106 protein-coding genes and 1 riboswitch (1 of these 107 only partly in view) are annotated in these 113,613 nt (G+C 63.6%); of the genes, 40 read left to right on the top strand and 66 right to left on the bottom strand.

The window, feature by feature from the left end:
• The 7 genes from trpA to hisI form a co-directional block, all read right to left on the bottom strand.
• Positions 1-700: the 5' portion of a tryptophan synthase subunit alpha gene (gene trpA / locus ACX80T_RS09895; protein WP_019482412.1), read on the bottom strand. 101 nt of this gene lie to the left of the window's left edge; the window shows 700 of its 801 coding nt (coding positions 1-700); its start codon is at positions 698-700; the stop codon falls past the left edge of the window.
• A complete protein-coding gene (gene trpB, locus ACX80T_RS09890) occupies positions 697-2,031 on the bottom strand; it encodes a tryptophan synthase subunit beta (RefSeq protein ID WP_019482413.1) in 1,335 nt (444 codons plus the stop codon). The genes trpA and trpB overlap by 4 nt, the downstream gene beginning before the upstream one ends.
• A gap of 43 nt (positions 2,032-2,074) precedes the next feature.
• Positions 2,075-2,899 (bottom strand): indole-3-glycerol phosphate synthase TrpC, encoded by an 825-nt coding sequence (gene trpC / locus ACX80T_RS09885; protein WP_024475697.1) that lies wholly within the window; start codon positions 2,897-2,899, stop codon positions 2,075-2,077.
• The gene (locus tag ACX80T_RS09880) at positions 2,900-3,148 is read right to left on the bottom strand and encodes an HGxxPAAW family protein (protein ID WP_443110854.1); all 249 of its coding nucleotides are present in this window, start codon (positions 3,146-3,148) and stop codon (positions 2,900-2,902) included.
• 159 nt (positions 3,149-3,307) lie between these two features.
• Positions 3,308-3,955 (bottom strand): Trp biosynthesis-associated membrane protein, encoded by a 648-nt coding sequence (locus tag ACX80T_RS09875; protein WP_116778081.1) that lies wholly within the window; start codon positions 3,953-3,955, stop codon positions 3,308-3,310.
• Positions 3,952-5,523, bottom strand: a complete 1,572-nt coding sequence (locus ACX80T_RS09870; protein ID WP_024475696.1) for an anthranilate synthase component I — start codon at positions 5,521-5,523, stop codon at positions 3,952-3,954. The genes ACX80T_RS09875 and ACX80T_RS09870 overlap by 4 nt, the downstream gene beginning before the upstream one ends.
• Positions 5,524-5,539: 16 nt before the next feature.
• Positions 5,540-5,971 (bottom strand): phosphoribosyl-AMP cyclohydrolase, encoded by a 432-nt coding sequence (gene hisI, locus ACX80T_RS09865; RefSeq protein ID WP_459304280.1) that lies wholly within the window; start codon positions 5,969-5,971, stop codon positions 5,540-5,542.
• A 120-nt stretch (positions 5,972-6,091) separates the two neighbouring features.
• Here hisI and ACX80T_RS09860 point away from each other — a divergent pair, with 120 nt between their 5' ends.
• Entirely contained in the window at positions 6,092-6,739 is a 648-nt protein-coding gene (locus ACX80T_RS09860; protein ID WP_116778142.1) for a TIGR03085 family metal-binding protein, read from the top strand.
• 26 nt (positions 6,740-6,765) lie between these two features.
• Here the strand turns inward: ACX80T_RS09860 and hisF are convergent, their stop codons facing one another.
• The 10 genes from hisF to aspS all read right to left on the bottom strand — a co-directional run bounded on the left by hisF (position 6,766) and on the right by aspS (position 15,282).
• A complete protein-coding gene (gene hisF, locus ACX80T_RS09855) occupies positions 6,766-7,536 on the bottom strand; it encodes an imidazole glycerol phosphate synthase subunit HisF (protein WP_019482419.1) in 771 nt (256 codons plus the stop codon).
• Positions 7,537-7,546: 10 nt separating this feature from the next.
• The gene (hisG, locus tag ACX80T_RS09850) at positions 7,547-8,389 is read right to left on the bottom strand and encodes an ATP phosphoribosyltransferase (protein ID WP_019482420.1); all 843 of its coding nucleotides are present in this window, start codon (positions 8,387-8,389) and stop codon (positions 7,547-7,549) included.
• 81 nt (positions 8,390-8,470) lie between these two features.
• Positions 8,471-8,734, bottom strand: coding sequence for a phosphoribosyl-ATP diphosphatase (locus ACX80T_RS09845; RefSeq protein ID WP_019482421.1), 264 nt, complete (start codon positions 8,732-8,734; stop codon positions 8,471-8,473).
• 63 nt (positions 8,735-8,797) lie between these two features.
• Positions 8,798-9,277 carry a 6,7-dimethyl-8-ribityllumazine synthase gene (gene ribH / locus ACX80T_RS09840; RefSeq protein ID WP_019482422.1) on the bottom strand — a complete coding sequence of 160 codons (480 nt, stop codon included), beginning with the start codon at positions 9,275-9,277 and terminating at the stop codon, positions 8,798-8,800.
• A 61-nt stretch (positions 9,278-9,338) separates the two neighbouring features.
• Positions 9,339-9,995: a GTP cyclohydrolase II gene (locus ACX80T_RS09835; protein WP_116778084.1), complete on the bottom strand. Its 657-nt coding sequence runs from the start codon at positions 9,993-9,995 to the stop codon at positions 9,339-9,341.
• Positions 9,992-10,660 carry a 3,4-dihydroxy-2-butanone-4-phosphate synthase gene (ribB, locus tag ACX80T_RS09830; RefSeq protein WP_116778085.1) on the bottom strand — a complete coding sequence of 223 codons (669 nt, stop codon included), beginning with the start codon at positions 10,658-10,660 and terminating at the stop codon, positions 9,992-9,994. Before ribB ends, ACX80T_RS09835 begins: the two co-directional genes overlap by 4 nt.
• Complete coding sequence (locus ACX80T_RS09825) at positions 10,657-11,367, bottom strand: riboflavin synthase (protein WP_019482425.1); 711 nt, start codon at positions 11,365-11,367, stop codon at positions 10,657-10,659. The genes ribB and ACX80T_RS09825 overlap by 4 nt, the downstream gene beginning before the upstream one ends.
• Positions 11,352-12,464, bottom strand: a complete 1,113-nt coding sequence (ribD, locus tag ACX80T_RS09820) for a bifunctional diaminohydroxyphosphoribosylaminopyrimidine deaminase/5-amino-6-(5-phosphoribosylamino)uracil reductase RibD (protein ID WP_116778086.1) — start codon at positions 12,462-12,464, stop codon at positions 11,352-11,354. The genes ACX80T_RS09825 and ribD overlap by 16 nt, the downstream gene beginning before the upstream one ends.
• Positions 12,465-12,469: 5 nt before the next feature.
• A complete protein-coding gene (gene pnuC / locus ACX80T_RS09815) occupies positions 12,470-13,153 on the bottom strand; it encodes a nicotinamide riboside transporter PnuC (RefSeq protein ID WP_024475689.1) in 684 nt (227 codons plus the stop codon).
• Between the two features lie 102 nt (positions 13,154-13,255).
• A riboswitch (FMN riboswitch) is annotated at positions 13,256-13,401 on the bottom strand.
• Positions 13,402-13,515: 114 nt separating this feature from the next.
• Positions 13,516-15,282, bottom strand: a complete 1,767-nt coding sequence (gene aspS / locus ACX80T_RS09810) for an aspartate--tRNA ligase (protein WP_116778087.1) — start codon at positions 15,280-15,282, stop codon at positions 13,516-13,518.
• A gap of 116 nt (positions 15,283-15,398) precedes the next feature.
• Here aspS and ACX80T_RS09805 point away from each other — a divergent pair, with 116 nt between their 5' ends.
• Positions 15,399-16,664 carry an APC family permease gene (locus tag ACX80T_RS09805; protein ID WP_459304279.1) on the top strand — a complete coding sequence of 422 codons (1,266 nt, stop codon included), beginning with the start codon at positions 15,399-15,401 and terminating at the stop codon, positions 16,662-16,664.
• A 21-nt stretch (positions 16,665-16,685) separates the two neighbouring features.
• On the opposite strand, the gene hisS is transcribed toward ACX80T_RS09805, so the two are convergent.
• The gene (gene hisS / locus ACX80T_RS09800; protein WP_116778088.1) at positions 16,686-18,041 is read right to left on the bottom strand and encodes a histidine--tRNA ligase; all 1,356 of its coding nucleotides are present in this window, start codon (positions 18,039-18,041) and stop codon (positions 16,686-16,688) included.
• Between the two features lie 321 nt (positions 18,042-18,362).
• On the opposite strand from hisS, the gene ACX80T_RS09795 reads away from it, so the two are divergent.
• The gene (locus ACX80T_RS09795; RefSeq protein ID WP_116778089.1) at positions 18,363-19,952 is read left to right on the top strand and encodes a DUF349 domain-containing protein; all 1,590 of its coding nucleotides are present in this window, start codon (positions 18,363-18,365) and stop codon (positions 19,950-19,952) included.
• Between the two features lie 125 nt (positions 19,953-20,077).
• On the top strand, positions 20,078-20,701 hold the full coding sequence (locus ACX80T_RS09790) for a hypothetical protein (RefSeq protein ID WP_459304276.1): 624 nt from the start codon (positions 20,078-20,080) through the stop codon (positions 20,699-20,701).
• A 35-nt stretch (positions 20,702-20,736) separates the two neighbouring features.
• Here the strand turns inward: ACX80T_RS09790 and ACX80T_RS09785 are convergent, their stop codons facing one another.
• From ACX80T_RS09785 to pdxT, 9 genes are all read right to left on the bottom strand, one after another.
• Positions 20,737-23,082, bottom strand: a complete 2,346-nt coding sequence (locus tag ACX80T_RS09785) for a RelA/SpoT family protein (RefSeq protein WP_083850867.1) — start codon at positions 23,080-23,082, stop codon at positions 20,737-20,739.
• Between the two features lie 314 nt (positions 23,083-23,396).
• Positions 23,397-24,407: a protein translocase subunit SecF gene (gene secF, locus ACX80T_RS09780; protein WP_019482434.1), complete on the bottom strand. Its 1,011-nt coding sequence runs from the start codon at positions 24,405-24,407 to the stop codon at positions 23,397-23,399.
• On the bottom strand, positions 24,408-26,144 hold the full coding sequence (gene secD / locus ACX80T_RS09775; RefSeq protein WP_019482435.1) for a protein translocase subunit SecD: 1,737 nt from the start codon (positions 26,142-26,144) through the stop codon (positions 24,408-24,410).
• Between the two features lie 89 nt (positions 26,145-26,233).
• On the bottom strand, positions 26,234-26,770 hold the full coding sequence (locus tag ACX80T_RS09770) for a preprotein translocase subunit YajC (protein WP_459304275.1): 537 nt from the start codon (positions 26,768-26,770) through the stop codon (positions 26,234-26,236).
• Positions 26,771-26,873: 103 nt separating this feature from the next.
• A complete protein-coding gene (ruvB, locus tag ACX80T_RS09765; protein ID WP_019482437.1) occupies positions 26,874-28,013 on the bottom strand; it encodes a Holliday junction branch migration DNA helicase RuvB in 1,140 nt (379 codons plus the stop codon).
• Entirely contained in the window at positions 28,013-28,639 is a 627-nt protein-coding gene (ruvA, locus tag ACX80T_RS09760) for a Holliday junction branch migration protein RuvA (RefSeq protein WP_019482438.1), read from the bottom strand. The genes ruvB and ruvA overlap by 1 nt, the downstream gene beginning before the upstream one ends.
• An 88-nt stretch (positions 28,640-28,727) precedes the next feature.
• The gene (ruvC, locus tag ACX80T_RS09755; RefSeq protein ID WP_019482439.1) at positions 28,728-29,300 is read right to left on the bottom strand and encodes a crossover junction endodeoxyribonuclease RuvC; all 573 of its coding nucleotides are present in this window, start codon (positions 29,298-29,300) and stop codon (positions 28,728-28,730) included.
• A gap of 49 nt (positions 29,301-29,349) precedes the next feature.
• Entirely contained in the window at positions 29,350-30,108 is a 759-nt protein-coding gene (locus ACX80T_RS09750; protein WP_019482440.1) for a YebC/PmpR family DNA-binding transcriptional regulator, read from the bottom strand.
• Positions 30,092-30,808: a pyridoxal 5'-phosphate synthase glutaminase subunit PdxT gene (gene pdxT / locus ACX80T_RS09745; RefSeq protein WP_459304274.1), complete on the bottom strand. Its 717-nt coding sequence runs from the start codon at positions 30,806-30,808 to the stop codon at positions 30,092-30,094. Before pdxT ends, ACX80T_RS09750 begins: the two co-directional genes overlap by 17 nt.
• A 69-nt stretch (positions 30,809-30,877) precedes the next feature.
• Here pdxT and ACX80T_RS09740 point away from each other — a divergent pair, with 69 nt between their 5' ends.
• Both ACX80T_RS09740 and ACX80T_RS09735 read left to right on the top strand, forming a co-directional pair.
• Positions 30,878-32,149, top strand: a complete 1,272-nt coding sequence (locus tag ACX80T_RS09740) for a Mur ligase family protein (RefSeq protein ID WP_116778093.1) — start codon at positions 30,878-30,880, stop codon at positions 32,147-32,149.
• On the top strand, positions 32,149-32,871 hold the full coding sequence (locus tag ACX80T_RS09735) for a type 1 glutamine amidotransferase (protein ID WP_019482443.1): 723 nt from the start codon (positions 32,149-32,151) through the stop codon (positions 32,869-32,871). Before ACX80T_RS09740 ends, ACX80T_RS09735 begins: the two co-directional genes overlap by 1 nt.
• A 15-nt stretch (positions 32,872-32,886) precedes the next feature.
• Here the strand turns inward: ACX80T_RS09735 and ACX80T_RS09730 are convergent, their stop codons facing one another.
• On the bottom strand, positions 32,887-34,170 hold the full coding sequence (locus tag ACX80T_RS09730) for a CapA family protein (protein ID WP_019482444.1): 1,284 nt from the start codon (positions 34,168-34,170) through the stop codon (positions 32,887-32,889).
• Between the two features lie 127 nt (positions 34,171-34,297).
• On the opposite strand from ACX80T_RS09730, the gene ACX80T_RS09725 reads away from it, so the two are divergent.
• Together ACX80T_RS09725 and ACX80T_RS09720 are read left to right on the top strand one after the other, a co-directional pair.
• On the top strand, positions 34,298-36,307 hold the full coding sequence (locus ACX80T_RS09725) for a M3 family metallopeptidase (protein ID WP_019482445.1): 2,010 nt from the start codon (positions 34,298-34,300) through the stop codon (positions 36,305-36,307).
• A gap of 6 nt (positions 36,308-36,313) precedes the next feature.
• The gene (locus ACX80T_RS09720; RefSeq protein WP_459304272.1) at positions 36,314-37,024 is read left to right on the top strand and encodes a GNAT family N-acetyltransferase; all 711 of its coding nucleotides are present in this window, start codon (positions 36,314-36,316) and stop codon (positions 37,022-37,024) included.
• A gap of 64 nt (positions 37,025-37,088) precedes the next feature.
• On the opposite strand, the gene pdxS is transcribed toward ACX80T_RS09720, so the two are convergent.
• The 4 genes from pdxS to thrS all read right to left on the bottom strand — a co-directional run bounded on the left by pdxS (position 37,089) and on the right by thrS (position 41,325).
• Entirely contained in the window at positions 37,089-38,003 is a 915-nt protein-coding gene (pdxS, locus tag ACX80T_RS09715; RefSeq protein ID WP_024477477.1) for a pyridoxal 5'-phosphate synthase lyase subunit PdxS, read from the bottom strand.
• A gap of 67 nt (positions 38,004-38,070) precedes the next feature.
• A complete protein-coding gene (pgsA, locus tag ACX80T_RS09710; RefSeq protein WP_026041024.1) occupies positions 38,071-38,691 on the bottom strand; it encodes a phosphatidylinositol phosphate synthase in 621 nt (206 codons plus the stop codon).
• Entirely contained in the window at positions 38,681-39,304 is a 624-nt protein-coding gene (locus ACX80T_RS09705) for an HIT family protein (RefSeq protein ID WP_019482449.1), read from the bottom strand. The genes pgsA and ACX80T_RS09705 overlap by 11 nt, the downstream gene beginning before the upstream one ends.
• A 5-nt stretch (positions 39,305-39,309) precedes the next feature.
• Entirely contained in the window at positions 39,310-41,325 is a 2,016-nt protein-coding gene (gene thrS, locus ACX80T_RS09700) for a threonine--tRNA ligase (RefSeq protein WP_019482450.1), read from the bottom strand.
• A 127-nt stretch (positions 41,326-41,452) separates the two neighbouring features.
• Here thrS and ACX80T_RS09695 point away from each other — a divergent pair, with 127 nt between their 5' ends.
• Together ACX80T_RS09695 and ACX80T_RS09690 are read left to right on the top strand one after the other, a co-directional pair.
• The gene (locus ACX80T_RS09695; protein ID WP_019482451.1) at positions 41,453-41,890 is read left to right on the top strand and encodes a VOC family protein; all 438 of its coding nucleotides are present in this window, start codon (positions 41,453-41,455) and stop codon (positions 41,888-41,890) included.
• Positions 41,891-42,048: 158 nt separating this feature from the next.
• On the top strand, positions 42,049-42,306 hold the full coding sequence (locus ACX80T_RS09690; protein WP_026041025.1) for a mycoredoxin: 258 nt from the start codon (positions 42,049-42,051) through the stop codon (positions 42,304-42,306).
• A gap of 53 nt (positions 42,307-42,359) precedes the next feature.
• Here ACX80T_RS09690 and ACX80T_RS09685 read toward each other — a convergent pair whose 3' ends face one another.
• Together ACX80T_RS09685 and ACX80T_RS09680 are read right to left on the bottom strand one after the other, a co-directional pair.
• Positions 42,360-44,027: an HNH endonuclease gene (locus ACX80T_RS09685; RefSeq protein ID WP_459304271.1), complete on the bottom strand. Its 1,668-nt coding sequence runs from the start codon at positions 44,025-44,027 to the stop codon at positions 42,360-42,362.
• Positions 44,028-44,126: 99 nt separating this feature from the next.
• Positions 44,127-44,384 (bottom strand): hypothetical protein, encoded by a 258-nt coding sequence (locus ACX80T_RS09680; protein ID WP_156809011.1) that lies wholly within the window; start codon positions 44,382-44,384, stop codon positions 44,127-44,129.
• 151 nt (positions 44,385-44,535) lie between these two features.
• Between ACX80T_RS09680 and ACX80T_RS09675 the strand changes: the two genes are divergently transcribed.
• Both ACX80T_RS09675 and ACX80T_RS09670 read left to right on the top strand, forming a co-directional pair.
• Positions 44,536-45,621 carry an S-(hydroxymethyl)mycothiol dehydrogenase gene (locus ACX80T_RS09675; RefSeq protein ID WP_019482454.1) on the top strand — a complete coding sequence of 362 codons (1,086 nt, stop codon included), beginning with the start codon at positions 44,536-44,538 and terminating at the stop codon, positions 45,619-45,621.
• Positions 45,621-46,250 carry an MBL fold metallo-hydrolase gene (locus tag ACX80T_RS09670; protein WP_019482455.1) on the top strand — a complete coding sequence of 210 codons (630 nt, stop codon included), beginning with the start codon at positions 45,621-45,623 and terminating at the stop codon, positions 46,248-46,250. Before ACX80T_RS09675 ends, ACX80T_RS09670 begins: the two co-directional genes overlap by 1 nt.
• A gap of 142 nt (positions 46,251-46,392) precedes the next feature.
• On the opposite strand, the gene ACX80T_RS09665 is transcribed toward ACX80T_RS09670, so the two are convergent.
• Positions 46,393-47,157: a lipoate--protein ligase family protein gene (locus tag ACX80T_RS09665; protein ID WP_019482456.1), complete on the bottom strand. Its 765-nt coding sequence runs from the start codon at positions 47,155-47,157 to the stop codon at positions 46,393-46,395.
• Here ACX80T_RS09665 and ACX80T_RS09660 point away from each other — a divergent pair.
• The 3 genes from ACX80T_RS09660 to ACX80T_RS09650 all read left to right on the top strand — a co-directional run bounded on the left by ACX80T_RS09660 (position 47,156) and on the right by ACX80T_RS09650 (position 52,834).
• Positions 47,156-47,539, top strand: coding sequence for a DUF2177 family protein (locus ACX80T_RS09660; protein WP_019482457.1), 384 nt, complete (start codon positions 47,156-47,158; stop codon positions 47,537-47,539). The two genes, ACX80T_RS09665 and ACX80T_RS09660, sit on opposite strands and share 2 nt — an antisense overlap.
• A gap of 67 nt (positions 47,540-47,606) precedes the next feature.
• Entirely contained in the window at positions 47,607-51,482 is a 3,876-nt protein-coding gene (locus tag ACX80T_RS09655) for a Pls/PosA family non-ribosomal peptide synthetase (protein WP_459304270.1), read from the top strand.
• Complete coding sequence (locus ACX80T_RS09650) at positions 51,479-52,834, top strand: M1 family metallopeptidase (RefSeq protein ID WP_459304269.1); 1,356 nt, start codon at positions 51,479-51,481, stop codon at positions 52,832-52,834. Before ACX80T_RS09655 ends, ACX80T_RS09650 begins: the two co-directional genes overlap by 4 nt.
• 21 nt (positions 52,835-52,855) lie before the next feature.
• On the opposite strand, the gene ACX80T_RS09645 is transcribed toward ACX80T_RS09650, so the two are convergent.
• From ACX80T_RS09645 to ACX80T_RS09630, 4 genes are all read right to left on the bottom strand, one after another.
• Positions 52,856-53,140, bottom strand: a complete 285-nt coding sequence (locus ACX80T_RS09645; protein WP_459304268.1) for a DUF427 domain-containing protein — start codon at positions 53,138-53,140, stop codon at positions 52,856-52,858.
• A 99-nt stretch (positions 53,141-53,239) separates the two neighbouring features.
• Entirely contained in the window at positions 53,240-54,271 is a 1,032-nt protein-coding gene (locus tag ACX80T_RS09640) for an aldo/keto reductase (RefSeq protein ID WP_459304267.1), read from the bottom strand.
• A 74-nt stretch (positions 54,272-54,345) separates the two neighbouring features.
• Complete coding sequence (locus tag ACX80T_RS09635) at positions 54,346-55,122, bottom strand: thioesterase family protein (protein ID WP_024477465.1); 777 nt, start codon at positions 55,120-55,122, stop codon at positions 54,346-54,348.
• A 101-nt stretch (positions 55,123-55,223) separates the two neighbouring features.
• A complete protein-coding gene (locus ACX80T_RS09630) occupies positions 55,224-55,862 on the bottom strand; it encodes a DNA alkylation repair protein (protein WP_024477464.1) in 639 nt (212 codons plus the stop codon).
• Between the two features lie 245 nt (positions 55,863-56,107).
• Here ACX80T_RS09630 and ACX80T_RS09625 point away from each other — a divergent pair, with 245 nt between their 5' ends.
• Together ACX80T_RS09625 and ACX80T_RS09620 are read left to right on the top strand one after the other, a co-directional pair.
• The gene (locus tag ACX80T_RS09625) at positions 56,108-57,535 is read left to right on the top strand and encodes a hemolysin family protein (RefSeq protein WP_019482463.1); all 1,428 of its coding nucleotides are present in this window, start codon (positions 56,108-56,110) and stop codon (positions 57,533-57,535) included.
• Positions 57,532-58,542, top strand: a complete 1,011-nt coding sequence (locus ACX80T_RS09620) for a CNNM domain-containing protein (RefSeq protein WP_019482464.1) — start codon at positions 57,532-57,534, stop codon at positions 58,540-58,542. Before ACX80T_RS09625 ends, ACX80T_RS09620 begins: the two co-directional genes overlap by 4 nt.
• Before the next feature lie 28 nt (positions 58,543-58,570).
• On the opposite strand, the gene ACX80T_RS09615 is transcribed toward ACX80T_RS09620, so the two are convergent.
• The 6 genes from ACX80T_RS09615 to ACX80T_RS09590 form a co-directional block, all read right to left on the bottom strand.
• Positions 58,571-59,416, bottom strand: a complete 846-nt coding sequence (locus tag ACX80T_RS09615; RefSeq protein ID WP_459304266.1) for a GAF domain-containing protein — start codon at positions 59,414-59,416, stop codon at positions 58,571-58,573.
• Positions 59,413-60,048 (bottom strand): ECF RNA polymerase sigma factor SigK, encoded by a 636-nt coding sequence (gene sigK, locus ACX80T_RS09610; protein WP_019482466.1) that lies wholly within the window; start codon positions 60,046-60,048, stop codon positions 59,413-59,415. The genes ACX80T_RS09615 and sigK overlap by 4 nt, the downstream gene beginning before the upstream one ends.
• A gap of 147 nt (positions 60,049-60,195) precedes the next feature.
• Entirely contained in the window at positions 60,196-60,453 is a 258-nt protein-coding gene (locus ACX80T_RS09605; RefSeq protein ID WP_019482467.1) for a metal-sensitive transcriptional regulator, read from the bottom strand.
• 86 nt (positions 60,454-60,539) lie between these two features.
• Entirely contained in the window at positions 60,540-62,066 is a 1,527-nt protein-coding gene (locus ACX80T_RS09600; protein ID WP_019482468.1) for a carboxyl transferase domain-containing protein, read from the bottom strand.
• 1 nt (position 62,067) lies between these two features.
• Positions 62,068-63,282 carry a CaiB/BaiF CoA transferase family protein gene (locus ACX80T_RS09595; RefSeq protein ID WP_019482469.1) on the bottom strand — a complete coding sequence of 405 codons (1,215 nt, stop codon included), beginning with the start codon at positions 63,280-63,282 and terminating at the stop codon, positions 62,068-62,070.
• A 48-nt stretch (positions 63,283-63,330) separates the two neighbouring features.
• Complete coding sequence (locus ACX80T_RS09590; RefSeq protein WP_019482470.1) at positions 63,331-64,707, bottom strand: SLC13 family permease; 1,377 nt, start codon at positions 64,705-64,707, stop codon at positions 63,331-63,333.
• Positions 64,708-64,854: 147 nt separating this feature from the next.
• On the opposite strand from ACX80T_RS09590, the gene ACX80T_RS09585 reads away from it, so the two are divergent.
• The 3 genes from ACX80T_RS09585 (at position 64,855) to ACX80T_RS09575 (ending at position 67,077) form a co-directional block, all read left to right on the top strand.
• Positions 64,855-65,556 carry a FadR/GntR family transcriptional regulator gene (locus tag ACX80T_RS09585; RefSeq protein WP_019482471.1) on the top strand — a complete coding sequence of 234 codons (702 nt, stop codon included), beginning with the start codon at positions 64,855-64,857 and terminating at the stop codon, positions 65,554-65,556.
• Between the two features lie 108 nt (positions 65,557-65,664).
• Complete coding sequence (locus ACX80T_RS09580) at positions 65,665-66,528, top strand: universal stress protein (protein ID WP_019482472.1); 864 nt, start codon at positions 65,665-65,667, stop codon at positions 66,526-66,528.
• An 81-nt stretch (positions 66,529-66,609) separates the two neighbouring features.
• The gene (locus tag ACX80T_RS09575) at positions 66,610-67,077 is read left to right on the top strand and encodes a pyridoxamine 5'-phosphate oxidase family protein (RefSeq protein WP_019482473.1); all 468 of its coding nucleotides are present in this window, start codon (positions 66,610-66,612) and stop codon (positions 67,075-67,077) included.
• Between the two features lie 42 nt (positions 67,078-67,119).
• Here the strand turns inward: ACX80T_RS09575 and ppsA are convergent, their stop codons facing one another.
• Positions 67,120-69,561: a phosphoenolpyruvate synthase gene (ppsA, locus tag ACX80T_RS09570; protein ID WP_116778107.1), complete on the bottom strand. Its 2,442-nt coding sequence runs from the start codon at positions 69,559-69,561 to the stop codon at positions 67,120-67,122.
• Between the two features lie 119 nt (positions 69,562-69,680).
• Here ppsA and ACX80T_RS09565 point away from each other — a divergent pair, with 119 nt between their 5' ends.
• The 4 genes from ACX80T_RS09565 to ACX80T_RS09550 all read left to right on the top strand — a co-directional run bounded on the left by ACX80T_RS09565 (position 69,681) and on the right by ACX80T_RS09550 (position 73,588).
• Positions 69,681-70,151: a GyrI-like domain-containing protein gene (locus tag ACX80T_RS09565; RefSeq protein ID WP_026041028.1), complete on the top strand. Its 471-nt coding sequence runs from the start codon at positions 69,681-69,683 to the stop codon at positions 70,149-70,151.
• Positions 70,152-70,288: 137 nt separating this feature from the next.
• Positions 70,289-71,251 carry an ABC transporter ATP-binding protein gene (locus ACX80T_RS09560; RefSeq protein ID WP_019482475.1) on the top strand — a complete coding sequence of 321 codons (963 nt, stop codon included), beginning with the start codon at positions 70,289-70,291 and terminating at the stop codon, positions 71,249-71,251.
• 1 nt (position 71,252) lies between these two features.
• Entirely contained in the window at positions 71,253-72,425 is a 1,173-nt protein-coding gene (locus ACX80T_RS09555) for an ABC transporter permease (protein WP_459304265.1), read from the top strand.
• Positions 72,422-73,588, top strand: a complete 1,167-nt coding sequence (locus tag ACX80T_RS09550; protein WP_024477453.1) for an ABC transporter permease — start codon at positions 72,422-72,424, stop codon at positions 73,586-73,588. The genes ACX80T_RS09555 and ACX80T_RS09550 overlap by 4 nt, the downstream gene beginning before the upstream one ends.
• Here the strand turns inward: ACX80T_RS09550 and ACX80T_RS09545 are convergent.
• The gene (locus ACX80T_RS09545) at positions 73,585-73,938 is read right to left on the bottom strand and encodes a hypothetical protein (protein WP_019482478.1); all 354 of its coding nucleotides are present in this window, start codon (positions 73,936-73,938) and stop codon (positions 73,585-73,587) included. The genes ACX80T_RS09550 and ACX80T_RS09545 overlap by 4 nt on opposite strands.
• Before the next feature lie 101 nt (positions 73,939-74,039).
• Here ACX80T_RS09545 and ACX80T_RS09540 point away from each other — a divergent pair, with 101 nt between their 5' ends.
• Positions 74,040-74,393 carry a hypothetical protein gene (locus tag ACX80T_RS09540; RefSeq protein WP_024477452.1) on the top strand — a complete coding sequence of 118 codons (354 nt, stop codon included), beginning with the start codon at positions 74,040-74,042 and terminating at the stop codon, positions 74,391-74,393.
• Here ACX80T_RS09540 and ACX80T_RS09535 read toward each other — a convergent pair.
• Positions 74,390-75,334, bottom strand: coding sequence for a 1-phosphofructokinase family hexose kinase (locus ACX80T_RS09535; protein WP_272942570.1), 945 nt, complete (start codon positions 75,332-75,334; stop codon positions 74,390-74,392). The genes ACX80T_RS09540 and ACX80T_RS09535 overlap by 4 nt on opposite strands.
• 248 nt (positions 75,335-75,582) lie before the next feature.
• Here ACX80T_RS09535 and ACX80T_RS09530 point away from each other — a divergent pair, with 248 nt between their 5' ends.
• The 4 genes from ACX80T_RS09530 (at position 75,583) to ACX80T_RS09515 (ending at position 79,971) form a co-directional block, all read left to right on the top strand.
• Positions 75,583-77,016, top strand: coding sequence for an HNH endonuclease (locus ACX80T_RS09530; RefSeq protein ID WP_019482481.1), 1,434 nt, complete (start codon positions 75,583-75,585; stop codon positions 77,014-77,016).
• 76 nt (positions 77,017-77,092) lie between these two features.
• Entirely contained in the window at positions 77,093-77,773 is a 681-nt protein-coding gene (locus tag ACX80T_RS09525) for a DNA alkylation repair protein (RefSeq protein ID WP_019482482.1), read from the top strand.
• A 297-nt stretch (positions 77,774-78,070) separates the two neighbouring features.
• Positions 78,071-78,577, top strand: a complete 507-nt coding sequence (locus ACX80T_RS09520; RefSeq protein WP_019482483.1) for a flavodoxin family protein — start codon at positions 78,071-78,073, stop codon at positions 78,575-78,577.
• Positions 78,578-78,726: 149 nt separating this feature from the next.
• The gene (locus ACX80T_RS09515) at positions 78,727-79,971 is read left to right on the top strand and encodes a glycosyltransferase (protein WP_019482484.1); all 1,245 of its coding nucleotides are present in this window, start codon (positions 78,727-78,729) and stop codon (positions 79,969-79,971) included.
• Positions 79,972-80,220: 249 nt separating this feature from the next.
• Here the strand turns inward: ACX80T_RS09515 and ACX80T_RS09510 are convergent, their stop codons facing one another.
• A complete protein-coding gene (locus ACX80T_RS09510; RefSeq protein ID WP_019482485.1) occupies positions 80,221-80,940 on the bottom strand; it encodes a TetR/AcrR family transcriptional regulator C-terminal domain-containing protein in 720 nt (239 codons plus the stop codon).
• A gap of 85 nt (positions 80,941-81,025) precedes the next feature.
• Here ACX80T_RS09510 and ACX80T_RS09505 point away from each other — a divergent pair, with 85 nt between their 5' ends.
• Together ACX80T_RS09505 and ACX80T_RS09500 are read left to right on the top strand one after the other, a co-directional pair.
• Positions 81,026-81,727, top strand: coding sequence for a DUF4386 domain-containing protein (locus ACX80T_RS09505; RefSeq protein WP_019482486.1), 702 nt, complete (start codon positions 81,026-81,028; stop codon positions 81,725-81,727).
• A gap of 90 nt (positions 81,728-81,817) precedes the next feature.
• The gene (locus ACX80T_RS09500; protein ID WP_019482487.1) at positions 81,818-82,804 is read left to right on the top strand and encodes an NAD(P)-dependent alcohol dehydrogenase; all 987 of its coding nucleotides are present in this window, start codon (positions 81,818-81,820) and stop codon (positions 82,802-82,804) included.
• A 237-nt stretch (positions 82,805-83,041) separates the two neighbouring features.
• Here ACX80T_RS09500 and nrdF read toward each other — a convergent pair whose 3' ends face one another.
• The 8 genes from nrdF to ACX80T_RS09460 form a co-directional block, all read right to left on the bottom strand.
• Positions 83,042-84,016, bottom strand: a complete 975-nt coding sequence (nrdF, locus tag ACX80T_RS09495; RefSeq protein ID WP_019482488.1) for a class 1b ribonucleoside-diphosphate reductase subunit beta — start codon at positions 84,014-84,016, stop codon at positions 83,042-83,044.
• 90 nt (positions 84,017-84,106) lie between these two features.
• Positions 84,107-86,206, bottom strand: a complete 2,100-nt coding sequence (gene nrdE, locus ACX80T_RS09490; protein ID WP_026041030.1) for a class 1b ribonucleoside-diphosphate reductase subunit alpha — start codon at positions 86,204-86,206, stop codon at positions 84,107-84,109.
• 68 nt (positions 86,207-86,274) lie between these two features.
• The gene (nrdI, locus tag ACX80T_RS09485; protein WP_026041031.1) at positions 86,275-86,733 is read right to left on the bottom strand and encodes a class Ib ribonucleoside-diphosphate reductase assembly flavoprotein NrdI; all 459 of its coding nucleotides are present in this window, start codon (positions 86,731-86,733) and stop codon (positions 86,275-86,277) included.
• A gap of 82 nt (positions 86,734-86,815) precedes the next feature.
• A complete protein-coding gene (gene nrdH, locus ACX80T_RS09480) occupies positions 86,816-87,070 on the bottom strand; it encodes a glutaredoxin-like protein NrdH (protein ID WP_019482491.1) in 255 nt (84 codons plus the stop codon).
• A gap of 498 nt (positions 87,071-87,568) precedes the next feature.
• Positions 87,569-88,843: an SAM-dependent methyltransferase gene (locus ACX80T_RS09475; RefSeq protein WP_243400500.1), complete on the bottom strand. Its 1,275-nt coding sequence runs from the start codon at positions 88,841-88,843 to the stop codon at positions 87,569-87,571.
• 17 nt (positions 88,844-88,860) lie between these two features.
• Entirely contained in the window at positions 88,861-90,138 is a 1,278-nt protein-coding gene (locus ACX80T_RS09470) for an SAM-dependent methyltransferase (protein WP_116778111.1), read from the bottom strand.
• Complete coding sequence (locus tag ACX80T_RS09465) at positions 90,135-90,860, bottom strand: DUF1365 domain-containing protein (RefSeq protein ID WP_116778112.1); 726 nt, start codon at positions 90,858-90,860, stop codon at positions 90,135-90,137. Before ACX80T_RS09465 ends, ACX80T_RS09470 begins: the two co-directional genes overlap by 4 nt.
• Entirely contained in the window at positions 90,857-92,266 is a 1,410-nt protein-coding gene (locus tag ACX80T_RS09460; RefSeq protein ID WP_207771304.1) for an NAD(P)/FAD-dependent oxidoreductase, read from the bottom strand. The genes ACX80T_RS09465 and ACX80T_RS09460 overlap by 4 nt, the downstream gene beginning before the upstream one ends.
• 198 nt (positions 92,267-92,464) lie before the next feature.
• Here ACX80T_RS09460 and ACX80T_RS09455 point away from each other — a divergent pair, with 198 nt between their 5' ends.
• Complete coding sequence (locus tag ACX80T_RS09455) at positions 92,465-93,388, top strand: LysR family transcriptional regulator (protein WP_024477419.1); 924 nt, start codon at positions 92,465-92,467, stop codon at positions 93,386-93,388.
• On the opposite strand, the gene metE is transcribed toward ACX80T_RS09455, so the two are convergent.
• Together metE and ACX80T_RS09445 are read right to left on the bottom strand one after the other, a co-directional pair.
• Positions 93,385-95,700, bottom strand: coding sequence for a 5-methyltetrahydropteroyltriglutamate--homocysteine S-methyltransferase (gene metE / locus ACX80T_RS09450; RefSeq protein ID WP_024477420.1), 2,316 nt, complete (start codon positions 95,698-95,700; stop codon positions 93,385-93,387). The genes ACX80T_RS09455 and metE overlap by 4 nt on opposite strands.
• Before the next feature lie 28 nt (positions 95,701-95,728).
• Entirely contained in the window at positions 95,729-96,646 is a 918-nt protein-coding gene (locus ACX80T_RS09445; protein WP_116778113.1) for a methylenetetrahydrofolate reductase, read from the bottom strand.
• Positions 96,647-96,935: 289 nt separating this feature from the next.
• Between ACX80T_RS09445 and ACX80T_RS09440 the strand changes: the two genes are divergently transcribed.
• Entirely contained in the window at positions 96,936-98,054 is a 1,119-nt protein-coding gene (locus tag ACX80T_RS09440; protein ID WP_084442932.1) for an FUSC family protein, read from the top strand.
• Here the strand turns inward: ACX80T_RS09440 and ACX80T_RS09435 are convergent.
• Entirely contained in the window at positions 98,020-99,126 is a 1,107-nt protein-coding gene (locus tag ACX80T_RS09435) for an App1 family protein (RefSeq protein WP_024477422.1), read from the bottom strand. The two genes, ACX80T_RS09440 and ACX80T_RS09435, sit on opposite strands and share 35 nt — an antisense overlap.
• A 52-nt stretch (positions 99,127-99,178) precedes the next feature.
• On the opposite strand from ACX80T_RS09435, the gene ACX80T_RS09430 reads away from it, so the two are divergent.
• Positions 99,179-99,916 (top strand): M50 family metallopeptidase, encoded by a 738-nt coding sequence (locus ACX80T_RS09430; RefSeq protein WP_024477423.1) that lies wholly within the window; start codon positions 99,179-99,181, stop codon positions 99,914-99,916.
• A 326-nt stretch (positions 99,917-100,242) separates the two neighbouring features.
• Positions 100,243-101,601, top strand: coding sequence for a diguanylate cyclase domain-containing protein (locus ACX80T_RS09425; protein ID WP_459304264.1), 1,359 nt, complete (start codon positions 100,243-100,245; stop codon positions 101,599-101,601).
• Here the strand turns inward: ACX80T_RS09425 and ACX80T_RS09420 are convergent.
• A complete protein-coding gene (locus ACX80T_RS09420; protein WP_019482502.1) occupies positions 101,594-103,204 on the bottom strand; it encodes a cellulase family glycosylhydrolase in 1,611 nt (536 codons plus the stop codon). The genes ACX80T_RS09425 and ACX80T_RS09420 overlap by 8 nt on opposite strands.
• A 160-nt stretch (positions 103,205-103,364) precedes the next feature.
• On the opposite strand from ACX80T_RS09420, the gene ACX80T_RS09415 reads away from it, so the two are divergent.
• Entirely contained in the window at positions 103,365-103,640 is a 276-nt protein-coding gene (locus ACX80T_RS09415) for a hypothetical protein (RefSeq protein WP_019482503.1), read from the top strand.
• Between the two features lie 9 nt (positions 103,641-103,649).
• Here the strand turns inward: ACX80T_RS09415 and ACX80T_RS09410 are convergent, their stop codons facing one another.
• Complete coding sequence (locus ACX80T_RS09410) at positions 103,650-104,666, bottom strand: NAD(P)-dependent alcohol dehydrogenase (RefSeq protein ID WP_237715258.1); 1,017 nt, start codon at positions 104,664-104,666, stop codon at positions 103,650-103,652.
• A gap of 150 nt (positions 104,667-104,816) precedes the next feature.
• On the opposite strand from ACX80T_RS09410, the gene ACX80T_RS09405 reads away from it, so the two are divergent.
• The 3 genes from ACX80T_RS09405 to ACX80T_RS09395 all read left to right on the top strand — a co-directional run bounded on the left by ACX80T_RS09405 (position 104,817) and on the right by ACX80T_RS09395 (position 107,089).
• Positions 104,817-105,743 (top strand): 5'-3' exonuclease, encoded by a 927-nt coding sequence (locus ACX80T_RS09405; protein WP_024477426.1) that lies wholly within the window; start codon positions 104,817-104,819, stop codon positions 105,741-105,743.
• A 117-nt stretch (positions 105,744-105,860) separates the two neighbouring features.
• On the top strand, positions 105,861-106,220 hold the full coding sequence (locus tag ACX80T_RS09400; RefSeq protein ID WP_019482507.1) for a VOC family protein: 360 nt from the start codon (positions 105,861-105,863) through the stop codon (positions 106,218-106,220).
• Between the two features lie 203 nt (positions 106,221-106,423).
• Positions 106,424-107,089 carry a hypothetical protein gene (locus ACX80T_RS09395; RefSeq protein ID WP_024477427.1) on the top strand — a complete coding sequence of 222 codons (666 nt, stop codon included), beginning with the start codon at positions 106,424-106,426 and terminating at the stop codon, positions 107,087-107,089.
• Positions 107,090-107,128: 39 nt separating this feature from the next.
• On the opposite strand, the gene ACX80T_RS09390 is transcribed toward ACX80T_RS09395, so the two are convergent.
• From ACX80T_RS09390 to ACX80T_RS09375, 4 genes are all read right to left on the bottom strand, one after another.
• On the bottom strand, positions 107,129-108,382 hold the full coding sequence (locus ACX80T_RS09390) for an ABC transporter permease (protein ID WP_019482508.1): 1,254 nt from the start codon (positions 108,380-108,382) through the stop codon (positions 107,129-107,131).
• Complete coding sequence (locus ACX80T_RS09385) at positions 108,379-109,260, bottom strand: ABC transporter ATP-binding protein (protein ID WP_019482509.1); 882 nt, start codon at positions 109,258-109,260, stop codon at positions 108,379-108,381. The genes ACX80T_RS09390 and ACX80T_RS09385 overlap by 4 nt, the downstream gene beginning before the upstream one ends.
• 81 nt (positions 109,261-109,341) lie before the next feature.
• The gene (locus tag ACX80T_RS09380; protein ID WP_019482510.1) at positions 109,342-110,031 is read right to left on the bottom strand and encodes a response regulator transcription factor; all 690 of its coding nucleotides are present in this window, start codon (positions 110,029-110,031) and stop codon (positions 109,342-109,344) included.
• Positions 110,032-110,047: 16 nt separating this feature from the next.
• Entirely contained in the window at positions 110,048-111,394 is a 1,347-nt protein-coding gene (locus ACX80T_RS09375) for a sensor histidine kinase (protein WP_019482511.1), read from the bottom strand.
• A gap of 289 nt (positions 111,395-111,683) precedes the next feature.
• On the opposite strand from ACX80T_RS09375, the gene ACX80T_RS09370 reads away from it, so the two are divergent.
• A partial coding sequence (locus ACX80T_RS09370) for a S8 family peptidase (protein WP_459304263.1) occupies positions 111,684-113,613 on the top strand: 1,930 nt, incomplete at its 3' end.

Below are 113,613 nucleotides of genomic sequence, written 5' to 3'. Positions count from 1 at the left end.
CCCCGTCCGCATAGGCGGCGATTTCCTTGACCTGTGCGGCCGTTGATACTCCCAGGCCCACGCAGGCGCGTTCGGCACCCGCGCCGTGGGCGGCGTCGACGACGGCGCGCGCCGCCGAGCTGACTGCGGTCCGTGCGCCGGTGATGCCCATGATCGACACGGCGTAGACGAACCCGCGGCTCGCCTTGACCGTGCGCTCCATGCGTTCGGGACTGGTTGAGGGTGCCACGAGGAAGATCCGGTCCAGGCCGAACTCGTCGGAGGCTGCAATCCACGCTCCGGCCTCATCAGGGATGAGGTCGGGGGTGATCAGTCCCGCCCCACCGGCTTCGTGCAGGCGCCGGGCAAATTCGCGGACACCCAGCTGCATCACTGGGTTCCAGTAGGTCATGACCAGCACGGCCGCGTCAGTCTGGGAGGTGATGCCCTCGACAATGTCGAAGATCCGCTCGACGGTGAACCCGTTCTTGAGGGCCTGCACTGTCGCGTCCTGGATGACCTGGCCGTCCATGACGGGGTCGGAGTAGGGGATGCCGATCTCGATCAGGTCCACGCCGTTGTTGGCCATTGCCAGCGCCGCATCAATGGTGGTCTGGACGTCGGGGAAGCCCGCAGGCAGGTAGCCGATCAGGGCCGCGCGTCCGGCGTCGCGTGCCCGGTCGATCGCTGCGGCGGCTTTGCTCGTGGTCTGGGTGGTCACAACTGTTCTCCGTCTTTCCCGATTTCGGCTTCGGCGCTGTCATCTGGTAGCAGGTCGAAGTATTCGGCAGCGGTAGCCACGTCCTTGTCACCCCGGCCTGAAAGGTTGATCAGCACAATCTTCTCGGACGGATCCCCGCCCTCCGCGGCAAGCCGCTGGCCCACCTTGATGGCACCCGCCAGAGCGTGGGCCGTCTCGATGGCTGGGATGATTCCTTCGCTGCGGCACAGCACGCGGAAAGCGTCCATGGCCTCGGCGTCGGTGATCGGTTCGTAGCTGACCCGGCCAATGTCGGCGAGGTACGCGTGCTCGGGGCCCACCCCAGGGTAATCGAGTCCGGCTGAGATGGAGTGGGACTCGATGGTCTGGCCGTCGTCGTCCTGCATCAGGTAGGAGCGGGCGCCGTGCAGCACTCCCGGGCGTCCGAGGGTGATGGTCGCGGCGTGCCGGCCGGTTTCGACGCCCTCACCGCCGGCCTCGAAGCCGTACAGGGCCACCCCTGGGTCGTCCAGGAACCCGTGGAACATGCCGATGGCGTTGGACCCGCCCCCGATGCAGGCGCAGACGGCGTCGGGCAGCTTGCCGGTTTCCGCCAGCATCTGCTCTCGGGCTTCTTCACCGATGACTTCGTGGAAGAACCTCACCATTGATGGGAACGGGTGCGCTCCGGCAGCGGTGCCGAGGAGGTAATGGGTGGTGTCGACGTTGGCCACCCAGTCGCGCAACGCCTCGTTAATAGCGTCCTTGAGCGTCTGGGACCCGCTGGTCACAGGGATCACCGTGGCGCCAAGCAGCTCCATCCGGGCAACGTTCAGCGCCTGACGGCGGCAGTCTTCGGCACCCATGTAGACGACGCACTCGAGACCCATCAAAGCCGCCGCGGTGGCGCTGGCCACGCCGTGCTGACCGGCACCTGTTTCGGCGATGACCCGGGTTTTACCCATCCGCTTGGCGAGGAGAGCCTGACCCAGCACGTTGTTGATCTTGTGGGATCCGGTGTGGTTGAGGTCTTCACGCTTGAGGAAGATCCGGACTCCCCCGGCATACTCGGCGAAGCGCTTGGCCTCGGTGAGCAGCGACGGCCGGCCGGCATAGGTGCGATTCAGTTCGGCCACCTGGGCGGTGAACTCGGGATCGGCCTTCGCCTTGTCAAAGGTGTCGGTCAGCTCATCCAGGGCAGCGATCAGGGACTCGGGCATCCATCGGCCGCCGTACTCACCGAAGTACGGTCCTGGGGCGTGGCGGAGGCTTGCCGTCGGATCGAGGAACGCGTCGGCGGTATCGGTGGTGACCCCGGTGGATGCGTTGGCTGCCTGTGGCGAATCGGTCATGAGCTTGCCTGTCCTGTTGTGGTGGTGTGCTGCGTACCGGTGGTTAGGCGGTCGGCTGGTCCTGGTCGGCCAGTCGGGCGCTGCGGCCGGCGTCGAGGAACGCGGCGATGGTGTCTTCGGGGTTGTCGTGGCGAACCAGCGCCTCGCCAACCAAGATGGCGTCTGCCCCATCCGAGGCGAACCGGTCGACGTCGGCCACGTCCCGCACGCCAGACTCGGCGACGATCAGTGTGCCCGCCGGGATTCCTCCGGCCAGTGGCCCGAAGACTGACCGGTCAATGTCAAGCGTCTTGAGGTTGCGCACGTTGATCCCGATGATCTTGGCCCCCACCGCAACGGCCCGTTCAACCTCGACGTCCGTATGGGTTTCGACCAGCGCGTTCATCCCCAGCTCGTGGGTGAGCGCGAGGAAGCGTGCAAGTTCCTCGTCAGTGAGGGCCGCGACGATCAGCAGGATCAGGTCGGCTCCGTGGGCACGAGCCTCCCAGATTTGGTACTCGTCAACGGTGAAGTCCTTGCGCAACAGGGGGAGGTCGACGGCGGCGCGCACCGAGTCGAGATCCGCGAGGGACCCCCCAAAACGGCGTTGTTCGGTGAGGACGCTGACGACGGCGGCCCCGCCGGTTTCGTAGCGGACCGCCAGTCCTGCCGGGTCCGCAATGTCCGCCAGCGCACCCTTCGAGGGGCTGCGCCGTTTCACCTCCGCGATCAGGGTGATCCCCGAGCCGTCACCGCTCAGGGCCGCGTAGGCGTCCCGGGGTGCCGGGGCGGCCGCGGCGTCGTCGCGCAGGTGCTCTAGCGGACGCGCCGCAACCCGCGGCGCGAGGTCCTCACGGACGCCCGCAATGATGTCGTCGAGAACGCTCACCTAGTCGTCTTTGCCCTTCAGCTTCGAACCGCCGACGCCGTAGCCTGCACGCTTCATGACGAAACCGGCAGCGAGACCGATCACCATGACTGCAATGCCAATCCAAAACAGGACCGTGCCGGCGTCGAAGTTTCCTTCAGTGCTGGCGAAAACATAGGCGAACGACGAGACGGCGGCGCCTGCCAACATGATCAGGACGCAGGTCCATGCGGCGGGGCTATTGCCATGCCCGATGGTCTCGTCATGCATCGAGGCGTGGCTCTGCTTGGAGTTCTCCGGGTGCTCTGTCGAAGCGGTCCGGGTGGATGCGTTAGCTGTGGCGTCTTTGGCCATGGTGACTCTCCTTGAAACTGGTCTACTGTCCATTCTGCCATTAGTTCAGGGCGACCGCGGTCTGCCCTCACCCGTTTAGCTGGTGGGATCTTTTCCCTTGGTCAGCTGGTCCCAGCTGTCGATCTCGTCCGAGTGGGCGGTCGTCTTCCGGGCTGGCGAATCAGCGTCGGCTACTTTCTCGTACCGCATGGAGCGGTTCCAGCTGCGGCCGGCGAGGAGCATCCAGACGGCGGCGCCGATCAGGCCCAGCCCGGCGAATGCCGCCAACCACGGGAAAAGGGTCAGCACGAGTCCGGCGTCGCTGTCGGTGCTGACGCCGATTGCTTCCCCAATGGCGGGGGCCGCCGCACCGGTGGGATCCGCCACCACGAGCAGGCTGTTCCAGACAATGCCGACACCGGCGATAAACAGGATCGCCACCACCAGAATCCGGGCGACGCGGCCGGCGATGGAAACGGCCAGCGCTGCGGCCAGGGCGACAAGCGCGAATGCGGTGACTGCGGTGGCCGCGTCGCTGCCGGGGATCTGCAGGTCAGGGGTCTGGACGGCGTCCTGCGGCAGGATCACCGTCAGCCAGGTCTGGGTGGTGCTGGCGAAGGCGATAAGCGAAAAGAGCACCGTGGCAAGAATTACGGTGCCCTTGCGCTGCCAGCCCCGCGGGGCTGCCGGCGTGCTGCCATGGTTCGGGCCGGTGGTGTGGGGTGTTCCTGAACTGGTGCTCATGCGGGGGGCACCTCCTGAAGGTCAGTTGCGGAGACAGTCCTGAGGCTTGAGGCGATCAGGGCGGCCCGCAGCGGGGCTGCCGCCTTGTTGACCGTCTCCTGCGCCTCGTCCTCGAGAACCGAGTCGGCAACGATTCCGCCGCCGGCTTGCACATAGGCGCGGCCCTCACGGAGCAGTGCGGACCGGATGGCGATCGCCAGGTCCATGTCGCCAGCGAAGTCGAGGTAGCCCACCACCCCTCCGTAGATGCCCCGGCGGTGGGGCTCAACCTCGTCGATCAGACGCAGCGCCCGGGGTTTGGGCGCACCCGAGAGCGTTCCGGCGGGGAAGGTGGCGGCGAGGACGTCGTAGGCGGTTTTGCTGGGTGCCAGTGATCCGACGACGGTCGACACCAGGTGCATGATGTGACTGAACCGTTCCACCTCCATGAACTGGGTGACGTCCACTGACCCGGGGACACAGACCTTGGAGATGTCGTTGCGTGCCAAGTCCACCAGCATCAGGTGTTCGGCGCGTTCCTTTTCGTCCGCCAAGAGTTCATCGGCCAGGGCGCGGTCCTCCTCGAGGGTCTGGCCGCGCGGACGGGATCCCGCGATGGGGTGGGTGATGACATCGTTGCCGGTGACTGTGACCAGTGCCTCCGGGGAGGATCCGACAATCGAGTATTCCCTGCCATCGGCGTCAGCCAGGCTGAACAGATACATGTAGGGGCTGGGATTGGTGTTGCGCAGCACCCGGTAGACATCGAGGGGTGATGCCTGGCAGTCAAGTTCGAAGCGGCGTGAAATGACCACCTGGAAGACGTCGCCGTCGACAATGGCCCGCTTGCCCCGCTCGATTGCGGCGAGATACTTGGGCTTGTCCCATCGCTCGTCGACCCGGGACAACAGCTCGGCGGTGTCCACCGACCCGTCCTGCAATACCGAAACCGGCTGTTCGGCAGCTTCACCCAGCTTGGTGAGCATTGCACGGATCCGCCGGACGGCGTCGTGCCATGCCTCGTCCACCCGGTCGCTGGTTCCGTCGAAGTTGATTGCATTGGCTACCAGGGTGAGGGCGCCCTCCGAGTTGTCGTGCACCGCCATGTCGGTCACCAGGCACATGGCTAGCTCGGGGAGGAAAAGGTCGTCCTCGGGAGGGCTGGTCAGCCGCTCCCAGTGCCGGACCGATTCCCAGCCGATAAACCCCACCAGCCCCGAGGTGAACGGCGGCAGGTTGTCGAACCGCCGGGTACGCAATGCCTCGATGGTCTGGCGGAGGGCTTCAACCGGGCTACCTGAGGTGGGAACACCCGCGGGCGGCTCCCCCAGCCAGTGTGCCTCCCCGTCAAGACTGGTCAGCGTCGCCCGGGAGTGGGCGCCGATGAAGGAGTACCTCGACCACACGCCCCCAACAGCTGCCGATTCCATCAGGAACGTCCCGGGCTCGCCGTTGGCAAGCTTGCGGTAGATGGCAATCGGGGTGTGGGCGTCCGCCAGCACCTTCAGATGCACGGGTACTACCCGACGCTCTTTGGCGAGCTCGCGGAACTCGGCAAGGCTGGGGCTGATGACTCCAAGTTCCTGCATGAATGTGTGTGCTCTTTCAGCTGGCGGTGGGAAAGTTTTGGGGGGAACTGCCCGAGCCGACGACGACGTCGAGGTCCCGGCCATCGAAACAGGTCCGGGTGCCGGTGTGGCAGGCGGCGCCGACCTGGTCGACCCTGATGAGGAGGGCGTCGCCGTCGCAGTCTATGGCCGCGGACTGGACCCACTGGATGTGCCCGGAGGTGTCGCCCTTGCGCCAGTAGGTGTTGCGGGACCGGGAAAAGAAGGTGACCCGCCCCGTGGTGAGGGTGCGATGGACCGCTTCGTTGTCCATCCAGCCGAGCATCAGCACTTCGCCCGAATCATACTGTTGGATCACTGCGGCGACCAGCCCGGCGGGGTCGCGCTTGAGGGCCGCGGCGATCCCCGGATCGAGGGTCTTCCCCTTGGAAGAATCAGGCGTTGGCGTGGTGTTGGTGTGTGTTGGCATCGTCGTCAATTCTATCGCGCCGGTTGGCGGCCAGGAGACGGTGGCTGGATGCCCATTGGAACGTCTAATCCGGCGGTGCTTCGTGCCAAAAAGCAGCGGATCGTGCTAGTTTCAGCAGTGATGCAATATGTAGAACCTTCCCGCGAAGTTTTGGCCGAAACGCTTCTCGCAGCAGGGCCCCATTCGCCCACGTTGTGTGCTGGCTGGCAGACCAAAGAGTTGGCAGCCCACTTATATCTGCGGGAACACCGACCTGCTGTCGGCCTTGCCATGGTCATCAAGCCCCTGGCCGCCGTATCCGAGAAATCAGTGCGAAAGATGTCCGCCAAAGCCGAGTCGGCTGCCGGGTATCAGAAGCTGGTCGCGGATTTCCGTGCCGGGCACCCTTTTTACTCGCCCATGAAGCGCTCAAAGTCGCTTGATGCCAGCGCCAACCTGATCGAATACTTTGTGCATACCGAGGATGTCCGCCGCGCGCGGAGCCGGTGGGCGCCCCGTGCCCTCGATGAGGATTACTCAGACGCCCTCTGGGACGAACTCATCAAACGTGCTGCCATCCTGTACCGGGGCGTGGATCTGGGTATCGTGCTGGTTCGGTCCGATGGTTTACGCCATGTGGCCAAGCGCGCACCGGTATCGGTCGCCATCAAGGGCGATCCCGGGGAGCTGCTCATGCACGCCCATGGTCGCACCCGCCACGCCCTCGTGACGTTCGAGGGACAGCCCGACGCCGTCGCGCTGCTCGATAGCGCCGAAGTAGGGCTCTGAACCCTCCCTCTGGCGAAACCCTCCCTCTAGCGGACCGGGAAGCCCGCGTCGCTGATGGCTTTCTTCACCTGGGCAATGGCGTCCAGGGGCCCGAAGTGGAACACCGACGCCGCGAGCACCGCATCGGCCCCGGCCTGCACTGCTGGCGGGAAGTGCTCAGGCAAGCCGGCCCCACCGGAGGCGATCAGCGGAACCTTGACGGCGGCACGCACCGCGCGGATCATCTCCAGGTCGAACCCGGCTTTGGTGCCGTCGGCGTCGATCGAGTTGAGCAGAATCTCGCCCACCCCACGGTCGGCTGCTTCCCTGGCCCACTGCACGGCGTCGATCCCGGTGCCCTGACGGCCCCCATGCGTGGTCACTTCGAAGCCCGACGGCGTCCCGCCACCAGGCACGCGCCGCGCGTCGAGCGAGAGCACCAGAACCTGCGACCCGAAGTGGCTGGAGATTTCGTCGATAACGTCCGGCCGGCTGACAGCTGCCGTGTTGATCGATGCCTTGTCGGCCCCGAACCGCAGCAGCTTGTCGACGTCCGCAATCCCGCGGACTCCCCCGCCGACTGTCAGCGGGATGAAGACTTCCTCCGCGGTGCGGGCGACGACGTCGAACGTGGTGTCCCGGTTGCCCGAGGACGCGGTAACGTCCAGGAAGGTCAGTTCGTCGGCGCCGGCGCGGTCGTACCGGTGAGCGAGCTCCACCGGGTCACCGGCGTCACGCAGATCGGCGAAGTTGATGCCCTTGACAACGCGACCGGCGTCGACGTCGAGGCACGGAATGACGCGAATGGCTACACCCATGGCTGCCTCCCTAGACCCTGCAGGCGTGGATGGTGCTAACGAGGATGGCGCGGGCGCCGAGCTCGTACAGCTCGTCCATGATGCGGTTGGTCTGGTTGCGCAGCACCATTGACCGGACGGCTACCCAGTCCGAGTCGCGAAGCGGCGACACGGTCGGCGACTCAAGGCCGGGTGTGAGGGCTGCCGCTGCGTCGACCAGGTCCTTGCGGATGTCGTAATCCATCAGCACGTACTGCCGTGCCACCAGGACACCCTGCAGCCGCCGGATCAGCACGTCCAGCCCAGCCGGGGTGTCCCCGCTGCGCCCAATCAGTACGGCTTCGCTACGCAGGATCGGGTCGCCGAAGATTTCCATCCCAGCGGCCTTGAGCGTGTTGCCGGTTTCGACGACGTCGGCGATGGCGTCGGCGACACCGAGGCGCACCGAGGATTCGACGGCGCCGTCGAGCCGTACCACCGTGGCGTTGACGCCATGGTCGGCGAGATAACGGCGCAGCAGTCCGTCATAGCTGGTGGCGAGCCGCTTGCCGTCGAGCTGCCCGACGTCGGTGAAGTCGCCCACCGGGCCGGCGAACCGGAAGGTCGAGGCACCGAAGCCGAGCGTCAGACGCTCTTCGGCGTCGACGTCGGCATCAAGGAACAGATCGCGGCCGGTGATCCCGACGTCGAGCGTCCCGGAACCCACGTAAACCGCGATGTCGCGGGGACGGAGGAAGAAAAATTCGACGCCGTTGTCCGGGTCTTCAAGGACCAGTTCACGGGTGTCGCGGCGCTGGCGGTAACCAGCCTCCGCGAGCATGGCGGAAGCGGATTCGGACAGGGCGCCCTTGTTGGGGACTGCTACACGAAGCATAGGGGTTCTTTCGCTGAAGTTTTCGAGGAGGTTCTGCTGGTTACTCACAGCTGGGCACTCACAGCTGTGGTGGGACGGTGGCTATAGATGCTTGTACACGTCGTCCAGGGTCAGACCCTTGGCGATCATCAGGACCTGTAGGTGGTAGAGCAGCTGGGAGATTTCCTCGGCGGCTGCCTCATCCGACTCGTATTCGGCGGCCATCCACACCTCGGCGGCTTCCTCAACCACCTTCTTGCCGATGCCATGAACACCGGAATCGAGTTCGGCGATGGTGCGCGACCCGTCCGGACGTGCTACGGCCTTGGCGCTAAGTTCAGCAAAGAGTGTTTCGAAGCTTTTCACAACGCCAACGTTACTGGGTTGGCGGCGTTGAGCCTCATTCGGCAAGGTCCGTGTGACAAAGCTCTACCCCTGCCAGGGATCGAGCACTGCTGCGGTGGTCAGCGCGGCAGCGACCGATTCGTAGCCCTTGTCCTCGCTGGACCCGGGCAGCCCCGCCCGGTCCAGCCCCTGCTCCTCGGTGTCGCAGGTCAGGACGCCGAACCCAACGGGCTTTCCGGTCCGGACGCTGACATCGGTGAGACCTGAGGTGGCGGCCTGGCAGACATAGTCGAAGTGCGGGGTGCCGCCGCGGATGACGACGCCCAGCGCCACCACCGCGTCAAAGTGCGGTGCCAACCGGGCGGCGGCAACGGGCAACTCGAAGCTGCCCGGGACGCGGACCACGGTGGGCTGGATTCCGGCATCCGTGGCGGCCCGGAGCGCGCCGGCAAGCAATCCGTCCATAATCTCCGTGTGCCAGCTGGCGGCGACGACGACGAGGCGAAGCTGCCCCTGTCCGGACAGGTGGCTGAGGTCGATGGTTGGTGCGCCGTGGCCGCTCATGAGGGTCTCTTTTCGGTGGGTTGAGGCTGGTGGGGCTGGTGGGTCTGGTGATCGGGGTCGGTCAGCTCTGCTGGATCCCGTGGTCTTCCAGCAGGGTCAGCTGGTGGTTCAGCCGGTCCCGTTTGGTCTGCAGGTACCGCTGGTTCTCGGCGCGCGCGGGCACCTCCGAGGGAACCATCGCGGTGACGTCGATGCCGTGCAGGACGAGTTTGTCCCGCTTTTCGGGGTTGTTGCTGAGCAGCCGGATGGAGCGCAGACCAAGCTGGCCCAGGATTGCCGCGGCGGCCTGGTAGTCCCGCGAGTCGACCGGCAGCCCGAGCTGTTCGTTGGCTTCGACAGTGTCCGCCCCGGTGTCCTGCAGGGCGTAGGCGCGCATTTTGTTGGCCAGGCCAATTCCCCTGCCCTCCTGGCCGCGCAGATACAGCACCGTGCCGCCCTGCTCGGCGATCAGTTGGAGGGCCTGCTCAAGCTGTTCGCCGCAATCGCAGCGATACGAGGAGAAGACGTCCCCGGTCAGGCACTCCGAGTGCATCCGCACCAGGGGTGCCTCCCCTTCGGGGGCGGAGTCGCTGCTTGCCCCGGGTGGGTTGGCCCCGGCGGAGGACAGGCTCAGGTGTTCAACCCCGGTCACCCCGTCGGTCCAGGCCTGGGTGGTGAACTGACCGAAGGCCGTGGGAAGGGCAACCTCCGGCCCGCCGGTGACGCTGGTGGTGTTCATCGGAGGCCCTTCTCGTCTCTGGTGGGGTCACTGAGGTGGTTCAGCAGGTCTTTGATGGAGATCAGGGGCACACCGTGGCTGTCGGCGAAGTCCCTGAGGGCGGGTAGCCGCATCATGTGACCCTCGTCGTGGACCACCTCAGCGATGACCGCCGCGGGTTCCAGGCCGGCGAGGGCGCACAACTCCAGCCCCGCCTCGGTGTGGCCTGGACGTTCACCGACGCCGCCCGGGGCACCGCGCAACGGGAACATGTGGCCGGGCCGGGTGAGGTCGGCCGCCGTCGTCGTCGGATCGGCGAGGAGGCGTGCGGTGACCGCCCGGTCGGCGGCGCTGATCCCGGTGGAAATGCCCACCGCCGCGTCACAGGACACGGTGTAGGCGGTGCCCTTGGCGTCCTCGTTGACGGCTGTCATGGGCGGCAGCAGCAGCCGGTCCGCGGCGGCGCCGGAAATCGGAACGCACAGCACGCCCGAGGTGTACCTGACGGTCCAGCCCACCAGCGCGGGGGTGGCGAACTGGGCGGCGAAGATGATGTCGCCTTCGTTTTCGCGCCGCTCATCGTCGACGACGACGACGGCCCGACCGGCTGCCATCGCCGCCACCGCCGCTGGTACCGAGTCCAGGCGGACGGCTTGGCCCTGGAGCGCCGTGTGGTGGGCGATCATGGCTGCGGCCCCGCGACCGCCGGAGGGACCGACGGTTTCAGAATTGCCGGTTTCTGGATCGGGATGGTCTGGGTGTTCGGCGTCTGCCAGGCGGGCACCATGAAGCTCATGAGCCGCTCAGCGTATTTGGCCATCACATCCATTTCCAGGTTCACTGAATCCCCGACCTGTTTCAGTCCCAGACTGGTTTCCTGCAGGGTGGTGGGAATCAGCCCGACCTCAAACCAGGGGTCGGGAGCGGACACGGCGGACACGGCGCTGACCGTAAGTGAGACGCCGTCGACGGTGATAGACCCCTTTTCGGCCGCGTAGCGGGCCAGTCGGGTTGGTAGCCCGAAGCGCAGACGGTGCCAGGCGCCCTGGTTTTCTCGCTCAAGCAGGGTACCGATCCCATCGACGTGGCCCTGCACCACATGGCCATCCAGCCTCCCACTCGCGGGGACGCAACGCTCAAGGTTCACGGTGCTGCCGGCGGCCAGCGACCCGGTGGTGGTTCGCAGCAGGGTCTCCCCCATCACATCGACGGCGATCCGGCCGCCCTCAACACTGGTTGCGGTCAGGCAAACCCCGTTGACGGCGATTGAACCGCCCAGGCCCAGGTCCTCGCCGGTGGTTGGCGCGTCGAAGACCAGGATGGCGCTGGTCTGGTCCGCCGAGACGTCAAGTGAGACAACGCTGCCCTTTTCGGCGACTATTCCTGTGAACATGTACTGGGTCCTTTGCTGCTGGTCTGATGAGAAGCTGCTGGGTCGGCGGGTGCCGGGCTGAGGTGGAAGCGGACGTCGTTTCCGCACTGGGTGATCGCCGCGCCCCCATGCGGGTCGAGCATCCAGCTGCTGGCGTCCCCCAGTGAAGAGATCCCCAGGGCCTGGACCGCTGGCGTGCCGGCACCCAGGAACATCGGCGCCTGGTAGACGATGAGTTCATCGACCAGGCCAGCGGTCAGAAACGCGGTGGCTATGGTGGGTCCGCCCTCGATCATCAGGTGGCCAACGCCGTCGTCGTACAGCTGACGCGCTGCCTCCCCCGGGTCGCGGGTGGTGAGGTGGACGAAGCGCCCCCTGCGGATTGCCGCACCCGCAGGGATGGGGCGACGTCCCATGGCGACCCGGAGGGGCTGCCTTTCCGCGTCGGTCCCGTCGGGGTTGCGGGCAGAGAGTCGAGGATTGTCGGCCAGTACGGTACCAGTGCCCACCAGGACCGCATCGGCGCGCTGCCTGATGGAGTGGCCGTCGCTGCGGGACTCGGTGCCGGTGATCCACTGGCTGGTGCCGTCTACCGCGGCAACCTTACCGTCGAGGGTCTGGGCGATTTTGAGGGTGATGAAGGGGCGGCGGGAGCTGGTGGCTTCCCGCCACCGGTGGTTCAGCTGGTGCGACTCATCGGCCAGCAACCCGCCAACCGCCTCGACGCCGTGGGCGGTGAGCCAGCCAGCGCCACCAGCGGCAGGGCCGTGGACGTCGTCGGCGGCGTAGACCACGCGGGTGATCCCTGCCGTCGCGATGGCTTCGGTGCAGGGGCCCGTACGTCCGGCATGGTTGCAGGGTTCAAGGGTGCAGATCAGCGTGCACCCGGTCAGGTCCGCCCGCTGCGTCAGGGCGTTGGTGAGGGCATCGACTTCGGCGTGCGGAGTGCCCGCCCCCCGGTGGTAGCCGGAGCCGATCACCGTGCCGCGCTCGTCGAGTACCACTGCTCCCACCAGTGGGTTGGCGCCACGCACACCGCACCCGGCCAGTCCGATGGCGGATCGCATCGCGTCGCATTCAGCGGCGGAGAAGACAGGGGTCAGGGAGGTCGTGTCCACGGCGTTTACCGGACCGTCGGATCGGGGAGCAGGACATCGATGCGGGGCTTGCTGCGCTCACGGGCGCGCATCCAGACGAAGAACCCGATCAGGGTGAACACCCCATAGAACAGGTACATGAAGGCTGACGCGTAGTAGCCGGCGCTGAAGAGCAGTGGCACCCCGACGACGTCGACCGCCACCCAGATGAGCCAGAACTCGACCCAGCCCTTGGCCATGCCGACGGTTGCCAGCAGCGAGCCGACAAACGTCCAGGCGTCCGCCCACACAGGTTCGTAGGAGCCGAGCATCCGGAAGAGGGGTGTCAGCGCTACCGTGCCGACGATCATGGCGACCACCAGGCCGATCCGCGCGCGGCGGGGCGCCCAGCGTGGAGTGACGGCGTGGCCGTCGGCCTGGCTGCTGGCACTCCACTGGCGCCAGCCGTAGACGGCGACGGCGATGAACATGATCTGGCGGCCAGCCTGGCCGAGGAGGTTGGCGGCGTCGGCTCCGCCGAAAAAGGAACCTAGGAAGACGGTAAGGAGCAGGACGTTGCCGATGATACCGACGGGCCAGGCCCAGAGTTTCCGGCGCATCCCGCCGAGCGCGCTGAGGAGCCCGAAGACGTTGCCGATCACCTCGCGGAGCAGCAGCGAGCTTCCGGCGACGGGGATCTGAGCGTCGAACAGCCACCTCAGAAAATCCATGTCGACCCCTTGTCTCGAGCGGTGCGCTCCGGGGTAACGACAGGAACGGCCGGTGCTGTCGGCGGCGCACGAAGGCACCACCAAACCAGCACAGCCAAAGCTGTACGCGCTTCTCCCATCCAGACTTTAACTGTCGGTACCGGAATTTCACCAGTTCAACCGGCCACGCCAGCGCGGTAGCACTGGCAGCGGACGGGTCGCGGACTATCACCGCCGGTTCGGAATTACACCGACCCCGGAGCACGTTTGTGTGTATCAGTATTTCATAACCGGATTGGGCGTGTGTCCATTCCCGTCACAAAGCAGCAGAACCCGCCAGCTCCCCCGCCATTCAACCCAAGCGGGGGCGGAGGAGCTGCGCCCTAGTTCTTTTTCTCCGGCTTGAAGTCCACTCCGGCTTCCTTACGCTGCTGCGCGGTGATCGGAGCGGGAGCAGCCGTCAGCGGGTCGAAGCCGCCGCCGGACTTCGGGAACGCGATGACGTCGCGGATCGACTCGGTGCCCGCCATCAGCGCGACGACGCGGTCCCAGCCGAACGCGATGCCGCCGTGAGGGGGCGCACCGAACTTGAATCCTTCGAGGAGGAAACCGAACTTTTCCTGCGCGTCCTCCTGGCTGATGCCCATCACCGAGAACACACGTTCCTGCACATCCCGCTGGTGGATACGGATCGAGCCGCCGCCGATTTCGTTGCCGTTGCAGACAATGTCGTAGGCGTACGCCAGTGCGGTCTCTGGATCCTTGTCGAAGGTGTCCAGGTATTCAGGCTTCGGTGAGGTGAACGCGTGGTGCACCGCCGTCCAGGCTCCCCCGCCGACCGCCACGTCGCCGGCTGCGACAGCCGCCGACGCCGGTTCGAACATCGGTGCGTCAACCACCCAGACGAAGGCCCAGGCCAACGGGTCGATGAGACCGGTGCGGTGGCCGATTTCAACGCGTGCTGCGCCGAGCAGCGCGCGGGAGGGAGTCTTCTCGCCGGCGGCGAAGAAAATGCAGTCGCCGGGGTTGGCGCCGACCGCGGCGGGCAGGCCGTCACGCTCGGCCTCGGTGAGGTTCTTGGCGACGGGCCCGCGGAGGCTGCCGTCGTCGTCGACCAGAACATAGGCGAGGCCCTTGGCGCCGCGCTGTTTGGCCCATTCCTGCCAGGCGTCGAGCTGGCGGCGCGGCTGGGACGCCCCGCCGGGCATGACGACGGCGCCGACGTAGGGCGCCTTGAACACGCCGAAATCGGTGTCCTTGAAGAACTCGGTGAGCTCGGTCAGTTCCAGGCCGAAGCGCAGATCGGGCTTGTCTGAGCCGAACCGGGCCATCGCATCGGCGTAGGTCATCCGCTGGATCGGCGTGGGGATTTCGACGTCGATCAGCTGCCAGAGCGCCTTGACCAGGCTCTCGCCTAGGGCAATGACGTCATCCTGCTCCACGAAGCTGGCTTCGATGTCGAGCTGGGTGAACTCCGGCTGACGGTCCGCGCGGAAGTCCTCGTCGCGGTAACAGCGGGCAATCTGGTAGTACTTCTCAAAGCCGCCCACCTGCAGGAGCTGCTTGAACAGCTGCGGAGACTGCGGCAGGGCGTACCAGGAGCCGGGCGACAGACGGGCTGGCACCACGAAGTCGCGGGCACCCTCAGGGGTGGACCTGGTCAGGGTGGGTGTCTCAATTTCGACGTAACCATCCTGGTGCAGCAGCTCGCGTGCCACCCGGTTGGCCTCGGAACGCAGCCGGAGGTTGGCGTTGGGCGCTGGCCGGCGGAGGTCGAGGTAGCGGTGCTTCAGGCGTGCTTCCTCGCCAACCTCCACGTGCTCGTCGATCTGGAAGGGCAGCGGGTCGGAGGTGTTGAGGATGGTCACGGTCTCGGCGATGACTTCGATGCCGCCAGTGGCCAGGGCCGGGTTCTCGTTACCCTCGGGGCGCTTCTCGACGGTGCCCGTGATCTGCAGGACGTATTCGTTGCGCAGTCCGTGGAACACTTCCTCTTCCCGGACCACCACCTGGGCGAAACCCGAGGCGTCGCGCAGGTCAAGGAATGCGACCCCGCCGTGATCTCGGCGGCGGGCAACCCAGCCTGCCAGGGTGACGGTGTGTCCAATGTGCTCAGTCCGTAGCGAACCGAGGTCATGTGTGCGCAGCACAGCATTCCTTCCGGGTGGAGGTGCGGGGCAGAAAAGGGCTACCCGCGTATGAAAAGATCGTCTCGTCCGAGTTTACCGGTGATACCGGGACCCACCCGCCACGGCAGGGATCACACATGGCAATGGCTCATCCACCAGGGACCAATCCGCCAGGCCTTCGACGGCAGCTGGGCGGCTTTGACGCCACGACCGTGGGGATCGGCTCCATGATCGGCGCCGGCGTGTTTGTGGTCTTCGCGCCAGCTGCGGCCTCAGCGGGAAGCTGGCTGCCCCTCGCCGTGGCCATCGCCGGTTTCGTGGCCTACTGCAACGCGGCGGCGTCCGCGCAACTGGCGGCAGTGCACCCGCACAGCGGCGGCACGTATATCTACGGCCGACGCCAGCTCGGCCCCTGGCCCGGGTTCATCGCCGGCTGGAGTTTCGTTACCGGCAAGATCGCCTCCTGCGCAGCGATGGCGCTGACTTTTGGGTTGTACGCCGCCCCGGGTTTTGAGACCGCCGCAGCCGTCGCGGCGGTGGTCGCCCTGACCGTCGTGAACCTGTTGGGTGTCAGTCGTACCGCCCTGATGACCCGGATCATCGTGTCCCTGGTGGTCCCGGTACTCGCTTTCGTGGTGGTCGCCGCCTTCGCCGCCCCCGCACCGTCAGACGCTGTCCAGCTGCCCACCAGCTGGCTTGGAGTGCTGCAGGCCGCAGGACTGCTGTTCTTCGCGTTTGCCGGGTACGCCCGGGTCGCCACCATGGGCGAGGAAGTGCGCGAGCCGCAACGCAACATCCCGGCAGCGATCTTCGGATCCCTTGGCTTCACCCTGGGGCTGTATCTGCTGCTTGCGTGGGGTCTGCTGGCAGCACTGGGCCCGACGGCGCTTGCCGCCTCCGCCGCACCGTTGCGTGAGGTGTTCACTGCCTCGACCTCAGCAATCCCGGCAACTGCTGTCACCATCGCGGCAGCACTCGCCAGCCTCGGAGCCCTGCTGGCCCTCATCGCCGGGGTGGGCAGGACCACGCTGGCCATGGCCCGTGAAGGAGATCTGCCCCGGGCCCTGACCGGGATCTGGCAGCGCTTCGGTGTTCCCTACGCCGCCGATCTGGCAACCGCCGTCGTCGTCATCGGCCTGCTCCTGACCACTGACGTCCTGACAGTGGTCGGATTCTCCAGCTTTGGGGTGTTGATCTACTACGCGATCGCCAACCTGTCGGCGTTTACCCTCACCCACCGGCCGTGGCATTCGCCGCGGGGGCTGAACGTGGTGGGTTTTATCGGCTGCGTGCTGCTGGCCCTCACCCTGCCCACGACGTCGGTGCTCACCATGGTGGCGGTCCTGGCCGCTGGCGTGCTGGGCCGCGTCGTCGTCGCGGGAGTACGACGACGACGCTCCTGACCTTGTGGTGCGGTGCCCGGGTCAGGCGTCGGCTGGCTCGGCGCGGAGCACCGACGGCACGAGATCAACTGCCGGGGGCGTCCAGGTGCCGGGATCGGCAGGTTCCTGGGCGCCGGTGCGGATGTCCTTGACCTCGTGGGTGCCGTCCTCAGCGGTGAACCAGACGAAGGGGATCCCACGACGGTCGGCGAACTTGATCTGCTTGCCGAACTTCTCGGCAGTGGCAGCCACCTCAGCGGAAATGCCGCGGGCTCGCAGGGCCGCGGCGATGTCCTGGGCCGCCGACCAGGAGCTGTCGTCGGTCAGCGAGATCAGGACTGCGGTGGGCACCTGCCGCGACACGGCGGTGAAGCCCTGGCTGAGGATCCGCGACACCAGCCGGGTTACGCCGATCGACAGGCCGACTCCGGGGAACGTCCGGTTGCCTTTGGCTGCCAGGCTGTCATACCGGCCGCCGGAGCAGATCGATCCCAGTGACTCGTGCCCGTTCAGCACGGTTTCGTAGACCGTTCCGGTGTAGTAATCCAGGCCGCGGGCAATGCTGAGGTCGGCAACCACCCGGCCGGGCGCGCGCTTGGACGCTTCGGCGATCACCTGCTCCAGCTCCCCGAGCCCCTCTTCCAGCAGGGGGTCGGTGACCCCGAGGGTGCGGACCTGGTCGACGAATGACACGTCAGCGGTCCGGATCGAGGCGAGCCGGAGGGCGAGGGCTGCCTGGTCGGCGGTGGCACCAAGTTCGGTCTGCAGCAGGGCGGTAACCTTCTCTGCCCCAATCTTTTCCAGTTTGTCGATGCTGCGCAGCACCCCGGCGGTGTCCTCGAGGCCGATGCCCCGATAGAAACCCTCGGCGAGTTTCCGGTTATTGACGCGCACGGTGAACTCGGGAATGGGCAGGGCCGAGAGGGCATCGACCACCACGAGGGCCAGTTCGACGTCGTACCGGAACGGGAGCACGCCGTCGCCCACGACGTCGATGTCGGCCTGGGTGAACTCGCGGAACCGGCCGTCCTGCGGGCGTTCACCGCGCCAGCACTTCTGGATCTGGTAGCGCCGGAAGGGGAACGCCAGGTGGCCGGAGTTTTCGACCACGTAGCGGGCGAAGGGAACAGTCAGGTCGTAGTGGAGGGCAAGGCCGTCGTCGGAGCTGGTCGCCCGGCCGCCGTCGTCGTCGGCCTGAAGGCGCGACACAGCGTAGACCTCTTTGTCGATGTCCCCTTTGCGGAGCAGGTGGGACACCGTCTCGACCGCCCGGGTTTCGATGTTGGAGAAGCCATGCAGCTCGAAGGTTTTCCGCAACGTGTCCAGTACATGCAACTCCACCAGGCGTTCCTCCGGCAGCCATTCGGGAAAACCGGACAGTGAGGCCTTGCGTGCCATACGGCTGAGCTCCTTGCAGGATGTGACATCGGGTTGACGGTCTCCGATTTTACCCGGCTTTGGCGGGGAACCCGGACATCGGTGGGCCCCATTTCCGCCTCCGATGTCTAGGCTGACCCCCGCCGTCCGGGTACCGCACCGAAACAGAGGTCGCCGCACAGTCCCCGTGGGTGGGTGCACCGAGATTCCGCTGGCGAACCCTTATGCGTAAAGTAGCCTCTGAGGCTGCGCGGTGCGGGGACGCCGTGGCGATAGACTCGATAGCCCTGAACCATTTGCCGCGAGGTAGCAGGCAAACCAACGAGTGAAAGACTTCTAGCGGTGACACAAAGTCAGCAATCCGACGAAACACCCCGTACCGACGAAACGTCAGGCGACGAGGAAACAACAACTGGTCTTGAGCAGGCGGTTGAGCCCGAGCAGGCTGAATCAGCCGCGCCTGAACCCGAGGCACCCGCACCCGAGGCTGCGGCTCCCGAAACTGAAGCTGAGGCACCCGAGGCTGAGTCAGCCACGCCTGCAGCTGCCCGCCCAATGTCTTCCCCCGGCGCCGCTCCCAGCCCCGCAGCGATGGCTCCGCGACCCGGCGCGAAACCTGGTGGCAAACCTGGCGCGAAACCAGGCGCAGCAGTCGCCGCTCCCCCGGCGCACAGCACCCCGCTAAGCGAAGCAGCCAAGTTCGCCCGGGTCGAGGACGACGGTCACGTCTTCCTCATCGTCAACGGCGAGGAGCACGCCGTCGGGCAGTACCCGGATGCCTCCAAGGATGAGGCGCTGGCATATTTCGTGCGCAAGTACGACGACGTCGCCAGCCAGATTGTGCTCCTGGAACAGCGCGTCCAGGCGAAGGCACCATCCGCCGACATGCAGAAGACCGCCGGTCATCTGCGGGAGCAGGTCGCAGAGAAGAAGATCGTCGGCGACGTGCTTGCCCTTGAAACGCGGCTGGACGCCCTGAACGGCCAGATCGCGGAGCTTGTTGCCGCCGAAAAGGCCGAACAGGATGCGCTGAAGTCGGCCGAGCTCGCAGCCCGCGAAGCGATCGTCGCGGAAGCCGAAGAAATCGCTGGCCGCGACCCATCCACGGTGCAGTGGAAAGCCAGCAGCACCCGGATGAACGAGCTGTTCGAGACCTGGAAAGCGGCGCAGAAGAACGGCATCCGGCTTGGCCGCGGCACCGAAGACGGCCTGTGGAAGAGGTTCCGCGCGGCGCGCACCATCTTCGACCGGCATCGTCGCGCGTACTTCTCCCAGCTGGATACCGACAACGCCTCGGCCAAGCAGGCCAAGGAGTCCCTCATCCAGCAGGCCGAGGCGCTTTCCACCTCAACCGACTGGGGCCACACCGCTGGCGAATACCGCCGGCTGATGGATGAGTGGAAGGCCTCCAAACGGGCCAGCCGCAAGGACGACGACGCCCTGTGGGCTCGTTTTCGGGCCGCCCAGGACAAGTTCTTCACCGCCAGGAAAGCAACCAACGAGGCAATCGACGAAGAATACGGGGCGAACCTTGTAGTCAAGGAAGCCCTGCTGGTCGAGGCACGCCAGTTGCTGCCCATCAGGAACCTCGCGGCCGCGAAGAAGTCGCTGCAGTCGATTCGTGACCGCTGGGAGGAAGCCGGCAAGGTGCCACGCGCGGACATGGGTCGGATCGAAGCCGGTATTCGCGAAGTTGAGGACGCGGTGAAGGCTGCCGACGACGCCCATTGGGAGCGGACCAACCCTGAGACCCAGGCCCGCACCAACAGTGCTCTGAGTCAGCTGGAAGCCACTATCGCTGCGCTGCAGGAGGATCTGAACGCTGCCGAGAAGGCTGGCGACGCGAAGCGGATCGCTACCGCCAAGGAAGCCCTGTCCGCACGCCAACAATGGATGGATATGCTGCAGAAGTCGGCGCAGGACTTCTCCTAGCGGCACCCGAACACTCAGCCCCGGTGTGGGGTTGTGGATGAGTAGTCTGGTACGTCACCAGTCCGGTTATCCACAACTCGACGCCGGGGCTTTCGCTTTGGGGCCAAACTCGGAATGCTTGGGCCATGTCCCACCTTCGGCTGGGAGCCGCTACCGAAGAAACCCCAGCAGAGCCGATCACCTCAACCGGCGGAGTGCTCTTCCGAGCCCATGACATCTTCAGCAGCGTCGAGTTGCAGGCCATGCGCATCGACGGACTGCTGCGCCGTGTCTGCGGGAACTCCTATGCCCGCGCGGACCACCATCTTGACCCCGCCTCTCGCGCCCAGTCTGCGATCCTGTGCGTCCCGGCGTCGTTGCGGGCCAAGGTTGCGCTTGCCCGCCAAAGCGCGGCCTGGGTCTATGGCTGCGCGCCGCTACCCGAAACAGTGAACCTCGTGACAGATCACCGACGCCGCACCACCGCCCTGCCACCGTTCAGTGAAGCCCTGATGCATCAGGTCGCTTTGGGACCCTGCGATGTCCGGGTGGTCGGCGGGGTGGGCGTCACAGCACCCTTGCGGACCGCACTCGATGTTGCAGTGCATGGACATGACGACTGGGCAGTGCCAACCCTCGTCCGACTGGCGGCTCACCCCGATCTACGGTGTGATCTGGTCCTGGTGGTCAGGGCATTGGAAGCAACCCGACGCGTTCCTGGCAAGAACCGCGCCCTGGCCCGCCTCCAGAGCGCCATGCACTCGGGCTAGACCCACCCCATTCGGCACCGGCGGTCGACGGCGAGCTAGAGCCTCCGTTGCGCCCCGGTGGTGCGGTAGACGTCAAACACGCCGTCTATCCGGCGGACCGCGTTGAGGATGTGGGTCAGGTACTTGGGATCCCCCATCTCAAAAGCAAACCGCGACAGTGCCACCCGGTCCGTCGAGGTATTCACGCTTGCCGCAAGAATGTTGACGTGGTTCTCGGAGAGGACCCGGGTGACGTCGGAGAGGAGGCTCTTACGATCGAGCGCTTCAACCTGGATCTCGACCAGGAACACGCTGGACTGGGTGGGAGCCCAGTCGACGTCCACAATCCGATCCGGCTGATCCCTCAGTTCCTCGACGTTGCGGCAGTCGTTCCGGTGGACTGACACCCCCGAACCGCGGGTAACGAACCCGATGATGGGATCCGGCGGAACTGGAGTACAACAGCGCGCAATTTTGACCCAGACGTCGCCGACGCCGCGCACCGTCACCCCGGAATCGGAGAACTTGGGGCGGCGCGGTGTGGTGGCGACCGCCGTCTCGGCGAGGCTGTCTTCGGCACCCTCGTTCCCACCCATCAGGGCGACCAGACGTTCGATCACGTTCTGGGCGGAGGAATGGCCGTCACCGACCGCCGCATAAAGGGCAGCGATGTCCGCGTGCCTCAACTCCTGGGCCACCGCTATCAGTGCGTCATGGGTCATCATGCGCTGAAGTGGCAGGTTCTGCTTGCGCATTGCGCGGGTGAGCAGTTCCTTACCCTTTTCAATCGCCTCTTCGCGGCGTTCCTTGGTGAACCATTGGCGGATCTTGTTGCGAGCCCGCGGGCTCTTCACGAACCCCTGCCAGTCCTGGCTCGGGCCGGCGCCCTCGGCCTTGGAGGTGAAGATCTCCACCCAGTCGCCGTGGTTCAGCTCGCTGTTCAGCGGGATCAGCTTCCCGTTGACCCGGGCTCCGATCGTCCGGTGCCCCACCTCGGTGTGCACTGCATAGGCGAAGTCCACCGGAGTGGACCCGGCAGGCAACGCCATAACCTCACCCTTGGGAGTGAACACGAACACTTCGCGGGCGTTGATTTCGAAGCGCAGCGAGTCAAGGAACTCGTCCGGGTCGGCTGTCTCCTGCTGCCAGTCGACCAGACTCCGCAGCCACCCCATGTCGCTGTTATCGGGTCCTTCTCCGGCTTTGCCGCCAGCGCCCTTGTATTTCCAGTGCGCTGCAACGCCGTATTCGGCTCTGCGGTGCATGTCGTGGGTCCGGATCTGAATCTCCACCGGACGTCCGCCGGGTCCGATCACCGTGGTGTGGAGCGACTGGTACATATTGAATTTGGGCATCGCTATGTAGTCTTTGAACCGGCCGGGCAGCGGGTTCCAGCGGGCATGCAGCTGGCCCAACGTTGCGTAGCAGTCCCTCACACTGTCCACCAGCACCCGGATCCCCATCAGGTCATGGATGTCATCGAAGTCCTTGCCGCGGACGATCATCTTTTGGTAGATGGAGTAGTAATGCTTCGGGCGTCCGGTGATTGTCGCCTTGATCTTCACCGACCGAAGGTCTTCGCCGATCTGGGTGCGCACCACTGCCAAGTGCTTTTCCCGTTCAGGCGTACGATCCCCCACCATCCGGACGATCTCTTCGTACACCTTCGGGTGCAGCGCCGCAAAGGACAGGTCCTCGAGCTCCCACTTGATGGTGTTCATGCCGAGCCGGTGCGCGAGCGGCGCGAAGATTTCGAGTGTCTCGCGGGCTTTTCTGGCCGACGACTCGGGAGAGACAAAGCGCCAGGTCCGGGCATTATGGAGCCGGTCCGCAAGTTTGATCACCAGGACACGAATGTCCTTGGCCATGGCGACCACCATTTTGCGAACGGTCTCGGACTGGGCAGCGTCGCCGAAGGACACCTTGTCCAACTTTGTGACCCCGTCCACCAGCATTGCCACTTCGGCGCCGAAGTCACGCTTGATGTCGTCGAGGGTGCATGCGGTGTCCTCGACGGTGTCATGCAGCAGGGCGGCAGCCAGCGTGGTGCCGGTCATGCCCAGTTCGGCAAGGATCGTTGCCACCGCCACCGGGTGGGTGATGTACGGATCGCCGCTTTTTCGCTTCTGGCCCTCGTGGCTGCGCTCGGCCACCAGGTACGCCCGCTGGATCAGGTCGAGGTCTTCCTTGGGGTTGTTGGCCCGGACCGTCCTCAGCAGGGGCTCAAGCACCGGTGAATACCCGTTGGAGGCTCTGCCCGTCAGGCGAGCCAGCCGTGACCGGGTCCGGATTTTCCGATCGGGCAGCGCGCTGTGGTCGGCGCTGGCCGCCGAAGGGGCTGATCCCGATGAGGTCACTGCGACGTCGCGGCTGCGGACGGGCGGTATGGTCGCCGGGGGCACCGGAACTTGGTCAAGCTGGGCGGTCGAAGGGCGCGAAAAGGTGCCAGGGCGCTCCTCACGGTGTTCCGTGTCTGGCCGCTCTGCTGGACCACTGGCATCTGCCACGTACTACCCCGATTCCTCAGCCGTCAGACGGCTGAAAAAGAATTACACCATGCCTCTTCTCCGGCACGCATATTTAAGTTTAGTCCGACGGACCAAACCCTGCTGCACCGATCCCCGGCTGCCGCCAAACTGGGAACAAAAAAACCGTGTCCCGGCCCCCTCAGGGGACCAGGACACGGCCGTCAGGTCGCCGACTGCTCCTGCGACAGTCAGGGCGCAGGGACGGCTTCTGCTGCTTCGACCGACCGGCGATGCAGCACGCGCTTCTCCTGCCGCTTCATGCCCGGCTCGCGCATCCGCAGCCACGCGTAAACGGGTGCGGCGACGAAGAGAGTGCCGATGGTCCCGATGATAATGCCGATGAACAAGGCGAGAGACAGATCCCGGAGGGTACCCGCACCAAGGAGCATCGCACCGATGAAAAGAATCGATGCGACCGGCAACACGGCGACAACCGAGGTGTTGATGGAGCGCACCAGCGTCTGGTTGACCGCAAGGTTTACCTGCTCGCCAAAGGTTCGCTTGGTAGAAACATCGAGGTCGGCGGTGTTCTCCTTGATCTTGTCGAAAACCACCACCGTGTCATACAACGCATAGCTCAACACCGTGAGGAAACCGATCATCGCCGAGGGCGTCACCTCGAAGTTGCTCAGCGAGTACAGACCGGCTGTCACCGTCATGACCACGAACAATCCGCTGAGTGCGGCCACCGACATTTTCCAGGTCCGGAAATACAGGGCCATCAGCACTGCGGCCAGCAGGATGAACACGACCAAGCCAATCAAGGCCTGCCGGCTGACGTCCTCGCCCCAGGTGGGCCCGACGAAGTTGGTAGTGACTTCTTCTTCGGTAACCTCATACGCGCTGATCAGAGCGTCCCGGACGCTGAGGGTCTCATCATCGGAGAGCCGCTCAGTCTGGATACGCATCGTCTGCGGCGCGATGTTCGTGACGCTCGGTACCGCATTTGGTACCACTCCCGTAACAGCCTGCTCACCGAGGGCGATGTCAGTGTTCTCAACACTCGACACCGTGAACTCGGAGCCACCCCGGAAATCGATACCGAGGTTGAAGCCACCCTTGACGATGGGGATGATGATCGACACGAGGACGGCCAACGCTGCAATGGTGAACCACAGCTTGCGCTTGCCGACGAAGGGGTAGGACAGCTTGCCCGAGTAGAGGTCGTTGCCAAATTTGGCGAAACTATTGCCCCGCATTTAGTTTTCCTCCTGGTCTGTGCCATTGCTTCGCGCGGCCAGGGCTTTTTGTTCGGCCAGCCGACGTTCGGCGATGGTGGTGCGTCGGGCGATTTCACCTGAGACTGCCTTGTTCTTGGTGCGGGGGGCTGCCGTCTGCGGTGTTGCCGACGGCATCCGGATACGACCGGCACCACGATAGAGCGGCATAATGCCAAGCTTCTTCGGATCGACACCGGAAAACCGGTGTCCCTCGCCGAAGAACTTGGTCCTCGCCAGCAGGCGCATCACCGGATGAGTGAACAGGAAGACGACGATCAGGTCGGCGACAGCTGTCAATCCGAGGGTGAACGCGAACCCACGAACGTTGCCGACAGCGACGAAGTACAGCACGACGGCGGCCAGCAGGCTGACGGCCTTGGACGCGAGGACGGTGCTCTTGGCCCGGCGCCAGCCGTTCTCTACGGCTGAGACGAGCCCCCTGCCATCTCGGAGCTCATCGCGGATTCGTTCGAAGTAAACGATGAAGGAGTCGGCTGTCTGCCCAATTGCGACAATCAGGCCGGCCACACCTGCGAGGGAGAGCCGGTAGTTTTCGGTCCAGCCCAGGATGCAGATCGCGAGGTAGGTGAGGAAACCTGCCACCACAAGGGACGCAATCGTCACCAGTCCCAGCATCCGGTACTGGAAGATCGAGTAAACGGCGACCAAAATCAAGCCGATGATGCCTGCAATCATGCCGAGCCGGAGCTGGTCGGCTCCGAGAGTGGCCGAGATCTGCTGCTCGCTCTGGATCTCGAAGCTGATCGGCAGTGCGCCGTACTTCAGTTGTTCGGCCAACGCCCCGGCCGACTCCTCCGTGAAGCTACCGCTGATCGAGGGCCGCCCATCGGGGATGACGGCCTGGGTGGTCGGAGCCGAAATGATCGTCCCATCGAGCACAATGGCGAACTGGTTCCGTGGATCGCCCTGACCGAAGGCGAAGAGACGTTCGGTGACTTCCCGGAAGGTCTCGCTGCCCTCGGAGTTGAACTGGATGTTGACCGCCCAGGTGTTCAGTGACTGACCCTGCGCGCCGCGCTGCATGCCGAAGTCGGCGGAGTCGATGTCGGTGCCCGGCACTTCCACCGGCCCGAGAATGTATTTGCCCTGGGTGCCCGGCTCGCAAGCGACCATTGGCTCATCGGCGGGCGCTGCTTCTTCGGCGGGTTCGAGTGCCTCGGGCGATGTGCAGTCGAGGGCCTCGAACTCGGAGAACAGTTCTGCCGTGATCCAGTTGGGATCGCTGGCATTGGTGGGTTCGTCGGTAGGAGCGGGCAGTTCTTCTTCGGGGGTGGGCGTTTCCGCGGCGGGCGCCTGGCCCGGACCGCCAAAGAGTACTGGTCGGAATTCCATCTGTGCCGACGCCTGAATCAGTTCGCGGGTTTCGGCGTCGGGAATACCGGGGAGTGACACAATCACGTTGCGGCCGGACTGGGTGTTGATCTCGGCCTCTGCCACGCCACTGCCGTCGACCCGCTGCCTGATGATTTCCACAGCCTGGTCGAGCTGCTCTTCGGTAATCTCATCGCTGCCGCCCTGCACCTGGGGCGCCAGGATCATCTGGGTTCCACCCTCAAGGTCGAGTGCCAGCTTGGGGCTCCAGCTCGCGGTGCCCCAGATGGACCCGCTGCCCAGGAGAACTGCTAGTAATGCAAACATAACGCCGAGCCAAACGAGTGTCCGTTTGGCTGCCGTGCCTGGGCCGGTACGAGGCATGTGGAATTTCCTTTTATCGAGAGAGCGCGCGTCGGTGGTTCTAGGGGTGGTGGGGCATCACACTCGAGGGTGTTGCCCCACCTGCGGCGCTAGATGTCCTTGTTGTCCCGCTTGTTGTCGTAGTCCAGACGGATGTCCTCGTCTGAGCGGGCGTCAAGACGCTCTGGTCCGGATTCGGGGAGCACCGTGTCATGGTTCGGCTGATCCTGGCCGTCAACAGCAGTGGTCCGGGTGTCGGTGGCCGAGTTGTCGGCGACGGGGCTGGCCAGCGAGGATGCGTCGTCGGGGACGGCCGGCGTTTCTTCGTCATCGGCGGCCGGCTCAGGCTGCACCACCTTGGTGAGGGTCTGCATGTGTACCGTGGCCCTGGCACCGGGACCAAGCTCGAGCACTGCCTTGTTGTTCTCTTCGTCGAGAGAAATCACTGTACCGAACAGACCGAAGTTGGTCATCACTTCGGTGCCGGGAACCATCTGGGTGCGCTGCTCCTTGATGGTCTTCTGGGTCTTCTTCTGCCTCCGGAACATCATGAAGATCAATGCTCCGAGTGCCAGCGGCAAAAGCAGGCTGAAAATATCGAAGCCTTGCTCTGGGGCGGCAGTCTGGGCTAATAAGGTTGAGAACACAGAGTAGTTCCGTTTCTATATCTTGGGATCCGCACGCACCTGACGTGCCGCACGTCATATCAGTGTAAAGGGAAACGGGATTGTCCGCGTCCTTTCGGCGCCTCTATCCCTCGGTGTTGGCCCATTCCGTTACCCCACTGTTGTCTTCGGCACGGTTGCCTTCCGGGCCGTTTTCCTCGGAGAGGACGGTGAAGAGGTCCTCCGGCATGGCAGCGGCAACATTCGCCGGCATGACGAGTCCCAGGTGGTCCCAGGCCGCTCGCGTGGCGATTCGTCCCCGGGGGGTCCGCCCCAGCATCCCCTCCCGCACCAGGTATGGTTCGGCGACGGTTTCGACTGTCTCGGGTTCCTCGCCGACGGCGATCGCGAGGGTCGAAAGTCCCACCGGACCGCCGTTGAACTTGGTGATCAGGGCGGTGAGCACGGCGCGATCGAGCCGGTCGAGGCCTTTGGCGTCCACTTCGTACATGTCCAGCGCCGCCCCGGCGCACCTGGCGTCGATCAGGTCGACGCCGTGCACCAACGCCCAGTCACGCACCCGGCGGAGGAGCCGGTTGGCAATCCTGGGCGTACCGCGGGACCGGCCTGCCACCTCGGAGAATGCGGCCGAGTTGACCTTCATGTCCATCAGCATCGCCGAGCGACGCAATACCAGTTCAAGTTCTTCGGTGGAGTAGAACTCGAGGTGGCCGGTGAACCCGAAGCGGTCCCGCAGGGGCCCTGGAAGTAGCCCGGCCCGGGTGGTGGCGCCGACCAGGGTGAATGGCGGCAGGTCCAACGGGATGGCTGTTGCGCCCGGCCCTTTGCCGACGATGATGTCGACCCGGAAATCTTCCATCGCCATGTACAGCATTTCCTCGGCCGGCCGGGACATGCGGTGAATTTCGTCGAGGAAGAGTACCTCGCCGTCGGTCAGCGAGGAGAGAATGGCCGCGAGGTCGCCGGCGTGCTGGATAGCCGGACCGGAGCTGATGCGCAGGGGCGCGTTCATCTCGGCAGCGATGATCATGGCCAGGGTGGTCTTGCCAAGGCCCGGCGGGCCGGAGAGCAGGACGTGGTCGGCTGTTCGGCCGCGCAGCCGCGAGGCTTCCAGGACCAGGGAGAGCTGCCGGCGGACCCGTTGCTGCCCGACAAAGTCATCGAGGTTTTTGGGTCGCAGCGCCGCTTCCACCGCCCGGTCCTCTGGATCCCCGGTGGGTGAAACAACCGGGGCCTCCTCCCCCGCCGCGTCGTCGCGGGCCATCAGCTGACCCGGCTCCGCGCCGAGGCCCGGGCGCCGTCCTGGCCGAGTCTGCGCAGGGTGAGTTTCAGGATGTCACCCACGTTGCCGGACGCGGCCACCTCTGGTGCTTCGGCCGTCGCCGCGTCTATCGCGGTGGTTGCGTCCTTCTCCGACCAGCCGAGCCCCATCATTGCCGTCAGGACCTGTCCCTGCCAGGCGTTCTTCGGCGGGGCCCCGGCGGTGCCGAGCGGAACGAGTTTGTCGGCCAGTTCGAGGACAATCCGGCGGGCGCCCTTCGGGCCGATTCCCGGGACTTTACTGAAGGTCTTGTCGTCACCCGAGGAGGCAGCAACCCGGATGGCTTCCGGTGCGTGGACGGCCAGCACGGCCAGTGCCAGCCGTGGCCCGACTCCGCTGACGCCGAGCAGCGTCTCGAACACCTCGCGCTGGTCTGCCTCCTCGAACCCGAACAGTGTCATGGAGTCCTCACGGACAATCATCGCGGTGAAGACTTGCGCTTCCTGTCCGGTGCGCAGGGTGGCGAGGGTCTGCGGGGTGGCCAGGATCTGCATGCCAAACCCATTGACGTCCAGCACGGCCGAGTTGAGGCCAACGTGGCTGACGGTGCCGCGGAGGGAACTGATCATGCGCGCTACTCCAAAATTTCTATCCGAACATATCTACGAACAGCGTACTGGTTCCTGCCGGCTTTTCCGGATGCGCCACACCGTCGGGCTACCTGCGCCGTCGGGCTTTCGCCTCGGCTTCAGCCCAGATCCGCTGCGCGGCCGTGGCGTTGCCGCCGCCGGCCGACGCCCGGTTGGCGGCAACACCTTGCCGCCAGGCGTGGGTGATGGCCAGGGCCAGAGCGTCAGCGGCATCGGCTGGTTTGGGCGCCGTATCGAGCCGAAGGATTTTGGTGACCATCTTGGTGACCGCTACCTTGTCTGACTGCCCGTTACCGGTGACAGCCGCCTTCACCTCGGTGGGGGTATGAAGGGCCACCGGGATACCACGCCGGGCGGCCGCGACCATGACGACGCCGGAGGCCTGGGCGGTGCCCATGACGGTACTCACGTTCAGCTGGCTGAACACACGTTCGACGGCGAGCACGTCGGGTGCGTGGGTATCCAGCCAATCGTCGACGGCGTCGGAAATCACGAGCAGCCGACGGTCCAGTAACTGGTCGGCGGGGGTGCCGACCACTCCGACGGCGACGAGCGTTGACCGGCGGTTGGGTTCAATGTCGACAACTGCCAGCCCGCAGCGGGTCAGCCCCGGGTCCACTCCCATCACGCGCAGGGTCATGCGGCAGCCCGGCGATGATGCGACTGGGCGGGAAGGTTTGCCACTGGGTTTAGTCGTCGCCGTCCAGCTCGGCGAGCACCTCGTCGGAGAGGTCGGCGTTTGAGTAGACGTTCTGGACGTCGTCGAGGTCCTCGAGTGCGTCAACCAGGCGGATGAACTTGCGGGCGCCGTCAGCGTCGAGCTCCACCTGCATTGAGGGTACGAACTCGGCCTCGTCGGTGTCGTAGTCGATCCCGGCTTCCTCAAGACCCGCCACCACGGCGCGGAGATCCTGCGGTTCTGAGATGACCTCAAAGCGGCCGGCTGTTTCCTTGACCTCTTCGGCGCCGGCGTCCAGCACGGCGAGGAGAAGATCATCCTCGGTGAGTTCGCCGCTTGGCAGTGTAACCACGCCCTTGCGGGTGAAGAGGTAGGACACCGATCCCGGGTCGGCCATTGAGCCGCCGTTGCGGGTGACCCCTAACCGGACTTCCGAAGCGGCGCGGTTCTTGTTGTCGGTCAAACATTCGATGAGCAGGGCCGAGCCCTGCGGCCCGCGGGCCTCATACATGATGGTCTGGTATTCGACGGCGTCGCCCAGCAGACCGGCGCCGCGTTTGACGGCACGGTTGATGTTGTCGATCGGCACGGACGTCTTCTTCGCCTTCTGCACCGCCAGTTCAAGACCAGGGTTGCCGGCCATATCGGCACCGCCCGCACGGGCGGCGACCTCAATATTCTTGATCAGTTTGGCAAAGGATTTGGCGCGCTTCGCATCAATCGCGGCCTTCTTGTGTTTGGTTGTTGCCCATTTAGAGTGCCCCGACATGATCTACCGTTCTCCTTACGATCATCTGCATAAACAATTCGTGAATCCGCCGCTCCCCGGTTACCTCGGGATGAAAGCTCGTGGCGAGTAGGTTCCCCGACCGCACCGCAACAATCCTAGCGACCCGGTTCGAATCGGGATGCTGCCCCGTGAGACCGGCTGTCTGCGCTGGTACCTGCGCGAGGACCTCGACCGAGGGACCCACCCGCTCGACCCAGGGCGCCCTGATGAATACCGCGTGGACCGGCTGGACCTTCCCGGAGCGCTCCGGAGCCAACCCCGAGAACTCGAGCTCCGTTTCGAAGGAGTCCCGTTGCCGCCCAAAAGCGTTGCGGCGCACCACGATGTCCAGCCCGCCGAGGGTTTGCTGCGGGCGGCCCTGCAGGTCGGTCGCCGGGTCGGCGATGGCATCGGCGAGCATGATCATCCCCGCGCAGGACCCGTACACCGGCAGCCCCGCACTGATGAGCTCACGAAGTGGCTCTGCCAGGTCGAAGGCGCGGGTCAGCTTGTCGATGGCAGTCGATTCGCCGCCAGGAATGATGAGGCCGTCAAGTCCGGCCAGCTCGCCGGGCCGGCGAATAGCGCTCGCCCGTCCGCCGAGGGACTCGACGGTGCGGATATGTTCCCGCACGTCACCCTGGACGGCCAACACGCCGATATGCACGCCGGATGTGTCCGGTGCGGGGAATGTGGTCATCTGACCATTCTAGGTTGGGGTGCACGTCAGAGGATAAACCGCCGCCCTGACTGCGATAAGTTAGGTTCCATGTTTCCCTTTAGTGTGCTGGTCGGTAAGGCCGTGCGCCGCATCTCGCGGTTGCGTGGCGGAGGCTCGGCGCTGCCGGGCCTCGTGGTCGAGAAAATCGATCCGGGGTTCATGGGTCGCGCCCTGACCGGTCTGCCCCATGGGGTGGTGGTGATCAGCGGAACCAATGGGAAGACGACCACCACAAAGATGGTGGTGGAACTCCTGCAGGGCCAGGGCCTGACGGTGTTCACCAACCGGACCGGCAGCAATTTTACCCGCGGGGTTGCCGCCGCGCTGTTGGGCGACGTGAACTGGCGGGGCAGGCTCAAAGCGGACATCGCCGTGCTGGAACTGGATGAGGCGCATGCAGTCCACTTCGTGAAACTGGTACCTCCTACTCATTGCCTTCTGTTGAACGTGCTCCGCGACCAGCTCGACCGTTTTGGTGAGATTGACCAGACCACACGGTTGTTGGAACAGATCGCCGCGAAGACCACTGGCACAGTCGTCTTGAACCGTGAGGATCCCCGGGTGGCCGGAATTGCCTCGACCGTGCCGAACGCAAAGATCGCCTACTTCGGTCTTGATTCCTCGTTGCGCAACACCTTCCCCAACGACGACGAGCTGCGCGGCGACATTGGCGTCGCTCCCCCCTCAAGCCTTCCCGCTGACGTCATCCTGGAACACGTCGACGGTAACTCGGCGTCCTTCCTGGTCGACGGCGAACTGACCAGCGTGGACCTGCGGCTTCGTGGCGTCTACAACATCTTCAATGCCGCAGCCGCCCTGGCCACCGCGCGGACCGTCCTGGGTGACGCCATCAACCGGGCGGCCCTGTTCGCCTCCCTGGCCACCGTTGAGCCGGCCTTCGGGCGCGGCGAATCGCTCGTGGTGGACGGCAAGCCGTTGGAACTGGTGCTGGTGAAGAATCCCAGCGGGTTCCGGCTGGGGCTGAAATCGTTCGATGCCACCGGCTACGCCACCATGATCGCGATCAACGACAATTACGCCGACGGCCGGGACATGTCCTGGTTGTGGGACGTCGACTTTGATTCGCTTGGTCTGGCTGGAGTGGAAATGGTCAGCGGCGTCCGTGCGTATGACATGGCTTTGCGGTTGAAGTACGACGACGTCGAGGTGCGGGCCGTGGAGCCCGACACAACGGCTGCGCTCCGGGCGTTCATCAGCTCAACCTCTGACCAGCCGAAACGGATTTTCTGCACCTACACGGCCATGCTCGCGGTCCGACGCGACCTCTCCAAGATCACAACAGTCGAGGTGGTTTCCTGATGACCAAAGGCACCCTTAACATCCTTCAGCTCTACCCGAAGGAAATGAACATCTATGGCGACTGGGGCAACGTCCTGGTCCTGAAGCAGCGGCTGACCTGGCACGGGTATACCGCGAACATCCTCGAGCACAGCGCTGGCGACGAGTTCCCCGACGACGTCGACCTGATCATCGGCGGCGGTGGACAGGACAGTGGACAACTGGTCATCCAGCAGGACCTGCAGGCCATTGCGCCGAGGCTCAGGGAGCTCGCCGAGGATGGTCTGCCCATGCTGGTGATCTGCGGGCTGTATCAACTGTTTGGAAAGTTCTTCAAGACCCACGACGGGACGATCATCCCGGGCATCGGAATCCTTGACCTCGAAACTCATGGGACCAACGAACGCCTGATCGGCAATGTGGTGGCGGACAGCGAGGAGTTCGGCGAGATCCACGGGTATGAGAACCACAGTGGCCAAACCCACCTGGGTGCTGGCGTCAGGCCGCTGGGAACTGTCACCAAGGGTGCTGGCAACAATTCGCAGGACGGGCACGAGGGTGCACGCCACCTGAACGTTGTTGCGAGCTATCTGCACGGATCGTTGCTCCCAAAGAATCCCGCGATCGCCGACTTCCTGCTGCGGAAGGCTGCCGAACGGAAGTTCGGGTCATTCGAGCCGGCTGATCTGGACGATAGTCTCGCCGATTTGGCCCGCCGGCATGCAGGGGCGCGACCCCGCTAGAGTCGCCCGCCGGGATCATCTGTCGTTGGCGAGGTCCCAGGGGTGGGCGCCGTCGGCCACCGCACCGAAGGTGTCGACAACCGCGCCGATTCGGTCGCTGACCTCAGCTTCCCGTTCCGGGGAGGTGCAGGTGCCGGGCACCTGGTTCGGCCCCAGCGCGCACCAGCGATACGGGTCGCTGACAATGATCGACGGCAGCCAGGCCAGGTCGCTGACGCTCCAGTCGCCGTCGGTTTCGGCGAATTGGGCCCTGATCATCAGCCCCTCATTATTGACGGCGTGAACGGGAGACAATTCACTGACACCGTTGCCGAGCCCGTAAACAATCCAGGTGTCGTTGTATTTTTCGATCGGCAGCACCGAGTGTGTGTGGTGGCCGTAGATGAAGTCGACCTCACCGCTATCGGCCAGGGCGTGGGCTACCTCCACCTGTTGCGCGTTGGGCAGCGTCGCATACTCGTCGCCGGCGTGGATGGCGGCGATGACGACGTCGGCCCCCTCCGCCCTGGCCTGCCGGGCCTTGGCAGTCATCACGTCGGCGTCGATCAGGTCCACCTGCCAGGGCTGTTCAGGGATCAGCCCGTTGAGACCGTAGGTCGCCTGAATGACAGCCACCCGTGCGGCGGGAGTTTCGAGGATCAGGACCTCCCCTGCGGCCGCCTCATCGGCGTAGGACCCGGTGTGTTCAAGCCCAACTCCGTCCAGCACGTCGAGCGTGCGGGTCAGACCCTCAGTGCCGGCGTCGATGGTGTGGTTGCTAGCCGTAGTGCAGGCGTCGTAGCCGACCGCCTTCGCAGCCTCAAGGATCTGGGGTGGCACGTTGAACTGCGGGTAGCCGCTGAACGGCCCCTCGGGGACCGCCACCGGGGTTTCCAGATGACAGATTCCAAGGTCGGCGTAATCGAGGTATTCGCGCTGCCCGGACAGCAGCGGCTCAAAATCAAACGGTACCGCTGCGCCCCCGGAGGCCTTGCCTCCGACGGCATCAGCCGCAGCCTGGTCCCAAAGGCCAGGGTGGAGCAGCAGGTCGCCAGTGGCCGCCACGCTGAAGCACCGGTCCGCGTCGCAGGGCGGACCCTTCCCGGGAGTGCTCTCGGGGGTTGGTTCGGCGACCGGCGAAGGCGTTGCTGGGCTGCCGGACGTCGGAGCGGCAGCCGTCGTCGTCGGACCCTGGCCCGCTGTACCGCCCTGCCCATCCGGGGCCTGCCCATCCGGGGTACCGCCATCCACTCCGGAGCAGCCGCTGAGGAGCCCGACGCCAAGCGCCAGTGCGGCGACCCTGCGTGGCACAGCTCTCATTTGCGACTCCTTTGACGGCTATCCCCATGATAGGCGCCGCGACCCAACCCGGCGCAGGGTCGCCTCGGGTGTTTTCGGGGGCCGGGGTGCTGCGGAGCTGACCACCCATGTGTAAGGGTTAGTTGTTATGAGCAACCCCTTCCTTGCACCCAGCACCCTGCCGTATCAGCTTCCACCGTTTGGGTTGATCCAGGATGACCACTACCTGCCGGCCTTTGAGACGGGTTTCGCCGAGCATCTCGCCGAGATCGATGCGATCGTCTCCGCGCAGGAACCAGCGGACTTCGAGAACACCATCGTGGCCCTTGAGCGGGCTGGGGAAACCCTGCGCCGGGTGTCACTGGTGTTCTACAACAGCTCGTCCTCCCACTCGACTCCCGCGATTCAGGAGCTCGAAACCGAGGTGGCGCCACGTTATGCCGCTCATCAAGACAACATCTTCCTGAATCGCGGACTGTTTGAACGGGTCAGCGCAGTGTCCACTGATGGGCTGGATGCCGAGGCGGCACGCCTGGTCCAGGAATACGTGAAACGGTTTATCAGCGCAGGCGCCCAACTCGACGACGAAGCGCAGGACAGGCTCCGGGCGTTGAACACCGAACTGTCCCAACTCAGCACCGACTTCCAGCAGCGGCTGTTGAAGGACACCAACCGCTCAGCACTGCTGATTGACACGGCTGAAGAACTGGACGGCCTCTCAGCGGATGACATTGGCTCAGCTGCCGCAGCAGCCGAATCGGCCGGCCACCCGGGAAAGTACCTGCTGACCCTGATTCTGCCAACGGCCCAGCCTGCGCTCGAGACTCTCACCAACCGTGCGACGCGTCAGCGCCTGCATGAGGCGTCAGTGAACCGGGGCTTCGCAGACAACGAATACGGCACGCTAACCATCGCCGCACGAATGGCAGAGCTGCGCGCCGAACGGGCCGCGCTTTTGGGCTTCGACAGCCACGCCGCGGCTGCCACGGACGACCAGACAGCCCCGTCGCTCGACGCCATTCACCGGATGCTGGGGCAACTGGCCCCGGCGGCGGTTCGTAACGCACGGGAAGAGGTGGTGGAGCTGGAGGCCGCCGCCGGTCACCCGATCGAGGCGTGGGACTGGGCGTATTACTCCGAGAAGGTACGCGCCGCCAAGTTTGACGTCGACCTCGCTTCGCTGCGTCAGTACTTCGAGTTGGAGCGAGTCCTGCAGGACGGGATATTCTTCGCCGCCAACCGATTGTACGGACTGACCTTCACCGAGCGGGACGATCTGGAGGGTTACCACCCAGAGGTACGGGTCTGGGAAGTCAAGGACGCCGACGGCGAAGGGCTGGGCCTGTTCCTCGGCGACTATTACACCCGGGACACCAAGAATGGCGGGGCCTGGATGAACTCCTTCGTGGAGCAGTCGGCACTGAACGGCACCCATGCCGTAGTCATCAACAACCTCAACGTTCCCAAGCCGCCCGCCGGCGAGCCGACCCTGCTGACTTTCGATCAGGTGGTGACCACGTTCCACGAGTTCGGGCACGCACTGCACGGATTGTTCTCCTCGGTCACCTACCCCACGTTCTCGGGGACCAGTGTGCCGCGGGACTTCGTCGAGTATCCGTCGCAGGTTAACGAAATGTGGATTCTGTGGCCCGAGGTGGTCGCCAACTACGCCAAGCATTACCAGACCGGTGAAGCGCTGCCGGCGGAGACCGTCGATAAGCTGCTCGCCGCGCAGACCTGGGGCGAAGGCTTCGCAACCACGGAATACCTGGGCGCGGCGTTGCTCGACCTGGCCTGGCACGCGATTCCGGCGGGGACCACGGTTGCTGATCCGGTCGCCTTTGAGCGGGAAGCGCTCACCTCAGCAGGACTCGACTTTTCCCCGGTCCCGCCTCGGTACCGCACCGGCTATTTCAAGCACATCTTCGCGGGTGGGTATTCGGCTGCCTATTACGCCTACATCTGGAGCGAAGTGCTGGACGCTGACACGGTCGAATGGTTCAAATCCTCAGGCGGCATGACCCGCGAAAACGGTGACCATTTCCGGACCGAGCTGCTCTCCCGCGGCAACAGCATCGACCCGTTGCAGGCGTTCCGCAACTTCCGCGGCCGCGACGCCCTGCTTGAGCCGCTGCTGACTCGCCGAGGGCTGGTCTAAGTCACCATGGTCACCATCGCGGCGTGCCAGCGCCTGCAACGTTCCTGGTTTGCCGCGTTGTCCTCGGCGACGGGGGGACGCACCTTCACGACCCACGGGTCCGACTGGGTGTGGCTGCCAGCGCGCCGCGAACTGATCCTGCTCTTTCCGCAGGAAATCTCTCCGGCAGGGATTCGGCCCGCGTTGGCCGAGGGTGTCCGCCTGGGGGCCCACACGGTGGGCGCCTGGCTGGGCGGCGGTGTCAAGGGCGCGCCACTGATCGGGCTGGGATTCAGCCCAGGCTGGCAGCCCTGGTGGATGGCTGCGCCAGTTGAGGAGCCAGCCGGGTACGACGACGCCGCCGCGGTCCTTTCCACCGAGGTCCCCGAATATGGGGGGCCACTGGCGCAAGAACTCAGGGTGGTGCGGTCCCAGCCCCGGCAGGCGTGGCACGCCGTGGCGCGGGTGGATGGCACGGTTGCCGGGGCCGGGTATTCGTTCTACCCATCGGGGGTTCCCGGGCTCCGAGGATTGGGCGGCATCTTCAACATGGAGGTGCTTCAGGAGTATCAGCGGCACGGTCTGGGCACCGCGCTGCTGAGCAGGCTCGCCAAAGCTGCTGCCGCCTCAGGCGCCGAGCATCTCGCGCTGAACGCGACCCCACAGGGTTATGAACTGTACTCACAGCGGGGTTTTGAACTGATCGGCAGAGGCCAGACCTACTGGCTGCAGCTGTAGCAACCAAAAGAGCGGACCACCAGAATCTGGTGATCCGCTCTATTGTTCTCTGGAACCTGGGTGTTTACCAGCCGCGCTCAGCGAGGCGGTGAGGCTCAGGGATTTCGTCCACGTTGATGCCGACCATCGCTTCGCCGAGGCCACGGGAGACCTTGGCGATCATCTCGGGATCGTCGTGGAAGGTGGTGGCCTTCACGATGGCCGCGGCGCGTTCCGCCGGATTACCTGACTTGAAGATACCCGAGCCGACGAACACGCCGTCAGCGCCAAGCTGCATCATCATTGCTGCATCGGACGGTGTGGCAATGCCACCCGCGGTGAAGAGCACAACGGGGAGCTTACCGGTCCGGGCAACTTCCTTGACCAGATCGAACGGAGCCTGAAGTTCCTTGGCGGCGACATACAGTTCGTCCTCGGCCATCGAGGACAGGCGGGAAATCTCCGACCGGATTTTCCGCATGTGCATCGTGGCGTTGGAGACGTCGCCGGTGCCGGCCTCGCCCTTGGACCTGATCATTGCGGCACCTTCATTGAGGCGGCGCAGCGCCTCGCCGAGGTTGGTGGCACCGCAGACGAAGGGAGCGGTGAACTTCCATTTGTCGATGTGGTTGGCGTAGTCAGCCGGGGTCAGGACCTCGGACTCGTCAATGTAATCGACGCCAAGGGACTGCAGCACCTGCGCCTCAACAAAGTGGCCGATTCTCGCCTTTGCCATCACCGGAATGGAGACAGCCGCAATGATGCTGTCGATCATGTCCGGATCGCTCATTCGGGACACGCCACCCTGCGCACGGATGTCGGCGGGTACCCGCTCGAGCGCCATGACGGCGACGGCGCCCGCATCTTCGGCGATGCGCGCCTGCTCTGCGGTGACCACGTCCATGATGACGCCGCCCTTGAGCATTTCTGCCATGCCGCGCTTGACCCGGCTACTGCCGGTCACGGGCGCGGTTGTCGAATTTTCTTCAACGGTGGACACAATTCGCCCCTAAGTTAGGTAAAAGATAACAATTAATAATACGCCCGCGGATGGACCGGATCTGCCGTTAGCGGGTCTCGTTGGCTGCCATCGCCTGTTTGTGCACAGCCACCACTCGCTGGATCACCGTTGCAACGCTTGCGAGAGCCAGCAGGATCAGGACGGTGAGCAGGAAACCATGCGGCAGCCCGAGACCGGTCAGGCCGGTTACTACCAGGACCGACACCAGCCGTTCAGCTCGCTCCGCGATCCCCACGTTGGCCGTGAAGCCCAGAGATTCGGCCTTCGCCCGGGCATAGGAGACCAGCATGCCGAGGACCAGACAGGCCAAAGCTGCAGTGGCGATGGGTGTGTTGTTGCCGTCTCCAAAGAACCAGATGGCGACCCCGGCGAACAGGGCGCCGTCGGCAATCCGGTCAAGGGTTGAGTCGAGGAAGTTCCCCCAGGTCCCCCCGGTGCCTTTGATGCGGGCCATGATGCCGTCGACCAGGTCCGAGAAGACGAAGAGAGTGATGAAGACGGTGCCCCAGAACAGTTCACCCATCGGGTAGAAGACGAGAGCGCCGATCACCACGCCGAGCGTGCCAACGATGGTTACCGTGTCGGGCGAGACTCCCCATTTGAGCAGGAGCCTGGCGAGTGGACTGAACAGGGTGGTGAAGAACCTGCGTGCATATTTATTCAGCACCGGTGCCACCAGCGTTCTCGGCCCGCGGCCAACCTGCGGCCATCTGCGTTCTGACTTCGTCCAGGGTCTGGGTGATGGCCTTGGTTTGCGCGATGATTGGCAGGAAGTTGCCGTCCCCACCCCACCGTGGGACCACGTGCTGGTGCAGGTGGGCTGCGATGCCTGCACCGCCGGTCACCCCCTGATTCATCCCGAGATTGAATCCGGTGGGTTTGGCTACGTCGCGCAGCACCCGCATGGCCGTCTGGGTGAGTTCGGCGATCTCGACGGTTTCGTTGCTGTCGACGTCGGTGTAGTCCGGGACATGGCGGTAGGGGCAGACCAGGAGGTGGCCCGGGTTGTAGGGGAACAGGTTCAGGATCACGTAGGCATAGGTGCCCCGGTGCACGATGAGTGACTCCTCGTCGGTGCGGGACGGAGCGACGCAGAAGGGGCAGTCGTCCTTGTCTTTGAACTGTGACTGCCCGCCCTTGATGTAGGCCAACCGATGCGGAGTCCAGAGGCGCTGAAAAGCGTCAGGTACGCCACCAATCTCGAAATCGTCGGTCACACCGTCATCGCCGGGATAACGCCCGTCGGCGTTTTGCCCGTCAGCCCCCGTAGCACTCTCCATACGTTTTACTTGTCCCGATTCCGGACAGCTTCGACAATGCGTCGGACTGCCTCGTCGACCGGCACCTGGTTGTCCTGGCTGCCGTCCCGGAACCTGAAGGATACGGCCCCGGCGTCCTGGTCGTCACCGCCGGCGATCAGCACAAACGGAACCTTTTCCTTGCTCGCGGTGCGGATCTTCTTGGGGAACCGATCAGTGCCAATGTCCACTTGTGCGCGGATGCCTTCGGCTTTGAGCTTGTCAACGACGTCGAACAGGTACTCGTTGAAGGCTTCAGCGACCGGGATGGCGAGTACCTGGACCGGGGCAAGCCAGGCCGGGAACGCGCCGGCGTAGTGCTCGGTAAGGACACCCATGAACCGTTCGATGGAGCCGAACAGTGCACGGTGGATCATCACTGGTCGCTGGCGGGTGCCATCCGCGGCCTGGTATTCGAGCTCGAACCGCTCCGGCAGGTTGAAGTCCAGCTGGATGGTGGACATCTGCCAGGTGCGACCGATGGCATCCCGGGCCTGGACAGAAATCTTGGGACCGTAGAACGCCGCTCCGCCGGGATCAGGCCGCAGTTCCAGACCCGAGGCTTCGCCCACCTCGGCGAGGGTCCGGGTAGCTTCCTCCCAGATATCGTCGGAACCTACCGACTTTTCAGGGTTCTTGGTGGAAAGTTCCAGGTAAAAATCATCCAGCCCGTAGTCCTTGAGCAGTCCGAGAACAAAGTTGAGCGTCTCGGTGAGCTCGTCCTTCATCTGTTCGCGGGTGCAGTAGATGTGGGCGTCGTCCTGGGTCATGCCACGGACGCGGGTCAGGCCGTGCACCACACCCGATTTTTCATACCGGTAGACGGAGCCGAACTCGAACATCCGCAGCGGCAGTTCGCGGTAGGACCGACCGCGGGACTTGAAGATCAGGTTGTGCATGGGGCAGTTCATCGGCTTGAGGTAGTAGTCCTGGCCCGGCTTGCGCACCGTGCCGTCCTCATTGAGTTCCTCGTCGACGTGCATTGCCGGGAACATACCGTCGCGATACCAGTCCAGGTGGCCCGACACCTCGTAGAGGTGTCCCTTGGTGATATGCGGGGTGTAGACGAACTCGTAGCCGGCGTCGACGTGACGCTGACGCGAGTAGTCTTCCATCGCCTTGCGGATGATTCCGCCCTTGGGGTGGAACACCGGCAGGCCGGAACCGAGCTCATCTGGGAACGAGAACAGGTCCAGCTCGGTGCCGAGTTTGCGGTGGTCGCGGCGCTCGGCTTCGGCGATACGTTCCTGGTAGGCCTTCAGCTCGTCTTTGGTGGGCCAGGCGGTCCCGTAGATGCGTTGCAGCTGCTGGTTCTTTTCGCTTCCACGCCAGTAGGCTGCGGCGGACCGGGTCAGGGCGTACGCGTTCGAAATGAGTTTGGTGTTCGGCAGGTGCGGACCGCGGCAGAGGTCCTTCCAGACGACGTCGCCGCTTTTGCGATCGATGTTGTCGTAAATGGTCAGTTCGCCGGCACCGACCTCGACTGACGCGCCGTCGTCGTCGGTGATATCGCCCGAACCGCCCTTGAGGCCGATCAGTTCCAGCTTGTACGGCTCGTCGGCCATCGCTTCGCGGGCTTCAGCCTCGGTTGCGACCCTGCGAACAAACAGCTGGTTGCTGTTCACGATTTTCAGCATCATCTTCTCAAGCTGCTTCAGATCGTCGGGAGTAAAGGGAGCCTCAACGTCGAAGTCGAAATAGAAGCCGTCGGTGATGTACGGGCCGATACCCAGTTTGGCGCCTGGGCGCAGCTGCTGGACAGCCTGTGCCATAACGTGTGCTGCCGAGTGGCGCAGCACTTCCAGACCCTCGGGCGAACCGATCGTGATGGGCTCCACCTGGGCGTCGGCGGGGATTGGCTGATCGAGATCCACCAGTTCCCCATTCACCCGGACGACGACGACGTCGCGGCGTTCGGCGAACAGGTCAACGCCGGAAGTGCCCGTGGTCACCTGGTGCTCTTCGCCGTCGACGATGAGGGTGATATGGGAGGGCGCTGACACAGTGGTCTCCTAGCAAAGGTGGGACGGCGGGTTAACTCTCTGATGGTATCCGCTGTGCTGGACGCGACCAACAACCTTGCTAGCGCGCGCCGGTGCTGAACCGCGAAAGTGTCAGTAGGATCAACTCATGAAACCTCAGGTCTCAGTCATCACGCTGGGCGTCCGCAACCTTGAAACGGCTTACAACTTCTATGCAAAGGCCCTGGGTTGGGACCCTCTGGTTTACGTTCCTGATGAGGTTGCGTTCTTCCAGGTGGGTAATGGTCTGGTGCTGTCCCTCTTCAGGGGTGACCATCTGGCCGCCGAAGCCGGGAATATTGGGCACGGTCCAGTTGCGCCTCCGCTCACCCTGGGCCACAACGTGGATTCCCCCGAAGAGGTGGATACCGTCCTCAATGCCGCTGTTGCCGCAGGAGCAGAACTGATTGCCGAAGGGACGGCGATGAGCTGGGGCGGTTATTCAGGGTATTTCGCGGATCCTGATGGCTTCCACTGGGAGGTCTGCCACAATCCGGGGCTATCAATCGCCGACGACGGCACCGTGTCACTCCGCGAAATCGTCTGACCTGCAGCGACCTGAAAACACTGTTCTGAGAACACTGTTCGTCCTGCGGAATCTAAATGATCCCGTACGTGTTGCACACTGTGCAGGGCAAAATCGACCCTGCACCCAACAACTTCAGCCTTCCGTCTGAAGGTTTCGACAACTTACGAAGGAGCACCGTGGACTACACTCCCGATGCCGGCACGATCACCATGTTCTCAACCAGCTGGTGCGGCTACTGCCGTCGGCTCAAGAAGCAGCTCGATGCCAAGGGGATCGGCTACACCGAGATCAATATCGAAGAGGTAGAAGGCACCGCAGCACTGGTGGAATCCCTCAACGGCGGCAACCAGACGGTCCCGACGGTGTTGTTCCCTGACGGCACTGCGGCAACGAATCCTTCGGTGTCGGACGTAATGGCAAGGATCGCTAGCTAGCCCAGTCGGCTATTTCTCTCCCATTCCCTCTGATACCACCGTGATTCACAGCGCTAGAAGGGTGGTGGATCGGGGAGCGTGGTGTAGGTTTTGCCGGTCAGTGAGGTGGCGGTGAGGGTGCCGGGGTCAGGCTGGTGGTAGTGCCAGTAGCCTTCTGTTTTGAGTTTGTGGTGTTTGCGGCAGAGGGCGGCGAGGTTGTCGTAGCTGGTGGTGCCGCCCTGGTGCCAGGGGATCGTGTGGTCGAGGTCGCAGGCCGGGGCTGGCCGGTTGCAGCCGGGGTGGCGGCACGTTTTATCCCTGACGAGTATGGTCCGTCGGAGACTTTCCGGGACCGTATACCGTTCCCGGCCGACGCTGAGGACAGCACCCGTCTCCGGGTGGGTGAGGATCCGGGTGAACCCCTTGGCGTGGGCGGCAAGTTTCCGGGCGGTGTCCGGGTCGATCGGCCCGTACCCGGCGAGGTCGGCTGGTGCGTCGCCGCCGAGCAGGGTCATCACGGGTACGGTCACGAACACCACCGGGTGCACCCCCAGAACCGCCGCCAAATCCATCCCACCCGCACCGTTGTCTCCCGCACCGCCATCTCCAGAACCGCCGTTTCCCGCACTGCCGTCTCCAGTGCCGCCGTCTCCGGTGGTGCTGCCGTCGTGTTCCACGGGGTGGGCGAGGTTGGTTGGACTGGTTGCTGCCGCGCCGGGTTCGCAGTGGTGGGTGAGGAGGTCTCCGAGGAGGTCGGCTTTGAGTTGGGTGAGGGTGCGGTCTTCTTGCGGGTGTTGCAGGGCACGGGCCATGAAGGTGAGCCGGTGTTCGATGCCGCAGGCCTGTTCAGCGGGAAGATAGGCCGAGAACCAGGCCATGCCGTCGTGGGCGGGGGTGAGTTCCACGTGCCGGTCCTCAACGGCCGCGGCCTTGCGCGTGGTGATGGAATCGGGGTGGAGCTTTTCCCGGATCCGGTGGCAGAGGCTTTTCAACCGGGGTGGGGTCAGATGCGCTCCGCGTTGGAGGACTTGATCCTCGAACCCGGCCAGCACCTCGGCCGGTAGGAACAGGGCTTCGTCGGCGATGATCTGGGCTTGCCGGATAGAGATCACACCCGCGCCCAGGGACTGGAGGGTTTTCGGGAGGTCCAGGGCCAGGGTCAGGCTGTGACCCAGTAACCGGTGCGCGGCCCGCCCGGAAATGTTCAGTAACGGCGCTAGTTCCTCGACGGTGAGGGTGAACCCAAGCCCTGTGCCGATGCCCTGCCGGGACGAGGCCCGGGACGCAGCGAGGCTTTGCACTTCGCGGTGCAGATCAGCGATCAGTTCGGCCTGCCGGGAAGCGGCCCACGACGCCAACCGATCCACCGCCTGCAACAAGTCCGAGATCCCCGCCACCGGATCCGACGCTTCGTCAGATGGTCCGTCAGCCGGTCCGTCAGCGGCTTTTCCGGCGGGTTTCTTCGCGGGGACGCGGTCGGCTTCCCAGGGCAGCAACATGGAGACCAGCGATTCGGGGCCAGCCAGTTCCACCTCGGTGGCCGCCGTGTTGGCCGCAAACCGGTGGGACCGGCTGGTCTTGCCGACCCTGCGCAACACACCGGCCACCTCGCCGGGGCTCCACGACGGATCCATCCCCGCCAACGAAACCGAGTCAACAGAACCCGGGCTAGCCGCACCCAGGCTGGCCGTAAAAACCTCAGCGATGCTGCGGTTTCCACCGGTATTCTCCTGCTGCTTCATACCTCCATCACATCATCTGCCACTGACATTCTTCGGCGTCAGGCAGGCTGGCAGGACCAACCCGGATTAAGCTCACAGCGAACAACGTGAACGGTCCCTTCAGAACCCGGCAGGCGAACGCCACGGGGTGCGTACGCCGTCGTTCTCGCAGAATGGCGTGGTGGCAGCCTCCCCGGCCAGACAACCTCCATCGACCAATTTCCGGGCGCCAACCGGTTCTGCCAAATCAACGGTCAACGAGACCATGTCGTTGCCGGGACAGTCATATCCCGCCTCAGGCAATGCCTCAACATCGGTTCTGATCACTATCTGATCTTCTTCGTAGCGCACCTTTGGCTCCAGCACAGGTCCGGTCACTCCGCCCGAACAACCTATCCGGGTCACGTCCGCCCTAAAACTCGCTGAACTTGCCCAAAGTGGGGGAAAGATCACCTGATTGAGCCACTGTCCGACTCCGTGCCTATGCTTGGGATACCGCCCGGTACCCAACCGAAAGGACCGTGTTGAAATGGCTCATAGAGTCCAAGCCGTAGTTGTCAGGGAAAAGAACGCACCAGCCAGCATCGAGACCATCCTCGTGCCAGATCCGGGACCAGGTGAAGCACTGGTCGATATCCTCACCTGCGGCGTTTGCCATACCGATCTGCACTACAAGCAGGGTGGGATCAGTGACGATTACCCCTTCCTCCTCGGCCACGAAGCCACCGGTGTGGTCAGCGCCGTCGGAGACAACGTCACCGAGGTAGCACCCGGCGACCGCGTCATCCTGAACTGGCGTGCGGTCTGCGGCGAATGTCGTGCCTGCCGTCGCGGTGAAGCGCAGTACTGCTTCAACACCCACAACGCCACCCAGAAAATGACGCTTGAAGACGGCACCGAGCTCTCCCCTGCCCTGGGTATTGGCGCTTTCGCCGAGAAGACTCTCGTCGCTGCCGGCCAGTGCACCAAGGTGGATCCCGAAGCAGATGCGGCCGCCGTCGGCCTCCTGGGCTGCGGCGTCATGGCAGGCATCGGCGCCGCCATCAACACCGGCAACGTGCGCCGGGGCGACTCGGTAGCCGTCATCGGTTGCGGCGGCGTGGGCAGTGCAGCCATCGCCGGCGCCAAGCTCGCGGGTGCGACGACGATTATCGCCGTAGACATCGACGACCGAAAGCTTGAAGCAACCAGGAAACTGGGAGCAACCCACACGGTCAACTCCAAGAACCAGGACGCCGTCGAGGCCATTCAGGCCCTCACCGACGGCAACGGCGCCAACGTGGTGATCGACGCCGTCGGCCGCCCCGAAACCTACAAGCAGGCGTTCTACGCACGCGATCTCGCCGGCACAGTGGTGCTGGTGGGCGTCCCCACCCCGGACATGATGCTGGAACTGCCGCTGCTCGATGTCTTCGGTCGCGGCGGCTCGCTCAAGTCGTCCTGGTACGGCGACTGCCTCCCCTCCAGGGACTTCCCAATGCTGGTCAGCCACTACCAGCAGGGCAACCTGGACCTCGATGCCTTCGTCACCGAACGGATCAAGCTCGACCAGGTTGAAGCCGCGTTCGACAAGATGCACGACGGCTCGGTGCTGCGCTCGGTGGTGGAACTCTGATGGCTGCACGCATTGAACACCTGCTGACCAGCGGAACCTTCTCCCTCGATGGCGGAACCTGGGACGTTGACAACAATGTCTGGATCATCGGCGATGACACCGAATGCATCGTCATCGACCCTGCGCACGACGCTGCAGCGGTGGTGGAACAGATCAATGGGCGACAGGTCCGAGCCATCCTGCTCACCCACGGCCATGATGATCACATCCGCGCCGTCGGCGACGTCTACGACGCTGTCCGGGCGCCCATCCACCTGCATCCGGCCGACCGGATGCTGTGGGACCAGGTCTATCCTGACCCGGCGCCGGACCAGGACATCAACGACGGCGACGAATTCACGGTCGCTGGCGTCACCCTGAAGGCGCTGCACACCCCCGGGCATTCCCCCGGGTCCGTGAGCTTCTACCTCGAAGAGGCCGGCACCGTCTTTACCGGCGACACCCTGTTCCAGGGCGGTCCCGGCGCGACTGGCCGATCCTTCAGCGACTTCCCCACCATCATCGAATCCATCCGTGACCGCCTGCTCAGCCTCCCGGCTGACACGGTGGTTCGCCCCGGGCACGGCGATTCAACGACGGTGGGCGCCGAGGCGCCATCACTGGATGAATGGATTGCGCGCGGCCACTAGATCCTGCGTGCCGCCTAGAGCACAACCAGTACGACGACGACCGCCCCGTGGCCAGCTGGCCACGGGGCGGTCGCTGGTTAAGACCCCCACCCTAGAGCCGGTGGAAACCGGCGCGATTAGCTCGCAACGGTCGTTCTGGCTGTCAGGATGCGCTGGGCTGGACCGCTGTGGAAGTCTCCGACGGCTCAAACCCATATCCCGCGCGGCGATAGGCGGCCAGGACGGCGTCTTCGACGTCGCCGACGGTCAGGCCACGCACCAGGTCATTCGCGGCGCCAGCCGTGGCCGGGTCCCAGTCCAGTCCCATCGCCGCGTACGACGAGGTCAACACTTCCCGGATCGGGGCCGAGTCTTCCACCACAATTACCGAGGAAAAGAGCCAGGCTCCGGCGACCACCCGCTGGGCTGTCCCCACCAGCTTCACGCGCCGACCGTCATCGCCAATGCCGTGCACGCTGTATTCGCCGGGACAGTACTCGCCGGGAATTTCACCCACCGCCGCGGTCACTCCCACCGAGCGCAGCGCTGACGCGAGTAGTTCACCGAATCCGGAGAAGCGGTTCCGCGACCCGGCGACGGCGTCAGTCTGCGGCTCGACATGATCGATCACCAGGCAGCCACGATGATAGGCCGCGGCCCTGCCGCCCGCCCGGCGCACGAGCGGCTCAAACCCCAGTGCCCGTGCAGCCTCTTCGGCGGCAGGGAAACCCGGCAACCGGGTGTCGCGTTGCCCGAACGCCACGGTGGGCTCCGGCCGATAGAGTCGCAGCGTAGCGGGACGCTCCCCCGCCGCCACAGCGCGCAGCAAGGTGATGCCCTCCGCCAGGTCAGCGGCGGCGCCGGCCGAGGCGGTACGGCGCACCACGAACAGGTCGGCACCGGTCATCTGGGTTAGGCTCCTGTCCATGATCTTCCTGCAGTTTCTGGTTGCCGCAGCGACATTCCTGCTGCTGGACGCCGTGTGGCTCAAATCGATGAGCAAATTTTATCGTCGGCATCTCGGCGACCAGCTTGCCGACAAACCCAATTTTCTCTATGCGGCAGCGTTCTACCTAATCTATGTAGCGGGCATCGTGCTCTTCGCTGTTCAGCCCGCATTGGCCGCCGAGTCATGGTTGGCAGCGTTGGGCTACGGTGGGGCGCTGGGCTTTTTCGCCTATGCGACCTATGACCTCACCAATGCCTCGACACTGAAACGGTGGCCAGCGGTCCTGATCGCCGTGGACCTCGCCTGGGGTGCCGCACTGACCGGCCTGATCACCGTCGTGACGTACCTGGTTTTCGTGTGATTCGGTTTGTGACCGACGACGGCGTGTAGCCGCCACGAGTCCCGATTCCGGATGGGACACTTATCTGGTGACGCCGCATACCCCCCAACTTTCCCGCCGGTCAGCGGCCCCGCAGCCGCGCACCCTGATTGATATCCTCACCGCCACTGCTGACTCGTTTCCCGACGCCTCAGCGCTCGACGACGGCACCACCAGCCTCAGTTACGCCGAGTTGCTCTCGAGTGTCAGGGCGATGGGGAAAAAGCTTCACCTGGCCGGGCTGGGTGCTGGCGACCGGATCGGCGTTCGTATTCCGTCCGGAACCGCCGAGCTCTACATCGCCATCCTCGCGATCCTCATGATCGGGGCAGCCTACGTCCCGGTGGACGCCGACGACCCCGACGAACGCGCCAAACTTGTGTTCTCCGAAGCGAAGGTCGCAGGCATCCTGCGCGCGGGGCGCAAACCGGTGGTTCAAAAGGGGCGGAAAGCTCCTTTCCCTGCACCGAGGATGCCGACCCCCGACGACGACGCCTGGATCATTTTCACCTCCGGCTCCACCGGAACACCCAAGGGTGTTGCAGTGTCGCACCGCTCGGCGGCGGCGTTTGTCGACGCCGAGGCCCGTTTGTTCCTGCAGGCCGAGCCGGCGGGCCCCACCGACCGGGTCCTCGCCGGACTCTCCGTCGCCTTCGACGCCTCCTGCGAGGAGATGTGGCTGGCCTGGCGCAACGGCGCCTGCCTGGTGCCGGCCCCGCGCGCCCTGGTGCGTTCGGGCATGGATCTCGGTCCGTGGCTGATCACCCACGGCATCACCATGGTTTCGACGGTTCCTACCCTTGCCGCCCTGTGGCCGGTCGAATCTCTCGAAGCCGTCAGACTGCTGATCTTCGGCGGAGAGGCCTGCCCACCCGAGCTCGCAGCAAGGCTGGCGACCGAGGACCGGGAGCTGTGGAACACCTACGGCCCCACGGAGGCGACCGTCGTCGCCTGTGCCGCTCTGCTCGGCGGTCCAGGACCGGTGCGCATTGGGCTTCCCCTGGACGGCTGGGATCTCGCCGTCGTCGACAGTTCAGGTCTTCCGGTGGCCGCCGGCGAGGTCGGTGAGCTGATTATCGGCGGGGTTGGGCTGGCCCGCTACCTCGATCCGCAGAAGGACAAGGAAAAATACGCTCCCATGCCGTCGCTGGGTTGGGACCGCGCCTATCGCAGCGGGGACCTGGTCAGGTTTGACCCGGTGGGGCTCGAATTTATGGGACGCGCCGATGAACAGGTGAAGCTCGGCGGCCGACGGATCGAACTCGGCGAAGTCGATGCCGCCCTGCAGTCCTTGCCCGGCGTCGCAGGTGCCGCAGCCGCAGTGCAGACCACCGCCGCCGGCAACCAGATACTGGTGGGCTATCTCGTCGCCGCCGGAGCACCGCTCGACCTGCCGGAGCTGCGCTCCGAGCTTGCTGGTTCGCTGCCCGCGGCGCTGATTCCGATGCTCAGCGAAACCGATTCCCTGCCGACCAAAACCAGTGGAAAGGTGGATCGGTCGGCGCTCCCCTGGCCCCTCGCCCAGCACAACGACGACGACGCCCCGGCCCTCGACGACGAAGCCCAGTGGGTGGTGGACCAGTGGACGGCAGTACTCGGCGTCCCGGCGTCGGGATTGGATGCGGACTTCTTCGCCCACGGTGGCGGCAGCCTGTCTGCGGCGCAGCTGGTGTCCGCCCTGCGGCAGCAGTATCCGACGGTCACGGTTGCCGACATTTACGCCCACCCGCGGGTGGGCGCGTTGATTGACATGGTGAAAGGATCGGAACCGGTCGGCGGCACGATCAGGATTGAGCGGAACGTCGCCCGCACCACCCGCAAAGCCCAGATCTTCCAGACACTGATGGGCATTCCCCTCTTCATGCTGGTGGGGATGCGCTGGCTGACCTACCTGATGATCATCAATCAGGTTCTCGTGATCTCCGGAATCGCAGCGACAACCACGCTGTCCTGGGGGTGGATCCTTGCCAGCTGGATCGTGTTCGTCAGCCCGCTGGGGCGGATGGGGATTTCGGTTATCGCCGCGAGGATCCTGCTACGCGGGGTCCAGCCGGGAAGCTACCCCCGCAGCGGCAGGGTGCACCTGAAACTCTGGCTTGCCGAACAAATCGCGGACATGGCAGCCGCAGTCAGTCTTGCCAGCGCACCGTGGGTCACCTACTACGCCAGGGCGCTGGGGGCAAAGATTGGGCGCGACGTCGACCTCCACTCGGTCCCCCCGGTCACCGGAATGCTTCATCTGGGCAGCGGCAGCTCCGTCGAACCCGAGGTGGACCTTTCGGGCTGGTGGATTGATGGTGACCTGGTCCACATCGGCAGGATCAGCGTCGGGGAGCGAGCCCTCATCGGCACCAGGAGCACGCTGATGCCCGGCACCCGGGTGGGCGCCGACTCACAGGTTGCCCCGGGTTCGGCGGTCCTGGGCAAGGTACCTCCCGGCCAGCAATACGCTGGGTCCCCTGCCACCCGGATCGGCAAAGCCAAGCCCATCTGGCCCGATGCTCCGGCGACGTCGCCGTCAGTCACCCTCAGCTTCCCGGCATTCGCCGCCGCCTCGGGCATCCTCTCGGGCATCCCCTATCTGGCCGCCGGCATTGCTGCCCTGCCGATCCTCGCCGCCCTGCGCGGCACCGCAGGACTGTCCGACGCCCTGCCACAACTCGCCTGGTCGGTGCCCATCGCTGGCCTGCTGTGGTTTGTGGCAACGATGATCCTGATCCTGGCAGCCGTCAGACTGCTCGGGATCGGGCTGCGGGAGGGGTATCACCGGGTCCGGAGCCGTGTGGGCTGGCAGGTCTGGGCCACCGAACGAGTCCTTGACCTGGCCCGCGATCTGCTCTTCCCCGTGTACGCGAGCCTGTTCACGCCGGTGTGGCTGCGACTTCTTGGCGCTACGGTCGGCAAGAACGTCGAGATTTCGACTGTGCTGCTGGTTCCGAAAATGACCACCATTGGCGACGGCGCTTTCCTCGCCGATGACACGATGGTCGCATCCTACGAACTCGGCGGGGGCTGGATGAAGGTGGCGCCGGCGAAAATCGGTAAGCGAGCGTTCCTCGGCAATTCGGGGATGACCGCCGCGGGCCGCCGGGTACCCAAAAACTCGCTGGTGGCGGTGCTGTCCGCCACCCCCGCCAAGGCCAAAGCCGGTACGTCCTGGTTGGGAAGCCCGCCGGTCCGGTTGCGCCGCACCCAGATGGACGCCGATCAGACCCGAACCTTCGACCCACCACGACGGTTGAAGGTGGCACGGGGTGCATGGGAAGTGTGCCGGCTCGCCGCAACGCTGCTGACCGTGGTGATCGCCGTGCTGGTGCTCGTGGGGCTCGACGCCATTGCCGGGCAGTGGGGCTACCTGGTTGCTGCACTCCTCGGCGGGCTGGTCATGATGACGGCCGGGACGGTGGCGGCCGTCAGTGCGGTCGTCGTCAAATGGTTGCTGGTCGGCCGAATCAGTGCGGGTGAACACCCCCTCTGGAGTTCGTTCATCTGGCGGAACGAAGTTGTCGACGCCTTCATCGAAACGGTTACCGCCCCCTGGTTTGCCCGGGCGGCCAGCGGCACTCCCGCACTCGTCTGGTGGTTAAGGGCCCTAGGAGCCAGGATCGGCCACGGCGTGTGGTGCGAAAGCTACTGGCTGCCGGAAGCCGACCTGGTAACCCTTGGTGACAGCAGCACAGTCAATCGCGGGTGCGTCATCCAGACCCATCTCTTCCATGACCGGGTGATGTCCATGGACACCGTAACCTTGAAGGATGGCGCAACCATGGGACCCCACGGAGTGATACTTCCTGCCGCCTGCCTGGCTAGCGGATCGACGGTTGGACCGGCGTCGCTGGTAATGCGCGGCGAGACGGTGCCAGCGGGAAGCTACTGGATCGGCAACCCGGTCAGCCCGTGGAAAAGCCCGGCGGTAGCTCCATGAGGGAAGCCATCAAAAGCGTCGTCGCACGCATCGGTGACACGCTCGACCCCTATACCCCCGGGCACGGGTCCGCCGACTGGGCCGCCCTGCACTACGACCTTGACCTTGACTACCGGCTGGCGAGCAACCGACTGACCGCCCGCGCCGTCATCACCGGCCGCGCCGCCGGCCCCTCGTCCCAGTCATTGGAGCGGATTGAGCTGGACCTGGCGGGGTTGAAAGTCACCAAGGTGACCCTGAGCGGCGGCCAGGTCCAGCGCTTCAGCACGCGAGGATCCCGGCTGATCGTCACCCCGGGTGAACCCATCGGCGGGGGTCAGGAATTCACCCTCGACATCAAGTACGGCGGAAACCCCAAACCCACCAGAAGCACCTGGGGCGAGGTGGGGTGGGAGGAGCTCACTGACGGCGTCCTCGTTGCCGGGCAGCCCACCGGCAGCCCGTCCTGGTTCCCGTGCAATGACCATCCCAGCCACAAAGCCACCTACCGGATGGCTGTCACCACCGACGCGAACTACCGCGCCATCTGCAATGGCCGGCTGGTATCCCATACGCCAAAAGCGAGTCGCGGCACCTGGGTGTATGACCAGCCAGAGCCGATGGCCACGTATTTGGCCACAGTCCAGATTGGCCGCTACCAGTTAGAGCGGTCCAGCACCACCCCCGTGCCGCAGTTCACTGCCGCACCCGTGGGCCTGCGGGACGCGGCACGCCGCGCACTCTCGCGTCAACACGAGATGATCAGCGCCTTCACCGAACTCTTCGGCCCTTATCCGTTTGATGCGTACACCGTGGTGGTAGCTGACGATGTACTGGAGATTCCGTTGGAAGCGCAGTCCTTGTCGATTCTGGGCAGCAACCATCTCACCACCGGGTGGGAATCTCAGCGGCTCATCGCCCACGAACTGTCCCACCAGTGGTTCGGTAACTCCCTGACGGTGAGTGCCTGGCAGGACATCTGGCTGCACGAGGGCTTCGCCTGCTACGCCGAATGGCTGTGGTCAGAAAGGTCGGGGGCCCTTTCCACTTCGCAACGGGCCACCGAGGCGTGGCGTGCGCTCGCCACAGAACCGGAGGATCTGATCATTGGTGATCCCGGCGGCTCGGACATGTTCGACGACCGGGTTTACAAACGCGGCGCCCTGGCGCTCCACGCCTTGAGGATCGCCGCCGGCGACGAGCTCTTTTTCGGAATGCTTCGCGACTGGACCGCCCGGTTCAGGCACCAGCACGTCAGTACTGCCGACCTGATCGAGCTGGCCGATGAGAGCTGCTCCACGGTCCCCGGCTTCGACGCGGCAGCCCTCCTCCAGCCGTGGCTGTACCAGCCGGAGCTGCCAAACCTGCCCTGACCAGCCGATGGCGGCAGGGAATTAGTCGGTGACAACGACCCCGCGCCTAAACGCCACATGGTCTCGGATGTTTTCAGCCTCGGCCTTCGGTTCCGGGTAAGTCCAGGCGGCGTCGTCATTCGTGGCACCGGCCACCGTCAAGGAGAAATACTTGGCGGTTCCTTTCCAGGGGCAGACGGTGGTCATGCTGCTGTCGGTGAGGTACTCGGTCCTGACCGAGTCCTTAGGGAAATAGTGGTTTCCCTCCACCATTACCGTCCGGTCTGACTCTGCGATGACGGTATTGTTCCATAGTGCCTTTGCCATGGTGCTGGCCTTTCGATCACAGTGCCCGGAGCGGGCACCTACCCTCCATCAACGAGTGTGCCCGCTCCGGAATTCCGCGACGGTCGAGCGGAACGTGCCCTAGCGCCCGCCGTCAATCTTGCGGCTGCGCTGCTCCTGGCCTGGAGAGCCGTAGGGGTAGTCGGAGACCTCCGGTGCACTGACCGTTGAGAGCCTGTCGACCTCGGCTACGCTCAGGGTCACCGAGTCGGCACCCAGGTTGTCGGTGAGCTGATCGGTGTTCCGTGCCCCCAGGATGACCGAGGTGACAGCTGGCTGCTGGGCCACCCAGGCGAGGGCCACCTGCGATGCCGTGACCTCCCGCTCAGCTGCAATCTCTACGACGGTGTCAATAATGCGCCAGGTGCGCTCCTTGGCGTTGCGTTCCTTCCAGGCTTCCATGCCGCGCTCGGGGTTCTCGCCCAGCCGTGTCTCGCCGGTGGGAGAGGTATCCCGCTGGTACTTCCCGGTGAGCCAGCCACCGCCCAGCGGCGACCAGGGCAGGAGGCCGATATCGGCGTCGAGCGCTGCCGGAACAATTTCCGACTCGATCTCGCGGACCAACAGACTGTACTGGGGCTGCAGGGTGACCGGTGCGTTCCAGCCGTGGGCCTTGGCCAGCCAGACGGCCTTGGTCATTTGCCAGCCGGAATAGTTGGAGAATCCGTAGTAGCCGATCTTGCCGTTGCGGATCGAATCCTCGAGGAAACCCAGGGTCTCCTCCAGCGGGGTGAGTGGATCCCACGAATGCACCTGGTACAGGTCAATGTGGTCGACGCCCAGCCGGGCCAGTGAGTCGTCCAGCGCCCGGCGCAGGTGACGGCGGGACAGGCCAATATCGTTGACGCCATCTCCCATCGGGAAACGTCCCTTTGACGCGAGGACCATCTGGTCGCGCTCCGTGGGGTTCTTGGCCAGCCATGAACCGATGATCCTCTCGGACGCGCCAGCTGTGTACACGTCGGCGGTGTCGATGAAGTTGCCGCCAGCGGCCGCGTAGGCGCTGAGGACCTGGTGGGAAGTCGCTTCGTCGGCCTCCGCGCCGAACGTCATCGTGCCCAGGGCGTACGCCGACACTGCAGTGCCGCTGTTGCCAAGCTTGCGGTATTCCATCGTGCTGCTCCTTTGAATCGACAGGTATAACTCGTATCAACCCTAGTTGCAGTGCGGCCGTTGGCAGGGCGTCGTTACAGCTTCCGGATGGTGAGGATCTGCTCAGCCCGGCCGAAGGGACCCGTGGTGTCATGCAACACCGCGGAGGTCAGCCCAATCCCGTCAGCACCGAAACTGACGCTCGTCTCCAGGCCCAGCCACTCCCCCGCCGGTTCGCGGTACAGGTGGACCTGCAGGTCAAGGTTGGGGAACATCCAGCTGCCCGGTCCGGGAGGAACCCGTGCCGACACCCCGTTCGCTGTATCAATCAGGCCGATCAGCCGCACCAGATCAGCTGTCGGAGTGCCTTCAACCATCTGATGTGGGGTACGCAACCAGACCCGGCCCCGGCCCGGGCGATGACCCTCGACGACCCGAAACTCCAGGGACTCGATAAATCCCCCGGGCCAGGCGGTCATGTCCGCAAAGGGGCCCGCCTGGTCAGGGCCGGGCATAGGTGCGTCCTCGATTGCCGCAACCGCCGCACTGTCGGCCTTCGCCAGGCGCCAGGCTTTGGCACGGATCACCGTCCGTCCGCCGGAGACCATCTCCGCCTCCAGCAGTTCGATGGTCTTGCCCGGTCTGATGACCTTGACCAGCACATCGAACGTGCCCCCGGGGATCATGCCAAGGATGTCGAAGCTGAGTCGCGCCATCCGCAGGTCAGGTCGAGGACTGCACTGCTCGAGGCAGTGAGCCAGCAACCCGGCCGCTGGCGCCATGTGTTGTTCTTCGGGGTTCCAGGCACCCTGCGCGTGGATGGTGGATTCGAAACTGCCTTCGCCCAGCGGGCGATAGTAGGAAGCTGGCATGAAGGAGCACCTTTGCTGGACTGCGGTGGGTGGCTGGCCCCAACCCGGGGCCGCCGCAGCACCAGTCTATGACGCGTTCCGCGGCTGTTGCGGTGGGCGCGCTACACCGGTGGCACGGCCAGTTCCGGGCGGGCTGTGGCCAGTTCCCTGGCGATCAGCTCGATTGCCTCGCCGACGACGTCGCGCCCGGCCCCCTCACGGTTTGCTGCTCTCGCGGCTTTGACCCGCCGCACCAGGCCGTCCCAGTCGCCACCGCCGGTACGCAAGGGGCGGAGCGACGAGAGGAGCGCCGCCCGGCCGAGCCAGGGGTCGACGTCGGTCGCCCACCGGTCCAGTATCACTGCTGCACGGTCCCCGTCACGTTGGTTCAGCCGGTCGGTCAACGGACCCACCACGTCGATGGCCAGCGGATCGACCAACTCCGGCCTGCCCCCCTGCCGCAGAAATCCCTCCACCCGGGTCAGGTCTGTCACCTGAAGGAGTGCCAGTCTCGACTGCAGCACCACGATGGCCGCCAACCGGCGTTCAAACACCGCTACCGCCCACAGCTCCGAACTGAGCGCCAGCACGGCGTCGTGCTCCAGCCCGCGGTAGCGGCGGAAGGCATCCCGGACGGCGCCCCGGACCGCGCCTACCGACGCCCCATAAATCCGCAGGCCCCCGCTACCCCGATCGTCGGCCCGCTCCCACGTCGCCTCGCGCTGCAGCGCGGTGTCGATGAACTGCCCTGCCTCACTCACAGTCCTATTCTTCCCTGCTCCGGCGGAAGGTCGAACGCGGCCACCGGGTAGTAGGTTACTGGCCGTCGCAGGGCTCTCGGTATAGTGGTTATGTCAATGTTTCCAAGACTGCTAAAGGTGCTGGTCTAACTGCGTACGCAACCGGGGTCCTCTGATGACCCCAGTCATTGTTGTTCTTTCAATCTGAATCCTGAATCAAGTCTCGGCCGTGGGTTCACGCCGGCCGACTGCGGGGGGTCAACTAAATGACGATCACCCTGCTCACCCTCTTACTGGGCATCATCATCATCCTCGCCATCATTGCCGCCAACGGCTATTTCGTGGCCCAGGAATTTGCCTACATGTCGGTCGACCGGACCAAGCTTGCGGTCCTGGCCGAAGCCGGCGATGTCTCTGCCCAACGGGCCCTGAAGGTCACCAAGCGAACGTCCTTCATGCTGTCGGGCGCCCAACTGGGCATCACTGTCACCGGTCTACTGATTGGTTACGTGGCTGAACCGCTGGTCGGTGAGTCACTGGGTGTCCTGCTCGGCGGGGCCGGTTTGCCGGCCGCCCTGGGTATCTCAATCGGCACGGTACTGGCCCTCGTTGTTGCGGCAGTTGTCCAGATGATCTTCGGTGAGCTGTATCCGAAGAACCTGGCCATCGCCAATGCTGAGCCGCTGGCGCGCGGACTGGCTCGCTCAACCACGATCTACCTTGCCGCGTTCGGCTGGCTGATCACGATCTTCGACCACTCGGCCAACGCCCTGCTGCGGCTCGTCCGGGTTGAACCAGTCCACGACGTCGATACCACCGCAACTGCGAAGGATCTGGACCGCATTGTGGCCGATTCCCGCCAGAGTGGTGACCTGCCCGAAGAACTGTCGATGCTGATTGACCGTATCCTCGACTTCCCCGACCGGGATATTGAACACGCGATGATTCCGCGGTCACAGGTCGGCACCGTCGGGCCCGAGGCAACGGTGGGCTATGTGCGCACCCTGATGGCCGATGCCCACACCCGCTATCCCGTGGTGTCCGAAACCGAGGAACCCCTCGGCGTCGTCCAGCTCGCGGATATTCTGCCGGCAAGCATCAGCGACGACACCCTGGTGACGGCGGTCATGCACCCGCCGCTGGTGCTGCCGACCCTGATGTCCCTGCCCAATGCGCTGGAGCAGCTGATGAACTCCCGCAACGAGCTTGCCTGCGTGATCGATGAGTATGGCGGCTTCACCGGCGTCATCACCGTCGAGGATCTTGCAGAGGAACTCGTCGGTGAACTCACCGACGAGCACGACGACGAAGCACCACCCACGATCGAGTCCGAAGAGGACTTCATCTGGCGGATGAGTGGTGACGTGCACGTCGATGAGGTGGAGCGCGCTATCGGGCACGAACTGCCCGAGGGCGACTACGAGACGATCTCGGGTGTGCTGATCGCCGTTCGCGGCGAACTGCCGGCCGTCGGCGAAACAGTCACTGTGGTTCTCCCCGACGATCCCCGCGACCTGGTCGAGGATGAGCCCGTCCGCCGTGTGCTCGACGTCGAAGTCCTCGAAGTAACCCGGCATGTACCGAGCGAGTTACTGGTGCGGCTGATCGAGCTCACCCCAGAGAACGCCGACGCCGGTGAGCGCGCTGAGCGCCGCACCGACGCAGCTGATGAAACTAGTGAGGAAACCCGATGATCGTAACCCTGGTAACGGTGCTACTCATCGTCCTTAGTGCATTCTTCGTCGTGATCGAATTCGCCCTGTTGGGTGCACGCCGCTACCGGCTTGAAGCCGAGGCGGCCAACAACCGTTCAGCGCGTGCCGCGCTGCGGGGTATCAACGAACTCACCATCATGCTTGCGGGTGCCCAGCTGGGAATTACCGCCTGCACGTTTGCTCTCGGCGCGATCACCAAACCGGCTGTTGACGCCTGGTTGGGTCCGGTACTCGCATCCTGGGGCATCCCGGAGGCAATAGCCGGCGGTACAGCGTTTGGGCTGTCCCTCCTGTTTGTGACCTTCCTTCACCTCGTCGTAGGAGAAATGGCGCCCAAGTCGTGGGCCATTGCCCACCCCGAGCGGTCTGCCAAGCTCATCGGGCTGCCGTCACGCGGTTTCATTTGGCTCGTCCGGCCTCTGCTGGTCTGGGTCAATGCCATCGCGAACCGCCTCGTCGCTGCCAGCGGTGTCACACCTGTGAACCGGGCTGCGGCCGGCGGGTTGGACGCCGGGTCGATTCGTCACCTGGTCGAGCATTCCGCTGCAACTGGGGCACTCGAGGCGTCCTACCAGACGCAGCTGTCGGGTGCGCTGGAACTGGAAAGCCTCACGGTTCGCTCACTCATCGCTCCCGGCGGCGCGCCCACGGTGGTGCCGGACACTGCCACGATGGCCGATGTCCAGGAAGCGGCGGCGCGGTCGAAGCACCTCCGTATCCTCGTGCAGGGCGACGCCGGTACTCCTCCCGGGGTGATCCACGTTCGGGACACGCTCCTCGAGCCAGCGGATCGCCAGGTCCGTGAGCTGGCCGGTGCAGCCTTCCTGCTGGAGGCCGATGTTCCGGTCTATGAGGCGTTGGCTCAGATCCGGAGCGCGAGTGTTCAGCTTGCGGCCGTGATAGACGATGGCAAGTTCATCGGCGTCATTACGCTGTCAGATGTCATGCGGCGGGTTCTGCCCATGTCGATGGCTCCCGCGAAGTAGCCCGGACAGGCTGTTGGCCGCTGGAGTCCTAGGACCGATTCATCTCCATCTGGTTCTGGGCTTCGGCGGCCAACTGCTTTAAGGCCAGCTCATCGGCCGCCGAGAAGTCTCGCGGACGGTCATCGATGATGCACAGCGTGCCGACCGGCCAACCACCGGGGCCACGCAGCGCATATCCTGCATAAAACCTGATGTGCGGTTTCAGTTGCACCAGTGGATTGTTCCGGAATTTGCTGTCCGCCAGCGCATCACGCACCACCATCACCCGTTCGCTGCGAATGGTCTGGTCACAGAAGGAAATCCGGCGCGGGACATTCTCACCGATGGGACCCGTCACCGATTTGATGAACTGGCGGTGCTGGCCGATCAGGGCAATCGAGGCAGAGCTGACACCAAACTGCTCTTGTGCCCGTCGGGTGATCCGGTCGAATCGCTCCTCGGGAGCCGACCCCATCAGCCCGGTCCGATGCAACGACTGTAGCCGCAGCGATTCGGCCTGGTTGACCGGGAACAGGGCAGCCGCCGTCGTCGTCAGGCGTCGCAGCGCTGGATCGGTCAGGCTTTCGAAGCTGCTTTCGGTGGGGACACCTGTGGCGAGGGAAACGTCGTCGGTTGTGTACGCCGCACGGCGCACTGGTGAATCCTTGTCATCGAGCATCTCGTTAATTGCGTGGGAGACCATGTCCCGCTGGAATTGCTCGAGCTGCATCAGGCCGTGAATGTACGCCTTGAACTCGACGATGTCGCAGGTGCCACCGATTTCTGTGTAGTTGTCCCAGACCGAGTTGAGGTCAAGCCCGGACGTCATGACGGCCAGGCGCGTGAACCACTGTTGAAGGTATGGGTCCATAAGGTTGTCTTTCTTCCTGCTCACCGGGAGAGGGCGTCGTAGCCGTCGGCTTCCATGGCGTCCCGCAGGCGGGTCAGCCCTGCCTGAATCCGCGATTTGGCGGTGGGAAGCTTGATCTGTAGCGTCTCAGCGACTTCGACATAGGTCATTCCGCCGTAGTAGGCCAGGCTGATGGCCTCTGCCTGCCGGTCGGTGAGGGATCCAAGACACTTTCTGACGCTCTCTGACATCAGGGTGTGGTGCACCGTTTCTTCAACGCTGTCCGGTCGGACTGCCGCTGACCGCAGGCTGTACGCCGCGTCACGTCCGGCAGAACTTTGCTCGCTACGCACCCGGTCGACGGCGCGCCGGTGAGCGAGGGTCAAAATCCAGCTATGGGGAGAGCCTCGATCGGCGTCGAACTGGCCCGACGACGCCCACAGCATCAGATACACCTCCTGCACCACTTCCGCCGCAATTGCTGCATTTTGGATCACCCGCAGCACCAGCCCGTAGACCCGTTTGCAGGTCTGCCTGTACAGGGCAGCGAAAGCCTCCTGATCTCCATCAGCGGTGCGGCCGAGAAGGTCTGCCAGGGAGGGACTCTGGACGGCATCCTGCTGGACGGAATCCTTAACGCGAGGATCAACCGGACCGCGCCTACTGCTGTGGGACATGAAACCTCACCGTTGAGTCAGTGTGGGGGTCGAGACCAGGCAGCGCGAGAGCTCTGCGGCGCCCCGCACGGACCGAACTATGCCACCCAAACCGCCTGCCCGCAATAGCGGACGGCCGCCGGCGCGCCGTGTGACGTGCAGGGCCGGTTAGGCGAGGGACAGGAACAACTTTTCGAGATCTTTTTTGTCCATGGTGGCGTCGTCGCTGGTAAGACATTGCTCCAGCCCGGTGGCAATGATCGCGAACCCTGCACGGTCCAAAGCCTTCGACACGGCAGCCAACTGGGTGATGACGTCCTTGCAGTCCTTACCCTCCTCGAGCATGCGGGTGACAGCAGCCAATTGGCCCTGCGCGCGCTTGAGGCGGTTGATGACTGGGGTCAGCTCTGAGGTGTCGAGTTGCATGGTCGTCTCCAGGTTGTGGGTGTCGATTCAGCGTACCCCACCGGGTGTTTCCCACCGCACTTGAGAAGCGTACCCAGGCGTCCCTGCTAACCCGTCGGATCAGCCAATCGGGGCCCCAGATCGCGATACTTGGCGGCCCGCCGGGTCAGGAGGGTGTCAATGGATTCCCCTGCCAGAGACGACAGCTCGTACTCGATAGCTGCTCCCATCCGGAGGCAAAACGCCTTGGCTTCCTCGGCGGCGTCATCGCGCTCGTCCACCAGGTGGTCGACCAGCCCGTTGGCATGCAACGACGCTGCATTGACTCCTTGCGCTTCTGACAGCGCCGGCGCGAACTCGGTGCTCCGGTGCATGATCGCGCTGGCCCCCTCGGGTGGCAGCGGTGACAGCCAGGCGTGGTGGGCGGCGATGGTGCGGTCCGCAGGGAGGAGCGCCAGCGCTCCCCCGCCGGCGCCCTGTCCGAGCAGCACCGAAACCGTTGGTGACTGCAAGCCGATGAGGTCGTAAAGCGATCGGGCGATTTCGCCCGCAAGACCACCCTCCTCCGCCTCTCTGGACAGTGCGGCGCCAGCGGTATCAATCACGGTCAGCAATGGCAGGCCAAGTTCTTCGGCCAGTTTCATGCCTCGTCGCGCCTCGCGCAGCGACGCAGGACCCATTGAGCTTTCCGGTGCCACCCGGGACCTGTTATGGCCCAACACCACGCACGATTGGTGGCCGAAACGGGCAAGCGCCAACTGGAGACCGGGGTCCTTTTCGCCCTGGCCAGTGCCGTTGAGCGGCAGTACATCCTGGGCGGCCCAGCTGAGCAGTCTTCGCAGATCGGGGCGACGCCGGTTGCGGGAAATCTCGATGGAGGTCCAGGCGTCCACCGGGGAGGGTACGACGTCGAGGGTCGCCGGAGGTGGCACCGGTGCTGTTGCTTGCTGCGTCAGAACGTTCAGCGCGCGGTCAACGATTTCGGGGAGCAGCTCCGGAGGGACGACCGCATCAATGAGCCCCTTGTCGTACAGGTTCTCGGAGATCTGCACGTTCTCGGGGAACGGGGTGCCATACAGCGCCTCGTAGACCCGCGGGCCAAGGAAGCCGAGCAACGCGCCAGGTTCAGCGACGGTCACGTGGCCGAGGGAGCCCCAGGACGCCATGACGCCGCCGGTGGTCGGGTGCCGCAGATACACCAGGTACGGCAACCGCGCCCGCCGGTGGGTGCGCACGGCAGCCGAAATCTTCACCATCGACAGGAACGCGAGGGTGCCCTCCTGCATCCTGGTGCCGCCGGATGCGGGCCCGGCGAGCAACGGAAGTTCCTCCCGGGTGGCCCGTTCGACTGCCTCGACAATCCGATTGGCGGCCGCCAGCCCGATGGAACCGGCAAGGAACCGGAACTCGGAGACGATCACTGCCACGCGGCGGCCGCGGATCAGGCCCTCGCCGGTGATGACCGACTCGTCCACGCCGCTCTTCTCCCGGGCGGCCTGCAGCTCCCGCTCGTACCCCGCGTCCGGGTGCGGGCCGGGCACAGGTTTATCCCAGGCGGTGAAGGTACCCGGATCAAGAACCACGTCAATCAGTTCCGCTGCCGTGAGATGGCGCACCGGCTGGGTCGTCGTCATGCTAGGAGTCCTTCGCCAGCGCGTCGTCCAGCCAGCGCCGGATGTCGGCACCATCCTGGTCCAGCAGCGGAGGCGCGGTGTGGCTTGAGTTGGTGGTCTCCTGCTCGGAGCCATCGAAGAACCGCAACGGGGGGCCGGGGAGGCTGACCTTGCCCAGCAACTGGTGCTCGACGTCGATCAGCAGGCCCTGCGACTTCACCTGCTCCCACTCGTACACCTCATCGAGGGACCGGACCTTGCCCGCCGGAATGCCGGCTTCGTTGAGCTTTGCCAGCAGGGGCTCCGACTCGTACGCGGCGAAAGCCTGTTCGATCTCGCCGATCAGCAGGTCGCGGTTACGCACACGATCACCGTTGCTGGCGAACTCGGCGCGGTCGGCGTCGAGCCCGAAGGTTGTGGCGAACTTTTGCCACAGCTTCTCGCTGCCGACGCTGATCTGGACCTTCCCGGCGTCGCAGTTGAAGAGGCCGTAGGGTGCGATGGACGGGTGGTGGTTGCCCTGCGCCTTCGGCACCTCGCCGGCGACAGTGGTCCTGGTGCCCTGGAACGCGTGGACACCGACCAGCGCGGCAAGCAGCGAGGTCCGAACCACCTGGCCCTTGCCGGTTTTTTCCCTTTCCAGCAGTGCCGCCAGGGCGCCGTACGCCCCGTACATCCCGGAGAGGAGGTCAGCGATCGGCACACCGACGCGTTGCGGGTCATCCGGGCTGGGCCCGGTGAGTGACATCAGGCCTGCCTCGCCCTGCAGGATTTGGTCGTACCCGCTCCGGCTGGATTCTGGTCCGTCGTGCCCGAACCCGGTGATGGAGAGGACGACCAGGCGGGGGTTGAGCTGGTGCATTGCTTCGGTCGAGAATCCCAGGCGGTCCAGGACACCCGGCCGGAAGTTTTCGACGACGACGTCGGCCCGTTCCAGCAGGGCGGTCAGGACCTTCTTCCCGTCGTCGCTCTTCAGATCCAGGGCGATCGATTCCTTGTTCCGGTTACAGGACAGGAAATATGTGGCCTGCGGGTTGTCCTCGGGCCCCACGAAGGGTGGGCCCCAGCCGCGGGTGTCATCGCCGGAACCGGGGTTCTCCACTTTGATCACGCGGGCACCAAGGTCGGCCAGCATCATTGCAGCGTGGGGTCCGGCCAGGGCGCGGCTAAGGTCCACCACGAGGGTGCCGGCGAGTGGGCCGGACCGCTCTGCGGGGCTGGTAATAACGTCGGTCATGGTGATCTTTTTCCTTTCAGTGGGGTGTCCGGTTCCGGCGTTCAGGGCCTAGAGCCAGCCCGGCACCACGAGGACCAGCCAGGCGACCAGCGGTCCGACGACGACGATGATGCCGCCGTAGGCGAGGATCTGCTTGTAGAAGCGGTCCCTGTCAGTGCCCTCGGGGGCGTTGGCAAGTACCAACGCACCGTTGGTGGAGAACGGGGAAACGTCAACCACGGTGGAGGCGATGGACAGGGCGGCGATGACGCCGATCGCTCCGATTTCACCGGATTCCAGGAACGGGATGGCTAGCGGAATCAGCGCGGCGAGGATCGCCGTGGAGGAGGCGAACGCGGAGACGACTGCACCGATGTAGCAGATCAGCAGGGCAGCGAGCAACGGCATGCCGAGGCTGGCGACACCGTCGGACACGTATTCGATGGTTCCGGCTTCCTGCAGGACACCCACAAAGGTGAGCATGCCGCAGATCAGGAGCACCGTTGACCAGCTGATTTTTTCGACCGCACCCTTTTGGGACCGTGGAGAGATCAAGGCGAGGGCGACGGCGATGGTGATGGCAACGAAGCCGACGTCGACCTTGAAGCCCAGCGCCACGACGGCGAGGACGATCAGACCGGCGATGGTGGCGAACTGCGCGAGAGTCTGCTTGTTCTCGGTGCCGACGGCGCCGTCGCTGGCTGGCTTGGCTTTGCCCTTGAGCGAGTCGGTGCCCGACCCGGTACCGCGGAAGTCGACGTCGGCACCCGAGGCGCGAGCGCCCACGCTGGCGTGCATCCGGGCATCGGCTGCGTTTTCGACGAACTGCTCGACCCGGGCGGAGAACAGTTTCCGGCCACCGAGAACCAGGAACAGGACGACGGCGATGAGGAAGTTGAAGATGAGGCTGGAGAGGAAGAGTGCCATGGGGCTGTAGTCGAAGCCGGTGTCGGCGACAATGCCGTTGACGATGACGCCGTAGACGGCGATGGGCGAGAAGCCGCCGGCCTGTGCGCCGTGCACCACCATCATGCCCATCAGCAGCGGGCTGATCTTGTGCTTGGCCGCGAAACCGAGCGCGACGGGTGCCATGATTGCTACGGCTGCGGGGCCGAGCGCGCCGACGGCGGTGATGACGCCCGTGATGACGAACATGATCCACGGGATCAGGGCCACCCGGCTGCGGACAAGTTTGACCGCTCCGCTGACCAGGAGGTCGATCGTGCCGTTGTTTTGGGCGATCGCAAAGAGATAGGTGACGCCAACCAGGGTGAGGAACAGGCCGCCGGGGAAGTTGGCAATGATGTCATCGGTTTCCATGCCGAGGAAGACTGCACCCAGCAGGAAAGCGCCAACAAAGGCGAGGGCACCCATATTGACGGGCAGCAAGGTAGCGATGAGGAACATCGCTGCCAGGATGATGATTGAGAGGAGTGGGACGGACATAGGTCTTCTTTCGCCAGTGAAAGTGTGATGTGACGCACGTTACCGGCGCACTGGACTAGACTGTTAGACACTGATCCATTTGTCAATTGTGACCTGCTCGCCCCCTAAACTGGCATGACATCTCCCCACTGACGTTGAGGACCGCTGATGAACGCACTGCCCGACCCACGGCAGCTTGGCCGCGCACCCCGGCCACGACTCTATGAGCAGCTGGTCGAGCAGATCCTCGTCTACATCGAGGACGCCCAACTGGGGCCCGGTGATCTCCTGCCCGCTGAGCGAATCCTTGCCGAACAACTAGGAGTTTCGCGGGCGACACTGGCTCAGGCGCTGGTGGCCCTCGAAGTGCTGGGCGTAATCGATGTGCAGCACGGCACGGGGGCGGTGCTGGTGTATCGGCCGAGCTTGGCAACGGTGATCAGGAAGCTACGTGAGCATCAGACCAGGCTGCCCGAGATCACCGAAGCACGCAGCACCCTCGAGGTGAAACTGGCCGCCCTTGCCGCTTCCCGGCGGACCGCAGCAGACCTGGCGGCTATTGACGCTGCCCTTGAAGCAATGGCCACCGAGGTGACGGCGGGCGGTCGGGGCACCCAGGGTGATGAGTCGTTCCATCAGGCGGTCACCTCCGCCGCCCACTCCCCCGTGCTGGCCCAACTGATGGCGTTCATCGCGGAGATGGTATTGGAGACCCGGATTGAGTCACTGAGTCAGCCGGGGCGGCCCGAACAGTCACTGAAGTCGCATCGGATCATCGCCGAGGCGATCCGTTCCGGGAACCCGACGGCGGCCGCGGCGGCGATGCAGTCACACATCGATCTGGTCTCTGATGTGGCTTTGCTGAAGTAGTGCTCCCAGCTGCCCCTTCGGATCACGGTACTCGTGACTTTGGGCCCTATCGGGTTGTGGTGCGGTGCAGGACAGTAGGTCTCCTAACCATCGCGCTGGGAGGCCACCATGGAATCGTCAAAACCGATAGCCGTTGCAACCACTGATAATGCTCGTGGTCAGGCGGCGGTGACCTGGGCAGCCGCTCGCGCCGATCGTTATGGAGTGCCGCTGATTATTCTGCACGTCGTTGACGACCGCTGGGTCACCGAGGCGATTCCCTGGACGGAGAGCCTGATGGACAACGGGCAGAAGCTGCTGGAAACCGCGGCACAACGTGTCCGCGGGAGCACCGGCGTCGACATCACCACCAAGCTGCTGGAGGGCAGTGTCGCTGGGGCGCTCGGCGAATTCTCGGCCAACGCGTCAATGCTGGTGGTTGGCTCCGGCAGCGCCCACCTGGGTGGCACGCTCACGGATAGGGCTCTGCAGATCGCGGCAACCGCCACCTGCCCAGTCGCAGTCATTGGGGATCATGCGGGAAACGGGAAGGGAGTTGTTGTTGGCGTCGACGGTTCGGAGGAATCCACCCAGGCGGTCGCCTTTGCCGCAGCCGAAGCCGACCGGAATGGCCAGGAATTAATTGTGGTGTATTCCCTGAACACGCCGAACCATCTCCTCGACAAGGGCCTCCTTTCGCCCAGCCTCGACAAAGCCCTCGAAGAGGAGGAACAGGTCGTGTTGTCTGAAACCGTTTCGGGCGTCCGGGAGGACTACCCGGGGCTTCTCGTGCGAAAGGTGATGGTGACCGACGCCAAACCCGCGGCGGCCCTGGTTCAGACAGCAGCCGGCGCCCACCTACTTGTGATCGGGAGTCGCGGTCGGGGAGGCTTCAGGCGGCTACTGCTGGGCTCGACTGCCCACGGGGTGCTTGGTCATCTGCCCTGTCCCACGGTGATTACCCCGATTCATAAAGTTAAGCATGACGACTAGGCGGCTGGCAGCGGCCAACTCACTCGTTGAAGGGTCTTTGGGCCCTAGGAGTTGGCCGCAGATCGATCTAGGCTCGGGGTCATGACTACCGGCGCTGAAATACCCAGGACCACTACCCTTTCCCCTGAAGAATGCTGGGAACTCTTCCGACGAGGTTCGATCGGCCGGCTAGCAGTCTGGGCCAACGAGCAGCCCGAGATTTTCCCCATCAACTACAGAATCGACGGCGGGGATTTCATCTTTCGGACAGGCCACGGTTCCAAGTTGGCCGCCGCTTTGGGCCAGCGGGTTGCACTGGAGGCGGACGGAGTAGACAAGGAGGGGGTTATCGCCTGGAGTGTCGTTGTTAAAGGTCCCGCGTACAGGCTGGACCGCACTCCGGAGGTGCTCAACTCTGTGGGCCGTCTGCTCGTTCCCTGGGAGGCCGGCAAGAAGGATCATTTTGTTCGAATCGTTCCCGAAAGCATCAGCGGGCGACGGTTCCGAATCGCTGCGCCGCTCGCCTGGGGCGGTCGGTTGGATGACGCTATGCGTGCTGGGCTGGAATAAGCGCCCCTAGGCTGGAATAAGCGCCCATAAGCCCGCGCTGCCCTACTGCCCTGTCTGGCGGTTCTGACCTGTCTGGCGTTTCGAAGCTACTCGTGACTTCTCTGCCTCGGCGATGACCTGGACTGTGCGGAGAAAAGTATCGGGGTTCAGCGAGATTGAGTCGATCCCCTGCTCGACCAGGAACGCCGCGAAATCCTCGTGGTCGCTTGGTCCCTGTCCACAAATGCCGATCTTTATTCCCGCCGCGTGAGCTTTGTCGATGGCACGCGAGATCATCCACTTGACGGCCTCGTCTCGTTCGTCAAACAGTTGTGCCAAATGCTCCGAATCGCGGTCGACGCCAAGGACCAGTTGTGTCAGATCATTGGAACCGATCGAAAACCCGTCAAAGTGCCGGGCGAACTCCGAGGCAAGAATAACGTTTGACGGTATTTCGCACATCATGTAGATCTGCAGTCCTTCGTCCCCCCGGACCAGACCGTTCTCCGCCATTACCTCGATGACCAGCTCTGCTTCGCGGAGCGTGCGGCAGAACGGCACCATCACCAGGACGTTCGCAAAGCCAAGCTGCTCGCGGACCCGCTTGATTGCGCGGCATTCAAGCGCAAATCCTTCCCGGTAACGCTCGTCATAGTAGCGCGAGGACCCGCGGAACCCCAGCATCGGATTCTCTTCTGCGGTCTCAAAATAGCTTCCACCAATCAGATGGGCGTACTCGTTGCTTTTGAAGTCGCTGAGCCTGACGATGACCGGGCCCGGGTAATAAGGTGCTGCGATTTTTGCGATGCCCCGTGAGAGAACGTCAACGAAGTATTCAAGCAAAGTGTCATGACCGCGGGTGAGCTGTCTGATCTGCGCCATCTCGTCGGGATCAGTCACCAATTCCGGGTGAACAAGTGCCATCGGATGGATACGAATGAGGTTGTTGATAATGAATTCCATCCGTGCCAGGCCAACGCCTGCCGCCGGGAGCCGCCACCATTGGAAGGCAGCGGCGGGGCTGGCGATATTGACCATGACCGCGGTGTTGGTCTCCGGCAGGGCGCCGAGGTCAACTTCCTCCACCTCAAAGGCGAGCGTTCCCTCGTACACTCCCCCATCCTCACCGCCAGCACACGAGATGGTAATCGCCGATCCATCCTCAAGCAGCGAGGTTCCGTTCCCGGTACCCACCACGGCTGGTACGCCCAATTCCCGGCTGACAATCGCCGCATGGCTGGTGGGACCGCCATGATCGGTCACGATCCCCGCCGCCCGTTTCATCACCGGTACCCAATCCGGATCGGTCATCCTGGTGACCAGAATGGCGCCGTCCCGAAACTTGTCGATGTCCTGCGCATCAAGCACAACACAGGCGTCGCCGTGTGCGATTGCCTCGCCAATGGCCGCGCCTGAGAGGAGACGCCGCCCCGACTCCCGCAGGTGATACACGTTGAACGTGGTTTCGCTGCGTTGCGCCTGAACGGTCTCCGGGCGGGCCTGGACCATGAAGAGCTCCCCGGTTGATCCGTCCTTGGCCCACTCCATATCCATCGGCCGCTCGTAATGCTCTTCCACCGAGACAGCCCAGCGGGCCAGCGTCAGGATCTCGTGGTCGGAAAGTACAATTGACTCCCGCTCCAGATCGGTCGTTTCTATCGTCCGCGTGCGTGCGTGCCCACCGCGGCTGTACACCATTTTTCGTTCCTTGGAGCCCACCGTCTTCTCGATGATCGGAACAAAGTGGGGTGTGGCAAGCAACGGCTTGAAGACCTGGTATTTATCCGGGTTGATACTTCCCTGAACGACAGTCTCTCCCAGGCCCCAGGCTGCGCTGATCACCACGCTGCGCGGAAAACCTGACTCCGTGTCGATGGAAAACATCACCCCCGACGCACCAAGATCCGAACGCACCATCAGCTGCACGCCGATCGACAGGGCGACGCTCACATGGTCGAATCCCTTCATCTCCCGGTAGCTGATCGCCCGATCGGTGAACAACGAGGCGAAACACCGTCTGCAGGCTTCAAGGAGTTCGCGTTCTCCCGAAATGTTCAAAAACGTCTCCTGCTGACCTGCGAAGCTTGCGTCGGGGAGGTCCTCTGCCGTCGCACTGCTACGCACTGCCACCGAGGCTGACGGCCTGCCGGTCCGGGAAGACAGCGCCCGATAGTGCCCAGTGATCTCGGCGGCGATGTCTGCAGGAAATTCGCCTTCCAGTATCAATGCCCGAATGGTCTCTCCTGCTTCCCGCAACGTCGACTCGCCAGCATGATACCGGTTGACCGTGTCACGAATGCCGGGTTCAATGCCGTTGACGGCGATGAAGGCCCGGTAGGCCGACGCAGTAGTGGCGAAACCGTCGGGGACCCGCACACCCGACCCGAGGAGGGAACGCGTGAGCTCGCCGAGTGACGCGTTCTTACCTCCGACCGAAGGCACGTCAGCTATTCCCACGTCTTGCAGCCACACCACGTACACGTCTGCACTCGCTGTTGAAGTCATGGCTCCATCTTGGCGAGCCAGACCCGGCAGAAGCAGAGTCTAAAGTCCCGCCAGCAACCCTGCCTGAATAGGGTCGTAAGGCCCTGTCACCGCTAACTCCCGGCCGACACCCTATTGGAATGAGTGACAATGCACCCCAACCCACAAAAGTTCATACCCTGGAACAACCTGTTGCAGTGGTTCGCGAGCGTGTTCCGATGGACTCGCTCACTGACTTCTTCGGTCGTGCATTCCATCGGGTAATGGCCGCGACCCAGACGCAGGGCACCAACCCTGCCGGTCCACCCTTCGCTCTTTACCATGGGATGCCGAGCGAGACCATCGACGTGGAGGCTGGGTTCCCGATCGCAGGACACTTCGCAGAAGCCGACGGAGTGTCGCAGTCGGTGTTACCCGAGACCGATGCCTTTGAGGCCATCCATGTTGGTCCGTTCGACACCCTTGGCCAAACCTACGAGCTCCTTCAGGCCGCAATTGAGTCGGCGGGCCTCACCCCCGCGGATATCGCCTGGGAGTCCTATTTAACTGATCCGGAGGCGGAGCCCGACCCGTCAAAGTGGATCACCAAAGTTGTCTGGCCAGTGGCCTAAGTGGTTCCCTCCCCACCCGAGGCTCACCTCATGAACGTTCTTGTTGCCTACGCGACCTGGCACGGCTCAGTAATTTTGGGCAGTGCAGCCCATCTGACCCGCCGGCTGACATCGGCCAACGATCCCGTGGAACCGTCATGACGGCCGCCAGCCAGCTTCAGAGCGCTCCAATCCTGGGAGTGAACTCCCTGGTGAAGCGCTATGACAACCACACCGTTGTCAACGACGTCTCCTTCCACATTGAAGCCGGCGAAACGTATGGGCTCTTGGGCCCCAACGGCGCAGGTAAAACGACAATCATTTCAATGGTGGCGGGACTGATCCCTGCCGACTCCGGATCGGTCGAACTCATGGGTGCGGTCATGACGCCGACCAGCACCCGGGTAAAAGGGCACATTGGGCTCGTCCCTCAGGAACTTGCCATTTACCCGGATCTGACGGCCAAAGAGAATCTGATGTTCTTTGGCCGGTTGCAAGGGCTTGGGGGGAAGGAACTGAGGCAGCGGACGGACCTGGTCCTGAACCTTATTGGCCTCGGCGACCGTGCGCGAGAGCAGACCAAGAAATTCTCCGGCGGGATGAAACGCAGGTTGAACATTGGCATCGGCCTGCTCCACCGACCCACCCTGCTGATTTTGGATGAGCCAACCGTGGGGGTAGACCCACAGTCGCGCAATTCCATCCTGGAATCCGTTGAGACTCTTGCCTCGGAGGGAATGGCTGTCCTGTACACCACCCACTATATGGAGGAAGCCGAACGGCTCTGCGACCGGATCGCGATCATCGATCAGGGCCGGATTCAGGCGGAGGGCACCCGGAATCAGTTGGTCGAACTGACCGGCGGGGTGGACCGCATCGATCTGCGCGGCACCGGCAGCACCAGTAACGCAGCCACGGCGCTGCGGCAGCTCCCGGGCGTACAACAGGTCGATAGTGGTCCCTCAAACCTGCTGTTGACCGTCCACAACGGGCCAGGTCTTTTGGCACCCATTGTGGCCGAGGCCGGCGGTGCGGGAATGGCGCTGACTTCGGTGGAGATCGTCAGGCCCGATCTGGAATCGGTCTTCCTGCACCTCACCGGCAAAGCCCTGCGGGATTGATGTGCGCGGGCTCAGGACCATGGTCTCCAATGACCTCAGGCTGCGGATCCGGGACCGGTCGGTGTTCATCTTCTCCCTCCTCGTTCCGTTGGCCTTGATGGGGGTTCTGAACCTCTCCTTTGGAGGTGGCGGAACGGACAGCGTCGACTTGCAGCCCGCCGTCGTCGTCGCAAGTTCTGAAAACAGCGGCCAGCTCGGGGAAGCGCTCCTCGAGGCCCTCGATACCCTCCCCATGATGGACGTCACCGTCACCAGGGTGGCTGCCGACGAGGTCAGCGGCGAAACAAGGGATACCGGGGCTGAGCTGGGGCTCATCCTGCCGGAAGGGTTCACGACTGCGGTAACTTCCGGGGAGGCCTCTACCGTCCAGGTCATCGAAGGTGATGTTGCAAGCATCGAAACCAATGTGCTGATCTCGGTGGTGGACGGGGTGCTTCAGCAGTTCGCTGCGGGCACCGTGACTGCCACGGCAGGCGGTATGGCCGGGCTTCCGGAGGACGAGCTAACCGGCCTGGCGCAACGGACAGCCGCTGGCCCGGCCGCCTTGACCCTTTCGGAAGGCCAGGCATCCGCCGAGCAACTGTCACTCAGCGGCTCACTAGTGGCTGGTCAGACCGGTTTGTTCCTGTTGTTCACCGTCGGGTTTGGTGTTCTGGGACTGCTGGCGGAGCGGGAAGGTGGCACCCTGACCAGGCTACGGTCAGCTCCCGTCGCTCCCGGTACCATCATCTGGGCGAAGGCCCTGGTCGGGTTCATTCTGGGGGTGGTTGCCTCGTCCATCCTGCTGACGGTCGGTAGCCTGTTGTTTGACGTCTCGTTTGGGTCCCCGGCTGTGGTGGGGCTCCTGATCCTGGCGGTTGCGGCGGCGGCAACGAGCCTGACCTTTGTCGTCGCGAAACTCGTGCGAAGCGCCGAACAGGCGAATGTCGCCCAATCGATCCTGGCCATGGTGCTGGGAGTCGCAGGCGGAGCCTTTTTTCCTTTGCAGACCTCAGGGATTGTCGCGACACTGATGGACTTTAACCCTATTTCAGCGTTCATTCGCGGACTCGGCATCACCTCCGGAGGCGGTGGGGTGGCGGACGTCGCTGTCCCCCTGGCGATCATGCTGGGATTTGCAGTCCTTGCCACCGTGATATCGCGCCTGCTGCCGGACCGGGGTGCCCGCTTGTGAAACACATCATGGGAATTGCCCTGGTAGAGGTTCAACGTTTCCTCCGGGACAGGTCGAACATCTTTTTTGTCTTCATTTTTCCTTTGCTCCTCATTCTGTTGCTCGGCTCCCAATTCGGGGCCAATAGCGGACGGTCCCAGGTGGCGCTGTCGGGCGGGTCCGGTACTGCCCTGGAAAGTGCTTTGAAGGTTCAGCTGGAAGAAGATGGCCTCCAGGTGTCGTTTGCCGGTGAGGAAACGGTGAAACAGCAGCTGGGCCGTGCCCGAATCGACGTCGGCATTTTCATCAGCGATGACGACGCCGCGGACTACTCCGCGGGTCAGGAGGCCGACCTCGAGGTGATATCAGCGTCGCAGGCCTCGGCACAGGCCGTACTGCAGGAGGTGCGGACGTCAGTCCAGACGGTCAGCACAGCACAGCTACAGCGATCGCTCCTCCAGGAAGCGGGCGTCAGCGCGGCCGAGGCGACCACCGCCCTGGAGCGGGCGGAAACTTCTGTGGTACCCCCCGGACTGGAAATCGTGGACACCGACGACGTATCGCAGGAATTTTTGGGCTTGGGACGGTTCGATCTGGGCGCCACCCAGCAACTTCTGCTTTTCGTCTTCCTGAGCTCCCTCACCGGGGCTGCGACCCTCATCAACGCGCGGCGTCTCGGGGTGATCTCCCGCGTGATGGCCGCCCCGGTGACAAGCTGGCAGGCTGTGGCGGGGCAGGCACTGGGACGGTTCGGCATTGCCGTTGTCCAGGGGGCGTACATCATGGTTGGCACTGCTGTGCTGTTTGGCGTGCAGTGGGGCGATCCGTGGTTGGCAGGACTCGTTTTGGCGTTCTTCTGTGCGGTCTCCGCTGCTGCAGCGATGGTGATCGGCTCGGTCATGGATAACGACAGCGCCGCCTCGGGAGTGGGCGTGGGCCTCGGTCTCGTGTTGGCCGGTCTGGGCGGCTCGATGGTGCCCCCGGAGTTCTTCTCCGACACCCTTCAGACAGTGTCCCGGGTGACCCCGCACCGGTGGGCTTACGACGCGTTCGCTGAGATCCAACGACATGAAGGCACGTTGACTGACATTCTTCCGCAGCTTGCGGTGCTCGCAGGGATGGCTGTGGCTTTGCTGACCCTCGGCTCCATCCTGCTACGGCGCAGCCTCAGCAGGGCGCTCTAGACCAGACGCGCGCGTGCAATATTCCGGGCGTGGGTCCAGACAGCAAAAAAGATCAGCGGCACATGGATTGCGGGCAGGTTGTGGGCGAACCACCTGGGTAGGTAGATATCGGTCACCGAACCGGTGGAATCGCCGAGGCGTTGGGCCAGTGGGGTGAGCGGACAATGAAACCCGTTGCCGGCAAAAACAACAAGCTCGCTGCCGACAACGGCTGCAGCGACTCCCGCCCGCTGGTCTGTCCTTCCCCGTAACCCGGAGTAAAGCAGGTAAACCATGCATGCTTCGATGGAGAACCAGGCGGCGGTATGGAAGGACTTGACCGCCCGTAAGGCCCGCTGGTGTTCAGCCATGGGTGGCTCCTTTCGCCCTCGTTGGCCTCCAGAGTGCACCCATCTGCGGCCAAGTGGCAGAGTCCAAGGGCCTGTCCGCACAGCTGCCCTATGCTTGGACCATGGACTTCCTTCGCCTTCTGCTCGTCTTTCTCCACATTCTCGGTACGGCCGCCATCGTGGGCGGCTGGTTGGCCACATTCAAGCACCCCACCGTCACGCAGTGGCAGTGGATCGGCGCCCTCACCCAACTGGTCACGGGCCTGCTGCTGGTGGGTCTCGCTGAGATGGGCGACGGCGACGGCCCGAACCACGCCAAAATAGCCGTCAAGCTGGTCCTGACCATCGGCGTGGTTGTCGCCGCGTTCATCGGCCGCCGTAAGGCCAAGTCCGGACACGACGTCGCTAAGGGACTGGCGCACGGCGTCGGCGGTCTTGCACTGATCAACGTCGCGGTAGCAGTCTTCTGGAGCTAGCCCGAGTCAGTGCCGGGCGAGGGGACGCGCTGGGCCATCAGTTCCGCTTCGAGACGCGCTATGTCGTTTCGATGACAGAGTTCTGTGCCGGGTGTCATCGCTGCAGCGCTTCCGGCAGCTAGGGCTGTCAGGAAGGCGCTATCAACGGGTGAGCCCTGCGCAAGTCGGAGAACAAATGCCCCGAGAAAACTGTCGCCTGCTCCCACCGTGCTGACGACCTGCACTGACGGGGCCGGTAGCCGGATGGTGCCGGCCTCGGATGCAAGCACTGCCCCGGCATGGCCTAGGGTCAGTGCGACATATTCCGCTGCCCGGTCGGCGACCAGGCCCGACGCCGCCTCAATCTGAGCCTGCTCAGTGTCAAGCGCCCGGCCGAGATGAGTCGCCAGCTCCCGCCGGCTGGGCTTGACCAGAAACACCCCTTCTGCCAGCGCCTCGGACAGTGCTGCACCCGAGGCATCCACGACACAGCGGGCGCCGACCTTCCTGGCCAGGCGCGCCACCCGGGCATAAAAATCGTCCGGCACCCCGGGAGGGAGGCTTCCGCTGGCTATGACATACCCTTCCGGCAGAATCGCCTCCGAAACGAGCGCGAGACAGGCTCGCCACTCGGATTTGCTGAGCTCTGGGCCTTCGAGCACAAACCGGAATTGGGCGCCCGTCCCCGTCTCGTCGACGGTGAAACTTTCGCGGGTACTTCCTTCGATGGGTGCAACGAGGACCGGGATCCGCTCGGCTTCGATGAGGCGACGATACGCCTCCCCGGTTGGACCGCCGGCCGTGCATACGGCGAGCACCTGTCCGCCGAGTCGCTGGATAACCCTTGCCGCGTTCATTCCTCCGCCGCCCGGTTCCAGTCGGCTCGCGGAGCACCGAAGTTTATGACCACCGATGACCTGGTCAGTGGACGTGTAAACGTCCAACGCAGGGTTCACCGTCAAACTAAGAATCGGTTTGGGATGCCGCGGCGTGGGCGCCCGTTGAGAGTCTCCAGAGTCGGAGCTGGCCGCTTTGCCATTCATTGAGTACTACCCCCTGCGGTGGGTTTACGCCCAACTTACTCCCTGGTCAGTGCTACGTCACGAGGTGCCATTTTGCCGGTTTTTGGTTCGAATATTTGTTTGAGAGAGTTGTCCACATAGGCCCCATAATTCTCCGCAGTGTCGGAGCGGTTTGGGACAATGGAGGTATGGACGGCAGCAGGGCTCCATCAGTGACTGAGAAGGAACTTCCCTTCCCGGGAACGGCTCCGCGCGGCCCGTCAAGCCTGGGCAATACCGCTGATGGCAATACCGCTGATGACAGTACCGCTGATGGCAGCGCTGGCCCGGATGCTGGCACGCGTGCCTTACTCGACGCCCTCACGGCACTGAGGCCAGCCACGAACCCGGCCGGGATGATCGACCAGCTCCGCGGCCTGGAGGACCTCAAATCCGCCATCGCCGGAGTACAGGCCCGGATCGCGGTTGCCTTCGACCGCTCTGAACGCCACCACCAGGCCCAGACCGGGGTGCCAACCGCGGAGCAGGGCAAAAGTATCGGCGCGCAGGTCGCGTTGGCCCGGCGGGAATCCCCCTCCCGCGGCAACCGGCTCCTGGGCCTCGCCCAGGCCCTGGTCACCGAGATGCCCCACACTCTGGCTGCCCTGCACACCGGCCAGCTCAACGAATGGCGAGCCACCCTGTTAGTGAAAGAAACAGCATGCCTCTCCAGCTCCGACCGGACCGCCGTCGATGAAGAACTCAGCCCCGACACCGGGACCTTCACCGGGTGCGGGGACAAAACCATCATCGCCGCGGCCAAGGCTGCCGCCTACCGTCGGGACCCCCGCTCCGTGGTCAACCGCGCAGCCCACGCAGCCAACGAACGATTCGTCAGCATCCGCCCAGCACCGGACACCATGGCCTACCTCACCGCCCTGCTGCCGGTGAAGGAAGCCGTCACCGCCTACACGGCACTATCCCGGCACGCCGATACCGCCAGGGCGACCGGGGACACCCGATCCCGAGGCCAACTCATGGCCGACACCCTCGTCGAACGCACCACCGGGGTACCCGGGGGTGTCTCCCGCGTCGAACTGCAAGTGATCATCACCGACCGCGCCCTCCTCCAAGGTGACAGCGAACCGGCCAGAATCCCCGGCTACGGCATCGTCCCCTCGTCCTGGGCCCGGGACCTCATCCACCCCACTGACATCCACCCCGACATCAACCCCGCTGGCAGTGACCCTGCTGACGCTGAGCGGCATGCCTTCGACGTCTGGGTCCGGCGCCTTTACACCACACCAACAAGCGGTGATCTGGTCGCCCTGGACTCCAAAGCGCGGCTCTTCACCCCGGCGCAACGCCGGTTCATCACCGCAAGGGACCACACCTGCCGCACCCCGTACTGCGACGCGCCAATCCGACACTACGACCACATCATTCCCTGGCACCAAAGCGGCCGGACGTCGATCACCAACGGCGCCGGACTCTGCGAAGCCTGCAACCACACCAAAGAACAACCCGGCTGGGGAGCCCACCCACGCCCAGGACCCAGACACACCCTCCGAATCACCACTCCGACCGGACACAGGTACACATCCACCGCCCCACCCCTCCCCGGCGCCCGGTACCGGATCTGACCCTGCGGGGTCTTTGTCTTCCCAGTAGTCTTGGCAGTCACACGATGCAATGGGTCATGAGGAAGAGGAACCCGTGATGACGGAGACGACAACAGACGAGGTACTTGCCGAGCTGGCCTCCCTCGAGGATCCCGGAATCAGAGTGGTGAATGCGAGGCACGGGGACGATCACGGAGTAAATCTGGGGAAGCTGCGCGCCGTAGCCAAGCGTTTGAAGACTCAACACGACCTTGCAGTGAGCCTCTGGGCAACCGGTGATACAGCTGCAAGGTTGGTCGCGCTTCTGATCTGCCGCCCGAAGGCTTTCGAACGTGACGAGCTGGACTCGATGCTCAGGGAAGCTCGTGCACCCAAAGTGCATGACTGGCTCGTCAACTATGTGGTGAAGAAGAGCCCGTTCGCCGAAGATTTACGGATCGTTTGGTTTGCCGACCTGAATCCCGTCGTGGCGGCTGCCGGTTGGGCACTGACTTCGGAACGAGTGATCAAGAGTCCCGATGGCCTGGACCTTCAGGCCCTGCTCGATGTTATTGAAGCAGAGATGAAGGACGCCCCGGATCGGCTTCAGTGGGCGATGAACCACTGTCTGGCGATGATTGGGATTGAACACGTCGAGCATCGTGCTCGAGCGCTTGATATCGGTGAGCGCCTTGAGGTCCTCAAGGACTACCCGACTCCCCCAAACTGCACCTCACCGTTCGCGCCGAGCTGGATCAACGAGATGGTGAGCCGGCAGGGGACCCAGGAAACTGGGTAAGCATGCGGATCGTCTCCTGGAACTGCGCGATGGGTTCCTCAAAGAAGGCCCACCTCCCGGCACGCCGCGCACACATGGTGGGAGCATTGCATTCACGGCGACCCAGCGTCGCGTAGGTGTCTCAGTACACCTAGGAGACCGGTCGAGGACACCCAGCAAACTCGATGACCACGCTTCAGTCGGTGCATAAACGCTCTCAGGCGTGAACACCATGAAACAGGCGGGGCAGACGTGGGGAGGTATCCCGGATAGGCTGTGAATACGGCCTTAATCGTGGTCTCTATATTAGGAGTAACGATGCGCGCACTTGTGGTCTACGAGTCTCTGTGGGGCAATACCGAGAAGGTAGCGCGAGCCATCGGCGCCAGACTTGCCGTCAATGCCGACGTTGAGGTGCGTGACTCGGATGCAGCACCAACGTTAGTTGATGGATACGACTTGTTGGTGGTTGGTGGCCCGACGCACGCTTTCTCTATGACACGCGCATCCACCCGAGCTGACGCCGTCAAGTCCCACTCGGCCCCGCATGAGCCGGCCCGTGGCATCCGGGATTGGCTCAACCAAGTCGAACGGCCCAGCACTGAGATCCCCGCCTTCGCGTTCGATACCCGGGTCGACAAACCGAGACTCCCCGGTTCCGCGGCAAAGGCGGCGAGACACGAGTTGCGCTCACTTGGATTCGACACACAAGTCAAGCAGCAAACCTTCCGCGTCCATGGCTACGAAGGGCCCCTCCTGGACGGTGAGATCGAACGCGCAACGGAGTGGGCAGGCGATCTGCTTGCGCGGCTTGGCGCTCCATAAGGCACACGGAGTACCTCCTGTAGACCGGATGAACAATCTTCGAAGCCCCCTCCGTCCGGCTGGACCCCTGAGGTTAGTAGGCTCCATCAACCGGACGGTCTGCGGGTTTCGGGGGCCGAGTTCGGTCTGCAACCACTGAGGAGGTCACCGTGTCAGTTCTCCTTTTCGCACCGGTCACGTTCAATCTGGCTGAAACAACCCGCATGATCGAGGTTGCAAAAGCACTTCGCGATCGTCATGAGTGCGTCTTCCTGGGGTACGAACCGGACTTCTCTCATTTCATCATCGACGCTGGGTTTACCTTCCATCAATTGCAACCGGTGTGGAATGAGCTAGAAAAAGCTCGGGCGCTGGCGCTGGATCAAGGCCGAGGGGTGCGCAACCCGTTCACCGTTGATTTGGTGCGCCGCCGGGTGGCGGCGGAACGCCGCCTGATTCGTGAGACCGCAGCTGTAGCCGTGGTGCACGGCACCAACGTCACCTCTCTGATCTCTGCACGCGCCGAAGGGATTCCACTCTTCTACCCGGTACCGTTTGCACTGACACGTCCTCATGTTGAGCAGACCAAACACGGCCTCTTCGCTATCCCAGGGTGGGTAGAGCCGGTGGTAATGCCTGCCTTCAGGGCTCTTTACAACACTGCTCCCCTGGTCCCACGCGCCTTCAAAATCGCGGCCCGGGAAAACTCAAAGCGCCCGCTTCGCAGCATGGCGTCGATGTTCGAGGCAGACTACAACCTGCTCACCGTTATGCCATGGGAACTGGAGGGCTATTCGTTGCCATCCAACTATGAGAGGGTAGGGCCAATCTTCGCGCACCTGCCAGGGGAGTTGCCCGACGTCGTTCACGATCTTGCGTCCTCTCCCCGGCCGCTGGTCTACCTTGCGCTCGGGTCTTCAGCAAGCAGACGTCTGGCTCTGGGTACCCTTCGATCCTTGGGTAAACTACCCATCAACGTCGTCGCACCTGTGGCCCATTACCTTACTGATGGCGACCGCAAGGAGGTACCCGCCAATGTGACAGTGACCGGTCTGCTGCCGGCTCACCGGCTAGGGGGGCTGGTGGATGCGGCAGTCCTTCATGGTGGTCAAGGGACTGTGCAGACGGCATGCGCCACGGGAGTCCCCTTCGTGGGGATGGGATTGCAGCCGGAGCAGAGGTGGAATGTTGCCGTATGTGAACGCCGTGGCAACGCGACAGCTTTACGACCCCGCCAGGTCGGCACTCCTACCTTCGCGCGGTCGGTTCGAACTGCCATCGAAGATTCGGGTATGCGCGATGCCGCGACCCGCACCAAACTGGCCTACGCGTGTGAAAACGGTGCGATCGCCGCGGCGTCCGCGATCGCACGCGTTCTGGCCTCTCCCAATCCCCGGGACTTCGAAGCTCCTTGAGTCTTCACCTGCCCTCCCATCCGTCATCAGTCCCGACGGAAACTATCGGATTGGTTCTGCATCCTGCCCCACACAACTTGTGCTTCCTGGTGCTGGAAGGATTGGCATCAGGTGTGGCACTGCGATCTAAGGGAGCGAGCCCAGGCACCATATCCAGGCACCAGCGTAGCGGACGTCTTCGCCATCTCTTGATCGATCCCGAAGGCTAACCCGACGGACCAAAGGGACCATGCGTAGCCTCAGTCTTCGTCAAGCGCTTTCGGTCAGCATGCCTTGAGGGTGACGATCCCCCGGATGTCGTTCGAGCCATCCCTCGAGTCCGTCGAGGAGAAGGTCGAGGCCGAGCGGAAACTCGTCGCCATAGGAGTAGCCCGGTTGAAGCACATGCTCCGCCGTCAGCTCGGCGAGGTACGGGTAATCGTTGACGGGAAGTTGGGCGAGCATGGCGTGCGCCATGGCAGCCGTCTCTTCCTGAGTGTGAAACGGCAGGTTCTTCTCCTGCATCGCGAAGCCGTAGATGTAGCTGTCCAATGCCGAGAACGCGTGAGCTGCCATGGCAATGGAAAATCCCGCGTTCCGCAACGTGCCGATCACCCGGTCGTGATGCCGCAGCGTGGCTGGCCCGGGATTGGTCCCTGAGTCCTTCAAACCGGTGGCCCATGGGTGGCGTGAGAGCGTGTCGCGGAATGAGACCGATCGCTTGCGGATCGCCGTCTTCCAATCGTCGCTGTGCAAGGGCAGTTCGATCTCGTTGAACACGGCGTCGACCATAGCATTGAGCAGGTCTTCTTTGTTCGCGACGTGGTTGTAAAGCGACATCGCTTCCACCCCGAGTTCTTCCCCGAGCCTGCGCATCGTCAGTGATTCGATGCCCGAGTCATCGGCAAGCGCAATTGCTGCGCCCAGCACCAGCTCGCGGTTCAGGCGGCCGCGTGATGCCGCCTCGGTCTTGGTCGAGAGTCTCGCCATAATTTCTCCGTTCTGGTCTATTGACAACCTTACCATGTAGGCGTACTTTACTTACACCATCAGCTTACAACGTAAGGATATCAAAATGAACCGCACCTCGCTCGACTCGAGCAAGACCGACGTCGCGCAACGCCCGATGAACTTCACCACCTGGTCGCCACGAACTGCGGCCTTTGTGGCCGGACTCGGACTCGCGATCATGGCGGTGCTGGCTGGTTTCGCCAACTTCGGCGCGATTGTTCCCCTGATCGCTCGCGGTGATGCCGAACAGACCGCACAGAACGTCTCCGGCGCCCCGCTCCTGTTCTTCGCGGGTGTCGTCGGCTTTTTCATCGTGGCCCTGCTCGACATCATCGTGGCGGGGGCGTTCTACACACTGTTCCGGCCGGTGAGCCGTCGGGTCTCGGCGGCGGCCGCCTGGATGAGATCGGTGTACGCGGTCTTGTTGGTGGTTGCGCTCAGTCAACTCGTGATCGGGTTCTCGCTCCTCGGCGATCCCGAAGCCGCCCTCCCGGTGCTGGAGTCGTTCAACACCATCTGGGTCATCAGCCAGGGCCTGTTCGGCATTTCCCTTCTGCTGGTCGGCTATCTGGCCTTCCGATCGGGTTTCGTGCCAAAGGTCTTCGGCATTCTGCTCGCCATCGCAGGCATCGGATACCTGGCCGATGCTGTCGGTGTGGCCGTTATCCCCGACTTCTCTGCCGTATTCGCCCAGTTCATGTTCGTGGGCGAGGTAGCGATTATCTTCTGGCTACTCATCGCTGGCCGCCGGCTGCCCGCCAACTGAACCGTCGACTGCCAAGGAGAAGACCATGGACAATCCCGGCACCGGAAACTTCCCCAGGTCCTAGCCACACCCCTAACTCAGGAGAACCGCATGCAGGCAATCACAAGCCGCTCCTACGGCACGCCAGAAGTCGTCCACGTTGAAGAGATTGATACACCGGTCCCCAGAAAAGGGGAGGTATTGATCCGCAACTATGCAACCGTCGTCTCACAGGCGGAATCTACCGCACGCAACGGCAAGGACCCCCTTGCTAGGCTCTACTTCGGTTTAGCACGGCCGCGCTTTCCGGTCCTGGGAACTGGCTTTGCCGGTGAAATTCAGTCAATAGGAAGCGCTGTGACCAAGTTTCGTGTTGGTGATCAGGTCACAGGATCAGCGGGACCGACCTTCGGTGCCCATGCCGAGTACGTCACGGTCCCCGAAAACGGGATCATCGCGTTGAAGCCTGCCGGCCTGGTACCGACGGACGCCGTGGCAGTCCTGGATGGTGCACTCACCGCCTTGCCCTTTCTAAGAGACGCCGCCAGCCTGAAGTCCGGTCAGTCGATATTGATCAACGGCGCCTCCGGCGCGGTGGGTACGGCGGCCGTTCAGCTCGCCAAGCATTTCGGGGCAGTTGTCACCGGGGTCTGCAGCACGGCAAACCTTGACCTGGTGAAATCCCTAGGTGCCGACACAGTGATCGATTACACCGCACAGGACTTCACAGAGCTGGGCCAGGTCTATGACGTTGTCTTTGATGCGGTAGGCAAGAGCTCATACATCCGCAGCCGGAAGCTTCTGAAGCCCGGCGGCATCTACCTGACGACCGTGCCCTCCTTACCGATTTTGATGTGGATGCTGGTGACTCGCATCTTCGGCAAAACCCGGGCAAAAATCGCGTTCACCGGGCTTCGAAGAGCCAAAGCGATGGCTCTGGATGTGAAGTTCATCAGCCATCTGGCGGCATCGGGACACTATGTCCCGGTTATCGACCGAACCTACAACCTGAAGGAAGCCGCCTCCGCGCATGCCCGTGTGCAATCAGGGCGCAAGAAAGGCAGCGTCGTCCTCACCCTGCATGACCCCGGTGAATAGCGGCCTCCGCGGCAGCGGCACTGTTCTTTCCCTGACACCCGGAAACCCTGACCCGGAACATCGCGTCCCCGTCGTTTATCGAACGCATCATCTGAGTCCCGGTAACCATCTTGCTGGTGATAACACGCTGGCCTCTTCTGTCTTCTCGAAGAGGGCAGGAAAAAGGCCCGAACCCGCGAGTTTTCGCAGATCCGGGCCTCTGACCAGACTTTCAGCAGGGACTTCGAAAATAAACTCCTAGAAGTCCCAGTCATCGTCCTCGGTGTTGACTGCCTTGCCGATGACGTAGGACGAACCCGAACCCGAGAAGAAGTCGTGGTTCTCGTCGGCATTCGGCGACAGCGCAGACAGGATCGCAGGGTTCACGTCAGTGACCGACGCCGGGAACATCGCCTCGTAGCCGAGGTTCATCAGCGCCTTGTTGGCGTTGTAGTGCAGGAACTTCTTGACGTCCTCCGCCAGCCCGACGGAGTCGTACAGATCGTGGGTGTACTGGACCTCGTTCTCGTACAGCTCGAACAACAGCTCAAACGTGTAGTCCTTGATCTCCTGCTTCCGCTCAGCCGACTCTTTCTCAAGACCCTTCTGGAACTTGTAGCCGATGTAGTAGCCGTGAACGGCTTCATCGCGGATGATCAGACGGATCAGGTCAGCCGTGTTGGTCAGCTTCGCCCGTGACGACCAGTACATCGGCAGGTAGAAACCTGAGTAGAAGAGGAAGCTCTCGAGCAGCGTCGACGCCACCTTACGCTTCAGGGGATCGTCACCACGGTAGTAGTTCATGACAATCTCAGCCTTGCGCTGCAAATTCTCATTCTCAGTCGACCAACGGAACGCCTCGTCGATTTCCTTGGTGGAAGCCAGCGTCGAGAAGATCGACGAATAGCTCTTGGCGTGCACCGACTCCATGAACGCGATGTTCGTGTACACGGCCTCCTCATGAGGAGTGATCGCATCGGGAATCAGGCTGACAGCGCCAACCGTGCCCTGGATCGTATCCAGCAGGGTCAAACCGGTGAACACCCGCATGGTGAGCTGCTGCTCGTCAGGAGTCAGCGTCGCCCACGACTGAACATCGTTGGACAACGGCACCTTCTCGGGCAGCCAAAAGTTGTTGACCAGACGGTTCCAGACATCCACGTCCTTGTCGTCCTGGATGCGGTTCCAGTTGATTGCCTCAACGTGGCTGAGCAGCTTGACCTTCTCGGTCATGTCATCCCCTAAATGGTGGGTTAGTTCTTAGTTAAAGCGTACGACGGCGGGCGGGCACCCGCCGTCGTACTGGTAGTCAGCAGCGGCTGCCTACAACATGCAGCTGACGCAGCCCTCTACCTCGGTCCCTTCCAGCGCAAGCTGGCGGAGACGGATGTAGTAAATGGTCTTGATGCCCTTCTTCCAGGCGTAAATCTGGGCCTTGTTGATGTCCCGCGTGGTGGCGGTGTCCTTGAAGAACAACGTCAACGACAGGCCCTGATCCACGTGCTGCGTGGCAGCGGCGTAGGTGTCAATGACCTTTTCGAAACCCAACTCATACGCATCCTCGTAGTACTCGAGGTTGTCGTTCGTCAGGTATGGCGCCGGGTAGTACACGCGGCCCAGCTTGCCTTCCTTGCGGATCTCGATCTTCGACGCCACCGGGTGGATCGACGAGGTGGAGTTGTTGATGTAGCTGATCGAACCGGTGGGTGGAACGGCCTGCAGGTTCTGGTTGTAGATGCCGTGCTCCATGACCGAAGCCTTCAGAGCACTCCAGTCCTCCTGGGTAGGAATGTGGATGTTCTTGAACAGCTCGGCAACCTTCTCTGTCTGCGGAACCCAGGCCTGGTTAGTGTACTTGTCGAAGAACTCGCCGCTGGCGTACTTGGACTTCTCAAAGCCACCGAATGTGGTGCCGGTCTGGATGGCCAGCAGGTTCGATGCCCGCACCGCGTGGTAGACCACCGAGTAGAAGTAAATATTGGTGAAGTCCAGGCCCTCTTCGGATCCGTAGTGCACCCGCTCGCGTGCCAGATAACCGTGCAGGTTCATCTGGCCGAGGCCAATCGCGTGGCTCTGGTCATTGCCGCGGGCAATCGACGGAACCGAGACGATATTGGACATGTCAGACACAGCCGACAGCGACCGGATGGCCGTTTCGATGGTCAGACCGAAGTCCGGCGAATCCATGGTCTTCGCAATGTTCAGCGAACCCAGGTTGCAGGAGATGTCCTTGCCGGTCTCGTCGTAGGACAGGTCATCGTGGTACGTGGTGGGCTGTGAGACCTGAAGGATCTCGGAGCACAGGTTGGACATGATGATCTTGCCGTCGATCGGGTTGGCCCGGTTCACCGTGTCCTCGAACATGATGTAGGGGTAGCCGGACTCGAACTGGATCTCCGCGAGCGTCTGGAAGAAGTCGCGAGCCTTGATCTTGGTCTTCTTGATCCGGGCGTCGTCCACCATTTCGTAGTACTTCTCGGTGACCGAAACGTCGGAGAACGGCATGCCGTACACCTTTTCGACGTCGTAGGGCGAGAACAGGTACATGTCCTCATCCTTCTTGGCCAGCTCGAAGGTGATGTCAGGGATCACGACGCCGAGCGACAGGGTCTTGATCCGGATCTTCTCGTCAGCGTTCTCACGCTTGGTGTCGAGGAAGCGGTAGATGTCAGGGTGGTGGGCGTGCAGGTACACGGCCCCGGCACCCTGGCGGGCACCCAGTTGGTTGGCATAGGAGAAGCTGTCCTCAAGAAGCTTCATCACTGGGATGACGCCCGATGACTGGTTTTCGATCTGCTTGATTGGTGCACCAACCTCGCGGATGTTGGTCAGCGCGAACGCCACACCGCCGCCACGCTTGGACAGCTGCAGTGCCGAGTTGATGGACCGGCCGATCGACTCCATGTTGTCTTCGATGCGGAGCAGGAAGCAGGAGACCAGCTCACCGCGCTGGCGCTTGCCAGCGTTCAGGAAGGTGGGGGTGGCCGGCTGGAAACGGCCCTCGATGATCTCGTCAACCATCTGCAGCGCCAACTGCTGGTCGCCGCGGGCCAGGTGGAGTGCCACCATGCAGACGCGGTCTTCGTAGCGCTCCAGGAATCGCTTGCCGTCGAACGTCTTGAGCGTGTACGAGGTGTAGAACTTGAAGGCGCCGAGGAAGGTCTCGAAGCGGAACTTCTTGCTGTACGCGCGCTTGTAGAGGTCGCGGATGAAGTTCATTGAGTACTGGTCAAGGGTTTCCCGCTCGTAGTACTCGTTCTTCACGAGGTAGTCGAGCTTTTCCTCAAGATCGTGGAAGAACACGGTGTTGTTATTGACGTGCTGCAGGAAGTACTGGTGTGCAGCCTCGCGATCGGCCTCAAACTGGATCTCCCCGTTGGGGCCGTAGAGGTTCAGCATTGCATTGAGCTCGTGATAGCCCATGCCGTGGAACCGCTCTAGCGCAGGTGCGGCGGTGCCGCCTGCTCCCTTTGTCTCTGTCTCTGCAACAGTCATATCCAAAACGCTTCCAATCCTTGGGCTACGCGGTCAACGTCCTCAGACGTTCCCATCAATTCAAATCTGTATAGAACAGGTACTCCACATTTGGCTGCGATGATGTCCGCCGCCAGGCAGTAGGTCTCCCCGAAGTTCGTGTTTCCGGCGCCGATAACGCCTCGGATCAAGGATCGATTTCCCTCGTCGTTGAGGAACTTGATCACCTGCTTGGGCACTGCGCCCCGCCCGGAAATTCCCCCATAGGTGGGAAGGACCAGTACATACGGCTGCAGTGCCCTAAGAGTCGGATCTCGCGTCAGTAGCGGCATTCGTGCTGAGACCGTGCCCATTGCCGCGTCCAACTTCTGGACGAAACGGTGGGTGTTGTCCGAAGACGACGAGAAATAAATCAGTCGGGCATTGGTCACCCCGCCCGGCTCGCTGGGAGCCGCTGCGGCGGGTGTAGTGTCCATTGCTGCGAGGGTCATGAGGTGAATGCTTCCCGACGACGGCGCGCTGGCCGCCCGTTCCACGGAAGATCCGTTTCCTGTCAGATCAGGCGACCGAGCTGACCGATGCCTGGCCGAGTTCTGCCAGTTCGTTGATCTTGTCTGGCCGGAAACCCGACCAGTGATCCTGCTCAGTGATGACTACTGGAGCCTGCATGTAGCCCAATGCGCGGACACGCTCCAAAGCGGCTGGATCCTGTGAGATATCCACGCTCTGGTAGGTGATGCCCTTCTTGTCCAATGCCCGGTACGTGGCGTTGCACTGTACGCATGCTGGCTTGGTGTAAACCGTGACGGTCATAGTCCCTCTCCCCTTGTAATTCTTAGCTTGTTATCGACGCATATTCAGGAATTGGAGGGCTTCAAAAGTGGGCTTCCCGATGGTGTTCCGGGCTGCTCCGCCTATGCCTACCTTGCCAGCGGTTCGATATATAAATACTACATCTAGTGCAAACCGATGGATGCGACCCCAAGATGATGTATTACAAGTATGTCATTCATCGGCTGGTTCGTCCACAGACAATCCACAAGTGAACCCCTTGGAAATGTGCGGAAACCGGCCAATCCCAGAGCGTCGTCCACACCCCTGTGGAGTACTTGCACACAGGCAAAATACTTCTGTGTCGTGAGTTGTCGGCGTGTCGCGGTTGCCCAGGTACTACGACGCCGCACCCGCCACTGCTGTGCAAAGGGTCTAGCTGCGCAAAGGGGATAGTTGCGCAAGGGTTCCAGCCACGTAGAGTTTCCAGCCGCGTGAAGTTGACAGCCGCGCAACAGTGTCGGCAGCCGAACAGAAAACCTAGCCGAGAGGCTTCTGGGACAGGATCTGATCCACTCCCATCCGCCCATCACGGAAGGTCATCATCGCGCCCACGAGATAGACCCGCCAGACCCGGGCCACTTCCTCGCCCATCATCTCAACGGCCTGATCCCAGTTGGCGTCAAACCGGTCATGCCAGGCGTCAATGGTCCTGACATAGTGTTCCCGCATGGCCTCGACCCCGAGGATCTCGAATCCGGCGTTCTCGATCAGGTTGACCGTGTCGCCGACAGCCCGCATATGCATATCGGGAGCAATGAAGGATTCGATGAACGGTCCACCACCCGGGTGTTTGCCGTGACGCGACATCTGCTGGATCAGTACCTTGCCGCCGGGCCGCACGTTGCGGAACAGGGTGGAGGTGTAGGTGCCGTAGTTTTCTTCACCGACATGCTCGCCCATCTCCAACGATGCCACCGCGTCGTAGGGTCCGTCGCGAACATCGCGGTAGTCCTGCAACCGGATCTCTACCCGGTCCTGCAGGCCACGTTCCTTGATGCGCTGATCGATAAAAGCCTTCTGTTCCCTGGAAATGGTCACACCGGTGACTTTGGCACCGAAGTGCTCGGCGGCGAAGAGACTCAGCGAACCCCATCCGCAGCCGACATCGAGGAAACGCTGCCCGGGCATGGTATCCAGTCCGATCTTGCGGCAAACCTGGTCCAGCTTGTCCCGTTGGGCGTCCTCCAGCGTGTAATCCTGATCATCGGAGCGCCAATAGCCGCAGGAGTAGGCCATGTGATCATCAAGGATCAGTTCGTAGAAGGCATTCGACAGGTCGTAATGGTGGCTGATTGCCTCGCGATCACGGAGCAGGCTATGCAGACGGCCCTTGATCTTCGCCTGCGACGCCGGTGCCGGGAGCGGCGGTCCGAAGACCCCCAGCTCGCGGGCCAGCTTGGTCAACTGCAACACCAGCGCGGGAGTGAGCTTCGGCATCGACAGATCACGCGACGCCACCACCTTCCACAGATGGGTCAGCGCTGCTTCGAGGGAGCCTGGCACATCGATCTCTCCGGTCACATAGGCCTGGGCCGCACCCAACTCCCCCGGGCTCCAGAGCAACCGCCGCAGCGCATTGGCGCTGTTGATCTGCACCTCTGGCTGGTCCTCCGGCCCGGCAGTACTGCCGTCCCAGGCCCGCAAATGGACGGGCAACTCGCCGCCGACAATGGGTTCGAGGATCCGCGCGAGCTTTCCGGCAATGTCCTTATCGATGCTGGCGGCCTGCAATGTGGCGTCTGGCTGAGTCAAGGGAATGCTCCTGATGGTTATGGCCGGCGGTCGAAGATGAGCTGTTGCACATCGAGGTAACCGGACTGAAAACCGGCCCTCGAATAGCACAGGTAGAACTGCCACATCCGCTGGAAGACCTGGTCAAAGCCCAGCTCCGAGACGTCATCGGTGTGGGCAAGGAACCGCTCTTCCCACAGCCGAAGGGTCTGCGCGTAGTGGTCGCCCATGGAGAGCCGCTCCCGTACCCGAAGGCTGGTGTAGCGGTCGGTGATGTCCTCGATCGCCCGCACCGATGGGATGAAGCCTCCGGGGAAGATGTACTTGTGGATCCAGGTGTAGGACCGGCGGGTCACCATCATCCGCTCGTGCGGCATGGTGATCGCCTGAATAGCCACCCGGCCGTCCGGGGCCAGCAGCCGGTCAATGGTCTGGAAGTACACGCCCCAGTACTCGTAGCCCACAGCCTCGATCATTTCTACCGACACGATCGCATCGAACTGGCCTTCGACGGCGCGGTAATCCTTCAGCTCCACGGTCACCTGATCGGAGAGGCCGGCGTCGGCAATGCGACGTTCGGCCAGTTCCTTCTGCTCACTCGACAGGGTTACCGAGACTACGGTGGCGCCGCGGCGTGCCGCACGGATGGCCAGCTCACCCCAGCCGGTGCCGATTTCCAACACGCGGGTGCCTTCCCTGACGTCGGCCTGGTCCAGCAGGCGGTCGACCTTGCGTTGCTGGGCTTCAGGAAGGTCATCCCACCGGGCGTCCAGCAGCTGCGGACCGTTGGCGTCAAACAGTGCACTGGAATAGGACATGGTGTCGTCCAGGAACAACTTGAACAGGTCATTGGACAGGTCATAGTGCCGGGAAATGTTTGACCGGGTGTTGACCTTGGTGTTGCGCTCCTTGCGGGGCGGCTTCGGCAGGTACAGTCCGCGGAGCTTCTGCAGCGGCACCGGGACCAGGTGCGCCGCCTGCGCGGCGAACACCTGCATCACCTCGGTGAGATCCGACGCCGTCCAGTCCTGCGCCATGTAGGCCTCACCCAGACCGATCAGACCGTTGTCGCCCAGGCGGGCAAAAAAGTCGGCGGGCCGGTGGATGCGCATCTCGGGACGTGGACCGCCGCCTGGAGCGCCGAGCACCGTACCGTCGTCGTACACCACCCTCAGTTGCAGGCGGTTCACTGCGGCAGCGAAGATTTTCTCGGCGAGGGCTGCAGCAACCTTGTTCCTCGGACCCGATGGAACGTTGGCGATACCGGGCCAATACTCCGGGTCAGCGTTAGCCTCGGAACGAACAAGGGTACTCATCGAACTGCCTCCTGTGATTCATGGTGTGGTCGGGTGCGCACCGGCAAACGACGCATCCAGAGTTTAACTCCCTGCCACCGGATCTGCGCAGCTGCGCGCAGGGGTGCAACAGGGATGGCCGTGATCATCCGAACAACATTTCGGGTGGTGGCCGGCAACCGGTGCCCTGCCATTGTGGCGATGAAAGGGGCCTGGCCGTCCCTGTGCAGGGTGATTGCAACCTTGAGACGTTCCGCCGGCTCCGGAACCCGCATTTCATAATTTCCTGAAACGTCGTTAAACGGCGACACATAGAACGCTTTCCCGGTTGTTGCCCGGCCGGACTCATCGGGGTTCAGCAGGTAGCAGTGACGCTCCCCATAGGTGTTGTGCACCTCGGCGATGACCGCGGCCAGCGACCCGTCGGTGCGATGGCACCAGAACAGGCTCAACGGGTTGAAAACGTGACCGAGCACCCGTCCGCTGGCCAGCATGGTCACCCGGCCGCCGTCGTCGTCGATACCCTGGGTCGCCAGGTAGGTCGCCACGTTGGACCGGATGGACTGCTCCGGGTCCCCCAGATGGTCGGCTGCCGAGAATACTGCGAATGGCCTGAGCACGCGCGGGAGCACCGGCAGATCAGCCAGATCCACGAACCAGCTGTAGCTGCGGTACGTGAACTCGTTCTGTAACGGCGTCCGGCGGATGTGTCGGATCGTCGTCGGGTACAGGGCGGCGGTCATGACGGAGCGTCCTCCAGCGCCGCGTCGAGTCGCTCGGCGTCCCAGGATCCCCCCAGGCGTTCTGCCGCGCGCAGCCCGGACAGGGCGCCATCCTCATGGAACCCCCAGCCGTGGTAGGCCCCGGCGAAGGCGATGCGGTCGTCGCTGAGCTCGGTCAACCGGCGCTGGGCGGCCAACGACGACGGCGTGTACTGGGGGTGTTCGTAGGTCATGGAACGCAGCACTGAGGCCGGGGCTATCTCGTCACCCTCACCTAGGCTGACCAGGAACCGGTGGTCGGTCCGGCCTTCGAGCCGCTGCAGCCGGGTGAGGTCGTACGTCACCAGCACACGGTCGGGGCTGGCGTCGCAGGACGGCAACCGATAGTTCCACGACGACCGCGCGGCGTCGGTGCGCGGCAGCACCGATTCATCGGTGTGGAACAGGGTGTGATTGGTGGAGTAGGGCATGTCGCCAAGCACTTCGGCCGCCAGCGGATCGGGGTCCCCCAACATGGCGAGCGCCTGATGCGGGTGGGTGGCAATGACCACGGCATCGTAGGTTTCGGTGGCCTGGTGCGCAGCATCGCCTAGCACCGTGACGACGACGCCGTCCCCCACCTTGCTCACATCGGTCACCGGCGAACCGAGCCGCACGTCCTCGATGTGTTCCAGCACCCGGGTCACGTATTCCCCCGACCCGCCAGTGACCGTGCGCCACTGGGGTGATCCTTTGATGGTGAGCATCCCGTGGTGGGACATGAAGGAGAACAGGTACCGCGCGGGGTAGGCGAGCGCCGTCGCCGGGTCGCAGGACCACACGGCCGAGACGACCGGGGTCATGAAGTGGGACGTGAAGTACTCGCTGAACTGTCCCTTGGCGAGAAACTCCCCGAGGGTCATGCCGTCGTCGACGGTTGGGCTGTCGGTGTGTCCCTCATACCCGCCGGTGTCCTTCAGCAGGGTGCGGGCGTCGCGCTGGAAGCGCAGTACTTCGAGCAGCATTTTGAGGTATTTCCCGCGGCGGAGCACTCCCTGCTGGGCGAACACCCCGCGGCGGCCCTTCGCTCCGGCGTATTCGAGGCCGCAGCCATCACACCGCACCGACATGGTCATGTCTGAGTCCTGCGTGGGAACCCCCAGCTCCCCGAAGAGTCGCAGCAAGGTGGGATAGGTCCTGTCGTTGTGGACGATAAACCCGGTGTCCACCCCCGAGGTGGTGCCATCGGACATCGGCATCTGGTGGGTGTGGGCGTGCCCGCCCGCACGGTGGTCGGCCTCGTACAGCGTGACCGAATGGTGACGGCTCAGCACGTAGGCCGCGGTCAGCCCGGCGACACCACTGCCGACGACGGCGATCCTGCGCCGTGCGCGGAACCCGCTACGGTCGGCCCCGAGGGGGTCAGGGTCATGCTGATAGTCGGTCATCTGCGCTCCTCCGCGTGGGTCGTGGGACTTCGCCGCCGGCCGGTTGGGCCGGTCAACTCGCCACTACAGGCCTCCTAGAAGGAAAACGCCTGTTGTAAATATAGTTTGGTAAGTGTTCGGAGACGGACGATTTCCGGATTGGTGCAATGGATCAGGCCAGACGGCAGGGATAAAGCGTCAGCTGACGAAAGGATTGCCGTGGTTAACCCAGTGCATTTGCGCACTCTTCTGGAGGTCATTCGCCTCGGATCCTTTACTGCTGCTGCGTCCCGGTTGGGGTATACGGCGTCGGCCGTGTCGCAGCAAATGTCAGCCCTGGAGCGGGACACCGGTGCCACCCTGTTCGAACGGTCGGCGCGGAGCGCGATACCCACCGAGGCGGCGGTGGTCATGGCACGTCACGCCGCGAAGGTTCTCACCGATATTGACGCCCTGCTGGCGTCCACCGCGCGTGCCGAGGCGGAGTCCACCCAGGAGCTTCGGTTGGGGATCTTTCCGAGCCTGGCGACCTATGCCCTGCCGCGGCTACTGGGAACCCCTGAGTGGCGACGCCTGGGGATCAGTCTGAAGGTGTACGTGGCCGAACCCGGCCAGACCATCCAGGGTTTGCGGGCCGGCGGCGAGCTCGATTTGGCGTTGGTGTTCCAGGTGGGCCAGGGTGGGCTGGCATGGCCGTCATCGGTCAGCCGGCAGTGGATCGGGGACGACAATTTCCGGGTCGTGCTACCCGCGGCCTGGGGCATTCAGCCGGGGGCGGCGGTGAGCGCCGACCAGCTGTCCGACATGCCCTGGATCATGCACCACCCGGGAACCGCTGATGCCACGGTGATTGAGCGGCTCTTTGCCAGCTGCAACCTGCACCCCCGGGTGGTGGCGTATTGCGACGATTTCAATGCCAGCCTCGAGCTGGCAGCGGCCGGGCTCGGCGCCGCGCTGGTTCCTGAACTAGCGATGACGCACGGCCCGGCCGGTGTGGTGGCTCTTGATGTCCCGGAGATTCGTCTCGCGCGGAGCATTTTCGCGCTGCAGATCGGTGACAAGCAGACCACCAGGGTGAGGCTTTTCATGGACCAGCTGGCAGGCATCCTCAAGGCACAGAGCATCGAGCCGATCCGCCGCTAGAGCTGGGCCCGCACCCGGGCCGCAGCGTTGACCAGATTCCGCAGCGACTCAATGGTCTCGGCGTATCCCCGGGTTTTCAGCCCACAGTCCGGGTTCACCCAGATCTGGCGGGCTGGCAGCTGCCGAACCGCCTTCTCGACGAGTGCTACCACCTCCTCCTCGTCGGGGATCCGGGGCGAATGAATGTCGTAGACACCCGGGCCCACTCCCCGGGCGAACTGCTGCTCCTGCAGGTCGTGGACCACTTCCATCCGTGAGCGGGCGGCCTCGATGGAGGTGACATCGGCATCCAGCCCATCGATTGCGTCGATGATGGCGCCGAACTCCGAATAGCAGAGGTGGGTGTGGATCTGCGTAGCCGGTGTTGCCCCCGCCGTCGCCAGCCGGAACGACGCCACCGACCAGGCAAGGTAGTCCGGCTGCAGCGCCTTCCTCAGTGGCAGCAGCTCCCGCAGCGCTGGTTCATCGACCTGGATGACACGGATACCGGCGCGCTCCAGGTCGCTTACCTCGTCCCTGAGGGCGAGTGCCACCTGGTTGGCGGTCTCCCGCAGCGGCTGGTCATCCCGCACAAACGACCACGCCAGGATGGTGACCGGTCCGGTGAGCATCCCTTTCACCGGCTTCTCAGTGAGTGACTGGGCGTACTCCGCCCATCGCACGGTGATGGCCTCCGGACGGCTCACATCGCCCCAGAGGATGGACGGCCGGGTGCACCGTGAACCGTAGGACTGCACCCACCCGTTCACTGTGACATCGAACCCGTCCAGGTTTTCGGCGAAGTACTGCACCATGTCGTTCCGCTCCGGTTCGCCGTGGACGAGGACGTCGAACCCCAGGTCCTCCTGCAACGTGACCACCCGGGAAATTTCTTCCTTCATCAGGGTGGTGTACTGCTCGGCGGTGAGGTCGCCCCGGAGGAACCGGGCCCGGGCCGAGCGCACCTCGGCTGTCTGCGGAAACGATCCGATCGTGGTGGTCGGTAGCACCGGCAGTTGCAGGGCTGTTTCCTGCGCGGCCGTCCGCTCCTGATAGGCGACGCGGGTGAAGTCCGACGGCGTGAGCGACCCGAGGCGGTCCCTCACCTCGCTGCGGATCACGCCTTCGGCAGCAGCGCGAGAGGCACGCACAGCCGACGCTTCAGTTATTGCCGCGTCAATGGATCCCGCCGGTGAGTTATCGACCAGCCGGGACAGGGTGACGACCTCCTCCACCTTCTGATCAGCGAAGGCCAGCCACGTCCGCAGCTCGCGATTCAGCTGCGGTTCGTCCTCGACACTGTGCGGCACATGCTGCAGCGACGTCGACGTGGCGACGCTCACTCGGGTTACCGTCGCAGTGAGGGTGGACAGTGTTGTGGCCGCTCGCGCCAGATCGGCCTTCCAGATGTTGTGGCCGTCCACCACTCCGGCGACCAGGGTGGTATCCCCCAGGGCGGCAAGGTCGGCTGCAGCGGGCAGCTCGCCTTTGACCAGGTCGAGGTGGAGCGCGTCGATCCCAGCACCCCCGAGGATGGGCAGTAGACCGCCCAGCGAGCCGTACTGGGTGGTGACGAGCACCGCGGGTCGTACCTTCGCAGCGGTGAGGAAACGGTAGGCCCGTTCGACGGCGCCAGCCACCTCGGAGGCGGGAACCGCCTGGTCTGCCACCAGGGCAGGCTCTTCCAGTTGCACCCACTGCGCGCCCGCTTCGGCCAGCTGTTCGAGCAACTGAATGTACAGCGGCAGTAGGTCATCTAGACGACTGAGCGGGTCGAACCCTGCCGGCGCTTCGTCGGCTGCCTTGCTCAGCAGCAGGAACGTGACCGGACCGATTATGGTCGGGCGGACGGTCAGACCCTGTTCGGCCGCCTCCGCGACGTTGCGGAGTATCCAGTTGTTGGCGAGCGTGAAGCGGGTGTCTGGCCCGATTTCGGGAACCAGGTAGTGGTAGTTGGTGTCGAACCACTTGGTCATTTCCAGAGGCTGCCGGCCGGCGTCGCCACGCGCCAGGGTGAAGTAGGCGTCCAGGCCGAGCTGGCCGCCGTCGTCGTAGAGGTCCTGGAACCGGTCGGGAACGGCGCCGAAGGTCGCGGCCGTGTCGAGCACCTGGTCGTAGAGGGAGAATGACGCCGGGATCGCCGACGTGGATTCCCCCAGGCCGAGGCCGGAGAGGTGCCTGTAACCGTTCAGCCGGAGGTGCCGCGTGGTGTCCTCCAACTGGGGGGCCGTACTCGTTCCCGCCCAGTAGGCTTCGACTGCCTTTTTGAGTTCGCGGCGGGGACCAATACGGGGGTAGCCGACGATGGTGGCTGCGGGGAATGCTTTGCTCATGAGTTGGGTCCTTCGGGAGTGGGAGGGATCAGGCGGATCGGCTGAGACCTGGTGCTGGGGGGCGGCTGAGCTCGAGCCGGTCCAGGACGTCAAGTGCCGCGCCATGTTCGTTGAAGGTGTAGATGTGGAGGCCCGGGGCGCCGTCGTCGAGCGCCGCATGGGCGAGGTCCACGGTGGCCTGAACGCCGATGCGGCGCCGCGCGGCGTCGTCGTCGGCGTTCATCAGCCGGTCCCTGAGCGTGACGTCAACCTCGATTCCCGCGAGCTCGCTGAGACGCTCCAGCCGCTGCACGCTGGTGAAGGGGATGACACCGGGAATGATGGGAATCTCCACCCCGGCTCTGCGGGCGGTACGCAGGAGCCGACGGTAGTGATCGGGAGCGAAATACACCTGGGTGATCGCGAAGTCGGCGCCAGCGGACTGTTTGGCCAGCAGCACCTCGATGTCATGTTCGAGACTGGGCGATTCAGGGTGTTTGGTGGAGTAGGCGGCGACCCCGACGGCGACCTTCCCCGCACACAGGTGGGCTGTCAGCTGACGCTCCACCCGCCGGATCAGCTCCACCAGCTCGCTGGCATAGTGCAGCTCGCCTGCTGACAGTGACATGTCCTGGGGCCGGTCACCCCGCAATGCGAGGATGCCGCGCACCCCACGGGAGATCAGTTCATCGATCAGCTCCATGAGGTAGTCGCGTGAATTACCCACGCAGGTCAGGTGCGCCAGGGGCTTCAGGGTGGTCTCATCAAGCAGCCGCATGAGCAGACCGATGGCCGTGTCACGGTTGGAGCCGGACGCCCCGTAGGTGACGGACACGAAGTCGGGGCGGGTATCCTCAAGGGCTCTGATCGTCCGCCAAAGAGCCTCTTCGGCGCTGGCGGACCGGGGCGGGAAAAGTTCGTAGGACAGAGCGGGGTAGCTCTGCGGGGGCGAATGCGCGAAAGACATTTGTGTCCTTGTCGATAGGTCACTGCTGAAACGGTAGGCATCAGTTGAGTGAATAACCAGGAGGGACGCAGAGCTGAGTTCAGGCGTGGCGCGGCCGCGCACCACTTGAACTTCTGCGAACAAATGTCAGGCCCACATGGGGGCACCCACACTCTCCATCGGAGAGTCGCTGACCCGTTACTGAAGTAACTTGGGGGCTACGCTACGCCGTCGACCCGGCGGCATCAAGTATCGGCCGCGTAATACTGCGTCATTGGATGTATTCGGCATTGCTGGGAGAATAGCAAGCATGCTGAAAAAACCATCCGGTGCACGCCTGTTAACCCAAATGGGTGGGCTGGTCCGACACAAGCGGCTACTGCTGGCCGTCAAAGCTGCGCTTGCCGCGTCCATCGCCTGGCTGATCGCTCTGCAGGTTCCGGGAGTCGCTGCGGAGTATCCGTACTACGCGCCGCTCGGCGCCGTGGCCTGCATGTACCCAACCATCTCGGGTTCAGCCAAACAGGGATTCCAGATCCTTATCGGGCTGGCCATCGGGTTTGCCCTGGCGTTCCCTATCATTTTCCTGGGCGACCGCTCAGTGTTCTCCATCGCGCTGGTGGTTGGTTTTGGGGTGCTGGCCGGTGGTCTGCCGCGCATCGGTGCGGGCCGGGACTGGATTCCCATCGCCGCCCTGTTTGTGCTCCTACTGGGCGGCGACGATCCCGATGGGTACTCGTTCGGGTATCTGGTGCAGATGCTGGTGGGCGTGACCGTTGGGCTAATCGTGAACATCGTCATTGTCCCGCCCCTGCATCTCACTGGTGTGATCACTGGACTCGACAGCCTCAGGTCGGCGCTGTCCCTGCAGCTCAAGGACATGGGTGAGGCGTTGCGGGAACAATGGCCCCCCGAGCACGAGGAATGGGCCGACCGGCAGACCAAACTCACCACGTTCAGCCAGGAGGTGCGTACAGCGGTTCAACTGGCTGATTCGAGCCGCCACGGGAACATCCGTCAGTACCGTCACAAGAGAGACCTCGCTGCAGATTTCCACTCCCTGCAGTCGATGGAGCGAATCACTTTTTATGTGGAGGACATGACCGAGTTGCTCGCCGACGTCATCTGGCGATCACCGGAGACCACCCCGCTGCCCAAGCCCCTGGGACCGCCGCTCGCCCACGCACTGAACCTGACCGCCGCCGCTGTTGAAGAGTGGGACACCACAGCCGATTCGATGACCGATGCAGAAGCGGCGGTGGAAGACCTGATGGGGCACGTCAAACACGTCTCGCCGGATGATCGCATCGAAGCCACGGCTTCGATGGGCATGTCCCTAAGGCGCATCCTGCTGACCATCCACGCTGACGCTGGCCCCCAGGACCAGGAGGGAATTACTCTGCCGGCTCCTGAAACGAATGATCAATGATGCCAAGATCAGCGAGCTGCGCCGACATTCCAGCGCCATCCGGTGCATACACCCACGGAATATTCGGCGTCCGCGATGACGGTTTCGCGTTCGATCGGCCACCGGCCAGGACCGCCTCACCCATGGTGAGCTGGCGGATGGCGACCGCGCGCACATTCTGCGGGTAGTGGTCCGCGAAGTCGGCGTAAATTTCTTCATCATGCTGCCCGTTGTCACCGATGAGGAGCCACTTGATGTCGGGGAATTCGCCTGCGAGCCGTTTCAGAGAGCTGCGTTTATGCTCGGGTCCGCTGCGGAACCACCGGTCCCGGGTCGGACCCCAATCGGTGAGCAGTTTCGGACCCGCCGGGTAGAGGTTCCGGGAGAGGAACCGGGTCAGCGCGGGAGCAACATTCCATGCTCCGGTGGACAGGTAGAGCACGGGAGCACCGGGAGTCTCCTGGGTGATCCGTTCGAGCAGGACTGCCATGCCGGGCGTCGCCGCCCTGGCGTGCTCGTCCAGAACGAACGTGTTCCAGGCCGCCAGGAAGGGCCTGGGCAGGGCTGTGACCATCACCGTGTCATCAATGTCAGACACCACCCCGAAGGTGGTGCCGGACTCGATAATCCGCACCGGCGACTCAACCAGGATGTCATCGGCGGACCGCAACTTGATGGTGTGCCACCCGGGGGCAAGCTGCGCATCTATGCGCGCATCGACGATGCCGCCACGGTCGGCGGTCACCTCATGGATTTCCCCGTCAATCTCAACTGTGACTTTCGCGTAGCGCACCGGCGCGCTGGTGAAGTTGCGCCAGCCACGGATGCCCTCCTTGATGGTCTTCAGCACTTCGCCGCCCTTGATGGGCGCCATCTCCACTGGATCGGCAAGTACCACACGGGCGAGCACCCGAATCCAGGTTGCTGAGCCATAGCCGGTGTAGGGAATGATGGTCTCCACATGCCCACGCTTGATGGCGACATTGGTCTGGACCGAGTGCCAGGCGTCGTCGATCCGTAATCCGAGGTGGGTACGTTCCTTGACGCCGTCGCGCTGCGGGTCGGGCTGACTTGATGGGGTGCTCGATGACATGCCACTAGTCTTTCACGCCGGCGTACCCATTTTCGTTCAGTAGGGTGGTGCAATGATCGAGACGTGGTGGTACCAACTCCTGGGCGGATTCGCCCGGGCCGCGCCTCCGGAGATCACCGGTGTTGAGCTGCTCATCATGGTGATCGCTGCCGCGCTTCTCTCACTCCCCCGGGCAACCTGGCGGTATTTCGGCTTGTTCACCACCATCGTGCATGAACTCGGCCATGCGTTCGCCGCCCTCATGACGGGTCGTGTCCTCAAAGGAATCACCCTCACCATGGACCATGCGGGCACGACGACGACGATCGGCCGGCCGGGGTGGCGGTCCGCCTGGTCCGGCTTCTGGGGGTATCCGACGCCGGCTGCACTCGGGGCGGCCCTGACCTGGGCCGGGGTGAACGGCTGGGGTCCGGCGGCCCTGTCGACCGGCGCATTGATCCTCCTGGCGGCCCTGGCGTTCATCCGCAATGCTGGCGGTGTACTGATTCTTCTGGTGACAGTCAGTCTTTCGATGGTGCTGGTCCTGGCAGTGCCTGAGGAACTGACCGGGCACGTGGTGGTTGCCCTTGGTCTGGCCTTGCTGGTTGGTTCGGTCCGTGATCTTGGCAAGGTGCTCGCGGTCCATCTGCGACGGCGTCGGGAGCTCCAGTCCTCCGATGCTTACCTGCTCTATCGCAGCACCGGCGTCCCATCGCCGGTTTGGCTGCTGTTGTTCGCGGCTGTCATTGCCGGATCGCTCGTCGCTGCATGGATTTCACTCTCGGGGGAGATGGGTCCAGGAATCGCCTAGCATCATCAGCTTGTTCGCGGCCCGGCTGGCTGCTTCTCCGCAATTTTTCCGCTGTATCGGGTGGGATATACGTAAGATGACCGAATTGGGGCTACCGTAGGGATGCCACACTGATCGTGGCGCGGGCGCGTGGTGCGCTCCTCAACAGATTCGGGAGCATCTCGGTGATATTTCGGTGGGGGAAGTCTGTTCTCGCTGCATTTCCGCGTGGTTCGCGACTCCCTGATCCCGCATGGAACTCCCGACACCGGTTAATCGTCCTTTTCGCGCTGGTGGCATCCGGGATGGTCACCGTATTCGCCCTCGGTCTGGGGACCTCCCCGTGGATGGCTTTATCGCTCGGGGTTCCGCCGGTGGCTGTGGCCCTGGTGGCGTGGAAGGCTCCCATCGGTCGGAGGTTCAGTGCGTCGCTGAGCTCCGCCTCCCTAATGCTGATCGCCGCCCTCGTGGTGCATATCAGTGGCACCATCGAAGCCCATTTTCTGTTTTTCATTCTGGTCCCGGTGGTCGCCCTCTACGAGGATTGGGCCCCGCTGGCGACAGCATCTCTTCTGGTTCTCGGTTATCACGCCTTCATGGGTCTGCATTCCCCTACCGCGGTTTACAACCACCAGGCTGCCACCGACAGCCCGGTGGCATGGTCCCTGATTCACAGCGCGTTATTTCTGGCCATGTGCGTCACCAGCATTGTGCACTGGACCATCCATGAGCGCGCCAGACGCGAAGAGAATACTCTCCTGGATCGCCTCGCCGACCAGGCCCTCCATGACCCCCTGACGGGCCTTGCCAACCGAACTCTCCTTCACGATCGACTCAACCAGGCTCTCAGCCTGAGCCAGCGGACCGGGGCGTCGGTCATGGTGATCGCAGTCGACATAGACGGTTTCAAACCAGTCAACGATTCCTATGGGCATGCCACCGGAGATGCTCTCCTGGTCGAGCTCGCGCAGCGATTGGGGTCCTGCATCAGGGCCGGCGACACTGCAGCGCGCAACGGTGGCGACGAATTCACCCTGCTCCTCCCTGGCACTACCAGGGAGGAGGCCCCGGGTATGGCCGGGCGCATCCTCGCCGCCGTCAGTCCACCCTTCAGCCTGCCCGGCGTCGAGCTGGAAATGAGCGTCAGCGTTGGCCTTGCTGTCAGCTCAACGGGCACGGAGGGCGAAGCGCTCCTGCAGGAGGCGGACCAGGCGATGTATTCGGCGAAGCACAATGGGCGGGGTGGCTACGTCATCTTTGACAGGTCCCTCGTGCCGGGAACGCTCGGCACGATGACTGTCCACCCTGACCAGGCCCGCGGCTGGGTGGCATACACCCAGTCGCTCCGCGCCGAAATTGCTTCAGCCAAAGACCTTGGGCGGATTCCCGAGCAATCCCGCGGCCCGGAGACGGTCCGCCGTACCCTGGAATCGATCATTGCCGCAATCGACCAGTTGCCGCATGGTCCGCAGACAGCGAAGTTGCCGTTACCCGAACGAAACGCTCTCGAGGAGTTTGTCTTCCACCATGACCTGGTGCAGCACTGGGCCGACACCCTGCTGGCTGACTCAATCATTCAGGTTGAGCGGTCGGCGGAGGCCAACCTTTTCTGGCTTGCGCTACGGAGGTCAGCGATGAAGGACCACGGGGACCCCGGGAACAGCCCGGAGTCCGACGGGGACAACGTCCCCGTGGCAGCTACTTAGCGCTGACCGTGACTACCGGCTTGACCGGCGGCTTGGGTGCGTTCACTTGCAGACCGACCGTTGCCGTCTGACCCTTTCGCAGGGTTTTGGTCCAGTCCGAGCCGACACAGGTCACCGATTTCCTGGTCACCGACGTGCACTTCATCCCCCAGGAGTTGGCAACACTGATGACGTTGGGGTCGGTGAACGTCACCGACCACGAGTTCACGGCCCTGGAAGCACTGACCGATATCTGGGCGACATATCCCCCGTTCCACGAACTCTGCAACGACCACTTGGCGGCAACCGCGCTCGATCCTGTTCCCGGAACCGGGGTAGCCGTCTTGCTGGGTGTAGGGGCAGGGGCCGGCTTCGACGTTGGCGCAGGCGCGGCCGACTGGGTAGGTGTGGGCACCGCCACGGGCCGAAGGATGGGCTTCAGCGCGGCAAGTTTGGCGGTTTCCGGGGTACGCCAATCCGACTTTAGTAGTCCGCCAGTGTCGGAACTGTTGGGATTGAACGACCAGTAGGCGAAGCTTGTTCCGTTCGCTGCCAAATAGCTCACGAGCTTACCCATCCACTGCTTGTCAGAGGTGGTTTCCAATTTTGAACCGAATTCTCCGACCAGGACAGGCGCTATCCCGTTCTTGGAAATATAGCCCCAGTTGGCGTCCCAAATTCCCGGCAGATTCGCGGGGTAATTGGATGCCGAGAACCATTTTTGCGGATATACCGATGCCGGGTAATCGTGCGGTGAATAGACCACCTGGTTGGGTACCGTCAGCTTTACGGGTTTCTTGGCCACATCTGCGAGGCCGCCGCCCCACCAGGTCCAGGAGCCGTTGCCCTGGGCCTCGACGCCTTCAACGATGATCAGGAGCTTGGAGTTCACTGTTTGAACTGCCTTGCCAGCGCGGGTCGCGGCAGCGTGCCAGTCATGTGCGGGGTTCGAGCCGCCCCAACGTGCTACGCCGTGGGGCTCGTTGTGAAGGTCGAAGCCGATCACTGTGGGTTCGTTTTTGTACCGGGTGGCGAGCTTCTTCCAGTCGGCGATCCACTGCGCCTCGCTGTACTGGGGGGTGTACCAAAGCTCTGACTGAGCGGCCGAGGACGGGCGGTGTCGGTCAAGAATGACGTTTAGTCCCAAAGCCTTGGACTTGGCGATGAAAAGGTCCATCACCTGCTGTGGGGTCTTTTTCGCCAACTCCGGGTTGGCGTAGAAGTTGGTGTCAGAGCTGACTTTGCCGGTGGTGATGCACTGGTTGGAGTACGGCAGTCGAATGGTGTTGAAGCCCATCGACTTTATCTGCCGGAGCCCGTCATTGAGATTGATGGTCCACAGTCCGTGGGGGACGCAGTCGGGCGTCTCCAGGCCAAACCAATTGGCCGCCCTGATGACATAGGGCTTGTTTGCCGCGTCGCGAATTGTTCCGCCGTCAGTGTGCAGCCACCCCGCGCCCTTAGTGGACACATTTGCCGCGTGAACAACGTTCAAAGCTTCGGGAGCCGAAGCAGGCGGGACACCCCCGCAGCCTGCCAACGCAAGCATCACTGCCGCCATCGTTGCCGTAGCCGCCAGGAAACGCCCACGGAATCCCGCCCGAGTGCCGGAATGTTCAGCCATAAAATTCAGTTCCTTCTAAATGAGACCAGCTATTCCGGCAATAATCTCTCTGAGAATACGCTAGAAACGCTTCCGCCTGCCCGCAGGTTCGGGCACCCTGCGGAGACGTTGCCGTGGGTCACAGGGTATTCTTGATGCTGACGAAAGGGGCGGGGCACAGATGTCCAAAAGTAAGCGGAACGACTCGTCGACCGTCGACCTCCACCCGTGGCCGGTGCCGGTGAATAGCCGAGCCCTGCACATCGCGAAAATGGTCTTGGGTGCGGGGATGATTGTCCTGCTTCTCACCCAGGTGATGCCAGTGAACTTGCTGGGCGGAATGATGAATAACTTCTTCACCATTATTCTTTTACTTTCCTGGGCGGGCCCGGCACGGCGGATGATGCGCCGTTACTCATCGGGCGGGCGGAATAATCCCCCCGCTGAAGAACAGTAATTCGCAACGTTACACACGGACTGCGAGCTTCCCACTCACCGCCCCCTCTTCCAACCGACGCATAGCCTGCGGAGTCTGGTCCAGCGGATAGGTACCGCCAAGCTGCGGAGTGATGACGCCTGCCTCGACCAGGCCTCCCAGCAACTCCAGATCAGCGGAGCGCTCCTTGGCGACAAACATCCTGAGGTTTTGGCTGATAAAGGGAGACATCAGGACTGCCCGTAGCTGGCGCCCGATACCAATCCAGTCGCCAGCGCCTTCACCTCCGATAATGACAGCTGTTCCTTTGGATCTCAGCGCCCCTCGAAGGCGGTGCAGTGAGGAGTTGCCTCCTATGTCCAGGATCAAATCGTAATTCCGTCCCGCATGTGAGTAGTCTTCAGTGGTGTAGTCGACGACCTGGTCTGCCCCCAGGGACCTGACAAAATCCAGCTTCTGAGTGCTACACACCCCGGTGGTCTTGGCCCCGAAATGCTTCGCCAACTGGACGGCATAGCTGCCCACCCCACCTGAGGCGCCGATTACCAGAACTGACTGTCCGGCTTTGACCCGGCCCATCTCCCGCAGGGCCTGCAGCGCTGTCACAGCTGACACGGGAACTATCGAGGCACTCTCGGAGGACACGCCTGGCGGCTTATGCGCGAGCTTGTCCTCCCGGGCCACAGCGTATTCGGCGAACGCACCCGCGCCGATCCCGAACACTTCGTCCCCGATCCGAAACCCCCGGACGCCTGTACCGACGTCGACGACGGTGCCCGCCAACTCCTGACCGGAAACTGGCTGACGGGGTGTGCGCAGTCCGAAGACGAGGCGGAGCAGGTAAGGCTTGCCGGTCATGATGTGCCACGCTCCCCTGTCGAGACCGGCGGAACGCACCTGGACAAGCACCTGGTGAGGTGCCGGTGCAGGGCGCGGAATTTGTTCGAGGGTCAGCACAGAGGCAGCCCCGTACCCCCGCTGCACCATCGCGCGCATCATCGCGCCCTGCGGCAGGTTAACGCTGGTTTGCCTTTTTCTGGTCACCATAGCTGGCTCCATTCAGCAGTTTTCGCGCTTTTCCGATGAAGTACCATCTTGGTCCTCCGCACATAGTACTGAGGACGTGGGGACCATGGAGGAAATTTTCGCCGGCATTCTTGACCTTGTCTTTGAGCCCTCTCGTGAGAGGATCACGGTGTGGCTAACCGACTGATGCTCCTTGACACCGCGTCCCTCTACTTCCGCGCGTTTTACGGATTGCCCGATTCCCTGAGGGCTCCCGACGGAACTCCGGTCAACGCCGTGCGCGGCCTGCTGGATATGATCGCTCGGCTTGTCGCTGACTATGAGCCGACCCACCTGGTCGCTTGCTGGGACGACGATTGGCGCCCCGCCTGGCGGGTCGATCTCATCCCGAGCTACAAGGCCCACCGGATGGTCACCGCGGTGGCCGTCGGCGTCGACATCGAGGAAGTACCGGAAGGGCTGGTGGCCCAGGTGCCAATGATTCGTGACGCCCTGGCCGCCTTCGGAATTACGCTGGTTGGAGCTGCCGAGCACGAGGCCGACGACGTCATCGGCAGTCTGGCAGCCCAGGCCGAGTTCCCCGTGGACATCGTCACCGGTGACCGGGACCTCTTTCAGTTGGTCGACGATAGCCACGACGTTCGGGTGATCTACACCGCCCGTGGCATGAGCAAACTGGAAGTCCTGACTGACGCCACGGTTGTCAGCAAATATAAGGTGCTGCCGGGTCAGTACGCGGATTTCGCTGCATTGCGGGGGGATACTTCCGATGGCCTGCCCGGGGTGCCGGGAATTGGCGATAAGACTGCCGCCAGCCTGCTGCAGGAGTTCGTAGACCTGGACGGAATTGTTGCAGCTGCCAACGACCCTGGTTCCTCCATGTCCGCCTCCATGCGGGCCAAAATTGTCAAGGCAGCCGATTACCTGTCGGTGGCCCCCACAGTGGTCAACGTAGTCCGCGACCTCGACCTCGGGGAATTGAATGCGAGAATCCAGCCCCTCGATGCAGGTCATCTGGACCGGATCGAGCAGTTGACCACTGACTGGAATTTGGGCGGCTCCTCGGGGCGTGCCCTGAAGTCGTTGGGGAACAGCTGACCGGCTCCGCTGCTAGGCCGGCGAGGCGGTAAGCACCACGTTCTTGAACATTGTGAATCCGTTCACCCACCGGGCTTGCCTCTTCAATTTGGCCAGGTGCGGCAGTAAGCTTCCGGCATGGCCATCGCTCGCTATCCCAGTGTCGTCATTGACTGCCCCGATGCGGCGTCCCTCGCAACCTTCTACGGGGCACTGCTCGGGTGGAAAGTGGATGCCGACGACGGTTGGGCGGATATCCGCCCCGACGACGGGAGTAACTGCATCTCATTTCAGCAGGTGGCAGATTACCGACCTCCTGCCTGGCCGGACCAGGGCAGCCCACAGCAGATGCACTTCGACCTGATGGTTGAAAACCTGGACGAAGGCGAGGCTGTGGTCCTCGGCCTCGGCGGCACCAAGGCCGCAGTCCAGCCCGGTGAAACCTTCCGGGTCTTCCTTGATCCGGCGAGCCACCCCTTCTGCCTGTGTGTCGCGTAGACAGCGCCATGCAGATAGGATCCCTGGCTGATATCGAGCTGAACATTCCTGAGCAACTGATCCGCAACGGGTAGGAGCACACCACGAGGCACCAGGACGTTGTATAACGGTTGGCTCACGTAACCAAGTCGTGCTGTCGGTTGGCGCGCCGCATCGGTAGTGTCCAAGCTATCTACCGACCAATCCTTACGAAAGCACAGCCCGTGAAGAAGTTCTCGCCCCTTCTTGCCCTCCCCATCGCAGCCCTGCTCCTTGCCGGCTGCGTTTCCAACACTGAGCCCTCGGCGGAGGTGACCAGTTCAGAGTCGAGCGCCTCCCCCGCCACCACGTCGTCGGCCACCCCCACGCCGACCGCTGAGGGTTCGTCGTCGCCTGCGGAAACTCCTGACGCTCCCGAATCGGCTGGTCCCGTACCGGGCGCCGAACCGTCAACAGCACCGGCGCCCGAACCGACCGAGGACGCTACCAATGTCACAGCGCCGACAGAAGCGCCAATCACCGAAACGTCCGAACCTCCGATTCCCGGGTTGTCGGGTTCTTACGATGACCTCGAACTGGTCTCCACCTGGGATGGGCTACGGGTGGTCCGCCATGTCGGAACCACCTGGAACGTCGTCGGCTCCGGCTATGCACCCGGTGCGGAAATCCAGATGAACTTCGGACCCGCCCAAACCGATTCGTCGCTGATCGGATACCCCCTTGTGTATGCCGACGCCAACGGCAATTACACCTTCCAGATCAGCCTGGCACCAGATCTCGCGCCCGGCGATTACGGCCTCATGGCCATTCCTACGGGTCTTGGTTTCGAGGAGTCGGAGGCAGCCAAGCGGTTTGCCCTCATTGAGGTTGTCTCCACCTGGGCGCCGTAAACCGCCCAGGTGGAGACACCGCCGGCTCCCCTCGGGATGCTACTGCTCCAGCTTGATTGCTTTCCGTAAGCTCAGCGCCCCACCACCCTGCATGACTGCACGTCGGTAGATCTTCTCGCCGACGTGCAGCAAGGCAACGGCTGCCGCCAAGGCGATCACCAGTGATAGGAGTGGCTCCCAGAGAGCCACCGGCGAGTTCAGTACCCGGATCGGCATCGCCACCGATGACACCACGGGGAGGTAGGAAGCCACCACCAGGAGTTGGCCGGAGGCGAACAATCCGACAAAGAGAGCCGCAAAGATCAGGGCCATCACCGGCGTCGAATTATTGTTCAGATCCTCCGGCCTGCTCGCCAGCGACCCGAGAACAGCCCAGATCGCGGCGAGGATCAGAAATCCGAAGAGGAAGAACACCAGGAACCAGCCCGAAGCCGGAATGATACTTCCCACCAGATCGGCTGTGTCAGTCAGGTTCAGGGCCAGCAGGGCAGCACCGCCGTAGAGGGCTAGCTGGACCATGGCCAGGATGGTGTTGCCCAACACCTTGCCGTAGAGCAGTTGGCGGATCGGGATTGCGGTAGCCAGGATTTCCACCACCCGGTTCTGTTTTTCCTCGACCACCGAGTTGGCAATGGCCATGCCGAAGATGATTGATGCCATATAGAACAGGAAGCTGAAGACGAATCCGGCGATCGTAGCGAGCAACTGGTTTTCTTCGCTGCCTTCCAGTAGGGATTGTTCCAGGTCGGCCCCCGATAGCAGCTGCTCCGCCGTGGTTCCTGCCGCAGCGGCGTTCTGGCCCAACACATACTCGTTGAGCGACTCGTCAATCTGCTGGCTGATCCCCGAATCGACCTCGGTCTTTCCCGTGAGCTGCCAGCTACCGTCGGTTTCCCGCAGCAACGCAGCGTCAGCTTCCTCGGCACGTACCAGTTCCACGGCAGCATCCGCGGACGCTGCGACGACGGCGGTGAAGGTGACGTTCCCGTCGTCGGCCTGGCCCGCCTGATCGGCGAGCTCGACGACGGCAGCGGCCGCTGAATCGGACTGCACGGCAACCGTGAAGTCGTCGCCGCGGTTCATCATGAAGGCGTTGAACACAACGCCAGCGACGATCAGCACCAGCGTGACGACCGTGCTGATCGCATAGCTGCGATCCTTCGCCTTGATCATGACCTCACGCAGCGTCACGATCAGCCAGGGCGGTTGGGTTCCTGGTGGCTGCGGTCTGGGCCCCGATGCTGGCGACGGCGCGCCGCCGTCGCGCTCTTTGACTGGCGTTTCGGTGCTCATTGGGAGACCTCCCGGTAGATTTCGCTCAGGCTGGGCCTGATCCGGCTGAATTCGTGCACACTGCCGCGGGTCATCGCTGAGGCGAGCACGCGCTGCGCGGCGTCGTCGTCGTCGAATTCCACCACCGCGTCCTGTCCTGCGACGTCGATGACCCGCACCTCGGCTTCCTCACGCACCCAGCCGGCATCGGGGGTGACCGTCATCCGGTGGCGCCGGGGTGCTTTTGCCCGGAGGTCGTCGCCGGAGCCGGACGCTACGAGGCGCCCTTGCCGCAGGACCACCAGGTTGTCGCACAACCGGTCCACCAGGTCCAACTGGTGGCTGGAGAACAGCACCGGCACTCCGTCGGCTGTCCGGTCGCGCAACAGTTCGACCATCGAGTCGACTGCTACCGGGTCCAGCCCGGAAAACGGCTCATCGAGGATCAGAACCGTGGGCCGGTGAAGCAGCGACGCGGCAATCTGGACGCGCTGCTGGTTCCCGAGGGACAACGATTCGAGTTTGTCCTTGCCGCGGCCGCCGAGCTGAAACCGATCCAGCAGGTCCTGCGCTTGTGCCCGCGCGTCGGAGGCCGTCATCCGATGCAGTTGGCCGAGGTAGACCAGCTGATCGAGAATGGGCTGCTTCGGGTACAGTCCCCGCTCTTCGGGCATGTAACCAAAGGTTGACCGGTCGTCGGCTGTAATGGGTCGGCCGTCCATCAGCACCTGCCCACCATGCGATGTGAGCACCCCCATGATCATCCGCATAGTGGTGGTTTTACCGGCACCGTTGGCGCCAACAAATCCGGTCATCTGACCGGACGGGATGGTGAAGCTGACGTCGTCGACAGCGGTATTCTCACCGAATCGTCGCGTGAGGTTCTGGACCTGCAGCATGTGGTGTCCTCCTGTAGATTTCCCTGGAATCAACCCTAGGCAACGCCCCCGCCCGGGGGATGAGTCAAAAGGCTGAACCTGCTACTCCCCCGGACGGATGAGACCACTTTCGTAGGCGAAGACCACGGCCTGCACCCGGTCCCGAACCTGCACCTTCGCCAGCAACGATGACACATGCGACTTGACGGTGGCCTCCGCCAGAAAGAACCTACCGGCCAGTTCGGCATTGCTGAGACCGGTCGCCAGGCTGGAGAGAATTTCCTTCTCCCGCTGGGTCAGCGAGTCAAGCCGTTTGCGGAGTTCAGCGCTGGGCTGGGCACCGGGGGTGGTCTCCCCCGCAACCTCGAGGGACCTGGCGAAGCGTTCGATCACACGAACGGTCACCTCGGGTGCGAGCAGTGCGTACCCGCCGGCAACCGCCTGCACCGCGGCGATCAAATCGTCAGGATCGGCGTTCTTCAGGAGAAACCCGCTGGCACCACTGCGGATAGCGTCAAAGAGATAGTCATCGCGTTCGAAGGTAGTCAGGATGATGACTTTCCCGCGGCCGGCCCGGGTGATCAGCTCGGTAGCCTGGATGCCATCCATGAGTGGCATCTGCACGTCCATCAGGATCACATCGACCTCGTGCCGGTGGGCGAAATCAACCGCCTCCTGACCGTTGGTGACCTGACCGACCACCTCAATGTCCTCCTCGATGGAGAGCATGGTGGCGAAGCCTGCCCGAACCAGGGCCTGGTCATCGGCAAGCAGAACGCGGATCGAATCCATGGAATGTCTTTCTGGGTTAGTGAACGAGGAACCTGGCACGGACACGCCAGCCGCCTTCGGAGCGTGGTCCAATTTCGGCAGTGCCCCGGTGCAGTGCCACCCGTTCTCGGATGCCCTGCAGACCAAACCCGGACCCTGGCTCGGATTTGGGACGCGGCATCCCATTGTCCACTGTTTCGAGCTCGACCCACCGCTGGTCGCCGACGAGTCCGGTCCGCAGCGTCATCACCGCGGAACCGGCGGTCGAATGGCGCCGCACGTTGGTGAGCGATTCCTGGGCCGTCCGGAATAGCGAAAGGGCCAGTGGTGCCGAAACTCTGGCCAGTGCGCCGGGGATGTCTTCCACCATGCCAAACTTGACGGTCAGCCCAAGCTCCCGATGCTGGCGGGCCAGTGCTTCCAGATCGTCCAGGCCGGGTTCGGGGCGCCGCCCGCCGTCGTCGGTGTCGCCGAGATCGGTGCTCTCGGATCGGAGCACGCCAAGGAGGTTCCGCATATCCGTCACTGCTTGCCGGCTCGCTTGCTCGATGGTGCGCAGTGATTCGACGGCGACCTCCGGCCGCTTCTCGATAACCCGGCGTGCCGCACCCGCCTGAACGCCGATCACCGAGACGTGGTGCGCGACGACGTCGTGCAGTTCACGCGCGATTCGCAGCCGTTCCTCCACCACCGCACGCCTCGCCAGCTCGTCGGCCTGACGGGTGATCTCCGCGGCCTGTTCGGCGAGCTGGGTTCGCTGCAAGGCGTTGCGCCACGAGGTCATTCCGGCCAGGATGGCGCCGCCAAAGTAAGCGAAGTTCACCAGAAAGTTGTAAAGCGCCACCGATGCCAACGGATCGAGGATCCCGCCAACGAAATCAGGGTTGTCTTCACTCTGCGCCAGGACACCGTCGAAGGTGTTGGCCACCGTCAGGGCGAGGATGAGCCACAGGGCCATCGCCGCCACCACCACCGCGATGCCCAGCCACAACATCCGACGGTCCTTGGCCCACGCAATAGCCGAATACAGGGAGGCGAAATACGCCACCTGGTACGAGAGCTGAAGCGACACCAGGGGTGACAGCAGGCTCAGCCCGATGAAGAGGGCTGACATCGCCAGCATCACCAGGACCGGGTATTTGCGCCGGAGCACCAGGGGAACGATCATCAGTGCCAGCACTCCGTGCTGGACCCATACCGGGTGGTTGTCCTCCTCCACCATCCCAAAGCCGCGGGTCAGTTCCAGGGCGAACGCGCTGACCAGCGCGAAGATGACGACGCCGATGACGTCCCTGCGGAGCTCATCCTTTGTGGGACCGGGGCGTTCCCAGTTGTTGTCGTGGTCCCCGACCGTCTGGGATTTCAGCCGGGCGAGGAGGTTCACCGGTCCGGCCTTCCGGGAGCAGGGCGCGCGGGATCCATCATGAGTGCCAGTTTAGTCAGCGGGTGGTGCGCCCCGACTCCCCCGCACGGCCTAGTCCGATCGGATGACCTCCCCCCTCCTCGCTTTGGATCGAGTCAACACATATGGCAGGTTTGGTGCCGGAATGTGGCTATTTGTGTTGACTCGATCCGGGTTGGGGTGGGGCTGGGAAGTGGAACGCTGACCGGTTGTATGATTCCGGTGGGGGATGTCATGGTGGTCCCTTGACCTCGCTCTCAAGGAACTTGTTATGACGTTTGGCCCCAGTCCCCGGCATCCGAAAAGTTCCTGGCTGACTCGATCAATCGCTTCCGCTGCTGCTGCAGCCCTGCTGGCCGGGTCGATCACGGCGCTGCCCGCCTTCGCTGGGCAACAGTCCGACAAAACCGCTGGGGTTGCCGAGGCGCTGACTACGGACACCAATCCCGCAGACCATCCTGCTGACCGCTTCATTGTGAAGTTCGACGGCAACGGCGACGGCACCAGCGAACGGGGTAGGACCTACCAGAACACCGTCAACAGTCTCGGGATACCGGTCACCGAGGTAGGCGTCACCGTCGATGGTGCAACGGTGGTGGAAGCGACAGAGGACCTGACTGCCGAACAATCGGACGGCGTCGTCGCCGCTCTGGAATCGCGCGGGGATGTCGAATACGCCGAGGTCGATGTTTTCATGCAGCCGACGGCGATCGCCCCGGACGATGACCTGTACGACTCCCAGTGGAACCTGTTCGAGGCGGAGGCGGGGATGCGCGTCGATTCGGCCTGGGAGCGGTCAACTGGTGCGGGGGTGACGGTGGCTGTCATTGACACCGGGATTACGGAACATAGCGATTTGGCTGGGAACATCATTCCCGGCTACGACTTCATCACCAGCCCACAGATCGCCGGTGATAATGACGGCCGTGATTCAGACCCGACCGATGAAGGCGACCAGTGCAATTCCGATCCGTCGTCCTGGCACGGAACCCACGTAGCCGGAACGATTGGCGCCGTAGCGAACAACTCCCAGGGCATTGCCGGCGTCGCCTACGACTCACAGATTCAGCCAATCCGCGCTCTTGGAGCCTGCGGTGGGTACACCAGCGATGTTGCTGCCGCCACCCTCTGGGCCGCCGGCGGCAGCGTGCCAGGCCTCCCCCTGAACCCCACCCCGGCGAAGGTCATCAATCTCAGCCTCGGCGGCGCCGGCACTTGCGGGACAACCTTCCAGACCGCCATCAACTACGCAAACAGCCAGAACGCCGTCGTGATAACCGCCGCGGGCAATGAAAACACCTTCGCAAAATACACGACGCCAGCGAACTGCAACAACGTAGTTGTGGTCGGGGCCACCGGTCGTGAGGGAAACAAGGCCAACTACTCGAACCACGGGCCCGAAGTCGATGTAAGCGCTCCCGGCGGCGATGCGTCGACCGGCCGCTCCAGCGCAATCCTGTCCACCCTGAACAGCGGAGCCGCCGGCCCGGAGACCGAGAGCTACGGCTATCTACAGGGGACCTCGATGGCGACGCCCCATGTGGCGGGCGCCGCGGCGCTGATGCTGTCGGTTGATCCGTCGCTTACCCCGGCGCAGGTCGAGGCACAGCTCAAGGCGACCTCCCGCCCATTCCCTGGAGTTTGCTACACCGGAGGTTGCGGAACAGGGCTGGTTGATGCCGCGGCGGCAGTGAAAGCGGTAGCACCGGCCGTTAATCCGCAGCCATTCAGTGACGTTCCGGTGGGCATGAAGTTCCAGCGGGAAATGTCGTGGATGGCGGCCAGCGGAATAAGCACTGGGTGGACCGAATTTGACGGGGCCCGAGCATACCGGCCTCTGACAGCAGTGAACCGTGACGCGATGGCCGCGTTCATGTACCGCATGGCGGGCAGCCCGGCGTTCACTCCCCCAACAAGATCACCGTTTGCCGATGTGGATACCAGCCAGAAGTTCTATCTGGAGATGGCCTGGCTGGCATCCACCGGCATCAGCACCGGCTGGGCTGGACCCAATGGCACGAAAACCTACCGTGCCCTCACCCCAGTGAACCGTGACGCGATGGCCGCGTTCATGTACCGCATGACGGGCGGCCCGGCGTTCACTCCCCCAACAAGATCACCGTTTGCCGATGTGGATACCAGCCAGAAGTTCTATCTGGAGATGGCCTGGCTGGCATCCACCGGCATCAGCACCGGCTGGG

It is taken from the genome of Arthrobacter sp. Sr33 (genome assembly GCF_054511195.1).
The sequence above is the reverse complement of the archived record's forward strand: the minus strand, read 5'-3'. Positions and strand labels throughout refer to the sequence as shown.

What these genes read in the sequence shown, in the direction of transcription:
- trpB (WP_019482413.1), bottom strand. Translation starts at nt 2,031, where the DNA reads ATGACCGATTCGCCACAGGCAGCCAACGCATCCACCGGGGTCACCACC.
- ACX80T_RS09880 (WP_443110854.1), bottom strand. Translation starts at nt 3,148, where the DNA reads ATGCATGACGAGACCATCGGGCATGGCAATAGCCCCGCCGCATGGACC.
- ACX80T_RS09875 (WP_116778081.1), bottom strand. Translation starts at nt 3,955, where the DNA reads ATGAGCACCAGTTCAGGAACACCCCACACCACCGGCCCGAACCATGGC.
- ACX80T_RS09870 (WP_024475696.1), bottom strand. Translation starts at nt 5,523, where the DNA reads ATGCAGGAACTTGGAGTCATCAGCCCCAGCCTTGCCGAGTTCCGCGAG.
- hisI (WP_459304280.1), bottom strand. Translation starts at nt 5,971, where the DNA reads ATGCCAACACACACCAACACCACGCCAACGCCTGATTCTTCCAAGGGG.
- ACX80T_RS09860 (WP_116778142.1), top strand. Translation starts at nt 6,092, where the DNA reads ATGCAATATGTAGAACCTTCCCGCGAAGTTTTGGCCGAAACGCTTCTC.
- hisF (WP_019482419.1), bottom strand. Translation starts at nt 7,536, where the DNA reads ATGGGTGTAGCCATTCGCGTCATTCCGTGCCTCGACGTCGACGCCGGT.
- hisG (WP_019482420.1), bottom strand. Translation starts at nt 8,389, where the DNA reads ATGCTTCGTGTAGCAGTCCCCAACAAGGGCGCCCTGTCCGAATCCGCT.
- ribH (WP_019482422.1), bottom strand. Translation starts at nt 9,277, where the DNA reads ATGAGCGGCCACGGCGCACCAACCATCGACCTCAGCCACCTGTCCGGA.
- ACX80T_RS09835 (WP_116778084.1), bottom strand. Translation starts at nt 9,995, where the DNA reads ATGAACACCACCAGCGTCACCGGCGGGCCGGAGGTTGCCCTTCCCACG.
- ribB (WP_116778085.1), bottom strand. Translation starts at nt 10,660, where the DNA reads ATGATCGCCCACCACACGGCGCTCCAGGGCCAAGCCGTCCGCCTGGAC.
- ACX80T_RS09825 (WP_019482425.1), bottom strand. Translation starts at nt 11,367, where the DNA reads ATGTTCACAGGAATAGTCGCCGAAAAGGGCAGCGTTGTCTCACTTGAC.
- pnuC (WP_024475689.1), bottom strand. Translation starts at nt 13,153, where the DNA reads ATGGATTTTCTGAGGTGGCTGTTCGACGCTCAGATCCCCGTCGCCGGA.
- ACX80T_RS09805 (WP_459304279.1), top strand. Translation starts at nt 15,399, where the DNA reads ATGGCAATGGCTCATCCACCAGGGACCAATCCGCCAGGCCTTCGACGG.
- hisS (WP_116778088.1), bottom strand. Translation starts at nt 18,041, where the DNA reads ATGGCACGCAAGGCCTCACTGTCCGGTTTTCCCGAATGGCTGCCGGAG.
- ACX80T_RS09790 (WP_459304276.1), top strand. Translation starts at nt 20,078, where the DNA reads ATGTCCCACCTTCGGCTGGGAGCCGCTACCGAAGAAACCCCAGCAGAG.
- secF (WP_019482434.1), bottom strand. Translation starts at nt 24,407, where the DNA reads ATGCGGGGCAATAGTTTCGCCAAATTTGGCAACGACCTCTACTCGGGC.
- secD (WP_019482435.1), bottom strand. Translation starts at nt 26,144, where the DNA reads ATGCCTCGTACCGGCCCAGGCACGGCAGCCAAACGGACACTCGTTTGG.
- ruvB (WP_019482437.1), bottom strand. Translation starts at nt 28,013, where the DNA reads ATGGCCCGCGACGACGCGGCGGGGGAGGAGGCCCCGGTTGTTTCACCC.
- ruvA (WP_019482438.1), bottom strand. Translation starts at nt 28,639, where the DNA reads ATGATCAGTTCCCTCCGCGGCACCGTCAGCCACGTTGGCCTCAACTCG.
- ruvC (WP_019482439.1), bottom strand. Translation starts at nt 29,300, where the DNA reads ATGACCCTGCGCGTGATGGGAGTGGACCCGGGGCTGACCCGCTGCGGG.
- ACX80T_RS09750 (WP_019482440.1), bottom strand. Translation starts at nt 30,108, where the DNA reads ATGTCGGGGCACTCTAAATGGGCAACAACCAAACACAAGAAGGCCGCG.
- pdxT (WP_459304274.1), bottom strand. Translation starts at nt 30,808, where the DNA reads ATGACCACATTCCCCGCACCGGACACATCCGGCGTGCATATCGGCGTG.
- ACX80T_RS09740 (WP_116778093.1), top strand. Translation starts at nt 30,878, where the DNA reads ATGTTTCCCTTTAGTGTGCTGGTCGGTAAGGCCGTGCGCCGCATCTCG.
- ACX80T_RS09735 (WP_019482443.1), top strand. Translation starts at nt 32,149, where the DNA reads ATGACCAAAGGCACCCTTAACATCCTTCAGCTCTACCCGAAGGAAATG.
- ACX80T_RS09730 (WP_019482444.1), bottom strand. Translation starts at nt 34,170, where the DNA reads ATGAGAGCTGTGCCACGCAGGGTCGCCGCACTGGCGCTTGGCGTCGGG.
- ACX80T_RS09725 (WP_019482445.1), top strand. Translation starts at nt 34,298, where the DNA reads ATGAGCAACCCCTTCCTTGCACCCAGCACCCTGCCGTATCAGCTTCCA.
- ACX80T_RS09720 (WP_459304272.1), top strand. Translation starts at nt 36,314, where the DNA reads ATGGTCACCATCGCGGCGTGCCAGCGCCTGCAACGTTCCTGGTTTGCC.
- ACX80T_RS09705 (WP_019482449.1), bottom strand. Translation starts at nt 39,304, where the DNA reads ATGGAGAGTGCTACGGGGGCTGACGGGCAAAACGCCGACGGGCGTTAT.
- ACX80T_RS09695 (WP_019482451.1), top strand. Translation starts at nt 41,453, where the DNA reads ATGAAACCTCAGGTCTCAGTCATCACGCTGGGCGTCCGCAACCTTGAA.
- ACX80T_RS09685 (WP_459304271.1), bottom strand. Translation starts at nt 44,027, where the DNA reads ATGAAGCAGCAGGAGAATACCGGTGGAAACCGCAGCATCGCTGAGGTT.
- ACX80T_RS09675 (WP_019482454.1), top strand. Translation starts at nt 44,536, where the DNA reads ATGGCTCATAGAGTCCAAGCCGTAGTTGTCAGGGAAAAGAACGCACCA.
- ACX80T_RS09670 (WP_019482455.1), top strand. Translation starts at nt 45,621, where the DNA reads ATGGCTGCACGCATTGAACACCTGCTGACCAGCGGAACCTTCTCCCTC.
- ACX80T_RS09660 (WP_019482457.1), top strand. Translation starts at nt 47,156, where the DNA reads ATGATCTTCCTGCAGTTTCTGGTTGCCGCAGCGACATTCCTGCTGCTG.
- ACX80T_RS09665 (WP_019482456.1), bottom strand. Translation starts at nt 47,157, where the DNA reads ATGGACAGGAGCCTAACCCAGATGACCGGTGCCGACCTGTTCGTGGTG.
- ACX80T_RS09650 (WP_459304269.1), top strand. Translation starts at nt 51,479, where the DNA reads ATGAGGGAAGCCATCAAAAGCGTCGTCGCACGCATCGGTGACACGCTC.
- ACX80T_RS09645 (WP_459304268.1), bottom strand. Translation starts at nt 53,140, where the DNA reads ATGGCAAAGGCACTATGGAACAATACCGTCATCGCAGAGTCAGACCGG.
- ACX80T_RS09640 (WP_459304267.1), bottom strand. Translation starts at nt 54,271, where the DNA reads ATGGAATACCGCAAGCTTGGCAACAGCGGCACTGCAGTGTCGGCGTAC.
- ACX80T_RS09635 (WP_024477465.1), bottom strand. Translation starts at nt 55,122, where the DNA reads ATGCCAGCTTCCTACTATCGCCCGCTGGGCGAAGGCAGTTTCGAATCC.
- ACX80T_RS09625 (WP_019482463.1), top strand. Translation starts at nt 56,108, where the DNA reads ATGACGATCACCCTGCTCACCCTCTTACTGGGCATCATCATCATCCTC.
- ACX80T_RS09620 (WP_019482464.1), top strand. Translation starts at nt 57,532, where the DNA reads ATGATCGTAACCCTGGTAACGGTGCTACTCATCGTCCTTAGTGCATTC.
- sigK (WP_019482466.1), bottom strand. Translation starts at nt 60,048, where the DNA reads ATGTCCCACAGCAGTAGGCGCGGTCCGGTTGATCCTCGCGTTAAGGAT.
- ACX80T_RS09605 (WP_019482467.1), bottom strand. Translation starts at nt 60,453, where the DNA reads ATGCAACTCGACACCTCAGAGCTGACCCCAGTCATCAACCGCCTCAAG.
- ACX80T_RS09600 (WP_019482468.1), bottom strand. Translation starts at nt 62,066, where the DNA reads ATGACGACGACCCAGCCGGTGCGCCATCTCACGGCAGCGGAACTGATT.
- ACX80T_RS09595 (WP_019482469.1), bottom strand. Translation starts at nt 63,282, where the DNA reads ATGACCGACGTTATTACCAGCCCCGCAGAGCGGTCCGGCCCACTCGCC.
- ACX80T_RS09590 (WP_019482470.1), bottom strand. Translation starts at nt 64,707, where the DNA reads ATGTCCGTCCCACTCCTCTCAATCATCATCCTGGCAGCGATGTTCCTC.
- ACX80T_RS09585 (WP_019482471.1), top strand. Translation starts at nt 64,855, where the DNA reads ATGAACGCACTGCCCGACCCACGGCAGCTTGGCCGCGCACCCCGGCCA.
- ACX80T_RS09580 (WP_019482472.1), top strand. Translation starts at nt 65,665, where the DNA reads ATGGAATCGTCAAAACCGATAGCCGTTGCAACCACTGATAATGCTCGT.
- ACX80T_RS09575 (WP_019482473.1), top strand. Translation starts at nt 66,610, where the DNA reads ATGACTACCGGCGCTGAAATACCCAGGACCACTACCCTTTCCCCTGAA.
- ppsA (WP_116778107.1), bottom strand. Translation starts at nt 69,561, where the DNA reads ATGACTTCAACAGCGAGTGCAGACGTGTACGTGGTGTGGCTGCAAGAC.
- ACX80T_RS09565 (WP_026041028.1), top strand. Translation starts at nt 69,681, where the DNA reads ATGAGTGACAATGCACCCCAACCCACAAAAGTTCATACCCTGGAACAA.
- ACX80T_RS09560 (WP_019482475.1), top strand. Translation starts at nt 70,289, where the DNA reads ATGACGGCCGCCAGCCAGCTTCAGAGCGCTCCAATCCTGGGAGTGAAC.
- ACX80T_RS09545 (WP_019482478.1), bottom strand. Translation starts at nt 73,938, where the DNA reads ATGGCTGAACACCAGCGGGCCTTACGGGCGGTCAAGTCCTTCCATACC.
- ACX80T_RS09540 (WP_024477452.1), top strand. Translation starts at nt 74,040, where the DNA reads ATGGACTTCCTTCGCCTTCTGCTCGTCTTTCTCCACATTCTCGGTACG.
- ACX80T_RS09530 (WP_019482481.1), top strand. Translation starts at nt 75,583, where the DNA reads ATGGACGGCAGCAGGGCTCCATCAGTGACTGAGAAGGAACTTCCCTTC.
- ACX80T_RS09525 (WP_019482482.1), top strand. Translation starts at nt 77,093, where the DNA reads ATGACGGAGACGACAACAGACGAGGTACTTGCCGAGCTGGCCTCCCTC.
- ACX80T_RS09520 (WP_019482483.1), top strand. Translation starts at nt 78,071, where the DNA reads ATGCGCGCACTTGTGGTCTACGAGTCTCTGTGGGGCAATACCGAGAAG.
- ACX80T_RS09510 (WP_019482485.1), bottom strand. Translation starts at nt 80,940, where the DNA reads ATGGCGAGACTCTCGACCAAGACCGAGGCGGCATCACGCGGCCGCCTG.
- ACX80T_RS09505 (WP_019482486.1), top strand. Translation starts at nt 81,026, where the DNA reads ATGAACCGCACCTCGCTCGACTCGAGCAAGACCGACGTCGCGCAACGC.
- ACX80T_RS09500 (WP_019482487.1), top strand. Translation starts at nt 81,818, where the DNA reads ATGCAGGCAATCACAAGCCGCTCCTACGGCACGCCAGAAGTCGTCCAC.
- nrdF (WP_019482488.1), bottom strand. Translation starts at nt 84,016, where the DNA reads ATGACCGAGAAGGTCAAGCTGCTCAGCCACGTTGAGGCAATCAACTGG.
- nrdE (WP_026041030.1), bottom strand. Translation starts at nt 86,206, where the DNA reads ATGGGCTATCACGAGCTCAATGCAATGCTGAACCTCTACGGCCCCAAC.
- nrdI (WP_026041031.1), bottom strand. Translation starts at nt 86,733, where the DNA reads ATGGACACTACACCCGCCGCAGCGGCTCCCAGCGAGCCGGGCGGGGTG.
- nrdH (WP_019482491.1), bottom strand. Translation starts at nt 87,070, where the DNA reads ATGACCGTCACGGTTTACACCAAGCCAGCATGCGTACAGTGCAACGCC.
- ACX80T_RS09470 (WP_116778111.1), bottom strand. Translation starts at nt 90,138, where the DNA reads ATGAGTACCCTTGTTCGTTCCGAGGCTAACGCTGACCCGGAGTATTGG.
- ACX80T_RS09465 (WP_116778112.1), bottom strand. Translation starts at nt 90,860, where the DNA reads ATGACCGCCGCCCTGTACCCGACGACGATCCGACACATCCGCCGGACG.
- ACX80T_RS09460 (WP_207771304.1), bottom strand. Translation starts at nt 92,266, where the DNA reads ATGACCGACTATCAGCATGACCCTGACCCCCTCGGGGCCGACCGTAGC.
- metE (WP_024477420.1), bottom strand. Translation starts at nt 95,700, where the DNA reads ATGAGCAAAGCATTCCCCGCAGCCACCATCGTCGGCTACCCCCGTATT.
- ACX80T_RS09445 (WP_116778113.1), bottom strand. Translation starts at nt 96,646, where the DNA reads ATGTCTTTCGCGCATTCGCCCCCGCAGAGCTACCCCGCTCTGTCCTAC.
- ACX80T_RS09440 (WP_084442932.1), top strand. Translation starts at nt 96,936, where the DNA reads ATGCTGAAAAAACCATCCGGTGCACGCCTGTTAACCCAAATGGGTGGG.
- ACX80T_RS09435 (WP_024477422.1), bottom strand. Translation starts at nt 99,126, where the DNA reads ATGTCATCGAGCACCCCATCAAGTCAGCCCGACCCGCAGCGCGACGGC.
- ACX80T_RS09430 (WP_024477423.1), top strand. Translation starts at nt 99,179, where the DNA reads ATGATCGAGACGTGGTGGTACCAACTCCTGGGCGGATTCGCCCGGGCC.
- ACX80T_RS09425 (WP_459304264.1), top strand. Translation starts at nt 100,243, where the DNA reads ATGGCTTTATCGCTCGGGGTTCCGCCGGTGGCTGTGGCCCTGGTGGCG.
- ACX80T_RS09420 (WP_019482502.1), bottom strand. Translation starts at nt 103,204, where the DNA reads ATGGCTGAACATTCCGGCACTCGGGCGGGATTCCGTGGGCGTTTCCTG.
- ACX80T_RS09415 (WP_019482503.1), top strand. Translation starts at nt 103,365, where the DNA reads ATGTCCAAAAGTAAGCGGAACGACTCGTCGACCGTCGACCTCCACCCG.
- ACX80T_RS09410 (WP_237715258.1), bottom strand. Translation starts at nt 104,666, where the DNA reads ATGGTGACCAGAAAAAGGCAAACCAGCGTTAACCTGCCGCAGGGCGCG.
- ACX80T_RS09400 (WP_019482507.1), top strand. Translation starts at nt 105,861, where the DNA reads ATGGCCATCGCTCGCTATCCCAGTGTCGTCATTGACTGCCCCGATGCG.
- ACX80T_RS09390 (WP_019482508.1), bottom strand. Translation starts at nt 108,382, where the DNA reads ATGAGCACCGAAACGCCAGTCAAAGAGCGCGACGGCGGCGCGCCGTCG.
- ACX80T_RS09385 (WP_019482509.1), bottom strand. Translation starts at nt 109,260, where the DNA reads ATGCTGCAGGTCCAGAACCTCACGCGACGATTCGGTGAGAATACCGCT.
- ACX80T_RS09380 (WP_019482510.1), bottom strand. Translation starts at nt 110,031, where the DNA reads ATGGATTCGATCCGCGTTCTGCTTGCCGATGACCAGGCCCTGGTTCGG.